Annotated in this window: 111 protein-coding genes, 1 tRNA gene, 2 pseudogenes, 2 riboswitches and 5 other annotated features (2 of these 121 cut by a window edge); of the genes and pseudogenes, 99 read left to right on the top strand and 15 right to left on the bottom strand. The window is 41.9% G+C overall.

Going from position 1 to position 115,343, the window contains the following annotated elements:
* Positions 1 to 131 (top strand) — a binding site (T-box leader); it begins 117 nt to the left of the window's first position.
* A gap of 45 nt (positions 132 to 176) precedes the next feature.
* Complete coding sequence (gene thrS, locus NST15_RS13135) at positions 177 to 2,117, top strand: threonine--tRNA ligase (protein WP_007501674.1); 1,941 nt, start codon at positions 177 to 179, stop codon at positions 2,115 to 2,117.
* A 171-nt stretch (positions 2,118 to 2,288) separates the two neighbouring features.
* Positions 2,289 to 3,209: a methyl-accepting chemotaxis protein gene (locus tag NST15_RS13130; RefSeq protein WP_019743725.1), complete on the top strand. Its 921-nt coding sequence runs from the start codon at positions 2,289 to 2,291 to the stop codon at positions 3,207 to 3,209.
* A gap of 55 nt (positions 3,210 to 3,264) precedes the next feature.
* Here NST15_RS13130 and NST15_RS13125 read toward each other — a convergent pair whose 3' ends face one another.
* Together NST15_RS13125 and NST15_RS13120 are read right to left on the bottom strand one after the other, a co-directional pair.
* Positions 3,265 to 4,044, bottom strand: coding sequence for an HAD family hydrolase (locus tag NST15_RS13125; RefSeq protein WP_035701960.1), 780 nt, complete (start codon positions 4,042 to 4,044; stop codon positions 3,265 to 3,267).
* 136 nt (positions 4,045 to 4,180) lie between these two features.
* Positions 4,181 to 4,756: a DUF4352 domain-containing protein gene (locus NST15_RS13120; RefSeq protein WP_035701957.1), complete on the bottom strand. Its 576-nt coding sequence runs from the start codon at positions 4,754 to 4,756 to the stop codon at positions 4,181 to 4,183.
* Between the two features lie 336 nt (positions 4,757 to 5,092).
* Positions 5,093 to 5,224, top strand: a sequence feature (ribosomal protein L20 leader region).
* Positions 5,225 to 5,295: 71 nt separating this feature from the next.
* On the opposite strand from NST15_RS13120, the gene infC reads away from it, so the two are divergent.
* From infC to NST15_RS13100, 4 genes are all read left to right on the top strand, one after another.
* The gene (gene infC / locus NST15_RS13115) at positions 5,296 to 5,811 is read left to right on the top strand and encodes a translation initiation factor IF-3 (RefSeq protein ID WP_024718649.1); all 516 of its coding nucleotides are present in this window, start codon (positions 5,296 to 5,298) and stop codon (positions 5,809 to 5,811) included.
* A 25-nt stretch (positions 5,812 to 5,836) separates the two neighbouring features.
* Positions 5,837 to 6,037, top strand: coding sequence for a 50S ribosomal protein L35 (gene rpmI / locus NST15_RS13110; RefSeq protein ID WP_003216324.1), 201 nt, complete (start codon positions 5,837 to 5,839; stop codon positions 6,035 to 6,037).
* A gap of 31 nt (positions 6,038 to 6,068) precedes the next feature.
* Complete coding sequence (gene rplT, locus NST15_RS13105) at positions 6,069 to 6,428, top strand: 50S ribosomal protein L20 (protein WP_007501659.1); 360 nt, start codon at positions 6,069 to 6,071, stop codon at positions 6,426 to 6,428.
* 63 nt (positions 6,429 to 6,491) lie between these two features.
* Positions 6,492 to 6,758, top strand: coding sequence for a DUF1294 domain-containing protein (locus NST15_RS13100; RefSeq protein WP_008346019.1), 267 nt, complete (start codon positions 6,492 to 6,494; stop codon positions 6,756 to 6,758).
* Between the two features lie 17 nt (positions 6,759 to 6,775).
* Here NST15_RS13100 and NST15_RS13095 read toward each other — a convergent pair whose 3' ends face one another.
* Entirely contained in the window at positions 6,776 to 7,180 is a 405-nt protein-coding gene (locus tag NST15_RS13095; RefSeq protein ID WP_008346017.1) for a hypothetical protein, read from the bottom strand.
* A gap of 180 nt (positions 7,181 to 7,360) precedes the next feature.
* Here NST15_RS13095 and NST15_RS13090 point away from each other — a divergent pair, with 180 nt between their 5' ends.
* Positions 7,361 to 8,449, top strand: coding sequence for a M42 family metallopeptidase (locus NST15_RS13090; RefSeq protein ID WP_017358255.1), 1,089 nt, complete (start codon positions 7,361 to 7,363; stop codon positions 8,447 to 8,449).
* A gap of 349 nt (positions 8,450 to 8,798) precedes the next feature.
* A complete protein-coding gene (gene cstA, locus NST15_RS13085) occupies positions 8,799 to 10,595 on the top strand; it encodes a carbon starvation protein CstA (protein ID WP_039168858.1) in 1,797 nt (598 codons plus the stop codon).
* 45 nt (positions 10,596 to 10,640) lie between these two features.
* Here cstA and sspI read toward each other — a convergent pair whose 3' ends face one another.
* Positions 10,641 to 10,862, bottom strand: a complete 222-nt coding sequence (gene sspI / locus NST15_RS13080) for a small acid-soluble spore protein SspI (protein WP_008346010.1) — start codon at positions 10,860 to 10,862, stop codon at positions 10,641 to 10,643.
* 113 nt (positions 10,863 to 10,975) lie between these two features.
* Here sspI and NST15_RS13075 point away from each other — a divergent pair, with 113 nt between their 5' ends.
* The 3 genes from NST15_RS13075 to pheT all read left to right on the top strand — a co-directional run bounded on the left by NST15_RS13075 (position 10,976) and on the right by pheT (position 15,560).
* Positions 10,976 to 11,719, top strand: coding sequence for an RNA methyltransferase (locus NST15_RS13075; protein ID WP_008346006.1), 744 nt, complete (start codon positions 10,976 to 10,978; stop codon positions 11,717 to 11,719).
* A 376-nt stretch (positions 11,720 to 12,095) separates the two neighbouring features.
* Positions 12,096 to 13,130: a phenylalanine--tRNA ligase subunit alpha gene (gene pheS, locus NST15_RS13070; RefSeq protein ID WP_008346004.1), complete on the top strand. Its 1,035-nt coding sequence runs from the start codon at positions 12,096 to 12,098 to the stop codon at positions 13,128 to 13,130.
* Positions 13,131 to 13,145: 15 nt separating this feature from the next.
* Complete coding sequence (pheT, locus tag NST15_RS13065; protein WP_008346002.1) at positions 13,146 to 15,560, top strand: phenylalanine--tRNA ligase subunit beta; 2,415 nt, start codon at positions 13,146 to 13,148, stop codon at positions 15,558 to 15,560.
* A 41-nt stretch (positions 15,561 to 15,601) separates the two neighbouring features.
* Here pheT and rnhC read toward each other — a convergent pair whose 3' ends face one another.
* Entirely contained in the window at positions 15,602 to 16,525 is a 924-nt protein-coding gene (rnhC, locus tag NST15_RS13060) for a ribonuclease HIII (protein ID WP_035391180.1), read from the bottom strand.
* A gap of 134 nt (positions 16,526 to 16,659) precedes the next feature.
* Here rnhC and zapA point away from each other — a divergent pair, with 134 nt between their 5' ends.
* The 15 genes from zapA to NST15_RS12985 all read left to right on the top strand — a co-directional run bounded on the left by zapA (position 16,660) and on the right by NST15_RS12985 (position 33,536).
* Positions 16,660 to 16,917, top strand: coding sequence for a cell division protein ZapA (zapA, locus tag NST15_RS13055; RefSeq protein ID WP_008345998.1), 258 nt, complete (start codon positions 16,660 to 16,662; stop codon positions 16,915 to 16,917).
* 7 nt (positions 16,918 to 16,924) lie between these two features.
* On the top strand, positions 16,925 to 17,458 hold the full coding sequence (locus NST15_RS13050) for a CvpA family protein (RefSeq protein WP_025207758.1): 534 nt from the start codon (positions 16,925 to 16,927) through the stop codon (positions 17,456 to 17,458).
* A gap of 114 nt (positions 17,459 to 17,572) precedes the next feature.
* On the top strand, positions 17,573 to 19,285 hold the full coding sequence (gene polX, locus NST15_RS13045) for a DNA polymerase/3'-5' exonuclease PolX (RefSeq protein ID WP_342498579.1): 1,713 nt from the start codon (positions 17,573 to 17,575) through the stop codon (positions 19,283 to 19,285).
* Between the two features lie 21 nt (positions 19,286 to 19,306).
* Positions 19,307 to 21,664, top strand: a complete 2,358-nt coding sequence (locus tag NST15_RS13040; RefSeq protein ID WP_076822508.1) for an endonuclease MutS2 — start codon at positions 19,307 to 19,309, stop codon at positions 21,662 to 21,664.
* A 14-nt stretch (positions 21,665 to 21,678) separates the two neighbouring features.
* On the top strand, positions 21,679 to 22,083 hold the full coding sequence (locus tag NST15_RS13035) for a DUF350 domain-containing protein (protein ID WP_008345990.1): 405 nt from the start codon (positions 21,679 to 21,681) through the stop codon (positions 22,081 to 22,083).
* 162 nt (positions 22,084 to 22,245) lie between these two features.
* The gene (locus NST15_RS13030; protein WP_008345989.1) at positions 22,246 to 22,701 is read left to right on the top strand and encodes an Imm63 family immunity protein; all 456 of its coding nucleotides are present in this window, start codon (positions 22,246 to 22,248) and stop codon (positions 22,699 to 22,701) included.
* 100 nt (positions 22,702 to 22,801) lie between these two features.
* Positions 22,802 to 24,511, top strand: a complete 1,710-nt coding sequence (locus NST15_RS13025) for an AMP-binding protein (RefSeq protein ID WP_008345988.1) — start codon at positions 22,802 to 22,804, stop codon at positions 24,509 to 24,511.
* Positions 24,512 to 24,685: 174 nt separating this feature from the next.
* On the top strand, positions 24,686 to 25,270 hold the full coding sequence (locus NST15_RS13020; protein WP_017358246.1) for a TetR/AcrR family transcriptional regulator: 585 nt from the start codon (positions 24,686 to 24,688) through the stop codon (positions 25,268 to 25,270).
* Positions 25,271 to 25,295: 25 nt separating this feature from the next.
* On the top strand, positions 25,296 to 26,075 hold the full coding sequence (locus NST15_RS13015) for an enoyl-CoA hydratase (RefSeq protein ID WP_008345984.1): 780 nt from the start codon (positions 25,296 to 25,298) through the stop codon (positions 26,073 to 26,075).
* A 31-nt stretch (positions 26,076 to 26,106) separates the two neighbouring features.
* Entirely contained in the window at positions 26,107 to 26,880 is a 774-nt protein-coding gene (locus NST15_RS13010; RefSeq protein WP_007501632.1) for an electron transfer flavoprotein subunit beta/FixA family protein, read from the top strand.
* Between the two features lie 44 nt (positions 26,881 to 26,924).
* A complete protein-coding gene (locus NST15_RS13005) occupies positions 26,925 to 27,902 on the top strand; it encodes an electron transfer flavoprotein subunit alpha/FixB family protein (protein ID WP_342498578.1) in 978 nt (325 codons plus the stop codon).
* A 75-nt stretch (positions 27,903 to 27,977) separates the two neighbouring features.
* On the top strand, positions 27,978 to 29,456 hold the full coding sequence (locus tag NST15_RS13000) for an alpha-N-arabinofuranosidase (protein WP_342498577.1): 1,479 nt from the start codon (positions 27,978 to 27,980) through the stop codon (positions 29,454 to 29,456).
* Positions 29,457 to 29,702: 246 nt separating this feature from the next.
* Complete coding sequence (trxA, locus tag NST15_RS12995) at positions 29,703 to 30,017, top strand: thioredoxin (protein WP_007501629.1); 315 nt, start codon at positions 29,703 to 29,705, stop codon at positions 30,015 to 30,017.
* Between the two features lie 140 nt (positions 30,018 to 30,157).
* On the top strand, positions 30,158 to 31,930 hold the full coding sequence (gene uvrC, locus NST15_RS12990) for an excinuclease ABC subunit UvrC (RefSeq protein ID WP_007501627.1): 1,773 nt from the start codon (positions 30,158 to 30,160) through the stop codon (positions 31,928 to 31,930).
* Positions 31,931 to 31,991: 61 nt separating this feature from the next.
* Positions 31,992 to 32,169: riboswitch (Lysine riboswitch) on the top strand.
* Positions 32,170 to 32,300: 131 nt separating this feature from the next.
* Positions 32,301 to 33,536 carry an aspartate kinase gene (locus NST15_RS12985; RefSeq protein ID WP_017367813.1) on the top strand — a complete coding sequence of 412 codons (1,236 nt, stop codon included), beginning with the start codon at positions 32,301 to 32,303 and terminating at the stop codon, positions 33,534 to 33,536.
* A gap of 374 nt (positions 33,537 to 33,910) precedes the next feature.
* Here the strand turns inward: NST15_RS12985 and NST15_RS12980 are convergent, their stop codons facing one another.
* On the bottom strand, positions 33,911 to 34,354 hold the full coding sequence (locus NST15_RS12980; RefSeq protein ID WP_008345974.1) for a YslB family protein: 444 nt from the start codon (positions 34,352 to 34,354) through the stop codon (positions 33,911 to 33,913).
* Between the two features lie 283 nt (positions 34,355 to 34,637).
* Between NST15_RS12980 and NST15_RS12975 the strand changes: the two genes are divergently transcribed.
* The 5 genes from NST15_RS12975 to NST15_RS12955 all read left to right on the top strand — a co-directional run bounded on the left by NST15_RS12975 (position 34,638) and on the right by NST15_RS12955 (position 39,180).
* A complete protein-coding gene (locus tag NST15_RS12975) occupies positions 34,638 to 35,246 on the top strand; it encodes a succinate dehydrogenase cytochrome b558 subunit (RefSeq protein ID WP_007501622.1) in 609 nt (202 codons plus the stop codon).
* Between the two features lie 37 nt (positions 35,247 to 35,283).
* On the top strand, positions 35,284 to 37,044 hold the full coding sequence (sdhA, locus tag NST15_RS12970; RefSeq protein WP_008345971.1) for a succinate dehydrogenase flavoprotein subunit: 1,761 nt from the start codon (positions 35,284 to 35,286) through the stop codon (positions 37,042 to 37,044).
* A 1-nt stretch (position 37,045) separates the two neighbouring features.
* Complete coding sequence (sdhB, locus tag NST15_RS12965) at positions 37,046 to 37,810, top strand: succinate dehydrogenase iron-sulfur subunit (protein ID WP_008345969.1); 765 nt, start codon at positions 37,046 to 37,048, stop codon at positions 37,808 to 37,810.
* 123 nt (positions 37,811 to 37,933) lie between these two features.
* Complete coding sequence (locus NST15_RS12960) at positions 37,934 to 38,392, top strand: thioesterase family protein (protein ID WP_007501614.1); 459 nt, start codon at positions 37,934 to 37,936, stop codon at positions 38,390 to 38,392.
* A gap of 71 nt (positions 38,393 to 38,463) precedes the next feature.
* Complete coding sequence (locus NST15_RS12955) at positions 38,464 to 39,180, top strand: biotin--[acetyl-CoA-carboxylase] ligase (RefSeq protein ID WP_026050129.1); 717 nt, start codon at positions 38,464 to 38,466, stop codon at positions 39,178 to 39,180.
* A gap of 141 nt (positions 39,181 to 39,321) precedes the next feature.
* Here the strand turns inward: NST15_RS12955 and NST15_RS12950 are convergent, their stop codons facing one another.
* Positions 39,322 to 40,452 (bottom strand): PrpF domain-containing protein, encoded by a 1,131-nt coding sequence (locus tag NST15_RS12950; protein ID WP_342498576.1) that lies wholly within the window; start codon positions 40,450 to 40,452, stop codon positions 39,322 to 39,324.
* Positions 40,453 to 40,587: 135 nt separating this feature from the next.
* On the opposite strand from NST15_RS12950, the gene NST15_RS12945 reads away from it, so the two are divergent.
* From NST15_RS12945 to NST15_RS12900, 10 genes are all read left to right on the top strand, one after another.
* Entirely contained in the window at positions 40,588 to 41,448 is an 861-nt protein-coding gene (locus tag NST15_RS12945; protein ID WP_007501609.1) for a LysR family transcriptional regulator, read from the top strand.
* Between the two features lie 155 nt (positions 41,449 to 41,603).
* Positions 41,604 to 42,920, top strand: a complete 1,317-nt coding sequence (locus NST15_RS12940; protein WP_017358236.1) for a citrate:proton symporter — start codon at positions 41,604 to 41,606, stop codon at positions 42,918 to 42,920.
* A 206-nt stretch (positions 42,921 to 43,126) separates the two neighbouring features.
* Positions 43,127 to 43,351, top strand: a complete 225-nt coding sequence (gene gerE / locus NST15_RS12935) for a spore germination transcription factor GerE (protein WP_003184172.1) — start codon at positions 43,127 to 43,129, stop codon at positions 43,349 to 43,351.
* Positions 43,352 to 43,500: 149 nt separating this feature from the next.
* The gene (locus NST15_RS12930; protein WP_007501606.1) at positions 43,501 to 43,941 is read left to right on the top strand and encodes a MarR family transcriptional regulator; all 441 of its coding nucleotides are present in this window, start codon (positions 43,501 to 43,503) and stop codon (positions 43,939 to 43,941) included.
* A 10-nt stretch (positions 43,942 to 43,951) separates the two neighbouring features.
* Entirely contained in the window at positions 43,952 to 44,767 is an 816-nt protein-coding gene (gene racE, locus NST15_RS12925; RefSeq protein ID WP_342498575.1) for a glutamate racemase, read from the top strand.
* Between the two features lie 101 nt (positions 44,768 to 44,868).
* Positions 44,869 to 45,930 (top strand): GerMN domain-containing protein, encoded by a 1,062-nt coding sequence (locus NST15_RS12920; protein WP_007501601.1) that lies wholly within the window; start codon positions 44,869 to 44,871, stop codon positions 45,928 to 45,930.
* Positions 45,931 to 46,081: 151 nt separating this feature from the next.
* Positions 46,082 to 46,810 (top strand): ribonuclease PH, encoded by a 729-nt coding sequence (gene rph / locus NST15_RS12915; RefSeq protein ID WP_007501599.1) that lies wholly within the window; start codon positions 46,082 to 46,084, stop codon positions 46,808 to 46,810.
* Positions 46,811 to 46,820: 10 nt separating this feature from the next.
* Complete coding sequence (locus tag NST15_RS12910; protein ID WP_171971372.1) at positions 46,821 to 47,423, top strand: XTP/dITP diphosphatase; 603 nt, start codon at positions 46,821 to 46,823, stop codon at positions 47,421 to 47,423.
* Positions 47,424 to 47,437: 14 nt separating this feature from the next.
* Positions 47,438 to 47,962: a metallophosphoesterase gene (locus NST15_RS12905; RefSeq protein WP_008345914.1), complete on the top strand. Its 525-nt coding sequence runs from the start codon at positions 47,438 to 47,440 to the stop codon at positions 47,960 to 47,962.
* Positions 47,963 to 48,082: 120 nt separating this feature from the next.
* A tRNA-Arg gene (locus NST15_RS12900) sits at positions 48,083 to 48,156 on the top strand.
* 688 nt (positions 48,157 to 48,844) lie between these two features.
* On the opposite strand, the gene NST15_RS12895 is transcribed toward NST15_RS12900, so the two are convergent.
* Both NST15_RS12895 and NST15_RS12890 read right to left on the bottom strand, forming a co-directional pair.
* Positions 48,845 to 49,234 (bottom strand): immunity 50 family protein, encoded by a 390-nt coding sequence (locus tag NST15_RS12895; protein ID WP_008345913.1) that lies wholly within the window; start codon positions 49,232 to 49,234, stop codon positions 48,845 to 48,847.
* Between the two features lie 20 nt (positions 49,235 to 49,254).
* A pseudogene (locus NST15_RS12890) lies at positions 49,255 to 50,834 on the bottom strand (T7SS effector LXG polymorphic toxin).
* Positions 50,835 to 51,019: 185 nt separating this feature from the next.
* On the opposite strand from NST15_RS12890, the pseudogene NST15_RS12885 reads away from it, so the two are divergent.
* The 7 genes and pseudogenes from NST15_RS12885 to NST15_RS12855 all read left to right on the top strand — a co-directional run.
* A pseudogene (locus NST15_RS12885) lies at positions 51,020 to 51,160 on the top strand (DUF1668 domain-containing protein); the annotation flags it as partial.
* A gap of 254 nt (positions 51,161 to 51,414) precedes the next feature.
* Positions 51,415 to 51,564, top strand: coding sequence for a teichoic acid D-Ala incorporation-associated protein DltX (locus NST15_RS12880; protein WP_024427820.1), 150 nt, complete (start codon positions 51,415 to 51,417; stop codon positions 51,562 to 51,564).
* Between the two features lie 14 nt (positions 51,565 to 51,578).
* Positions 51,579 to 53,084: a D-alanine--poly(phosphoribitol) ligase subunit DltA gene (dltA, locus tag NST15_RS12875; protein WP_058213893.1), complete on the top strand. Its 1,506-nt coding sequence runs from the start codon at positions 51,579 to 51,581 to the stop codon at positions 53,082 to 53,084.
* On the top strand, positions 53,081 to 54,265 hold the full coding sequence (dltB, locus tag NST15_RS12870) for a D-alanyl-lipoteichoic acid biosynthesis protein DltB (RefSeq protein WP_025207735.1): 1,185 nt from the start codon (positions 53,081 to 53,083) through the stop codon (positions 54,263 to 54,265). Before dltA ends, dltB begins: the two co-directional genes overlap by 4 nt.
* A gap of 21 nt (positions 54,266 to 54,286) precedes the next feature.
* Positions 54,287 to 54,523: a D-alanine--poly(phosphoribitol) ligase subunit 2 gene (gene dltC, locus NST15_RS12865; RefSeq protein ID WP_003216498.1), complete on the top strand. Its 237-nt coding sequence runs from the start codon at positions 54,287 to 54,289 to the stop codon at positions 54,521 to 54,523.
* Positions 54,523 to 55,689, top strand: a complete 1,167-nt coding sequence (gene dltD / locus NST15_RS12860) for a D-alanyl-lipoteichoic acid biosynthesis protein DltD (RefSeq protein ID WP_342498574.1) — start codon at positions 54,523 to 54,525, stop codon at positions 55,687 to 55,689. The genes dltC and dltD overlap by 1 nt, the downstream gene beginning before the upstream one ends.
* Before the next feature lie 95 nt (positions 55,690 to 55,784).
* Positions 55,785 to 56,204, top strand: coding sequence for a YkvA family protein (locus tag NST15_RS12855; RefSeq protein WP_058213892.1), 420 nt, complete (start codon positions 55,785 to 55,787; stop codon positions 56,202 to 56,204).
* A gap of 183 nt (positions 56,205 to 56,387) precedes the next feature.
* Here NST15_RS12855 and NST15_RS12850 read toward each other — a convergent pair whose 3' ends face one another.
* Entirely contained in the window at positions 56,388 to 57,431 is a 1,044-nt protein-coding gene (locus tag NST15_RS12850) for a lactonase family protein (protein WP_342498573.1), read from the bottom strand.
* A gap of 432 nt (positions 57,432 to 57,863) precedes the next feature.
* On the opposite strand from NST15_RS12850, the gene ilvE reads away from it, so the two are divergent.
* The 17 genes from ilvE (at position 57,864) to NST15_RS12765 (ending at position 78,209) form a co-directional block, all read left to right on the top strand.
* Entirely contained in the window at positions 57,864 to 58,778 is a 915-nt protein-coding gene (gene ilvE / locus NST15_RS12845) for a branched-chain-amino-acid transaminase (RefSeq protein ID WP_008342856.1), read from the top strand.
* Positions 58,779 to 58,786: 8 nt separating this feature from the next.
* Positions 58,787 to 59,034, top strand: a binding site (T-box leader).
* Positions 59,035 to 59,156: 122 nt separating this feature from the next.
* The gene (gene ilvB, locus NST15_RS12840; protein WP_008342854.1) at positions 59,157 to 60,881 is read left to right on the top strand and encodes an acetolactate synthase large subunit; all 1,725 of its coding nucleotides are present in this window, start codon (positions 59,157 to 59,159) and stop codon (positions 60,879 to 60,881) included.
* Positions 60,878 to 61,396, top strand: coding sequence for an acetolactate synthase small subunit (gene ilvN / locus NST15_RS12835; RefSeq protein WP_007501584.1), 519 nt, complete (start codon positions 60,878 to 60,880; stop codon positions 61,394 to 61,396). The genes ilvB and ilvN overlap by 4 nt, the downstream gene beginning before the upstream one ends.
* An 18-nt stretch (positions 61,397 to 61,414) precedes the next feature.
* The gene (gene ilvC, locus NST15_RS12830) at positions 61,415 to 62,443 is read left to right on the top strand and encodes a ketol-acid reductoisomerase (RefSeq protein WP_007501581.1); all 1,029 of its coding nucleotides are present in this window, start codon (positions 61,415 to 61,417) and stop codon (positions 62,441 to 62,443) included.
* Positions 62,430 to 63,983, top strand: a complete 1,554-nt coding sequence (locus NST15_RS12825; RefSeq protein ID WP_008342850.1) for a 2-isopropylmalate synthase — start codon at positions 62,430 to 62,432, stop codon at positions 63,981 to 63,983. The genes ilvC and NST15_RS12825 overlap by 14 nt, the downstream gene beginning before the upstream one ends.
* 18 nt (positions 63,984 to 64,001) lie before the next feature.
* Positions 64,002 to 65,099 carry a 3-isopropylmalate dehydrogenase gene (gene leuB, locus NST15_RS12820; RefSeq protein ID WP_056705888.1) on the top strand — a complete coding sequence of 366 codons (1,098 nt, stop codon included), beginning with the start codon at positions 64,002 to 64,004 and terminating at the stop codon, positions 65,097 to 65,099.
* A 42-nt stretch (positions 65,100 to 65,141) separates the two neighbouring features.
* Positions 65,142 to 66,557 carry a 3-isopropylmalate dehydratase large subunit gene (gene leuC / locus NST15_RS12815; RefSeq protein WP_008342845.1) on the top strand — a complete coding sequence of 472 codons (1,416 nt, stop codon included), beginning with the start codon at positions 65,142 to 65,144 and terminating at the stop codon, positions 66,555 to 66,557.
* Positions 66,558 to 66,572: 15 nt separating this feature from the next.
* Positions 66,573 to 67,172 (top strand): 3-isopropylmalate dehydratase small subunit, encoded by a 600-nt coding sequence (gene leuD / locus NST15_RS12810; protein ID WP_008342843.1) that lies wholly within the window; start codon positions 66,573 to 66,575, stop codon positions 67,170 to 67,172.
* Between the two features lie 123 nt (positions 67,173 to 67,295).
* A complete protein-coding gene (gene ddcA / locus NST15_RS12805; RefSeq protein ID WP_008342841.1) occupies positions 67,296 to 68,303 on the top strand; it encodes a DNA damage checkpoint antagonist DdcA in 1,008 nt (335 codons plus the stop codon).
* A 240-nt stretch (positions 68,304 to 68,543) separates the two neighbouring features.
* Positions 68,544 to 69,818: a trigger factor gene (gene tig, locus NST15_RS12800; protein ID WP_008342839.1), complete on the top strand. Its 1,275-nt coding sequence runs from the start codon at positions 68,544 to 68,546 to the stop codon at positions 69,816 to 69,818.
* A gap of 251 nt (positions 69,819 to 70,069) precedes the next feature.
* Complete coding sequence (gene clpX / locus NST15_RS12795) at positions 70,070 to 71,335, top strand: ATP-dependent protease ATP-binding subunit ClpX (RefSeq protein WP_007501568.1); 1,266 nt, start codon at positions 70,070 to 70,072, stop codon at positions 71,333 to 71,335.
* Between the two features lie 139 nt (positions 71,336 to 71,474).
* Positions 71,475 to 73,136, top strand: coding sequence for an ATP-dependent protease LonB (gene lonB / locus NST15_RS12790; RefSeq protein ID WP_007501566.1), 1,662 nt, complete (start codon positions 71,475 to 71,477; stop codon positions 73,134 to 73,136).
* Positions 73,137 to 73,307: 171 nt separating this feature from the next.
* Positions 73,308 to 75,632 (top strand): endopeptidase La, encoded by a 2,325-nt coding sequence (gene lon / locus NST15_RS12785; protein ID WP_008342837.1) that lies wholly within the window; start codon positions 73,308 to 73,310, stop codon positions 75,630 to 75,632.
* Positions 75,629 to 76,216, top strand: coding sequence for a ribosome biogenesis GTP-binding protein YihA/YsxC (yihA, locus tag NST15_RS12780; RefSeq protein ID WP_035701772.1), 588 nt, complete (start codon positions 75,629 to 75,631; stop codon positions 76,214 to 76,216). The genes lon and yihA overlap by 4 nt, the downstream gene beginning before the upstream one ends.
* A gap of 237 nt (positions 76,217 to 76,453) precedes the next feature.
* Entirely contained in the window at positions 76,454 to 76,594 is a 141-nt protein-coding gene (locus NST15_RS12775; RefSeq protein ID WP_017367733.1) for a hypothetical protein, read from the top strand.
* A 70-nt stretch (positions 76,595 to 76,664) separates the two neighbouring features.
* Positions 76,665 to 77,813 (top strand): MFS transporter, encoded by a 1,149-nt coding sequence (locus NST15_RS12770; RefSeq protein ID WP_035701769.1) that lies wholly within the window; start codon positions 76,665 to 76,667, stop codon positions 77,811 to 77,813.
* Positions 77,814 to 78,209 (top strand): hypothetical protein, encoded by a 396-nt coding sequence (locus NST15_RS12765; protein ID WP_035701766.1) that lies wholly within the window; start codon positions 77,814 to 77,816, stop codon positions 78,207 to 78,209.
* Positions 78,210 to 78,379: 170 nt separating this feature from the next.
* Here the strand turns inward: NST15_RS12765 and NST15_RS12760 are convergent, their stop codons facing one another.
* Entirely contained in the window at positions 78,380 to 78,865 is a 486-nt protein-coding gene (locus tag NST15_RS12760) for a hypothetical protein (RefSeq protein WP_058213891.1), read from the bottom strand.
* 240 nt (positions 78,866 to 79,105) lie between these two features.
* Between NST15_RS12760 and hemA the strand changes: the two genes are divergently transcribed.
* The 8 genes from hemA to ysxE all read left to right on the top strand — a co-directional run bounded on the left by hemA (position 79,106) and on the right by ysxE (position 87,806).
* Positions 79,106 to 80,473, top strand: a complete 1,368-nt coding sequence (gene hemA, locus NST15_RS12755) for a glutamyl-tRNA reductase (protein ID WP_058213890.1) — start codon at positions 79,106 to 79,108, stop codon at positions 80,471 to 80,473.
* Positions 80,474 to 80,480: 7 nt separating this feature from the next.
* Entirely contained in the window at positions 80,481 to 81,311 is an 831-nt protein-coding gene (locus tag NST15_RS12750; protein ID WP_008342830.1) for a cytochrome c biogenesis protein, read from the top strand.
* A 37-nt stretch (positions 81,312 to 81,348) separates the two neighbouring features.
* On the top strand, positions 81,349 to 82,284 hold the full coding sequence (hemC, locus tag NST15_RS12745) for a hydroxymethylbilane synthase (protein ID WP_058213889.1): 936 nt from the start codon (positions 81,349 to 81,351) through the stop codon (positions 82,282 to 82,284).
* Positions 82,281 to 83,072, top strand: coding sequence for a uroporphyrinogen-III synthase (locus NST15_RS12740; RefSeq protein WP_008342826.1), 792 nt, complete (start codon positions 82,281 to 82,283; stop codon positions 83,070 to 83,072). Before hemC ends, NST15_RS12740 begins: the two co-directional genes overlap by 4 nt.
* The gene (hemB, locus tag NST15_RS12735; protein ID WP_025207726.1) at positions 83,069 to 84,040 is read left to right on the top strand and encodes a porphobilinogen synthase; all 972 of its coding nucleotides are present in this window, start codon (positions 83,069 to 83,071) and stop codon (positions 84,038 to 84,040) included. The genes NST15_RS12740 and hemB overlap by 4 nt, the downstream gene beginning before the upstream one ends.
* 27 nt (positions 84,041 to 84,067) lie before the next feature.
* A complete protein-coding gene (hemL, locus tag NST15_RS12730) occupies positions 84,068 to 85,360 on the top strand; it encodes a glutamate-1-semialdehyde 2,1-aminomutase (RefSeq protein WP_008342821.1) in 1,293 nt (430 codons plus the stop codon).
* A gap of 132 nt (positions 85,361 to 85,492) precedes the next feature.
* Positions 85,493 to 86,737 (top strand): LysM peptidoglycan-binding domain-containing protein, encoded by a 1,245-nt coding sequence (locus tag NST15_RS12725; RefSeq protein ID WP_342498572.1) that lies wholly within the window; start codon positions 85,493 to 85,495, stop codon positions 86,735 to 86,737.
* Between the two features lie 37 nt (positions 86,738 to 86,774).
* Positions 86,775 to 87,806, top strand: coding sequence for a spore coat protein YsxE (ysxE, locus tag NST15_RS12720; RefSeq protein ID WP_255835821.1), 1,032 nt, complete (start codon positions 86,775 to 86,777; stop codon positions 87,804 to 87,806).
* A 74-nt stretch (positions 87,807 to 87,880) separates the two neighbouring features.
* Here the strand turns inward: ysxE and NST15_RS12715 are convergent, their stop codons facing one another.
* Positions 87,881 to 88,072, bottom strand: a complete 192-nt coding sequence (locus NST15_RS12715; protein WP_024718406.1) for a hypothetical protein — start codon at positions 88,070 to 88,072, stop codon at positions 87,881 to 87,883.
* A 166-nt stretch (positions 88,073 to 88,238) separates the two neighbouring features.
* Positions 88,239 to 88,468: a binding site (T-box leader), on the top strand.
* Between the two features lie 59 nt (positions 88,469 to 88,527).
* Here NST15_RS12715 and NST15_RS12710 point away from each other — a divergent pair.
* The 20 genes from NST15_RS12710 to pheA all read left to right on the top strand — a co-directional run bounded on the left by NST15_RS12710 (position 88,528) and on the right by pheA (position 106,610).
* Positions 88,528 to 91,170 carry a valine--tRNA ligase gene (locus NST15_RS12710; protein WP_342498571.1) on the top strand — a complete coding sequence of 881 codons (2,643 nt, stop codon included), beginning with the start codon at positions 88,528 to 88,530 and terminating at the stop codon, positions 91,168 to 91,170.
* Positions 91,171 to 91,235: 65 nt separating this feature from the next.
* On the top strand, positions 91,236 to 92,540 hold the full coding sequence (locus NST15_RS12705) for a folylpolyglutamate synthase/dihydrofolate synthase family protein (protein WP_342498570.1): 1,305 nt from the start codon (positions 91,236 to 91,238) through the stop codon (positions 92,538 to 92,540).
* Between the two features lie 163 nt (positions 92,541 to 92,703).
* The gene (locus tag NST15_RS12700) at positions 92,704 to 93,387 is read left to right on the top strand and encodes a prepilin peptidase (RefSeq protein WP_317329496.1); all 684 of its coding nucleotides are present in this window, start codon (positions 92,704 to 92,706) and stop codon (positions 93,385 to 93,387) included.
* Positions 93,388 to 93,401: 14 nt separating this feature from the next.
* Positions 93,402 to 94,595, top strand: a complete 1,194-nt coding sequence (locus tag NST15_RS12695) for an SPOR domain-containing protein (RefSeq protein WP_019743432.1) — start codon at positions 93,402 to 93,404, stop codon at positions 94,593 to 94,595.
* Positions 94,596 to 94,772: 177 nt separating this feature from the next.
* Entirely contained in the window at positions 94,773 to 95,342 is a 570-nt protein-coding gene (locus tag NST15_RS12690) for a Maf family protein (protein WP_056705862.1), read from the top strand.
* 48 nt (positions 95,343 to 95,390) lie between these two features.
* Positions 95,391 to 96,065, top strand: a complete 675-nt coding sequence (gene radC, locus NST15_RS12685) for a DNA repair protein RadC (RefSeq protein WP_026050121.1) — start codon at positions 95,391 to 95,393, stop codon at positions 96,063 to 96,065.
* A gap of 90 nt (positions 96,066 to 96,155) precedes the next feature.
* Positions 96,156 to 97,175, top strand: a complete 1,020-nt coding sequence (locus NST15_RS12680) for a rod shape-determining protein (protein WP_007501538.1) — start codon at positions 96,156 to 96,158, stop codon at positions 97,173 to 97,175.
* Between the two features lie 27 nt (positions 97,176 to 97,202).
* Complete coding sequence (gene mreC, locus NST15_RS12675; RefSeq protein ID WP_007501536.1) at positions 97,203 to 98,102, top strand: rod shape-determining protein MreC; 900 nt, start codon at positions 97,203 to 97,205, stop codon at positions 98,100 to 98,102.
* The gene (gene mreD, locus NST15_RS12670) at positions 98,099 to 98,617 is read left to right on the top strand and encodes a rod shape-determining protein MreD (protein ID WP_025207721.1); all 519 of its coding nucleotides are present in this window, start codon (positions 98,099 to 98,101) and stop codon (positions 98,615 to 98,617) included. The genes mreC and mreD overlap by 4 nt, the downstream gene beginning before the upstream one ends.
* Positions 98,618 to 98,671: 54 nt before the next feature.
* Positions 98,672 to 99,355, top strand: coding sequence for a septum site-determining protein MinC (gene minC, locus NST15_RS12665; RefSeq protein WP_113747129.1), 684 nt, complete (start codon positions 98,672 to 98,674; stop codon positions 99,353 to 99,355).
* Positions 99,356 to 99,357: 2 nt separating this feature from the next.
* The gene (gene minD / locus NST15_RS12660; protein ID WP_017358134.1) at positions 99,358 to 100,161 is read left to right on the top strand and encodes a septum site-determining protein MinD; all 804 of its coding nucleotides are present in this window, start codon (positions 99,358 to 99,360) and stop codon (positions 100,159 to 100,161) included.
* A gap of 109 nt (positions 100,162 to 100,270) precedes the next feature.
* On the top strand, positions 100,271 to 101,062 hold the full coding sequence (locus NST15_RS12655) for a M23 family metallopeptidase (RefSeq protein ID WP_050827517.1): 792 nt from the start codon (positions 100,271 to 100,273) through the stop codon (positions 101,060 to 101,062).
* Positions 101,055 to 101,924 (top strand): M50 family metallopeptidase, encoded by an 870-nt coding sequence (locus NST15_RS12650; protein ID WP_041506793.1) that lies wholly within the window; start codon positions 101,055 to 101,057, stop codon positions 101,922 to 101,924. Before NST15_RS12655 ends, NST15_RS12650 begins: the two co-directional genes overlap by 8 nt.
* 66 nt (positions 101,925 to 101,990) lie before the next feature.
* Positions 101,991 to 102,064, top strand: a sequence feature (ribosomal protein L21 leader region).
* Positions 102,065 to 102,076: 12 nt separating this feature from the next.
* Positions 102,077 to 102,385 (top strand): 50S ribosomal protein L21, encoded by a 309-nt coding sequence (rplU, locus tag NST15_RS12645; RefSeq protein ID WP_003216781.1) that lies wholly within the window; start codon positions 102,077 to 102,079, stop codon positions 102,383 to 102,385.
* 14 nt (positions 102,386 to 102,399) lie between these two features.
* The gene (locus tag NST15_RS12640; protein ID WP_007501524.1) at positions 102,400 to 102,738 is read left to right on the top strand and encodes a ribosomal-processing cysteine protease Prp; all 339 of its coding nucleotides are present in this window, start codon (positions 102,400 to 102,402) and stop codon (positions 102,736 to 102,738) included.
* Positions 102,739 to 102,750: 12 nt separating this feature from the next.
* Positions 102,751 to 103,035: a 50S ribosomal protein L27 gene (gene rpmA / locus NST15_RS12635; protein ID WP_003216586.1), complete on the top strand. Its 285-nt coding sequence runs from the start codon at positions 102,751 to 102,753 to the stop codon at positions 103,033 to 103,035.
* Positions 103,036 to 103,312: 277 nt separating this feature from the next.
* Positions 103,313 to 103,906 (top strand): sporulation initiation phosphotransferase B, encoded by a 594-nt coding sequence (locus tag NST15_RS12630; protein ID WP_007501522.1) that lies wholly within the window; start codon positions 103,313 to 103,315, stop codon positions 103,904 to 103,906.
* 21 nt (positions 103,907 to 103,927) lie between these two features.
* Complete coding sequence (obgE, locus tag NST15_RS12625; RefSeq protein ID WP_007501521.1) at positions 103,928 to 105,214, top strand: GTPase ObgE; 1,287 nt, start codon at positions 103,928 to 103,930, stop codon at positions 105,212 to 105,214.
* Between the two features lie 55 nt (positions 105,215 to 105,269).
* The gene (locus tag NST15_RS12620) at positions 105,270 to 105,713 is read left to right on the top strand and encodes an ACT domain-containing protein (protein ID WP_008342790.1); all 444 of its coding nucleotides are present in this window, start codon (positions 105,270 to 105,272) and stop codon (positions 105,711 to 105,713) included.
* 18 nt (positions 105,714 to 105,731) lie between these two features.
* Positions 105,732 to 106,610, top strand: a complete 879-nt coding sequence (pheA, locus tag NST15_RS12615; protein WP_007501516.1) for a prephenate dehydratase — start codon at positions 105,732 to 105,734, stop codon at positions 106,608 to 106,610.
* 24 nt (positions 106,611 to 106,634) lie between these two features.
* On the opposite strand, the gene NST15_RS12610 is transcribed toward pheA, so the two are convergent.
* Both NST15_RS12610 and NST15_RS12605 read right to left on the bottom strand, forming a co-directional pair.
* Positions 106,635 to 107,174, bottom strand: a complete 540-nt coding sequence (locus tag NST15_RS12610; protein WP_017358132.1) for a transcription repressor NadR — start codon at positions 107,172 to 107,174, stop codon at positions 106,635 to 106,637.
* 3 nt (positions 107,175 to 107,177) lie between these two features.
* Entirely contained in the window at positions 107,178 to 108,326 is a 1,149-nt protein-coding gene (locus NST15_RS12605) for an IscS subfamily cysteine desulfurase (protein ID WP_342498569.1), read from the bottom strand.
* A gap of 92 nt (positions 108,327 to 108,418) precedes the next feature.
* Here NST15_RS12605 and nadB point away from each other — a divergent pair, with 92 nt between their 5' ends.
* The 5 genes from nadB to NST15_RS12580 all read left to right on the top strand — a co-directional run bounded on the left by nadB (position 108,419) and on the right by NST15_RS12580 (position 114,025).
* Positions 108,419 to 109,990 (top strand): L-aspartate oxidase, encoded by a 1,572-nt coding sequence (gene nadB / locus NST15_RS12600; protein WP_342498568.1) that lies wholly within the window; start codon positions 108,419 to 108,421, stop codon positions 109,988 to 109,990.
* Complete coding sequence (nadC, locus tag NST15_RS12595) at positions 109,972 to 110,835, top strand: carboxylating nicotinate-nucleotide diphosphorylase (RefSeq protein ID WP_007501512.1); 864 nt, start codon at positions 109,972 to 109,974, stop codon at positions 110,833 to 110,835. The genes nadB and nadC overlap by 19 nt, the downstream gene beginning before the upstream one ends.
* Entirely contained in the window at positions 110,822 to 111,931 is a 1,110-nt protein-coding gene (nadA, locus tag NST15_RS12590) for a quinolinate synthase NadA (RefSeq protein WP_007501511.1), read from the top strand. Before nadC ends, nadA begins: the two co-directional genes overlap by 14 nt.
* 131 nt (positions 111,932 to 112,062) lie before the next feature.
* The gene (safA, locus tag NST15_RS12585; RefSeq protein WP_342498567.1) at positions 112,063 to 113,271 is read left to right on the top strand and encodes a SafA/ExsA family spore coat assembly protein; all 1,209 of its coding nucleotides are present in this window, start codon (positions 112,063 to 112,065) and stop codon (positions 113,269 to 113,271) included.
* Positions 113,272 to 113,404: 133 nt separating this feature from the next.
* On the top strand, positions 113,405 to 114,025 hold the full coding sequence (locus NST15_RS12580) for a YhcN/YlaJ family sporulation lipoprotein (protein WP_017367717.1): 621 nt from the start codon (positions 113,405 to 113,407) through the stop codon (positions 114,023 to 114,025).
* A gap of 46 nt (positions 114,026 to 114,071) precedes the next feature.
* On the opposite strand, the gene NST15_RS12575 is transcribed toward NST15_RS12580, so the two are convergent.
* Positions 114,072 to 114,704: a LysE family transporter gene (locus NST15_RS12575; RefSeq protein WP_008342767.1), complete on the bottom strand. Its 633-nt coding sequence runs from the start codon at positions 114,702 to 114,704 to the stop codon at positions 114,072 to 114,074.
* 238 nt (positions 114,705 to 114,942) lie between these two features.
* Positions 114,943 to 115,052: riboswitch (TPP riboswitch) on the top strand.
* Between the two features lie 126 nt (positions 115,053 to 115,178).
* Between NST15_RS12575 and thiC the strand changes: the two genes are divergently transcribed.
* On the top strand, positions 115,179 to 115,343 hold the 5' portion of the coding sequence (thiC, locus tag NST15_RS12570; protein ID WP_057079805.1) for a phosphomethylpyrimidine synthase ThiC. It continues 1,596 nt past the right edge of the window; the window shows 165 of its 1,761 coding nt (coding positions 1-165); the start codon lies at positions 115,179 to 115,181; its stop codon lies off the right edge, out of view.

The raw sequence follows: 115,343 nt of genomic DNA, 5'->3' as shown, positions 1-115,343 counted from the left end.
AACTGTTTAGTAATAGCTGACGGGAATTCCCGTTATTGAACCACAAGCCGTATTTGCTTTTGACAAAGCAAGCTGCAAATACGGGAAAAAGGGTGGAACCACGATTCCGTTTATTCAACCTCGTCCCTTTCCAGGGGGCGGGGTTTTTATATTGCCAAAAAAAGGAGTGACTAGAGATGTCAGAACAAATTCAACTTACATTTCCCGATGGAGCAGTCAAGGAGTTTGACAAAACAGCTACAACAGAAGACATCGCGGCATCAATCAGCCCAGGCCTAAAGAAAAAAGCGCTTGCCGGTAAATTGAACGGCAAAGAAATAGATCTGCGTACGCCGCTGTTAGAAAGTGGAACAATCGAGATCATCACAGATAAGAGTGAAGAAGCGCTCGATATTATGCGCCACAGCACAGCGCATTTACTAGCACAGGCAATCAAACGCATTTATGGAAAAGAGCATCACGTCCAGTTTGGCGTAGGCCCTGTCATCGAAAATGGCTTTTACTATGATGTCGACATCGATGTAGCGATTACACCTGAAGATTTACCAAAGATTGAAAAAGAAATGAAAAAAATCATTAACAGCAATTTGCCGATTGAGCGCATTGAAGTTTCAAGAGAAGAAGCGAAAGCACGCTTTGAAGCAATTGGCGATGAATTGAAGCTCGAGTTGTTAGAGGCAATCCCGGAAGGCGAAGCTGTCACAATTTATGAGCAGGGTGAATTCTTCGATCTATGCCGCGGCATTCACTTGCCGTCTACAGGGAAAATCAAAGAATTCAAGCTGTTAAGCCTTGCAGGTGCTTACTGGAGAGGCGACAGTAACAACCAAATGCTTCAGCGTATTTACGGAACAGCTTTCTTCAGTAAAGAAGAATTAAACGAGCATTTACGTCTGCTTGAAGAAGCAAAAGAGCGCGATCACCGTAAACTAGGAAAAGAATTGAAACTGTTTGCGAACTCTCAAAAGGTGGGCCAAGGTCTTCCGCTCTGGCTGCCAAAAGGGGCAACAATCCGCCGCGTCATTGAGCGTTATATTGTTGATAAAGAAGTACGCCTTGGTTATGAGCATGTGTATACACCCGTTCTTGCGAGTGTGGAATTGTATAAAACATCAGGCCACTGGGCGCATTATCAAGAAGATATGTTCCCGGTCATGGAAATGGACAACGAAGATCTTGTCCTTCGTCCAATGAACTGCCCGCACCATATGATGATTTATAAAAATGAACCTCATAGCTATCGTGAACTGCCAATTCGGATTGCAGAGCTTGGAACAATGCACCGCTATGAAATGTCAGGCGCTTTATCCGGCCTTCAACGTGTTCGCGGGATGACATTAAACGATGCCCATATCTTTGTTCGTCCAGATCAAATCAAAGATGAGTTCATCCGCACAGTTCGTTTAATTGAAGAAGTGTATCAAGACTTCGGCTTAAATGATTATACGTTCCGCTTATCTTACCGTGATCCAGAGGATACAGAGAAGTATTTTGACGATGATGCGATGTGGAATAAAGCGCAGTCCATGCTGAAAGATGCAATGGACGAGCTTGGACATGACTACTATGAAGCAGAAGGCGAAGCGGCATTTTATGGTCCGAAGCTTGACGTCCAAGTAAAGACGGCCCTTGGAAAAGAAGAGACTTTGTCTACTGTACAGCTAGACTTCTTACTTCCAGAGCGTTTCGATCTCACATATATCGGAGAAGATGGAAAACATCATCGTCCGGTTGTCATTCATAGAGGAGTTGTGTCCACAATGGAACGCTTCGTTGCCTTCTTAATTGAAGAATACAAAGGAGCTCTTCCAACATGGCTGGCACCTGTACAATTCCAAGTCATCCCGGTTTCACCATCTGTCCATCTAGATTACGCGAAAAAAGTGCAAGAACGTTTGCAGCTTGAAGGACTGCGTGTAGAACTAGACAGTCGTGATGAAAAAATAGGGTACAAAATTAGAGAAGCGCAAATGCAAAAGATTCCGTACATGCTGGTTGTCGGTGATCAAGAAGCAGAAAATGGCGCGGTCAATGTAAGAAAATATGGGGAACAAGATTCAGAAACAATGGACCTCGAAGCTTTTGTGAAACATGCAGTCGCAGAAGCAAAAAAATAATGAAGGCAAACGAAACAGTCAGTGATCTCATCTCTTGAGGTTGCTGGCTTTTTTCTTATGGAAAAAAATTCTCCACTGGTGATCCAAGTGCGCAAATGATACGTTTAGATAGTACGAAAGTATGGGTAAGTATGTACTATTAGATAGAGGCAAATTGGGGGAATGAAAGCGATGATTCAAACAACAAACACTTCATCAACACAAGTATTGGAGCAATCAGCTGTGCTTCGTGCGCTAGAGCACTCACTGGCGATGATTGAATTTGATGTCACAGGTAAGGTCCTATGGGTCAATGATATTTTTGCAAAAGCCATGAGATATACAAAGGAAGAAATGATTGGTTTAAAGCATAGACAGTTTTGTCCTCCGCATATTGCAGAAGACGCAAGTTATCAAATGTTTTGGAAGCGTTTGAAGAATGGTCAAGTGTTTCAGGAAAAGGTGCAGCGGATCACGAAGTACGGTGACACCTTATGGCTTGAAGCGACGTATACACCAGTGCTCAATGAAGAGGGGAACGTAGTGGCCGTCGTGAAAGTGGCAACAGATATTACGGAGAGAGAAAACACAATGAAGCAGGTAGTAGAAGACCTAAAGGATATGTCTGCAAAATTAATGGAGCGAGCGGAAATCGGCATCCAGCATAGTCAAAGTGTAAATGCTTCTTTTGAACATATTGCGAGTGAAACGGATCAAAACATGAGTTTGCTAGAAGGGCTAACAGAGCAGGTGGAGTCGATCAGCTCAATTGCTACAACGATTAACAGTATCGCTTCCCAAACGCAGCTGCTCGCATTGAACGCGGCCATAGAAGCTGCGCATGCGGGTTCCTATGGAAATGGCTTTAGTGTCGTAGCGGCAGAAATCCGTAAGCTTGCGACAGATTCAAAGGAAGCGATCGTAAAGGTGGATCGTTATGTGAAGGCGATCCATTTAGAAGTTGAAAAGGTCAGCAACGGAACAAGCCGTGCAAAGACAAGCGTGTTTACAAACCGGGATCTTGTCAAGCAGGCAAGCGAGGAATTCATGAATGTAGGAAAAGCAGCACGCGGCTTAGATCGACAAGCACAAAGTCTAGCAGCAATTGTTTAGCCGAAAACGAAAAAACACCCAATCTCAATCAGGAGAAGGGTGTTTTTCCTATGGTTTATTTTAAAATATCAAACAATTCGTGTAAGTCTTTAATTTCATAATCTGGTGTCACATCTGTTTCATTTTTCTTGCCATGACGATTGATCCAAACGGTTTGAATGCCTACGCGAGAAGCTCCGAGAATATCTGTTTTTGGATTATCTCCTACCATGATGACGTCATCTTTTGTGAGATTTAACAGCTGAAGGCAGTGCTCAAAGATGCCAGGATCAGGCTTTCCTTTCCCATAATCTCCTGAAATCACAATTTCATTAAAGTAAGGGGCAAGTTCCGGGACACCTGCAAGTTTTTCTTTTTGCAGACTAGGATCTCCATTTGTTAAAAGGAGTAATTCATAGCTGCCCTTCAGGCGCTCTAAAACAGGATACGTTTCTTCATAGACATACGGGCGTTTTCTGCGCTCTGCTGCAAAGAAATCTGCTAAGTATTGACCAAATACTTCATCGTCAATTCCTGCCTCTTTTAAGCCGTTCGTCCAAGCGTTTTTGCGATACTCTGGTGCAAGGGCGTTCAGCTTTTGAAAGCCTTCGCTAATCGGCTCACTAAAATTGGACCACAGTCCTTCAAAAGGATTAATTCCAATCATGACAGTATAATCATATGTTTCATAAGAAGAGTACAGCTTTCTTGCTTCTTCACGCACAATCTGTTCAAACGATTCTGGATCAAGTCCATATTTCTTTTCCGCTTCCCTGCATGTTTCCTGAAAAGTGGTATGAATGCTTTTTTCATCCCAAAGCAAAGTATCATCTAAATCGAAAAATACGGCTTTCATGATCTTCTCCCTTGTTATGTATGTAGTTACCCTCAATTGCATGTGACAGGCTCATGTTCATTTTACAATAGAAGTTTTAGAGTTTAAATAGATTATTTAGTAATAAAAAAAGTGCACAAAAATGTGCACTCTTACATTATTTTGATAAATCAATGGTCTTATACTTACCGCCAGTCCATCCTAGTCCTGATGAGACTTGAAGCGAGAATTTCTTTTCGTTTGGAACTTCAAAAGCAATTTTACCTTTTTTAGATAATTTAGGATTTATTTGTTTTAAGAAGAAACTTGAATCGATATCATTGACATACATGTTATTTGTTGCGAGTGATTTGTATTCTGTACCGTCTTTGCCAATTAACCTAAACATCTCAGTATCTACCGTTCTATCTTTTTTACCTGTATTTATGACCGTTACTTCAACAATCACGAATTTGCCGTCTGTCGTTACATCGCTCATATACTGTTTTTGTAAAGATTTCGCTTCTGTTACGCTGTTTACTTGATAAGTAAAGTCTTCGACTGCTACTTTATCTCCAATTTTATGCGTTTTTTCTTTATCATTTTTCTTTTCGCTACTCGTTACTGCATTTTTAGAACCAGTATTTGATGTATTATCTTTTTTGCTGCCGCCCCCAGCCATACAAGATACAAAGATAATAATCAAAATGAGAATAATGATACTAAGACACCCAATCTTAAAAAACTTTTTCAAATAAATCCCCTACTTTTCCTTATTTTATTAAATGAATTTGAATACCTCACCAATGATAAGACTAAAGAATTATAAAATCAATCATTTTTTTGAAAAAATAGATATAATACCCTTTTTTATATGGAATATGATTTATATTTTGGTTTATTTATGTATACAACTTGATTTATATCGGTGTGTTAATGAAAAATTGAAGGATTTGAAGAGACTTTATTTCTTTTTAAATAAGGCTTGCTCAAATCATTTCGTCATGCTAAAATGAAAAAGTTGTTTCAAGAGTTCCGTTACTTGACGGACAAATGAAAATTGTGTAGAATAGTTAACGAATTGAATAGATATCACAAGCAGAAGCACCCGCTTCTCACCTGATTGACACATGTTTGTAGTTGACAGGTTGACCGTACATTTATTTTTTCATGCAAATGTTCGCAGTGTGGGTGTTTTATATGCCCACACTTTTTGTTTGCCTGTAAAACATACAACGAAATGGTCAAAATGAATTGTGAACTCAATTCAAAATCTCATGGAGGTGGCTCACTATTAGCAAAGATCAATTAGTTAATGAAGGTATTCGTGCGCGTGAAGTTCGTTTGATCGGACAAAATGGCGATCAGCTTGGGATTAAAACCCGCCAGGAAGCTCTGGAAATTGCTACGAAAGCCAATCTTGACCTTGTGTTAGTTGCTGCAAATGCAAAACCACCTGTTTGCCGAATCATGGACTACGGTAAGTTCCGTTTCGAACAACAGAAGAAGGAAAAAGAGGCACGTAAGAATCAAAAAATCATTAGCTTAAAAGAAGTTCGGTTGAGCCCGACAATCGATGAACATGATTTTAACACGAAGCTCCGTAATGCAATCAAATTCCTTGAAAAGGGAGATAAAGTGAAAGCTTCTATCCGCTTTAAAGGCCGTGCGATTACGCATAAAGAAATCGGACAGCGCGTGTTAGACCGTTTCTCTGAAGCTTGCGCTGAAGTAGCAACAGTAGAAACAAAACCTAAGATGGACGGACGTAGCATGTTCCTCATGCTTGCACCAAAAGTCGAAAAGTAAAAGTAACAGAGGGAGGAAACATCCAATGCCAAAAATGAAAACTCACCGCGGATCTGCTAAACGTTTCAAAAAAACAGGTTCTGGTAAACTTAAACGTTCTCATGCGTACACAAGTCACTTGTTCGCTAACAAATCTACAAAGCAAAAACGTAAATTGCGTAAGAGCGCAATCGTAAGTGCTGGAGATTTCAAACGTATCAAACAACAACTTGCAAACATCAAGTAATCTGGAATAGGAAACATAGGAGGGAATTACAATGCCAAGAGTAAAAGGCGGAACTGTGTCGCGTCAGCGTCGTAAAAAGGTTCTTAAATTAGCAAAAGGTTATTTCGGTTCAAAACATAGATTATATAAAGTAGCAAACCAACAGGTGATGAAATCTGGAAACTACGCTTTCCGTGACCGTCGTCAGAAAAAACGTGACTTCCGTAAACTATGGATCACTCGTATCAATGCTGCAGCTCGTATGAACGGTCTTTCTTACAGCCGTTTAATGCATGGCTTAAAGCTTTCTGGTATCGAAGTAAACCGCAAAATGCTTGCTGACCTTGCTGTGAATGACTTAAACGCGTTCAACCAGCTTGCTGATGCTGCAAAAGCACAACTAGACAAGTAAGTCATATAAAAGATCATTCCGCCGAGGAGTGATCTTTTTTTCTCATCATGTGAGGTGAAATCAATGAATATCGCTCTGATCGTGCTGCTCATCTTGGTCAATGTCTATGGGTTTTGTCTCATGGGAGAGGATAAACGCCGGGCGAAAGCACACAAATGGAGAATATCAGAAGCGCACTTATGGAGTGCCGCAGTACTTTTTGGTGCTGCCGGGTCATTTCTTGGCATGCAGTATTTTCGTCATAAAACAAAGCATCCTGCCTTTCAAATGGGTATGCCTGCTTTAATTGTTGTCCAATTGGTGATATTGGTCTATCTCAATCTCATCTGAAAAGGGAGCAGACGCCGTTAAGTCGGCGTATCTGCTCCCTTTTTTTGTTTGATTTTTTTGATGGGCTGATCCCAATCAATTTTTGTTTGAGGATACCGTTCAATGATGTTTTCCTCAAGTTTTTCAAAGTCTTCTAATGTGAATTCATTTAGCTTCTCAGGTGACTCGGTCCAAACGTAAATGGAGTGGACAAACAGAGGATGATCCTTAGAAGGAACATGTTTCTCCCCTTCAAACAAGACACCTTTATAGACGAAATTGAAATTTTTGCGAGCATTTTGCTGTTCGTCCATAAAATAAAAGCCTTCTTTTAATTGTGCTTGTTTCAGCTTTCTTCTCGGGTTTGAGAAGAATTTTACCGCCATGTAGAAAATATAGACAAGCAATGCAACAAGAGCAAGTCTAATGAGGATGACAAACATGACAGGATGCACCTCCAATACCGTTATCTGATGTACTACGAATGAGAAAGTCAAAAGGTTTCAACTTTTTTTAAAAAAAATATTTCGATTAACGAAAAAATATTCATAAAAAGATCGTATTGAACGAAAGAGGTTTTGTATAATAAGAATGCACCATGAAGAAAAAGGAGGATAAACAGGATGACAAAACTAGATCAAACATTAACTATGCTGAAAGACCTAACGGATGCAAAAGGGATTCCAGGAAATGAACGTGATGTAAAAAAGGTCATGCAGTCATACATAGAAACATATGCGGATGAAGTCTCTACAGACCGCCTTGGCAGCTTAATTGCTAAGAAGGAAGGAAATGCAAATGGGCCTAAAGTGATGCTTGCTGGTCACTTAGATGAAGTAGGATTCATGGTGACAAAAATCGATGACAAAGGCTATATTCGTTTTCAAACGGTCGGTGGCTGGTGGTCACAAGTTATGCTGGCGCAGCGTGTCACCATTGTGACGAAAAAAGGAGACATTACAGGTGTGATTGGTTCTAAACCGCCACATGTCTTATCACCAGAAGCACGAAAGAAATCAATCGAAATCACAGATATGTTCATTGATATTGGGGCTTCGAGCAAAGAGCAGGCAATGGAATGGGGCGTCCTCCCTGGAGATCAAATCGTACCTTACTTTGAGTTTACGGTAATGAATGACGAAAAAATGCTTCTTGCAAAGGCCTGGGACAACCGTATCGGCTGTGCAGTAGCGATTGATGTCATGAAGAATTTAAAGGATACTCAGCATGAAAATATTGCATACAGTGTAGCAACTGTCCAAGAGGAAGTTGGCTTGCGCGGAGCTAAAACAGCGGCAGCTACCATCCAGCCTGATATTGGATTTGCTATTGATGTTGGAGTAGCAGGTGATACACCAGGTATTACTGAAAAAGAAGCAACAAGCAAACTTGGCAAAGGACCAACGATTGTCGTATTCGACGCTTCCATGGTTTCTCATAAAGGGCTTCGCGATTTTGTTGTCCAAACTGCAGATGAATTAAACATTCCTTATCAATACGATTCCATGCCAGGTGGAGGAACAGATGCTGGAGGTATTCACTTAACAGGTCATGGCGTTCCATCACTATCCATCGGGATTCCAAGCAGATATATTCATACCCATGCAGCCATGATTCATCGAGATGATTATGAAAATGCGGTGAAGCTTTTAACAGAAGTCATCAAAAGACTTGACCAAAAAACGGTTGAACAAATTACGTACGGTTCTTAATGATGAAACCTTTCCTCAGTATGGGGAAAGGTTTTTTAATTGCGTTGAATTTCCCAGGAAATGAACTTTGGAATGTAAGTTGTGTCAAAAGAACTGTTTTCAGTAAATGAAGTGATATTTTTCTAGTGAGGAAGGCACATGTGATCCTTCTTGTATTTATGTAAGATGAAATCAATAAAAAGGACAGAGCCAATTGAGGCTCTGTCAAAAGAGAGTTTATGGAAGTAGGTGAAGCTTATTTTAGATTAAACCAATTATTCTTATTTGTCAACTAGGTTTTAAAAGAAAGAAAAATCAATCAATTTATGTTATATTTGTAACAAATTGTTTATACAAAGGGGATGGTTAAATGAATGCGGTTTCAATTGTGATAGGATCGATGTGTATTTTAGCGATTGCCTATCGCCTCTATGGCACGTTTATGATGGTGAAGGTACTAAAGGTCACAGATGATCATCCTACACCGGCTCATGCACTCGAGGATGGGAAAGATTATGTGCCAACAAACAAATGGGTCACATTTGGGCATCACTTTGCTGCAATTGCCGCTGCCGGTCCATTAGTTGGTCCGATTTTAGCCGCACAATTTGGGTATTTACCTGGTCTCCTTTGGCTCTTAATTGGAGCGGTGATTGGCGGAGCTGTTCATGATCTTGTGGTCTTGTTTGCTTCGATGCGAAAAAAGGGGAAATCACTATCCGAGGTAGCGAAAGAGGAGCTTGGTCCTGTGGCAGGATTTTGCACAGGGCTCGCCATGTTATTTATTATTACAATTACAATGGCAGGACTGTCCATGGTTGTGCTTCATGCTTTAGAACGAAATCCTTGGGGAACCTTTGCAGTTGGTATTACCATTCCAATAGCGATGGGAGTCGGCCTTTATTATAAAAAGACAGGCAATTTAAAGCTGGCGACATCTGCGGGATTCATATTACTGATGTTGGGGGTATTCCTTGGACCGAATATTCAAGGAACAGCACTTGGAGATTTGTTAACACTTGATACAAAAACGCTTGCTCTTGCCCTGCCAATCTATGCGTTCTTTGCTGCGGCCCTGCCGGTTTGGTTGCTTTTGGCACCAAGAGACTATTTAAGCAGTTTTATGAAAATTGGTGTTTTCATCGCGCTGATTGCGGGAATCTTTGTGGTTAATCCAACCATCCAATTTCCGGCGTTTACGGAGTTTGTAAATGGAGGAGGGCCTGTCTTAGCTGGACCTGTATGGCCTTTTATTTCGATTACCATTGCTTGTGGCGCGATTTCTGGTTTTCATGCATTTGTTGGCTCAGGCACAACGCCAAAAATGCTAGATCGTTGGAGTGATATGAAGCCGGTGGCGTTTGGCGCGATGCTCGTAGAATGTTTAGTGGGAATCATGGCGTTAATTGCCGCTACTGCGCTTCATCCGGGAGATTATTTTGCAATTAATAGTACACCTGAAGTGTTTCGTACGCTTGGTATGAGTGTCGAGAATCTTCCTCAACTAAGCAAAGAAATCGGTCTTGACTTAGAAGGAAGAACAGGTGGAGCTGTTACATTAGCTGTAGGGATGGCGTACATCTTTACGGGTATTCCGTTCTTTAGTCATTTGGCCTCTTATTTCTTCCAATTCGTGATTATGTTTGAAGCCGTCTTTATTTTAACGGCGATTGACGCAGGAACCCGTGTCGCGCGATATTTGATCCAAGACTTCTTTGGAGAAGCATATAAACCGCTGAAACGAAATGACTGGGTACCAGGGTCAGTCTTTGCAAGTGCACTTGCTTGTTTTATGTGGGGATACTTGCTTTACTCTGGAGACATTGGGTCCATTTGGGCACTCTTTGGTGTGTCAAACCAACTAATGGCCTCGGTCGGATTAATCATTGGGGCGACGGTTGTGTTAAAAATTGCGGATAAAAGGCGGTATATGTTGACTTGTTTAATTCCACTTGCTTACTTATATGTGACGGTGAATTATGCGGGTTATTGGATGGTTGCGAATGTCTATCTCAATCCTGAAGCATCTGGCTACAGTGTACTGAATGCCGTGCTTTCGATGATTATGCTGATTTTAGGTTTTGTCATTATCGTGTTCGCTATTAAAAAATGGATCGAGATTTGGCGCGATCCAGCTCTTCGAATGGAGACGCCAATCACTGGCTAAATGAACAAAGCCGGCTTGCTTATAGATAAGCAAACCGGCTTCTTGTTATTGCTGATGCTCAGGCTTTAAGCCCTGCTCTAATGTTTCAAGAATTTCATTCTTTTCATCTTCTGATGCCTCTTGCCATAACACCTCAAACAAAACGCCAAGCCCTGGTAGCATTTTTTCCTCGCCACTTTGAATCGCATCTAAAATCGTATGCTCAAGCTGCTCTTGATTATGGCCAGTAATGTTTTGAATCACTGCGCCTCTTAAATTAAAATCCATTGCCCACACTCCTTTTTTGATGGTGATAGCCCTATTCTGTCTCAAAGACAGGTTTATTATGTAGTGTGCTTGAGATATAATAAATTCATGATATTTAAAGGAGTTAAAGTCGCTTGAAATATATAGAATCAGCTAAAAACGCAAGCATTAAACAATGGAAAAAGCTGCATACAAAAAAAGAACGAACGAAAACGGGACTGTTCGTTGTTGAAGGAAAACACTTAGTAGAAGAAGCATTAAAGAGCGGGGTTGTGAAAGAGTTAATGGTCACAACGCCTGACGTGCTCCCTGCGGACATCGAGCCTGACATTGAGCTGTATGAATTAAGTGCAGAGGCTTTTACTGCGATGACGGAAACGGAAACACCTCAGCAAATCGCAGCGGTTTGTACAATTCCTGTATTTGAGGAGAAAAAGTATGAACGAATGCTTCTGTTAGATGCAGTACAGGATCCGGGGAATTTAGGCACACTCATTCGGACAGCAGATGCAGCGGGTCTTGATGCTGTGGTTCTAGGCGATGGAACCGTTGATGCGTTTAACGGAAAAACGCTCCGTTCAGCACAAGGGTCTCATTTTCACCTGCCTATCTTAAAACAAACACTTCAACAGACAATTCCAGCATTAAAGGCGCAAGGTATACCTGTATATGGCACTGCTTTAAAAAATGCGAAAGAGTATAGACACATAGCATCAGAAGGTCCATTTGCGCTAATTGTAGGCAACGAGGGAGCAGGTATTGATCCAGAGATTCTTCAAATGACAGATCAAAATTTATATGTTCCAATGTACGGACAAGCGGAATCATTAAATGTGGCTGTGGCAGCAGCAGTTCTTGTCTATCATTTGCGCGGATAGTGTTGCATCACGTCCTATTTTTCACTATAATGAAACTAATATTTTAAAAACCATGATAGAGGAAGATTGTTTCACGAAGCGTCCTATTAGGGAGAATGCATCGTAGACTGAAAGTGCATTTAAGGAATGCTGAAACAGGAATTCACCTCTGGAGTTGTCACCGGGACCGCAGGTTTTGCGTAAAGGTGGACCGGATTCGTTTGATTCCGTTATGTCAATGAAGCTTATTCGCACATATATTTGTGCTTAACAAGGGTGGTACCGCGACCACAACTCGTCCCTTCTTTTTTGGAGGGGCGGGTTTTTTTATTGTCTTCAAACAATCAAACACCCGTTTATTCAGACGGTTTTGTATATTAAAAGGAGGATAACACTCATGCAAGAAACGTTAAAACAGCTTGAAACAGAAGCGATAGCGAAGGTAGAAGCAGCCAGCTCGCTCAAAGAAGTCAATGATATTCGTGTTCAATATTTAGGGAAAAAAGGTCCGATTACAGAAGTGCTGCGCGGAATGGGCAAGCTTTCCGCTGAAGAAAGACCAAAAATGGGCGCACTTGCAAATGAAGTGAGAGAGCAGATTGCTGGTGCCATTGCTGAAAAAAATGAGCAGCTAGAAGCAGAAGAAGTGAAAAAGAAACTGGCTTCTCAAACCATTGATGTCACATTACCAGCAAGTCCGATCAAAATCGGGGCAAGACATCCATTAACGATTGTCGTAGAAGATATTGAAGATTTATTTATCGGCATGGGCTATACCGTTGAAGAGGGCCCAGAGGTGGAAACAGATTACTATAACTTTGAAGCGCTCAATCTTCCAAAAGAACATCCGGCACGTGATATGCAGGACAGCTTCTATATTACTGAAGACACACTCATGAGAACGCAAACATCACCCGTTCAAGCACGTACACTTGAGAAATATAAAGGCCAAGGTCCTGTGAAGATCATCTGTCCTGGTAAGGTATATAGACGTGACAGCGATGATGCCACTCACTCCCATCAATTCATGCAAATTGAAGGACTTGTGGTCGATCACAATATTAGCATGAGTGACCTCAAAGGAACGCTTGAGACAGTCGCAAGAAAAATGTTTGGTGAGGATCGTGAAATTAGACTGCGCCCAAGCTTTTTCCCATTCACAGAACCTTCCGTTGAAGTTGATGTGTCATGCTTTAAATGCGGCGGGAAAGGCTGTTCTGTATGTAAAGGAACAGGCTGGATTGAAATTTTAGGTGCAGGAATGGTTCACCCGAATGTATTAAAAATGAGCGGATTTGATCCAGATACTTACCAAGGCTTTGCTTTTGGAATGGGTGTTGAACGTATTGCCATGCTGAAATACGGCATAGATGACATTCGTCATTTCTACACAAATGATATTAGATTCACGAAGCAATTTAAGCAGGACTAAGAGGAGGAAATCAACATGTTTGTTTCATATAAATGGTTAGAGGACTATGTCGATTTAGAAGGCATTCAGCCGGATGAATTAGCAGAGAAAATCACAAGAAGCGGAATTGAAGTGGAAGCCGTTGAGTATAAAGGCGAAGGCATCAAAGGCGTTGTCGTTGGACACGTCATTGAACGTGAACAGCATCCGAATGCGGATAAATTAAACAAATGTCTTGTTGATATCGGCGAAGACGCACCGGTGCAAATTATATGCGGGGCTCCAAATGTGGATAAAGGACAGCATGTGGCCGTCGCAACGGTTGGTGCAGTCCTTCCTGAAAATTTTAAAATTAAAAAAGCCAAACTGCGCGGTGAAGAGTCTCATGGCATGATTTGTTCTCTGCAAGAATTAGGCGTAGAGAGCAAGCTCGTACCAAAAGAATATGCAGAAGGCATCTTTGTTTTCCCGAATGACGTGAAACCAGGAGATGATGCCCTTCAAGCACTTCAATTAGATGACGCGGTACTTGAGCTTGGCTTAACACCAAACCGTGCTGATGCCCTTAATATGCTAGGTGTCGCTTATGAGGTTGCCGCCATTTTAGGGAGAGACATCAAGCTTCCTGATACAGCGCATGACACTTCTTCTGAAAAAGCAGCAGACTATATTTCTGTTAAAATTGAGGATCAAGAAGCGAATCCACTTTATGCAGCGAAGATCATTAAAAATGTAAAGATTGGGCCAGCACCACTTTGGATACAAACAAGATTGATGAATGCAGGTATCCGCCCAATTAACAACGTCGTGGATATTACGAATTTTGTCTTACTTGAATACGGTCAACCTCTTCATGCCTTTGATTATGACCGCTTTGGTTCAAAGCAGGTGGTCGTACGTAAAGCGGCTGAAAATGAAATGATTCAAACTCTGGATGAACAAGAACGTACATTGTCTTCGAAGCATCTTGTCATTACAAATGGCACAAAAGCGCATGCTGTTGCAGGCGTCATGGGCGGTTTTGAATCAGAGGTGCGTGATGAGACGACAACGATTCTTTTAGAAGCGGCATATTTCAACGGTCAAACCGTCCGTCAAGCATCTAGAGACTTAGGGCTTCGCAGTGAATCAAGCACACGATTTGAAAAAGGGCTCGATCCGCAGCGGACGAAATCAGCAGCCGAAAGAGCAGCGCAATTGATCAGCATCTATGCAGGTGGTGAAGTGTTAAGCGGAACTGTGGAGGAAAACCACCTTGAAACAAGTATGAATGTCATCCACGTATCAACTGAGCGTGTGAACAAGGTGCTTGGTATGAGCATTTCAAAAGAAGATATGATTCAGATTTTCAACAAACTAGGCTTTACTGTGGGCGAATCAAATGATGTGCTTGTCGTAACGGTTCCTTCCCGCAGAATGGATATTACGATTGAAGAAGACCTCATTGAAGAAGTCGCGAGGTTATACGGCTACGACAATATTCCATCTACACTCCCTGCGACAGCTGGTACCGTTGGCGGTCTCACGCCATACCAAGTGAAGCGCAGAAAGGTGAGACGTTTCTTAGAGGGCGCAGGGCTTTCTCAAGCGATTACGTATTCATTAACGAATCAGCATAAGTCCACAGCCTTTGCTTTAAATCCAGCTTATCAAACAAGACTTTCCCTGCCGATGAGTGAGGAACGAAGTGTGCTGAGACAAAGCCTTCTGCCAAACTTACTTGATTCTGTTGCATATAACTTAGCAAGACAAGCTGATTCTTTTGCCTTTTATGAAACGGGTTCTGTGTTCTTAGCAGAAGCTGAAGGGGCAAAACCGGTGGAGAAAGAACATGTCGCTGGTGCGCTGACAGGCTTATGGCATAAAAATCTTTGGCAGGGCGAGAAAAAAGCTGTCGATTTTTATGTAGCGAAGGGTATTGCAGAAGGGCTGTTTGAAAAGCTTGGTGTATCAGGAGAGATCACGTATGTTCAAGCAGAGCGTGAGGGCCTTCACCCAGGACGTACAGCCGATGTTCATTTAAATGGAAAAGTGATTGGCTTTGTAGCTGCACTTCATCCAGTAGTGGAAAAGGAATTAGATTTAAAAGAAACGTATGTATTTGAATTTGATTTAACAGATGTAATGACGTCTGAAACAGAGGATATGAAATATACGGCTATTCCGAGATTCCCAGCAGTGACTAGAGACATCGCACTTGTCGTCGATCAGCATATTTCAAGCGGACAGCTGGAGCAAGTCATTTATGAAGCTGGCGGACAATTGCTCACAGACCTTTCCGTCTTTGATGTGTATGAGGGTGAGCATATGGAAGAAGGTAAAAAGTCTGTTGCATTCTCTCTGCAATATTTAAACCCAGAACAAACGTTGACTGAGGAAGAAGTCACGGCTGTTCATACAAACGTATTGAAAGCATTAGAAGATACGTATCAAGCTGTCTTGCGCGGATAATAAAAAGAGCTATCGCCTTATGGGCGATAGCTCTTTTTTGATTATAACCATTTTTTCGCTTTTTGGGTGTTGGCAAAATGAAGTTTTGTAAATTGGCGTAAAGCCTCTTCGCCGTGCTGTTTCATCAGCTTTGCTGCCGCTTTGTCAACATGCGGACCGGCCCCTTTTGGAATGTCAAAGCCCGCTGCTTTTGATAATTTATCCATTTCAATTAAAAAAGCATATCTTGCAATAATAGAAGCTGCAGCAACCGATAAGTGGATGCCTTCTGCTTTCGTACTAAAATATGTACGCTCCCGAATGATCTTTTTCCCCGCAAGGTGCCTGAAATAAATGCCTGGTTCGGCAAATTGGTCAATGAGAATGGCTTCTGGTTTCTTGCCATCCAGTTTTTCTAGCACGGAGGTGATGACTTGGTTATGAAGCAGTGCCTTCATTTTCCCTTGGCTCATGCCCTTTTCCTGCATCGCATTGTATTTTTCATTCCGAAGCACGAGAAGGCTGAACGGGATGGTTTTGATCAAGTCTTTGGCAATGTTGATAATCTGCGGATCTTTTAGTCCTTTTGAGTCTTTCACCCCGAGCTCTTTCATGAGAGCAAGCTGACTGGAATCAACATAAGCCGCACAGACCGTAATGGGTCCAAAATAATCGCCAGTACCGACCTCATCTGAGCCAATAACCGACATGGAAGCAATGCCGGGTGGTGGGCTGTACTGTGTGATGGATGGTGTTTTTTTGCTTTTTGTTTCAGCTGCTTGTAAATGGTTGAACTGACTTGCTTCAGCTTCTGCCTTTTGTCCTTGGAACAGTACTTTTCCAGATTTGTAGGCTGTAATCGTACAGCCGGGAACCTTTGCTTGAAATAGAGCGCCTGGCGGCAAAGTGTCAGTTAAATGCTGAGCGTACACGCTCTTCATTTTTTTCATGTCTTCTGATGTTGCTTTTAAGACGGATTGGGGCACAGTGGATAACTCCTTTTTACCTTGATATCATTGATTTCTAAAGTGTACCATAACAGGGAAGGGCTCGTCTTTCCATTCAATGTCTAAACATGTTATGATAGAGACTAGGATTCTCGTGGAATGGAGGAGAAACGTTGTCTGACGGCGGTAAAACGAAAACAACAGTTGAGATTTACGGACAGTCCTATACGATCATCGGTCAAGAAACGAAGATGCATATGCGACATGTTGCTTCAATTGTTGATGATAAAATGAGAGAAATCAATGAAAAAAATCCATACCTTGATATAAACAAATTAGCTGTACTGACAGCAGTCAATGTCGTCCACGACTACTTGAAATTAAAAGAGCAATACGAAAAACTAGAGCTTCATCTAAAAGAAAAGGAATGAAATTACCGTGATCGATATCATCATTTTGTTTTTGCTTCTTATGGGAACGCTTGTCGGTCTAAAACGCGGGTTTATTCTTCAATTTATTAAATTGATTAGCTTTGTTGTTTCTATTTTAGTGGCTTCTCTGTTTTATCAGTCACTTGCACCACAGCTTACGTGGATTCCAGCACCTAATTTTAGCGGCGGTCAAGCGCAGCTCGCTTTCTTTAGTGGGAATCTAGAAACAGCTTATTATAATACCATTGCGTTTATCATTCTGTTTATCTTGACCAAAATCCTGCTCGCTATCATCGGCGGATTGCTCACAACCATTGCAAGTATCCCTGTGATTAAACAGGTCAACAAACTGCTTGGCGCTGTTTTAGGATTTCTTGAAACCTATCTATTTGTGTTTATTCTATTGTTTGTGGCTGCATTACTTCCAGTCGATGCGCTTCAAACCATGATGAGCAAATCAATGTTAGCAGATGTGATCGTAAATAGCACCCCTTACCTGTCCGGTCTTGTCAAAGACCTCTGGTCGACGTATGGAGTTTAAGAACTTCTCCTTTCTTGGAGAAGTTTTTTCTCATTCCATGACAGAAAGTTGTCGGATGAAGGGAAAGTTTGTATATTTATATAGGAAGATGCCAAAGCAGCTGGAGGATGAGAGATGAATAAAAAAGATATTATCAAACTTCTTGAAACAATTGCAGTCTATATGGAGCTAAAAGGAGACAATCCTTTTAAAATTTCTGCCTTTCGTAAAGCAGCTGCGGCACTGGAACAAGATGACCGCAGTCTTTCTCAAATAGATGACCTATTAGCATTACCCGGCATTGGAAAAGGAACCTTTGCTGTGATCACAGAGTATATCGAAAAAGGACAGTCTGAAACACTCGAACAATTAAAAAAAGAAGTGCCTGAAGGACTTGTCCCGCTCTTAAAATTGCAAGGACTCGGCGGGAAGAAGATTGCTAAGCTCTACCAAGAGCTTGGTGTTCACGATGCACAGTCTTTAAAAGAAGCATGTGAAGCGGAAAAAGTACAAACGCTTGCTGGGTTTGGCAAAAAAACAGAAGAAAAGATTCTTGCCGCTCTTGAGGAGGCAGGAAAGCAGCCAGAACGACTGCCAATTGGCTTTGCATTAGATGTGGCAGAGCGAATTGATGATGCGCTGGAACAGATGGAGGGAATCATCCGTTTTTCAAGAGCGGGCAGTTTAAGACGTGCGCGTGAAACGGTTAAAGATTTAGATTACATCATTGCGACTGATAACCCTGAACAAGTGAGAAAGCAGCTTGTTGCTCTTGATGATGTCAAAGATGTCATTGCGAGCGGTGATACGAAGGTATCGGTCATTCTTGCACTTGATTTTGAAATCAGTGTAGATTTCCGGCTTGTGACAACAGACCAATTTGCAACAACGCTGCACCATTTCACTGGCTCAAAAGATCATAACATTCGTATGAGACAGCTTGCGAAGGAACGCGGTGAGCGTATTAGTGAATATGGGGTTGAAACGATCGAAACTGGGGATGTGAAAACATTTGAAGACGAAAGTGCTTTTTATGCACATTTCCAACTTCCGCTCATTCCGCCAGAAATTCGTGAAACCGGAGCAGAGATTGATTCGTATAAAGAAAGTATGCAATTTGTAGAACGAAAAGATATCAAAGGCGATCTTCATATGCACTCGACATGGAGTGATGGCGCCTTTTCTATTCGCGAAATGGCAGAGGCATGTATCGCAAAAGGCTATGAATACATGGCCATTACAGACCACTCACAATATTTAAAAGTAGCAAACGGTTTAACAAAAGAACGTTTGCGTTTGCAAGCAAAAGAAATTGACAAGCTGAATCAAGAATTCGAACATTTTCACATTTTCAAAGGGGTCGAAATGGATATTCTGCCGGATGGATCGTTAGATTATGATGATGACTTTCTAGCAGACATGGATTTTGTCATTGCGTCTATTCATTCTAGCTTCTCTCAGCCGGAGGAAGTCATCATGGAGCGCCTAGAAAATGCCTTGAATAATCAGCATGTGGATTTAATTGCCCATCCAACTGGCCGTTTGATCGGTAGACGAGACGGCTATGCTTTAAATATTGATCAGCTCATAGAGCTTGCGAAAAAAACGGGCACTGCACTGGAACTCAACAGCAACCCGTCAAGACTTGATTTAAAAACAGAGCATTTAATGAAAGCAAACGAAGCGGGTGTGAACATCATGATCAACACAGATGCACACAACATCGCCATGCTCGATCATATGGACGTCGGTGTCACAGCTGCAAGAAAGGGCTGGACACCAAAAGCAAATGTCGTGAATACATTTTCTCTCGATGAGATGAAAAAGTTTTTAACGCGTGACAGGTAGTCGTTAGGAGGCTGGACCATGCTGCAACAAAAAGTGTTAGCATCATTAGAATTTCATAAAGTAAAAGAAAAAGTCATGTCCTATACTGCTTCGACTTTAGGGAAAGAAAAAGCGCAGGACTTAATACCACTCACAGATATCGAGAGCATTCAGCATCTGCTAGAAGAGGTAGCAGAAGCGCAAGATGTGATTCGTTTAAAAGGATCTGCGCCGTTTGGCGGGTTAACGGATATTAGACGAGGCGTCAAACGAGCAGAAATAGGCAGTATATTAAGCCCTGCTGAGCTGATGGAAATTGCGGCGCTGTTATATACTACAAAAAACATGAAGCACTTTCTCACCTCTATGTATGAGGACGGAGTAGAGATACCGCGTCTTCATACATATGCAGAATCGCTGATTTTACTGCCAGACGTGAGAAAAGAAATCGAAAGCTGTATTGGTGATAATGGAGAAGTGCTTGATCACGCAACGCCTGCACTCCGCACCATACGAACGCAGTTACGATCACTAGAATCAAAAGTACGAGATAAATTAGAATCAATGATTCGTTCACAATCTGCCTCGAAAATGCTGTCAGACACCATTGTGACCATTCGTAATGATCGGTTTGTCATTCCCGTAAAACAAGAATATCGCTCGAATTATGGAGGGATTGTTCACGATCAATCTTCTTCAGGCGCAACTCTTTTTATTGAGCCGCAAGTGGTCGTAGATTTAAATAACACCTTGCAGCAAACTCGCCTAAAAGAAAAGCAAGAAATTGAAAAGATTTTGCAAATGCTAACAGCGAGTGTGTCAGAGCACATTGATGAATTGCTTCATAATGTGAATGAACTTCAGACATTAGATTTTATTTTCGCTAAAGCCAAATATGCAAAAGCAGAAAAAGCCACAAAACCTACTGTGAATAACCAAGGGGAGATTTATTTAAAACGGGCAAGACATCCCCTATTGCCCCGAGATCAGGTTGTGGCAAATGATATTGAGCTAGGCAAAGATTTTTCTACGATCGTCATCACAGGTCCAAATACAGGCGGTAAGACCGTCACTTTAAAAACACTTGGACTTCTTACGCTGATGACGCAGGCAGGTCTTCATATTCCAGTCGAAGAAGGATCAGAAGTGGCTGTATTCGATCAAGTCTTTGCTGATATTGGAGACGAGCAGTCTATTGAACAGAGCTTGAGTACATTCTCATCTCATATGGTCAATATTGTGGATATCCTAAAGCATTTAACGTCTAATTCACTCGTGTTATTTGATGAATTAGGTGCGGGGACAGATCCTGCTGAAGGTGCAGCACTTGCGATGAGCATCTTAGATGAAGTTCATCAAACAAATGCGCGCGTCATCGCAACGACTCACTATCCTGAGCTGAAGGCATACGGATATAACCGAGAAGGCGTCACAAATGCGAGTGTAGAGTTTGATATTGAAACCTTATCTCCTACATATCGCTTGCTCATCGGGGTGCCGGGACGAAGTAATGCATTTGAAATTTCCAAACGTCTAGGACTGCCTCATCATTTAATTGACCGTGCAAAAGCAGATATGCATGCGGAACATAATGAAGTCGATCAGATGATTGCATCATTAGAAGACAGCAAAAAACAAGCAGAAGAAGAACTGCATGAGACGGAATTCTATAGAAAAGAAGCAGAGAAGCTCCATAAAGAACTGCAAAAACAAATCCTTGAATGGAATGAACAAAAGGACAAACTGCTTGAAGAAGCCGAACAAAAAGCGGCAGAAAAAATTGAACAAGCAACAAAAGAAGCAGAAGAGATTATTCAAGAGCTTCGGTCCATTAAAAGTGAGCATCGTTCGTTCAAAGAACATGAACTCATTGATGCGAGGAAGCGTCTTGAAGAAGCTGTCCCTGAGTTTGACCGTAAGAAAAAACCAGAGCCAGTGAAAAAAGCAGCAAGACAGCTAAAACCAGGCGATGAAGTCAAAGTGCTGACGTTTGGCCAAAAAGGAACGCTCATCGAACAAACGGGTAACAAAGAATGGAGTGTCCAAATGGGCATTCTGAAAATGAAAGTAAAAGAAAAAGATATGGAATTTATCAAATCAGCACCGGAATTTAAACAAGAGAAAGCCATCACGGCGGTCAAAGGAAAAGACTATCATGTATCACTTGAGCTTGATTTAAGAGGAGAGCGTTATGAGAATGCCTTAAGCAGAGTCGAGAAATACTTAGATGATGCCGTCTTAGCTGGCTATCCGCGTGTGTCGATCATTCACGGTAAAGGCACTGGCGCCTTGAGAAAAGGGGTCCAGGAATTATTAAAGCAGCACCGTAGTGTAAAAAATGCTCGTTTTGGAGAACAAGGCGAGGGAGGATCAGGCGTCACCATCGTCGAATTAAAGTAAAAAGGAGAAAACGCATGAAAGCCTTTTGGGAAAATGAACTTGTGGAAATTGCCGCCTATTACAGCGTGGCCGTCCTATGTCTTGTCTTATTTCTTACCATATTTGAACTCGTGACCTCCTATAAAAACTGGGAAGAGATTCAGCGGGGGAACTTAGCTGTTGCTATGGCAACCGGCGGGAAGATTTTTGGGATTGCCAATGTCTTTCAGCATTCCATCGCTCAGCACAACTCCCTTCTTCAAATGATCGGATGGGGCGTATACGGCTTTGTGATGCTGCTTGTCAGCTATTTCATTTTTGAATTTTTAACACCACGATTTAAAGTAGACAAAGAGATTGAGAATGATAATAGAGCGGTCGGGTTTATTTCACTCATTATTTCTGTTGGGCTGTCTTATGTAGTAGCAGCCGGCATTTAAGGAGACGACATGGAAAAACTAGCCAAATTATTAATTGTAGTTGCCTGCACTTTTGCGGTTATTGGTGCCGTTTACATGTTCCTGTAAAATGAAGAATACATTCTAGAAAGCTGTCAGGGAAAACCTTGACAGCTTTTCACTCATCAAAGGCGGCGAATCAGAATGAATCAAATCTTGCAAAAAGACGAACTCATAAAGCGCATTGACACTTGTCTCAAAAAGACATCTCTTCCCCAAGACATATATGAACCGTATATTGCACGTCCTTTTCAAACGACTGGTTTTTTTGATGATTTGAGCCCCTATATTGAAATTGATCCAGCCGGCTATATTCTTATTCAATATGAACGAGGGATTAAAGTGCTTCATAAAAGAACAAAAGAGGCGGATGAAGTCGTTTATTGGATTTTAGAAGACACCATCTTTCTAACTGTGTATCTAGACATGATGAGACAATATCAAGTGGACAACATCCAAACACATTTACCTAATGACCCTAGTATCCATAAACAGATTGTGGAGAGAGTCCATGAGTCATTTCGTGCGATCGGTGGATTATACGAAAAGTGGCATCATGAAGGGAAAAGAGCCTCTATAGAAACACCGGCGAAAAAATGAAGATGTGCCATAGAACGAGCTCGATTTGAAAAAAGCAAACAGCCATAAGGAAAAGTTTGCTATAATAAAATAGTACGAAAGTTCAGGAAGGAGGGTTTTTATGCAGTCAGATAAACGTTGGCTTCTGCATTACCCGAATCAAATTCCCCACGAACTCACCATCCCAAATGAAACGTTGCAATCTTACTTATTCAGCTCCGCAGAGGCAGCACCTGAGCATACAGCCATTCATTTTTTAGGAAAAAACATCACCTACCAGCAGTTACAAGAAGATGCACTGAAATTAGCCAGTCACTTGATTGACATCGGTGTCAAAAAAGGCGACAGAGTAGCGATTATGCTGCCAAACTGCCCGCAATCGGTGATCTCTTATTATGCGGTTTTAATAGCAGGCGGCATTGTCGTTCAAACCAATCCGCTTTATACGGAGAAAGAACTGGAATATCAAATGGAGGACAGCGGCTCTAAGGTGCTGATCACTCTCGATCTACTGTATCCAAAGGCCTATAAAATGAAAGCGCTGACAAGTATGGAACATTTGATCATCACAAAATTACAAGATTACTTGCCATTTCCGAAAAACATATTGTTTCCGATCGTCCAGCGAAGGAAAAACAACATGGTCATCCAAGTGGAGAAGAGTGATTCCATTCATCATTTCTCACAGATCATGAAAGAGTCGTCAGGAGAACAGATTCCGCAAATATCCTTTCAACCGAAAGAGGATGTCGCAGTTTTGCAATATACAGGCGGAACGACCGGTTTACCAAAAGGGGTCATGCTCACACACGAAAATATAGTAGCCAATACAGAAATGTGTGCATCCTGGATGTATAAAACGAACCGTGGAAAAGAGCGGATTCTTGGGATCATTCCGTTCTTTCATGTATACGGCATGACGACCGTGCTAAACCTTGCAGTCAAAGAAGGTCATCAAATGATTCTTCTTCCGCGTTTTGATGCAGCGGATGCCTTGAAGACCATTGAAAAACAGAAACCGACGCTGTTCCCAGGAGCACCAACGATGTATATTGCCCTGCTTCATCATCCGAATATTGAAAAGTATGACCTATCATCCATCACGGCATGCTTAAGCGGATCGGCTGCTCTTCCTGTTGAAGTCAAACAGAGCTTTGAAAAATTAACAGGAGGAAGGCTGGTAGAAGGGTATGGACTTTCTGAAACTTCTCCTGTCACTCATGCCAATTTCTTATGGGGAGCGAACAAAATAGGAAGTATCGGGTGCCCTTGGCCGAATACAGATGCCGGTATTTATTGTGAAGAAACGGGTGGACTCAAAGCGCCATATGAGCACGGAGAGATTATCGTCAAAGGTCCTCAAATCATGAAAGGGTACTGGAATCAGCCGGATGAGACAGCGGCAGTGTTAAGAGACGGCTGGTTTTTCACAGGAGACATTGGGTATATGGATGAGGATGGTTTTTTCTATATCGTCGACCGGAAAAAGGATGTCATCATCGCGAGCGGCTATAATATTTACCCAAGAGAGGTTGAAGAAGCCCTTTATGAGCATGAGCTTGTACAAGAAGTTGTTGTGGCGGGTATTCCTGATCCGTATAGAGGGGAAACAGTAAAAGCCTTTGTTGTCCCGAAGAAGGATGCCTATGTAACAGAGGATGAACTGGATCGTTTTGTTAGAACAAGAATTGCCTCATTTAAAGTGCCGCGTGTCTACGAATTTAAGGAATCACTGCCTAAAACGGCTGTAGGAAAAATCTTGCGCAGAGTGTTAATTGAAGAAGAAAAAAGAAAGCAATCATCTTCAACAGAAGAACCAGTCGATCAATGAGAGAATGAACCAGCATCATCCGGTCAAGCGGCCGGATGATTTGAATTGTACGTGTCTGCTCTGGTATGCTAAAGGTTGAAAAGAAAGAAGAACATCACTTGACAAATCACTCGTTTCTTTTTAACATAAAGTTATGAATGAATGCTCATTCAATTTAGAAAGGGACGAAGCACATTGAAGCAGAAAAGACCGAAGTACATGCAAATTATTGATGCAGCCGTTGTGGTGATTGCAGAGAACGGCTACCATCAATCACAAGTTTCAAAGATTGCCAAACAAGCAGGAGTAGCAGACGGAACCATTTATCTCTATTTTAAAAACAAAGAGGATATTTTGATCTCGTTGTTTAAAGAAAAAATGGGACAATTCATCGAACGGATGGAAACAGATATTCAAAAGAAACCGTCTGCCAAAGAAAAGCTTCTTCTCCTCATTCGAGAACACTTTCGCCTGCTATCGCAAGACCATCATTTGGCCCTTGTGACACAGCTTGAACTCAGGCAGTCAAACCTTGAACTGCGCCAAAAAATCAATGAGGTGCTGAAAGGGTATTTAAATATGCTCGACTCCATTTTAACCGAGGGAAAGAAGACAGGAGAATTTAGACAAAATCTAGATGTCCGCTTAGCGAGACAAATGGTATTTGGGACGATTGATGAAACCGCTACAACATGGGTCATGAATGATCAAAAGTATGACCTGCCTGCACTCGCAGAAAGTGTACATGATCTTCTCTTAAACGGAATACATCAATCTTAAAGACAATTGAAAAAGGATGATTGACATGGAAAAAATACTTAGCTTACACCAAGACGAACAGACAGCACTCATCACGATTCAACACCCACCTGCAAATGCCTTATCCTCTCAGCTTCTCACTGAACTCAACGACATGTTTGATCAGCTTGAACAAAACAGTGAAGTGAGAGCAATTGTCATTCATGGAGAAGGTAGATTTTTCTCAGCAGGCGCTGATATTAAAGAATTTACGACCTTGCAGGAAGAGTCTGATTATGCCAGCCTTGCAGACAGAGGACAGCAAGTATTTGAACGAATTGAACAATGTCCAAAACCGGTGATTGCTTCCATTCACGGGGCAGCATTAGGCGGCGGGCTTGAGCTGGCGATGTCGTGTGATATTCGAATCGCCACAAAAGATGCAAAGCTGGGACTGCCGGAATTAAATCTCGGTATTATCCCAGGATTCGGCGGAACGCAGCGCCTGCCTCGCTACGTTGGATCAGCTAAAGCACTTGAAATGATGGGAACAGCTGAGCCGATTACAGGAGAAGAAGCATTTGCCTGCGGACTTGTTTCAAAACTTGCGGAAACAGAGGAAGAAGCGCTGGAAACAGCGAAAACATTGGCGGCGAAATTTGCAGCGAAAAGCCCTAAAACGCTTGAGTATGTGCTTGAGTTATTGAATGCGACAAAAGTGTACTCATATGATGGCGGAATGAAGCTGGAAGCCAAAAAATTTGGTGAAGTGTTCCAGTCGAATGATGCCAAAGAAGGCATCCAAGCTTTTATTGAAAAGCGTAAACCGAATTTTAAAGGGGAATAAGGGATTAGTACGACACAAGGGGGAGAAATGAATGAATATTTTTGTTTTAATGAAGCGTACGTTTGACACGGAAGAGAAAATCTCTATTCAGTCTGGTGCTATTCAAGAAGATGGGGCAGAGTTCATTATTAATCCTTATGATGAGTACGCAATTGAAGAAGCGATTCAGCTTCGGGATGAGCACGGGGGAGAAGTAACGGTCGTGACAGTTGGCAATGAAGATGCGGAGAAACAGCTTAGAACAGCACTTGCAATGGGCTGCGATCAAGCCGTTTTATTAAATGTTGAAGATGATTTGGAGGAGTGGGATCAATTTTCCGCTTCTACGATTCTATATCACTATTTCAAGGATAAAGAAGCTTCCTTGATCTTAGCAGGGAATGTAGCGATTGACGGCGGGTCTGGACAGGTGGCCCCGCGTCTTGCTGAATTACTCGGCTTTCCATATGTCACAACCATTACAAGTATTCAAATCGACGGCGGCTCAGCTTCAATTGAACGAGATGCAGAGGGTGATGTGGAAGTGATTTCTGCCGAGCTCCCGCTAGTGGTCACCGCGCAGCAAGGTCTCAATGAGCCTCGTTATCCATCGTTACCAGGAATCATGAAGGCAAAGAAAAAGCCTTTAGAAGAATTAGAATTAGACGATTTAGATCTAGATGAAGACGATGTGCCATTTAAAATCAAAACAATCGAACGTTTCTTACCGGAGAAAAAAGAGGGTGGCAAGGTGTTGAGCGGCGAGCTTCAGGATCAGGTCAAGGAACTGACAGACCTGCTAAGAAATGAAGCAAAAGTCATCTAAACATCCACTTTACGATATCACGAGAACAAGGGGGAGCTTATAGGATGAGTAAAAAAGTTGTTGTACTTGGAGAAAGTCGTGACGGTAAATTAAGAAATGTGACATTTGAAGCGATTGCTGCCGCTCACGAGGTGGCTGATGGCGGTGAAGTAATTGGCGTTTTAATAGGGGATCACGTCAAAGACCAAGCGGATGAACTGCTTTATTATGGAGCGGATCATGTGATGCTCGTCGAGCACCCGCATCTTTCTTATTATACGTCTGATGGTTTTGCGCAGGCGCTTCAGGCAATATTAGATCAAGTCAATCCTGATGCAGTGCTCTTCGGTCATACATCGATCGGAAAAGACTTGTCACCAAAAATAGCTGCACGCCTGCAAACAGGCTTAATTTCAGATGCAATAGATGTAAGCGTTACCGGTGAACATCTTGTTTTCACTAGACCGATTTATTCAGGAAAAGCTTTTGAAAAAGTCATTTCAACAGATCGTCTGCTTTTGGCTACTATCCGTCCAAACAACGTGGCACCGCTGGAGCGTGATGCGTCACGCAGCGGAGAAGTGACGCCAGTTTCTGTCGATATTCAAAACCTAAGAACAATCGTGAAGGAAGTCATTAAAAAAACATCAGAAGGTGTAGATTTATCTGAAGCGAAGGTCATTGTCGCAGGAGGCAGGGGAGTCAAGAGCAAAGAAGGCTTTGAACCGCTGAAAGAACTTGCCCAAACGCTTGGTGCAGCAGTCGGTGCCTCGCGTGGTGCATGTGACGCTGACTACTGCGATTATGCCCTGCAAATTGGTCAAACCGGTAAAGTCGTCACACCTGACCTTTACATTGCTTGCGGGATTTCAGGAGCTATTCAGCATTTAGCCGGTATGTCCAACAGTAAAGTCATTGTTGCGATCAACAAAGACCCAGAAGCTGAAATCTTCAAAATCGCTGATTACGGAATAGTTGGTGACTTATTCGAAGTCGTTCCGCTTTTAAATGAAGAGTTAAAAAACATGAATATCCATTCTTAACGCTCATACACTCAGAATGCCTAGGTATTCTGGGTTTTTTTGTATGTTATCACGAAACAAAGGAGCGGTTTATAAGTGAATGGAACAGTAAAAGTCAATGAAGTGATTGGGCGCATTTCTAAACACATTTATGGGCACTTTCAAGAGCATTTAGGGAGAGGGATTTATGACGGGATTTGGGTAGGAAAAGACTCAGAGATTGATCATATTGAAGGGATTCGTACCGATGTGCTAAAGGCCCTTCAAGCATTACATATTCCGGTGCTGAGGTGGCCGGGGGGCTGCTTCGCAGACGAGTATCACTGGGCAAATGGTGTAGGTGATCTGAGTGAACGAAAGACGATGGTAAACACCCATTGGGGTGGTACGGTTGAATCCAATGCATTTGGTACGCATGAATTTATGGCATTATGTGAGCTGCTTGAATGTGAGCCATACATTTGCGGCAATGTGGGAAGCGGGTCTGTTCAAGAATTAGCCGATTGGGTCGAATACATGACATTTCCAAAAGGGACACCTATGTCAGACTGGCGCATTAAAAACGGAAAACAAGAACCTTGGAAGCTGACCTATGTTGGTGTAGGCAATGAAAGCTGGGGCTGCGGCGGGAATATGACGCCTGAATACTACGCAGATTTATATAAACGCTATCAAACGTACGTAAGAGAGTTTGCAGGGCAGCGTATTTACAAAATCGCCTGCGGCGCGAACTCTAATGACGTGAATTGGACGAAAGTATTGATGGAGCGGGCTGCACCGTGGATGGATGGGCTCAGTTTGCATTACTATACGGTCCCAGGAACATGGGAGAAAAAAGGGTCAGCGACCGATTTTGATGAGGATGAGTGGTTTACAACGCTGAAAAAGGCGTATGAAATGGAGCGGCTTGTCGTGGAACACGGAAAAATCATGGATCGTTATGATCCAGACAAGCGAATCGGGATGATTATTGATGAATGGGGGACATGGTATGATCCAGAACCGGGGACAAATCCAGGTTTTTTGTATCAGCAAAACACATTAAGAGATGCCCTAGTCTGTGCCTTGCATTTTCATATTTTTCATCGCCATTGCCAGCGGATTCATATGGCGAATATTGCCCAAACCGTCAATGTGCTGCAAGCGATGGTGTTAACGCAGGACGAAAAGATGCTCCTGACGCCAACCTATCACGTATTTCACATGTTTCAAGTGCATCAAGAAGAAGAAGCGCTTGAAGTAGAATTGAATGCCCCTTCGTATGAACGCCGGGGTGAAAAAATGCCTCAAGTCAGTGTGTCAGCCTCGCGGTCATCTGACAAGATGCATATTAGTTTATGTCATGTGAATCCCCATGAAAAAGCAGACGTATCTCTTGCGATAGAGGGAGTCGATGCAAAAACGAAGGTCACTGGCCGTGTACTGACTGCTGATCGGATGAATGCACACAATACGTTCGATGATCCTCATTCTGTTCAGCCTGCGGACTTTCGGCAATTTGCTGTTAAGCACGGCGAGCTGACTATTGATCTGCCGCCTATGTCGGTTGTCATGTTGACCGTCGATCTGGCTTGATCGCATATTTCAATGTTTGATGAGAAGAATGTTGGGGCATCATACATTGTAAATGAAGCGGAAAGGGAGTCATGTCATATGCTTAGAACCATTCTGATGATCATTGGTGCGATTGTTGTTATTGGTGCGATTATACGGTTTGTTTTTTAATTCATTTCATAAAAAATGATTCGTAAGCATTTCATTCGCAAGTCACATTGGTAGATGCTATACTAAAAAGCATAATTTACATTGGAGGAATGAATAATGGCAATCGTAAAAGCTACTGACGCAACATTTTCACAAGAAACTGCAGAAGGTGTTGTTCTTGCAGACTTTTGGGCACCTTGGTGCGGACCTTGTAAAATGATTGCTCCAGTTCTTGAAGAACTTGATCAAGAAATGGGCGATAAAATGAAAATTGTAAAAATTGATGTGGATGATAACCAAGAAACTGCTGGTAAATACGGCGTTATGAGTATCCCAACACTTCTTGTTTTAAAAGACGGTGAAGTCGTCGAAACGTCTGTTGGTTTCAAACCAAAAGAAGCACTAGCTGAGCTTGTAAACAAACATCTATAAACCGATCTATGCCCGCGTGGCATGATCTCAAAAAGCGGTTCTCGTATAGTCGAGAGCCGCTTTTCTTTCATCATGGTATAAAACAAATGTTCGTGATACACTAGAAGGAGTGAAAGCGGAAAACAAGGACGGATGAAAATATGAACAAATTGATCAAAGAAAAGCTGTCAGTCTTACCTGATCAACCAGGCTGTTACTTAATGAAAGATAGACAAAATACGATCATTTATGTGGGAAAGGCAAAGGTATTAAAAAATAGGGTCCGCTCTTATTTTACAGGATCTCATGATGCCAAAACGCAGCGGCTTGTCAGTGAAATCGAAGACTTTGAATACATTGTCACCTCTTCAAATATTGAGGCACTTATTTTAGAGCTGAATTTAATCAAAAAATATGACCCGAAATACAATGTCATGCTCAAGGATGATAAAACGTACCCTTTTATTAAAATTACGAATGAACGTCACCCTAAGCTGATTGTCACTCGCAATGTGAAAAAGGATAAAGGGAAATACTTCGGTCCATATCCGAACGTACAAGCAGCAAGAGAAACGAAAAAGCTGCTCGACCGTTTATATCCACTTAGAAAATGTGCGACACTCCCTGACCGAGTCTGTCTTTATTATCATCTTGGACAATGTCTTGCTCCGTGTGTGTATGACATTTCTGAAGAAACGAATAAACAGCTCGTCGACGAAATCACAAGATTTCTAAACGGAGGACATCAGCAAATCAAGAAAGAATTAACAGAGAAGATGCAAGAAGCGGCCGAACAATTAGAGTTTGAGCGGGCAAAAGAGCTGAGAGATCAAATCGCATACATTGACTCAACGATGGAAAAGCAAAAGATGACGATGAGTGACTTATCTGATCGTGATGTGTTTGCCTATGCTTATGATAAGGGCTGGATGTGTGTCCAAGTCTTCTTCATCAGACAGGGAAAATTAATCGAACGTGATGTCAGCCTATTTCCGATGTATCAAGACCCTGAGGAAGAATTTCTCACGTTTATGGGGCAGTTTTATGAAAAGAACAACCACTTTTTGCCGAAGGAAATTTTGGTGCCAGACAGCGTCGATCAAGAGATGATTGAGCAATTGCTTGAAACGAATGTTCATCAGCCGAAAAAAGGAAAGAAGAAGGATTTGCTTTTACTTGCCCACCAAAATGCCAAAATTGCTCTCAAAGAAAAGTTCTCGCTTATAGAGCGTGATGAAGAACGGACAATTGGTGCAGTGAAGCAGCTTGGAGATGCACTCAATATTTATATGCCATACCGGATTGAGGCTTTTGATAACTCCAATATCCAAGGAGCAGACCCCGTTTCCGCTATGGTTGTCTTCCAAGACGGGAAGCCGTATAAAAAGGAATACCGAAAATACAAAATTAAAACCGTTGAGGGGCCTGATGATTATGCTTCCATGCGTGAAGTCATTAGAAGGCGGTATACCCGTGTGTTAAAAGATGAACTGCCGCTTCCTGACTTGATTTTAATCGATGGAGGAAAAGGACAAATCAACGCAGCCATAGATGTGCTCGAAAATGAATTAAATCTGTCTGTTCCTGTGGCAGGTCTTGTGAAAGATGAAAAACACAGGACATCGAATCTGATGATGGGTGATACGCTTGAAATTGTTGCGCTGGAACGGAATAGTCAGGCCTTTTATTTATTGCAGCGTATTCAAGATGAAGTGCACCGATTTGCGATTAGTTTTCACCGGCAGCTTCGCGGGAAGAATGCATTCCAGTCTATTCTAGACGATGTCCCAGGTATCGGAGAAAAGCGCAAAAAGCAGTTACTTAAACATTTTGGCTCTGTGAAAAAGATGAAAGAAGCCTCTATCCAGGATTTTCAGGACGCTGGTATTCCGAAGCAAACGGCTGAACTTTTAATGGAGGCATTAAAAAAATAGATTGTACTTTTTCCAAAAGTCTGTTAAGATGTGACTAATTTAATAAATGAACGTGTTGTTTGTTGAAGATAGAGGTGCGAACTTCAAGAGTAAGCCTTCAGAGATCGAGGGGATCTAGGAAGAGGGCTGAAAGGGGAGCGTCGCCGAAGTGAATAAAATCCACTCATTTTATTCGCTGGCTGTACATTGAAGAAATGTAGGGCTGTCAAGAATGTATTTCTTGGAGGGCTATCTCATTGTTTGCATCGTTTGATGATGATTTTAAAGCAATGGGAGATTTGTTCTCTCATTGCTTTTTTATTTGCAGTGACGAGAGCAGTCTCCGCAGCCTCTTCTCTCACACGTGATCTTTTGAAAAAGGGTGGTAGACATGGGACTAATTGTACAAAAATTTGGTGGAACATCTGTTGGATCGACAGAAAAAATTCGCAATGCCGCAGAGAGAGTCATCGCTGAACGCGAGGCAGGAAATGATGTGGTCGTGGTTGTGTCTGCGATGGGCAAATCAACGGATGTTTTAGTAGATTTAGCGAAAGAACTCACAGACGAACCAAGCAAAAGAGAAATGGATATGTTGCTCACGACTGGAGAACAAGTGACCATTTCGTTACTGGCCATGGCACTGCAAGCAAAAGGCTATGATGCCATTTCCTTTACAGGCTGGCAAGCTGGGATGAAAACAGAGAAGGTGCACGGAAATGCAAGAATCGTGGACATCGATGAAGTAAGAATCAAAGAAGAACTGAGTGCGGGAAAAGTCGTCGTTGTAGCAGGTTTCCAAGGAATTGCGGATGATCTACATATTACAACACTTGGGCGTGGTGGATCAGATACGACAGCAGTGGCACTAGCTGCGGCACTCAAAGCGGACAAATGTGATATTTATACGGACGTACCAGGTGTGTTTACAACAGATCCTCGTTATGTACCGTCTGCGCGAAAACTTGCAGGAATTTCATACGATGAAATGCTTGAGTTAGCCAATTTAGGAGCAGGTGTGCTGCATCCGAGAGCGGTCGAATTTGCGAAAAATTATCAAATCCCACTAGAAGTCCGCTCTAGTATTGAAAATGAATCGGGTACGTTAATTGAGGAGGAATCATCCATGGAACAAAATTTAGTTGTAAGAGGCATTGCATTTGAAGATCAGATGACACGCGTGACGGTATGCGGCCTTTCAAGCGGTTTAACAACGCTATCGACTATTTTTACGACACTTGCAAAGCAAAATATCAATGTCGATATCATCATTCAGTCTGTCACAAGCACCAATCAGACCTCCATCTCTTTCTCTGTGAAAACGGATGATTTGTCTAAAACAGTTGAAGTATTAGAAGAATACAAAGGTGCGCTTGGTTATGAGCAGATTGAGACAGAAAGCAAATTAGCCAAAGTATCTATCGTTGGCTCTGGTATGGTCTCAAACCCAGGCGTTGCGGCTGAAATGTTCGCTGTGTTAGCTCAAAAAGACATTCAAGTGAAAATGGTCAGTACGTCTGAGATCAAAGTCTCAACAGTCGTTGATCGTGAAGATATGGTGAAAGCGGTAGAAGCCCTTCATGATGCGTTTGAATTATCAAAGGTGAGCGCCGCTGCTCATTCTTAAATCTTCAAAAGAGGTGTATCCCATGAAAAGATACACCTCTCAGCGTGTAGACAAACCCTCGCATTCTTTGTCAGTCCTGCGCTCTGGTGCTCACGAATGCCAAATTCGCTCCGCGCAAGTAGCTGTCCTTCCTAGACTGCAAAGGTTTTCTGTCACGCTGAAAAGAAGACAAAGAGCTAAAATAAAGTTCATTTTAGCCCTTTGACAACAATCTGAAAGGTGTATCCCATGAAAGGATACACCTCTTTTTTATATTGGAAATCATCAGCATATGAAGAAAGAAAAACATGCGTAAACCGGTACGCCAACTGTGCTATGATAGAAGGGGATATAAAAAAGGCGTGACACGAAGTCATCGCCTTTCATAAACAGTGTTAGCTAGGGTCTCTTAAATCCCATTTAACGGTTAAAATGACTTTATCAGCACGCTTTTTTACTTGTTCATAGGATTCAGCCACGTGCTCATTGAGAAGCTGAATCTGTTCAGCGATAAAACCTGCTTCCATTTGAAAGCATGGCTCCTTTTGATAGCTGAGTCGATTCGATACAAGTGGACCTTCGAGCTCAAACTCAATTTCCTGTTTTTTAGAATGGACCATCGTGAGAGTTCCCCATCCGGCATCATGGAAAAATTCGGGGATCTTTTCCCATGACTCTTGAGGAAATTTACGAGCAAGCAGTTTACCCGCAAAATACATCATAGATGAATGATCCTGACCAAGAATGTCAGGCAGCAGAACTTCGCGTATCAGCTCGTAGGCAAATCCATTGACTTCAATTTCTTTTAGCTGTTCTAAGTTAGATTCGAATTTATTCATTGTATGGCTCCCCTCTTTCAACAATTTATTATAGCTTATGTGGGCATATGATGACAGAGTTTTCCCTGAAGTCTAAGAAATTCTTATTGTAGTAAAACGAATTTTGATTTAAAACTTTTAAATTTCGGAAAATTTTAATTTATGTACGCGGTTTCTTGACGCTTTTTTGACATAGGAGTAAAATGAAATTGTCAATAAATTTGAATAAAGTGCTTACAATTGAAAGAAGCGGGGGTAAGACAATTTTCAAGCAATTGCACTTTTTTTACTAGGGGGTAAAGTAATGTCGGGGAACAAAGAATTTTTTTATCGGAGATTGCATTCTTTGCTTGGCGTCATTCCGGTCGGTCTATTTTTAGTACAGCACTTAGTGATTAACCACTTTGCGACGAATGGACCAGAGGCGTTTAACAAAGCTGCACACTTTATGGAACAGCTTCCATTCAGATATGCACTTGAGCTGTTCGTGATTTTCTTACCACTGATCTATCATGCTGTTTATGGGGTGTACATAGCCTTTACGGCACAAAACAACACGTCTCGCTTCAGTTACTTAAGAAACTGGTTGTTCAGACTGCAACGGATTACAGGTATCATCACATTGATTTTTGTCACTTGGCACGTATGGGAAACACGCATTCAAGCGCAGCTTGGAGCTGAAGTAAACTATGACATGATGGCGAATATTTTAAGCTCTCCATTTATGCTAGGTTTCTATATTGTCGGCGTTTTATCTACTATTTTCCACTTTGCTAATGGCTTGTGGTCATTTGCTGTCAGCTGGGGAATTACAGTTTCACCACGCTCACAAAGAATCTCCACATATGTGACATTAGGTATATTTATAGCGCTTTCATATGTAGGGCTAAGAGCAATTTTCGCTTTTGTTTAAGAGGAAATAGATTAGTAGAAGAGGGAGAGGGGCTACAATGAGTAATTCTAGCATCATCGTTGTCGGAGGCGGCTTAGCTGGTCTCATGGCAACTATCAAAGCAGCAGAAGCGGGAACAGCTGTTAAACTATTTTCAATCGTACCTGTGAAACGTTCGCATTCTGTTTGTGCACAGGGCGGAATTAACGGAGCGGTCAATACAAAAGGTGAAGGAGATTCACCTTATGAGCATTTTGATGACACGGTATATGGCGGAGACTTTTTAGCTAACCAGCCGCCAGTAAAGGCAATGTGTGAAGCAGCGCCGTCCATTATCCACTTACTTGATCGTATGGGTGTAATGTTTAACAGAACACCAGAAGGATTACTGGACTTCCGCCGTTTCGGGGGAACACAGCACCACCGTACAGCATTTGCTGGTGCGACAACAGGTCAGCAGTTATTATACGCACTAGATGAGCAGGTTCGCCGCTATGAAGTAGCGGGGCTTGTGACGAAATATGAAGGCTGGGAATTCCTTGGTGCTGTCTTAGATGACGAGGAAGTATGCCGAGGCATTGTCGCGCAGAACTTGACGACAATGGAAATCGAATCCTTCCGTTCAGATGCTGTCATCATGGCAACTGGCGGTCCTGGTATCGTATTCGGTAAATCAACGAACTCTATGATTAATACCGGATCAGCTGCATCGATCGTTTATCAGCAAGGTGCTCATTATGCTAATGGAGAATTCATTCAAATTCACCCAACAGCGATCCCAGGAGATGACAAGCTGCGTCTCATGAGTGAATCAGCTCGTGGTGAAGGTGGACGTGTTTGGACATATAAAGACGGAAAACCTTGGTACTTCCTTGAAGAAAAGTACCCAGCATACGGGAACCTTGTACCGCGTGACATTGCAACGCGTGAAATTTTCGACGTATGTGTTGAGCAAAAGCTTGGCATCAACGGAGAGAACATGGTGTATCTAGACCTTTCTCACAAAGATCCAAAAGAGCTTGATATTAAGCTTGGTGGAATCATTGAAATCTATGAAAAATTCATGGGTGATGACCCGCGTAAGCTTCCGATGAAAATTTTCCCGGCTGTTCATTATTCAATGGGCGGCTTATGGGTTGATTATGATCAAATGACGAATATCAAAGGCTTGTTTGCTGCAGGAGAATGTGATTACTCTATGCACGGCGGAAACAGACTTGGTGCAAACTCATTGCTTTCTGCGATTTACGGCGGAATGGTTGCTGGACCAAATGCTGTGAAATACATTAGCGGTCTTGAAAAGTCTGCAGAAGATTTATCATCTGCAACATTCGACAGTGCCGTGAAGAAAGAGCAGGAGAAATGGGACAACATCCTTAGCATGGATGGCACAGAAAATGCATATGTGCTTCATAAAGAGCTTGGAGAATGGATGACGGACAACGTGACAGTGGTTCGTTACAACGAGAAGCTCTTAAAAACAGATCAGAAGATTGAAGAACTGATGGAGCGCTATAAGCATATTAACATCAACGATACAGCTTCATGGAGCAACCAAGGCGCTGCCTTCACGCGTCAGCTTGACAACATGCTTCAGCTGGCACGCGTCATTACGATTGGGGCTTACAACCGGAATGAAAGCCGAGGCGCACACTATAAACCGGAATTCCCAGAAAGAAACGATGAAGAATTCCTAAAAACAACGATGGCTACGTTCAAAGGGAAGAACCAAAAACCTGCATTCCACTATGAGGACGTCGATGTATCGTTAATTGCACCTCGTAAACGAGATTACTCGAAGAAAAAGGTGGAGAAATAAGATGAGTGAAAAAAACACGATTCAATTTATTATCACACGTCAAGATACAGCAGATGGCAAGCCTTATGATGAGGAATTCGAAATCCCTTACCGTCCGAATATGAACGTCATTTCTGCACTCATGGAAATCAGACGTAATCCGGTCAATAAAAAAGGTGAAAAAACAACGGCGATCAACTGGGACATGAACTGTCTTGAAGAAGTATGTGGCGCTTGTTCCATGGTCATTAATGGAACGCCTCGCCAATCATGTACTGCACTGATTGACAAGTTAGAGCAGCCGATCCGTCTTCAGCCGATGAAAACGTTCCCGGTTGTGAGAGACTTGCAGGTTGATCGAAGCCGTATGTTCAATTCATTGAAAAAAGTCAAAGCATGGGTGCCGATCGATGGCACATATGATCTTGGACCTGGACCAAGAATGCCTGAGAAAAAGCGTCAATGGGCGTATGAGCTTTCAAAATGTATGACATGTGGTGTCTGCCTTGAAGCTTGTCCAAACGTGAATGATAAGTCTTCCTTTATGGGCCCTGCACCGCTTTCACAAGTTCGTCTATTTAACGCACATCCGACAGGTGCAATGAATAAGTCTGACCGTTTAGAAGAAATTATGGGTGATGGCGGTCTTGCAAACTGCGGGAACTCTCAAAACTGTGTGCAGGCTTGTCCGAAAGGAATCCCGCTCACAACATCAATTGCAGCACTTAACCGAGATACAACATTACAAGCTTTCCGTAACTTCTTCGGAAGCGATCACGCAGAATAACATCACATTCAGTCCTCCTTGCCAATCATGATGAGTGTTTACAAGAGGCTGGATGCAATAACATAACAAACGCCTCTTCCAATACGGGAGAGGCGTTTTGTTTGCGAATAAGGAGTGGGTCAAATGAGGCTGCCGTCATATATTGAAGAACCGTTTGAAGAGTGGAGGGCATCGTTTCGATTTTATGTGGAAACAACCGTCCGTTTTTCAGAAACGGATATGTTTGGTCACATGAACAATGTCACCCCGTTTGTGTATTTTGAAGAGGCGCGGATTGCCTTCTTTCAAAAAACGGGAATTGTAGATAAACGAATGAAGCGAGCGAGAGAGACGATTACGGTCGTGGCAAACCTTCAATGTGATTACATCAAGCAAGTGGAAATCGGTGAGAGGCTGCGTGTGTATGTAAAGCCAGAAAAGGTTGGATCAAGCTCTCTCATCCTTCATTATTTAGGAGAAAATGAACAGCAAGAACCGTGTTTTACAGGCTCAGTCACGATGGTGCAAATAAGTAAAGACACCGGTGCCCCTGTACCGTTTACAGAAGAGGAAAAAGAGACTTTTCAGGCCCAGCGACATTAAAGAATCACGGTCACATGTTTCATTTTGTTATAATAAAAAGATCATATGAAGATGAAACAAAAGGAGAGCACATGAAGATTTTTCAATACGACACCATTGATAGTACAAATAATGAAGCGAAAAGGCTCATTCAGCAAGGAGAAATCCCTTCATTTGCTGTATATGCCCGGCAGCAGACAGCAGGGAGAGGCAGGCTTGGCAGACCGTGGGAAACGCCTACAGGAAATGTGGCTGTCACGATGACAGTAAAACCGCCAGTAGATATCTCCACCCAATCAACGATTGCCCCGCTGACGGCACTCGCGATTTATGATGTACTCAAACCACTCATGAGAGCAGAGGATCAGCTGGCGATCAAATGGCCAAATGATCTATTGATTAATGAAGCGAAAGTATCTGGCACATTAATTGAAGCAGACCGTAGCGCCATTTACATCGGTGTGGGCATCAATGTAGAGACAAAGCCCGAGCACGTTCCGTATAAAACCGTTTGCCTATCAGAACTGACTGAGGTGAAAGCGGACCAGCTAGTGAAAGATTTGGTAGCGGCCTTTGAAAAATACCATGCACGCTGGCAAATGGAAGGATTTGAAGCCCTCACTGCCCTTTATAACAAACGATTATATCGGCTGAATCAACCGCTTCGTATTTCACTAGATCGTGAAAAGCAAACATGGCAGGAAGGGATTTGCTGTGGTGTGAATCGTTATGGTCATATTCAGTTAAAAGATGATCAAGGACATATAAAAGCCCATTCAGCAGGAGATATTGATGCACCGCCCAATTAGACAATTTCTCGTTCGATGAGTGTGTATAAAACCGTTGCATTCGATGTTAGAACGGATTGCTTTAAGATCTTCACACTGAAAAAAAGACAAAGAGCTAAAATCAGTTCATTTTAGCTCTTTGTCGACATGATGACGTCTCATTTATGCTTCTCTTTTTATTTGAGGTTGAACCATGTAGTCTTTTTTTGTAAAGACCACTCCATCTAGGATTTCTCTTGCGGTTCGAATGACTTTCACTCTATTTTGTGAGATATCAATTTCAGTTTGCATAATACCAGCAGGATGACCAATTCGAAGTGTATCATCTTGACCTTGAAACAGCTGTGCCGGAAGCGTTTGATCCATGAAACAGCTGGCTGACACACAGACAGATCCGGTGATGGCAAGTGCTTGGTGCGGTCTTTGCATCGATAGCATCCGAACGATGATGTCCATATCTGCTGCTCTTCTCAATATTCCATTTGTATCTACATAATCAGCAGGCTCGCTGATGATCGCAAGCTTTGGAACAGCAGGAGACTGTAATGTGGCCAGTTCTTTTGGTGCGAAGTGACACATTTCAGCAGCGATGGAACGAATCTCTTCTAAATCATCCAGCAATTCGTCTGTAAACTCCTCAGGCAATTCAGTTCCTTTTAATTGAATATCTTTGGCACGGACAAAGGCGATTGGATTTGCAATGTCTACGATTGAGATCGGAATCTCTCCAAACTTTGTCTGGATCGTATCCATTTTGTTTCCAGTCGGAAAGGTTTTACCTGTGACAGCGCCTTCAGGTTTCTCAAAGGATAAATAAATGGGAGAACCTGTTCCTTTCACTCCTGGAATTTCTGCCTGTCCTTCAAATTTCACTTCTCCATTCTCGACTTCTACCTCTGCCACAATGATTTTATTCGTGTTGGTATTCAAAATACGTACCGTTGTGACAGGCTCAACTGCTTGGACAAGTCCTTTAATGATGGCATACGGTCCAACTGCTGATGAGATATTCCCACAGTTTCCTTTAAAGTCGACAAACCTTTCATTGATGCTGACTTGTGCAAACGTATAGTTTACATCCACATCTGGACGAGTGGCTTTATCGATAATGGCCACCTTACTTGTTAAAGAATTACCGCCCCCGATTCCATCAACTTGCAGCCGGTCAGGGCTGCCCATAATGTCTAATAGAAATGCTTCGAGCTCATCGTGTTTGTAAGGTGCATCATTTGCTTGAATGAAGACCCCTTTGCTTGTACCGCCTCGCATGATTGTGATTGGAACTTTTCTCATTGCTCTCACCCTCAATTGTTTAGTTACTATTTATCTAATCAAAATGGTAAAGTATAATAAGAAATAAGTTAAATACATTATTTTAAGAGAAACTGATAAAATATTTTTATAACAAGGTCAAAAGGAGGGCACACAATGGATGAGAAAGATTGGCGGTTTTTAAAGGTGCTATATGAAGAGAAGAACATCACAAAAGCGGCAGAAAAATTATTTGTATCGCAGCCTGCCTTAAGTTATCGATTGAAACAGCTTGAAGAGGAATTTGACATGAAGCTTTTCTTTAAAAGAAAGCGAGGCATTGAATTTACATCAGAGGGCGAATACTTGGCTAAATACGCAAATGACATGCTCAAGCAGCTCCAGCAAACGAAAGATGGCATGCTCAATATGCAAAAAAAGGTCAAAGGAACGATCAGGTTAGGGGTGTCGAGTAACTTTGCTCAATATAAACTGCCGGAAATTTTAAGAGAGTTTTCTAAGCAGTATCCACATGTTCAATTTATGGTGAACACAGGATGGAGCACAAAAGTCATGGATTTATTAGGGACATCAAGTGTACATTTAGGGATTTTAAGAGGAGATTACGACTGGAATGGAGAGCGATTTTTGCTTGATAAAGAACGCCTTTGTATCATTTCAAAATCAGAAATACAGCTAAAGGACCTTCCGAAGCTGCCGCTCATTGACTATCACACGGATAGTTCATTAAAACGATTGATTAACAGATGGTGGCAGGAGACATTCACGATGCCTCCGCTTGTGACAATGGAGACAGACAGGCAAGATACATCAAAAGAGATGGTGAAGCATGGTTTAGGTTATGCCATTGTCCCGGAAATTTGCCTCAGACCAAGTGATGAGCTATTTGTAAAAGGTCTTTCGTATAAAGATGGACAGCCTGTTTTAAGAGATACATGGCTCATGTACCAGCCGGATTCCCTTCATTTGTCTGTTGTGAAAGCATTCATTGAGTTTTTAAGAAGTCAGCAAGGCTAATTATAAAAAAAATTTATTGAATAGACGAAAAAATCGATATTTTCATTATAAAAAAAGCTATTATATCCTTGAAATAGAAAGCGCTAACATTTCGGGCCGCAAGTGCAAAAGGGGCGCTTGTGGATCGTGTAAAGAAGAGGATGGAGGGATATGAAGTGCTAGCTATTTTAGGGATCTTGATGGTCGTGACTTTTACATTTCTTATTATGACAAAACGTATGCATCCGGTGGTGGCTCTAACCGTTGTGCCAATCATCTTTGCTTTAATTGGTGGATTTTACAGCGGATTAGGGGACATGATGCTTGATGGACTCAAGACCGTTGCACCATCTGCTGCTTTATTGTTATTTGCCATCTTATTCTTCGGTGTCATGCTGGATGCTGGATTGTTTGACCCGTTGATCAAACTGATTTTACGCCTTGTGAAAGGCGATCCGGTCAAAATTGCTTTTGGGGTAGCGATTTTGTCTATGCTTGTTGCATTAGATGGTGATGGAACGACAACGTACATGATTACCGTATCAGCTATGCTGCCACTTTTCTTAAGAATTGGGATGAACCCACTGATTTTAGGGACGATTTCATTATTATCACTAGGCATTATGAGTGGAATGACGCCTTGGGGCGGTCCAGCTACTCGTGCGATTGCTGCACTTGGTTTAGATGCAGCGGAATTCTTCATTCCATTACTCCCGACGATGATAGGGGGCGGTCTTTTTATCCTTTTTACAGCGTATGTTCTTGGAAAAAAAGAACGGAAGCGCATTGGGGTTGCCGAGATTCAGTATAAAGAAGAGGTCTCGATCTCTCCTGAATTGGCGGCATCAATTGAAGATGGCGTAGCTGATATGAAGAGACCAAACCTGATTTGGGTTAACTTCTTCCTGACGATTGCTGTCATGGTAACACTTGTATTGGATATCGTACCGATTCCTGTACTCTTTCTCATTGGCTTTGTCATTGCGCTTATGATCAACTATCCAAAAGTTGAAGATCAGCGTGAGCGGATTTTATCGCATGCAGGAAATGCCTTAACGGTCATTACCCTTGTGTTTGCAGCAGGAATTTTCACAGGCATTTTTTCGGGAACAAAAATGGTGGAGTCCATTGCTAACTTGGTCATTTACATGATTCCAGATTCATACAGCTCATTTTTTCCACTCATTGTCGCTTTGACGAGTATGCCATTTACATTTGTTCTTTCAAATGATGCGTATTATTTCGGGGTGCTGCCAATCTTAGCTGAAGCCGGCGCAGCTTACGGAATTGATCCAGTAGAAATTGCGCGCGCCTCTATTATCGGACAGCCTGTCCATTTACTGAGTCCGCTTGTGGCTTCCACATTACTACTTGTGAGTATGCTGAATAAAGATATAGGTGATTTGCAAAAGTACGCACTGTTATGGACCGTACTCACAGCCCTGTTTACAACACTTATTGCTCTTTTAACAGGAGCCATTTCGATATTTTAAAAGCTTGTTTGATCAAGGACGATGTCTCTATAGGGGACTCGTCCTTTTTTGTGCGGTTTGAAGGGGAGGAAATTGGACGCTCATCTGCGGGAATTCTCGATTTTAACGTCACCTACCTCAAGTACCCGGCATATGATATCTCGACTATACAGAATCCCATTCTATAGAGACTAGAGCTCTCACCTTAGCAAGGAGGGTTACAATACTTGAAGGAGAAAGAGTTTCAATCCAAGCCGCTATTAACCAAAAGAGAAAGAGAAGTATTCGAATTGCTCGTCCAAGATAAAACAACAAAAGAAATTGCAAGCGAGCTTTTTATTAGCGAAAAGACTGTTCGAAATCATATTTCGAATGCCATGCAAAAGCTAGGAGTCAAAGGTCGTTCACAGGCCGTAGTCGAGCTTCTGCGTATGGGTGAGCTAGAGCTCTAACGTCAGCCGGTTTTCCTTCCGCACCAGGGAGGAGCCGGTTATTTCTATATCGTTTCCATGAGTCTCTTCTTGCAATTTCTTTGAAAAACGAGGAAAATAGGAATGTACGTTTTAATCAAAGTGAGATGCTATAGTGAGGTATCAATGAAATGGAAACGAATGAGTCAGGCCATGTTGCAGAAATTGAAAAATCATTGCGCCATATTGCTGCAATCATTAAGCAAAAAGGTAGAGAAATTCTGAATCAATATACGATTACACCTCCTCAATTTGTAGGGCTTCAGTGGCTTTATGAATTCGGAGATATGACAATAGGTGAGCTATCACAAAAGATGTATTTGGCTTGCAGCACGACAACCGATTTAATTGACCGAATGGAAAAAAGTGAACTTGTTGAACGGGTGAAAGATCCGTCTGACCGCCGCGTGGTTCGCATTCATTTATTGCCTGAAGGTGAGCGGATCATTCAAGAAGTGATTGTCAAACGCCAAGAATACGTCAGTGAACTTCTAGGGGCTTTCTCAGAAGAAGAAGCCATCGTTTTCAACCAATCTTTAACGAAACTACAGCAGCAAATGAAAAGAAAATGAGGCGATTTTGTTGGATCAACCAATCGGCGTGATTGATTCCGGCGTAGGCGGTTTAACCGTTGCGAAGGAAATCATGAGACAACTGCCAAAAGAAAAAATTATTTATGTAGGCGACACAAAACGATGTCCATACGGCCCTCGAGCAGAAGAAGAGGTTCTTCAATATACATGGGAAATGGCGCACTACCTATTAAGACATCACCATATTAAAATGCTAGTCATTGCGTGTAACACTGCGACGGCGATAGCACTTGATGAAATTAAAGCAACACTTGATATCCCGGTCATTGGCGTAATCCAGCCCGGAGCCCGCACAGCGATCAAGGTCACAAACAATCAGCATATTGGCGTCATCGGCACTGCCAATACGATCAAAAGTGAAGCCTATAAAGAAGCACTGCTTTCTTTAAAAGCAGGACTAACTGTTCAAAGTCTGGCATGTCCAATGCTTGTGCCGTTTGTGGAAAGTGGTACGTTTTTAGATCATACAGCAGATGAAGTCGTAAAAGCTTCTCTTGAACCGATGATAGAAACAGGCATTGATACGCTTATTCTTGGTTGCACACACTACCCGATTTTAAAAGAACCGATTCAGCGCTTTATGGGCAGTGGCGTCAACATCATTTCTTCAGGAGACGAGACAGCGAGAGAAGCGAGCACAATTCTTTCATATAAAGGGCTGTTAAATGATTCGAAGGAAGAGCCTGTTCATACTTTTTATACAACAGGGCAGCAGCAAAACTTTCAAAACATCGCTCAAGACTGGTTCGGCTACCTGCCAGGGAAGGTCGAAACAGTTTCGCTTGAACACGTATATCAGCAATAACCTACTTCTCATGGAAGTGGGTTATTTTTTTATGAAAAGGGTCTAATCCTCTGAGGGAGCTCGTATACATACTAGTACAAACCACTAGAGGAGGGTGAAGTATGCTGAAAAAAGGAACTACAGCAGCTGTTACGTGTATTGCGTCAGCCATGCTTTTATCAGGATGCGGATTGTTTCAAACAGACCAAGCGAAAACAGAGATTGATCCACCACAAAATGTCACGTTTGTGAAAGAAAATAAAGAAGAGAAACAAACAGCGAAAGAAGGAAAAGAAGAGAAGCAAGCAGATACCGTCATGAGAGAATTATATTTAATTGATAAAAATGGATATGTTGTGTCTCAATCCATTCCGCTGCCGAAAAACGAAGGAAGTGCGAAACAAACACTTGAATACCTCGTAGACGGGGGACCGATTTCTAACCTGATGCCAAATGGATTCAGAGCCGTGCTGCCGGCGGACACGAGCGTATCTGTCGATATTAAAGATGGCACTGCGGTTGTGGATTTCTCAAATGAATTCAAAAACTATAAAAAAGAAGACGAACAGCGCATTTTGCAATCGGTCACTTGGACATTAACGCAGTTTGATTCAGTAGCGAAAGTCAAATTAAAGATGAATGGCCATGAATTAAAAGAGATGCCTGTGAATGGGACACCGATTTCAGATGATTTAAGCAGAGAGGACGGCATTAATATTCAGCACGAGGCTGCGGCTGATATGACATCAACAAAGCCTGTGACCGTCTACTATTTAGCTGAATCTGATGAACAGACCTACTATGTCCCGGTGACCAAAAGAGCACCAAAAGACGAGGATGATCCAATTACAGCAGCCATTGATGAGCTCGTCTCTGGGCCAAGCAAAACAAGCCAATTGCTGACAGACTTTGATCAAGATGTGAAGCTGAATGATGTTCCGAAAGTAAAAGACGGTCATGTGACCCTTGATTTCAATGAATCCATTTTTGGTAGTGCAGATGAAAAGAAAAAGGTCATTTCACAAAAAGTTCTTGATAGCATTGTGCTGACATTAACAGAGCTGCCAGATGTGAAAAGCGTGTCAGTGAAGGTAAACGGAAAGGCAGAGCTTGTGAACGAAAAAGGAGCAGAGCTCACAAAGCCAGTTTCAAGACCAGAACAAGTGAATACAGGTAGTTTTTAACGTCACACATTGATATAATGGAGAAAAAGAGGCATGCACATTCGCTGCCTCTTTTTTATTCCAAGCGATTAGAACGGATCGAGGTTGTCAAAGTTAATAGGAGAACCCCGCTGACACCCGCGCGGAATGTATATTGTAACGGAGGTAAAACATGAGATTAGATGAAAGACAATACGACGAATTAAGAAAAATTGAAATACAGGCAGGCTACATTACGCACCCAGAAGGCTCTGTCTTAATCTCAGCGGGAAATACGAAGGTGATTTGTAACGCATCTATCGAGGACCGCGTACCTCCTTTTTTAAGAGGAGAAGGAAAAGGCTGGATTACAGCAGAATATAGCATGCTTCCAAGAGCAACGGCTCAAAGAACGATAAGAGAATCATCTAAAGGAAAAGTCACAGGACGTACAATGGAGATCCAGCGTTTAATTGGACGAGCTCTGCGCGCAGTCGTTGATTTAGAAAAGCTTGGTGAACGCACCATTTGGATTGATTGTGATGTTATTCAAGCAGACGGCGGCACACGCACAGCTTCTATTACAGGTGCATTTGTGGCCATGACACTAGCGATTCAAAAGCTTCAATCAGAAGGCGTTTTGAAAGAAAATCCGATCACTGATTATTTAGCTGCGATATCCGTCGGAATTGATTCTAAACAGGGACTTCTGTTAGATTTAAATTATGAAGAAGATTCTTCAGCTGAAGTGGATATGAATGTCATTATGACAGGCGCTGGACGCTTTGTTGAACTTCAAGGCACTGGCGAAGAAGCGACATTCTCAAGAGAACAACTAAACGGACTGCTTGATTTAGCCGAAAAAGGCATCAAAGAATTAATTGAAAAGCAAAAAGCAGTGACAGGAGAAGTTATCGAATAAAGAGAAGGGTTTGATCAGGATGAAAACTGCCATCATCGCAACGCACAATGCGGGCAAAGCGAAAGAATTCAAAGCCATTCTTGAGCCAAAAGGATTCACGGTCAAAACACTAGCGGACATCGGATTTACGGAAGAGATTGAAGAAACAGGACATACCTTTGAAGAAAATGCGATCATCAAAGCTGAGGCCATTCAAGCCAAAGCAGGTGAAATGGTGATTGCAGACGACTCGGGTCTGTCGATTGATTACCTTGGCGGAAAACCTGGCGTCTATTCAGCGAGGTATGCGGGCGAGCATAAAAACGATGCCGAGAACGTGGAAAAGGTGCTGAATGAGCTGCAAGGCATTGAAAAAGAAGACCGCACTGCTAGATTTAGATGTGCCCTGGCTGTCAGTATACCGGGGAAAGAAACAAAAACGGTAGAAGGATCAGTAGAAGGCTTTATCGCCGAAGAACCGATCGGCGAAAATGGCTTCGGATACGACCCAATTTTCATCGTCAAAGACAAAGACCAGACGATGGCCGAGTTATCACCAGAGGAGAAAAACAAGATCAGCCATCGAGCGGTCGCGCTTCAAAAGCTTTCATCACTGCTAGACGCAAATGAATAAGGGGGAATGAAGCCATGAAGATACTCATCATTAGTGACAGTCATGGACTCACAGACGAACTTCAAACCATTGCCAAACGGCATGCGGCTGAAGTGGACATGATGATTCACTGCGGAGATTCAGAACTCGAAACGAACCACCCAGCACTCGAAGGATACAAAGTCGTCAAAGGAAATTGTGACTTTATGGGCGATTTTGAAGAAGAGCTCCTGCTCCCACTCGACGGAGGCGGAAAACTATTTCTCACTCACGGACATCTGCATGGCATCAAACAATCCTTGCTCCAAGTCTACTACCGTGCAGAAGAGCTAGGCGCAGACATTATCTGCTTTGGCCACTCGCACATCCCTGGCAGTGAGCTGCTAAGAGGAAAACTGCTCATTAACCCAGGCAGCGTACACCTGCCAAGAGTGCGCAAAGAGCGCAGCTATGCTATACTGACACTAGATGGAAGCGAAGCAAACGTACAGTTTTTCACGGACGAAGGTCACGTCATACAAGACCTCGAAAACACTGTCACATTGGAAGGTATTTCATAAGGGTGCAGCATTTGCCCCTTATGAAAAAACTTTCGAAAAACCGTTGACTTTAAAGAACAATAGTAATATAATAAATCTTGTCGCTGAGGTAATACGCCAAAGCACACTACATAACAACATGTCCCAGTAGCTCAGCAGGATAGAGCAACGGCCTTCTAAGCCGTCGGTCGGGAGTTCGAATCTCTCCTGGGACGTATTAAATTAAAAGTCTGAAATCCTTGATATGATAGGATTTCAGACTTTTTTGTTTCTTGGAACATAAGGTTGTTTATCGCTTCAAATTAAGGTTTTGGGAGCGGATTGGTAGCTGATTTATTTTCAAGTGTTTCCGTTCCCTGTCTTTGTATCAAAGAACCTATCAAATGGGTGGTTGATTTTTGTTCAGTTGCTTCAATGACTATGAACGTAAATGGATCAAAATCAAAAATGTATAAATTGAAAAATAGAGTTATTTTTGAAGGTAGCGACTAAATATATTTAAAACAGAAATTTCCACATTTTCACTGGCGACATGAAAGGGATAAACCTATAGTCGGTTCATCCACACACCATGAAAAAATTGACTTTTTCGAAACGAATCTAATTATAGTCTATTTGAACGTGAACGAATAGCGGATATATAAAGTAGCTCAGCAGGATAGAGCAACGGCCTTCTAGGCCGTCGATCGGGAGTTCGAATCTCTACTGGGACGTATGATGATTTGAAACTGTTAAAAAGCCAAAAACATTGATGAATCAAAGTTTCTGGCTTTTTTATTTTTTTCCTATTGTTTAACAAAGTATTTTAGCGATCTTTTATGACTCGAGTCCAACAGGATGGTCAGGCTAAAATCAACTTTAAAGTGGATTTAATATTTGGTGTTTATGAAAACGCAAGGTATCTTAAGAACCAATTAGCCCCGGAGAAATTTGTTCAACCCTTGCCCAATCAAATATGGTTTCGATTTGCATTTGATTCTTGCAATTTATTTTTAGAAATCCTTCATTCTCTGTTGTGTTAATTTCAAAATGATCAATTATATTATTATTTCCTAAATGATTAATTTTTAAATCCGTTACACCAATGAATGATAATTCAACGTAGACAACATCAAAATTCCCCCAACGTTTAGGTTTATTCTTCACGGAGTCTTTTGTCATTAGTCTTATAAATAGGGTAGGACCATCTCTGTTTAAATCAACATTCATGATTTCTGCATTTTTAAAATGGGGGATCCCCCCGAAAATTTGAGTCATCGCTTGTGGGTTCATAAATTTTTCTTCTCTAATCATTTGGATACTCCTCGTCTGAGTTATTTATTGTTTCTTCTTTCAAAATAATAATGGTCTTCTACACCTTCGACTTTACCATTGCGGGTGTTATGTTCAGGTCTTACATTGTGGTGTGAAGGTTGGTTTCCGATGCCTCCTTCTCCAAAATCGTGACCATTTGAATGATCCTGAATAACAATCTTTTTACCATTAACTTCATACGTAAGCTCTCTCGTAAGGATTGGTTGGTTTTTTTCATTTAATATTCTTTTTCCATTTTTATCTGTTAAGGGCACCATCTTTTGACTTTCAGGGTTTTGTGTTCTTGGTATATTTAATTGGCGTTTAATTTCTTTTAAACTAGCTTTTCTAGATTCATGATGGTTTTTATTTAAGTTTTTCTGTACGTCTAGTGTTGCTTTATTCTTTAATTTATTATTTACACCATTTAGTCCAAACGGCAAAAGCATTCCAAGCGCTGCGTTCATACTCGCTTCCTGCTGTTCTTTCGAAATCTTGTTTCCAAACATGTCTCGGCCTGTGATCGCTTCGCTGAAACCGTTGGTGGCGGTGAGGCCATATAAGCCTTTTTGTGATGTTTTCAACGCATCGAAAGACTTCTGTGATGTCTTGTAAATGTCGACTGCTCTGACTGCGGCGGACGTGGCTTGAGTCGTTTTATAGACGGCTTTTCCGCCTTTGAAAATACGTCCTGCCCAGCCGACAATCGGGATGTAGCCTGCTGCTGCCATGCCGCCTGCGGCGACTCGCTGGCCTGCGGTGAGTTCTTCACCTGTGATCGGATCGACACCTGTTGCGGCACGTTTTACATCGTTCACACCTGTCAATTCATTGACGATATTTCCTCCGTAATCAAGAGCTTTTTCATACCACGGACGGTTGGCGAGTGCTTCTTGTTCCTTTGCGATCTTGCGGGCTTCTTCTTGATCTTTTTTGATTTTTAGATATTCAGACGTTTGCTTCTCAATATCGCTTTTTGCCTTGTAGATTTCGCTATTTTGATACGCTTTCTTGTCAAAATTCATAGGCGAAATGGATTTTCCGTCATTTGTCGCATTCATCATTTCTGCGTACAATGCCATTGTAGCCTGCTGCTCCGTCTCTGACAAAGCATATTCATCTTTTAGATTTTGATCAAGCTCTATTAAATCTTTTACTGTCTTTTTTCGTCCATCTTCCGCATCTTCGATCTTTTCATCAAAGGTTTGGCTATCAAATACCTAAATACCTCCAGTGAAATGAGGTCATCAATATCTTGAAAAATCGTTTTGAGTGCCTTTTTTTGATCTTTTACAATGCTTTTAGCATTTTTTATACCCATATGGACAGCATTCTCTAAAAAGTGTTCTTCTACGAAGGTATCGCCGCCAAAGTTTGTATCATCAAGTGTCCCAGAAACACCTTCATGAAAGGCTTTTTGTTTATCAATGAAGCTGATGAACATGTCCACATTTCCGGCGAGTTCTTTGTAGAAGCTTTTAATGTTATCGGCACCTTTTCCAGTGAAGTCGTCACCGAGATTGGCAACACCTTGAAGTGCTTTTTTTAAATCTATCATTTGTTCGCGGAGTGCCTGATAGTGTTTTGCCCTTGTATCCATGGCACTGGTTAGTGCTTTTGCATCAAGTATTTTACCCAGAAAGGTTCACTCCCTTCTCAAATAAGTATGTTTATTTTAACAATATAAAAAAATGTAATGAATAGGAAAAAAGTAGTGAGTGCTAAAGCTCTAAATACTAGATTGGTCAACACACTGCTGAAGTAATTTGACCTTTCCATCCTGGCAAAAAGCGAGATGCCGGCGAAGGTCCTGGGTTTTATGAAATTGACGAGCATGACAACAACAAAGGTCCTTTTGAAAGTAAAAAGGACTATGTGGTATTCAACAACATTCTCATGTTCGAAGTGAATAAATATAAAAAGTAAATAACAACAAAGCCATCTAGTCTAACTAGGTGGCTTTTGCGTTTGTTCGACAGCTTTCACCAATTTTAAGGCAAATTTAAGCTTCTATTTCATTTCAATTACATTAAATCTTTGTTACAATAAGACAGCTTTGCCTGAAGACACGTTCATACTTTGGACATCTTTTTTTCATCAATTCTTAAAATTTTTATGTTTTGATATGAAACTCTTTTGATGATCCATGCGTCTTTATAAGTGTCAAAAGAAAAGAGGTTATCAATATGCTATTCAAAAAGCTATCAGAAAATAAGTCTGTAAAATGGATAGGATATACAAGCTTTTACTTACTTATTTTGCTATTATTGTTCTTTATTTACGGATTCCATACAGCAAATACGGGATCATTCATTTACAACGATTTTTAATTGGAGATTAAACTATGAAACTATTACACACGATTCATGAATACCAACAAACGAAACCGACACAGCCAGCATTTGTTTCTCAACATGCTTCGATCACATATGATGAGCTTTGGCGTCTATCAGACCAAATGGCTGGTGCGATCGATGCAGTCGCAGCTGGCAGTGAACCTGTCATTGTCTACGGTCATATGGAGCCAGAGATGCTGATTTCTTTCTTAGGTACTGTGAAATCAGGCAGACCCTATATTCCGGTCGATATCTCAATACCTGTCGAGCGCATCGTCTCAATCATTGAAAGCTCAAAAGCCAGTCTATTGATATGTGCAAATGAGCAGAATGTATTAGATGTAGAAGAACATATTGAAGTGAAGAGTGCGGCATCGCTTTTAGCACTTGAAAAAGAAGCACCCCCATCCACGCAGTGGGTTCAACAAGATGATGTTTTCTACATTATTTACACGTCTGGCAGTACCGGAAAACCGAAAGGCGTTCAGGTAACAGCCAATAATTTAGAAAGTTTTACAGAGTGGATGTGCCGCGATTTCCCAATTGGTGAGGGGCGCACGTTCTTAAATCAAGCGCCGTTTTCTTTTGACTTATCAGTGATGGATCTCTATCCAACGCTTCAATCAGGCGGCACGCTTTACTGTTTAGTGAAAGATCTTGTGAATAAGCCGAAGGATATGTTTGCAGCGCTTGGTCAATCTGACGTTGAAGTGTGGACATCCACACCTTCCTTTGTGCAAATGTGCTTAATGGATCCTTCCTTTACAGGGGAGCTTTTACCAAAGCTAAACGTTTTCCTTTTCTGCGGTGAGGCACTTCCTGTCTCTGTAGCAAGTGCGCTTCTTGAGCGTTTTCCTAAGGCGCAGGTCTTTAATACGTATGGTCCAACTGAAGCAACTGTTGCGATTACATCGATTGAAGTCACGCAGGAGATTCTTGATCAGCACGATTCTTTACCAGTGGGTTATGCCAAACCGGATACAGATATCGTCATTTTAGATGAAGAAGGCAAGACACTCCCTGATGGGGAAAAAGGGGAAATTGTCATCGTGGGGCCAAGCGTCACGAGAGGCTACTTAGGTGAACAAGCCTTAACGGATAAAGTGTTCTTTGAATACGAAGGACGCCCTGCTTACCGCACAGGTGACGCAGGTGTGGCGCAGGATGGTTTGATTACGTGCCACGGTCGTCTGGACTATCAAATTAAGCTACATGGATACCGAATGGAGCTTGAAGAAATTGAATATCATGTAAGCGAGACAACCTATGTCAATGCTTGTGTGATTGTGCCGTTTCAGCCAAACGGGCATGTGGAGTACTTAATTGCAGCAATTGTCCCAACCGAGCATTCCTTTGAAAAAGAATATCAGCTGACAAGTGCGATTAAGAAAGAAATGGCGGATTCACTGCCTGCGTACATGATTCCAAGAAAGTTTGTCTATCTTGAGCAGCTGTACATGACGCCAAACGGGAAGGTTGACCGTAAAAGAATCGCGAAAGAGGTTCTTCTATGATTCCGTTTAGTTCATTCTTTTTCTTCATTCTAATTGGTATTCTTCTTTTGCCGACGATGATTCTTGGTCTTCGCGGCAAAAGAATGCAGGGCTACAACATGTTTGCAACGGTTGTGGCACTCGCGCTTATTTTCTCAAAGGATGCACATGGCGCTTTGTTGCTGTTCTTGTTCACAGTATGGCAAGTCTTGATTATCCGCCTATATCTTGCGTACCGGTTGAAGGCGAACAAGGCGTCTGTCTTCTATATGGCAGTGGTGGCATCGATTTTGCCGCTTGTACTATCAAAGGTTTTACCGTTCTTTTTAACTCATCAGCCGCATCAACCGCCACCAATGAACTGGCTGAGCTTTTTGGGGATCTCGTACTTAACATTTAAAGGTGTTCAGTTAATTATCGAGACGAGAGACGGCTTGATTAAAAAGAAAATCCCGATTCACCGTTTGGTCTATTTCATCGTCTTTTTCCCGACGATTTCGTCAGGTCCAATTGACCGTTACCGCCGGTTTGAAAAGGATATGGATACACCGCCTGAAAAAGAAGTGTACAGTGATCTTTTATATGCAGGGATTCATAAAATTTTTATCGGGTTCTTATATAAGTTCATTATTGGTTATCTCATTCACACATATATTCTCATGAATATTCACCACATTAGCAGCAGTCACTTTGTTCAACAGTTAACGTATATGTATGCGTACAGTATGTATTTGTTCTTTGACTTTGCTGGATATACAGCATTTGCTGTAGGTGTGAGTTATATCATGGGTATTAAATCACCAGAAAACTTTAATAAACCGTTTATCAGCCGTAATATTAAAGACTTCTGGAATCGCTGGCACATGTCGCTATCCTTCTGGTTCAGAGATTATGTGTTTATGAGATTTGTGTTCTTTATGACAAAGAAGAAGTGGATCAAGAACCGGATGGCTGTATCAAATATTGGGTACTTTGTACTCTTTCTATTGATGGGTGCTTGGCATGGTCTCGCCCTTCAATATATTATTTACGGACTATACCATGCAGTTGTGATGTCCGGTTACAATTTATTTGAGAAGTGGAATAAAAAGCACAAGTGGTGGCCGGATAATAAGGTCACAATGGTTGTGTCGATCATTATTACATTCCATGTGATTTGTTTCGGATTTTATATTTTTTCAGGAAAACCATTTCATCATTAATGATTAAGGGAGTAGAAAATTATGGAATTTAAAAATCAAGTATACGGTATTATTGCAGAGGTTTGTCAGGACGACGTTGTGAAAGAAAATCCAGAGATTGCAATTTTTGACGAAGGTCTTTTAGATTCATTTGGTACAGTAGAACTACTTATGGCAATTGAAAGTCAACTTGGAATTACTGTTCCGATTACAGAGTTTGATCGTGATGTGTGGGATACACCGAATCACATTGCTGAGCAGCTGGCAGAGATGAAGTAATGAAAAAGCGTTTTTTTGGGCCGCTTATTTTAGCGGCTGTTCTATTCATTGGTGTTCTTCTTGTACCAAATGCATGGCTCTCACATCTGATCCCAAAAGACAAATTACAAAAGTCAGCCACAGAATTAGATCCAGGGATGTTCCAAGGGCTTTATTTACAAGATGAAATGCTAAAAGATCCAACTTATTTGCCGATCTATGGATCTTCTGAACTATCACGTTTTGATCCATATCACCCTACGAATTTCTTTCATGAAAATCCTCAAGGGTTTACACCTTATCTTGTTGGAAAAGGTGGATCGCAATCATTAATTCATGCCATGAACTTTGCAGCGCATATGGATGAATTAAAAGGGAAAAAGCTTGTGTTTATCGTGTCCCCGCAGTGGTTTGTCAAATGGGGATCAGACGAGAATCACTTTGCTCCTAACTATTCAGCGCTTCAGGCGCTTGATCTCGCTTATAATAAAGAAATTGATCCAGCTGTTAAAAAAGAGCTCATTAAAAGAATCATGAAGTTTAAGGCAGTAAAGAACGACATGGTCATTACAGAGCTTTTTAAAGCAGAGCTTTCTGGGAACAAATTCGCCTTTGGTGCGATTTCTCCTATTGCAAAAATGTATTATGGCATGCTTCAAAAGAAAGACATGTACTATACGATCGGGTCTGGGCATGAGCGCAAGCTTCGTCCGTCTCCTTCAGTGAAAGGGAAAACATGGACTGAGCTTGAAAAAGAAGCGAGCGTCTTAGGATCTGAAAAAGCAGGGGACAACCCGTTTTATATTGATCAGAGACTGTTTGACCGCAAGCTGAAGCCGATCATGAAAAAGATGAAGGATTCTCGTCGCGACAATTCTTATGCAGAATCACCTGAATATAAAGATTTCCAGATCATGCTGGATATTTTAAAACAGGCAGGGGCGAAGCCTTTATTTGTGACGATTCCCGTCAACGGAAAATGGTATGATTACACTGGTTTTCCGAAAGAGGGACGTACAGATTATTATCAAAAAATCAATCGTCAAATTCGAGATAATGGGTATGAAGTCGCAGATTTGACTTCTCATGAGTATGACCCATATTTCTTTAAGGATACGATTCATGTGTCGTATAAAGGATGGGTATACATCGATAAGGCGATCGAAAAATTTTACAAAGAGCAGTAGAACGCAGCAGCTTTCTGCTGCTTTTTGTTTGTCGAATGAGTGGATTTCTTGTATAAATAAGGTGGAAGGGCTATGCTGAATATGGAGGCGATACGATGAATCGTTCTGAGAAAAAAGAACTATTAAAGCGTTCAAAGAAGCATTTTAATGATCATGCCTTTTGGAAAAAGTTAAAAAAGACGGCACAAAAAGCTGGAGTTTCTCTTGTCTATGCTGTGTTATTACTTTATTATACATTGCAAAAACCCGAAGTACCGGTTAAAGCGAAAACCCTCATCATTGGGGCGCTAGGGTACTTTATCCTTCCGATTGATCTGATCCCTGATACATTGGTGGGGATCGGCTACACAGATGATCTAGGCGCCATCACATTTGCTCTGCTTCAAGTGGCAATGTACATTGATGACGATGTCAAAGGAAAAGCGAAAGACAGGCTGGGAAAATGGTTCGGTGAAAAAAGCGATACGTCTTTCATTGATCAAAAGCTTGAAGATGGCGGTATGCCGTCTGCTTAAAGAAAAGCCTCTTAAAAGTGTAGACAAACCCTCGCATTCTTTGTCAGTCCTGCGCTTCGGTGCTCGTTCTTCCTAGACTTCAAGGGTTTTCAACTACGCTGAAAAAAAGACAAAGGGCTAAAATAAAGTTCATTTTAGCCCTTTGTCAACAATCTAATGCCTCCTAAACGGAGGCTTTTTTCATTACCCTAAAAATTTCACGCAAACCGGATGCGGAACGGTGATGTCTGATTGTAAGACAGTGAGTCGACCGGTTTCTTTGTCACGTTTGTATAACACAAGGTTGCTAGATTCTTGGTTTGAACCAACGAGAAATTCTTCTGTTGGATCAAGGACAAAGTCTCTAGGCCAATTTCCTTCAGATGAAGCAATTTCAACGAGGCTTAGTTTGCCGTCATGATCTGCTTTGAAAATGGCAATGCTGTCATGTCCACGATTTCCTGCATACACAAATTGACCGTCAGAAGACACATGAATGGCGCTGCCTTGATTATTCTCTGTGAAGTCATTAGGAATGGTTGCGATCGTTTGGATCTCTTCGAAATGACCATCTTCAAAATAACGAAGTACAATGACCTCTGAGCTGAGCTCTGTCATGACATAGGCCACAGGTTTCGTTGGGTGGAATGTGATATGACGAGGGCCGCTGCCTGGTTTTGTTTCAAATGTATGGGCAAGCTCAAGTTTGCCGTTTTCTTTCTTATACGTATAAATACCGTCTGTGCCAAGGTCAACAGCCACTGCAAATTGTTCATCAGGTGTCAAACCCATAAAGTGAGTGTGCGGTTTTTCTTGACGGTCTTCGTTTGGTCCAGTGCCTTCATGCTGCGCCTGTGACAGTGTGCGGATCACTGAGCCGTTTTCAGCATCAATTTCATACATCTCTGCTGTTCCTTTATGATAGTTTGCTGTAAACGCCGTTTTCGTTTGGCTGTCCACGCTGACGTGACAAGGAGAAGCCCCATCGGCAAGCTCTTGGTTGATGAAACGAAGTGCGCCGGTGTCGGTATCAATTTGATACGCAGCAAGACCGCCCTGTGCTCCTTCTTTCACAACAGCATACACAAACTTTTGAGAATCTGAGACAGTTAAATATGTAGGATTTTCAAGTTCTGCAGCCACTTCTACTTGTTCAATCTGCTGCTTGTCCGTATTTAAAGTAAAAGAATAGATTCCTTTACTGTCTCCTTTTGTATACGTTCCGATATAACCTCTGATGTTAGCCATGTATTGCCCTCCTTCTATAAGATGCTCTCATTCTATCACAAATTCATAGGAAAACGCTTTAGAAAGGCATGCTGAAGGAAAAAACAAACGCAATGAAATCTCACAATATTCTTCAAAAACCGTGTGAAAAAATATTACAAAAGCTTGTTCAAAAGAAAACCGTTCATGTAGAGTAAATAAATTGAAGAAAAAATACAAAAAATTTTAAGTTTTTTCATTCCTTGTCTAGCAAAGGTGTAAGCGTATACATTTTATTTTGATTAGTCTAAATTGTCTAATAATTTTAAAAATGCTGTTGACACTGTATGGAAAGCGGCGTAAGATGGGTTCAACAAAAGCAAACAGACACGCAGAGTAAGCGTGAGACACTTCAATATAAAGTGTCTGAAAATTCAACTACTTTTTGTTTGAAAGAGAGGGTGCTCACTGAAGATGGAAGACCAAAAGGAACAGTGGATCTTTTTAAACGATGAACTCGTGAAAAAAGAGGATGCGAAAATTTCAGTTTATGATCATGGCTTCTTATATGGTGACGGTGTGTTCGAAGGAATACGTGTATATAACGGAAATATCTTTCGAATGAAAGAACACTTAGATCGCCTGTATGATTCCGCTAGATCCATTATGCTGAACATTCCATATTCACTTGAGGAGCTCACTGAAAAAATGATTCATACAGTTGAAAGGAACGGCCTAAAAGATGCCTATATCCGCCTTGTTGTCTCAAGAGGAGCCGGTGATCTTGGCTTAGATCCAAACAACTGCGGGAGAGCCAACACAGTGATCATTGTAGAGCCGCTGGCCATCTTTCCAAAGCACCTATATGAAACAGGTATTGATATTGTGACAGTACCGACAAGGCGAAATCGTCCTGACGTACTAAGTCCAAAAGTGAAATCATTAAACTATTTGAATAACATTCTTGTCCGAATCGAAGCCCATATGGCCGGTGTGAGTGAAGCGCTGATGCTGAACGATCAAGGGTACGTGGCAGAAGGTTCTGCAGACAATGTGTTTATTTATAAAAAAGGTAAGCTCTATACACCGCCAGGTTATATCGGCGCTCTTGAAGGCATCACAAGAAATGCCATCATGGAGATTGCAGAAGACTTAGGCTACGAAGTGAAAGAAGAACCTTTCACAAGACATGATGTGTATACAGCTGAAGAAGTCTTCCTGACAGGAACCGCTGCCGAAGTCATCGCTGTTGTAAAAGTTGACGGCCGTATCATTGGCGAAGGAAAGCCAGGGTTCCACACAAACAAACTTCTTGAACAATTCCGCAAGCGAGTCGTTGAAGAAGGAGAAAAAGTAGTCTTTACCGATGAGAACATTCACGCAAGCTAAATAGATATCGATAAACGTTGAAGAGGACTAGTAGCTTTAGAGTCAGTATCTACAGAGAGCCGGTGCTAGCTGGAAACCGGTGTTACTTTCTAAAGTGAACTCACCTCTGAGTGTCTGCTTGAAATGATAGTAGGGCAGACCGAGTGACATTGCATCACTCGTTACCAAAATGGATGAAAGATGTCCATGAGACGGCAGCATGATTTGCCGTGAACAAGGGTGGTACCGCGAAAAACAAAGCTTTTTCGCCCCTTTGACCTAGTGAAAAGTAGTGTCATTGTGGGGTGAGAAGGCTTTTTTATATGGTCTCATATCTCTATCTTGAATGGAAAAGGGTGAAAGGACTTGACTGAAGCAAGACAAAGAGGAGGAAATCAAATGGGGACAAATGTACAAATGGAGACGGAAAAATCAAATGCACCACAAACGATGAACGGTGCACTCATGTTAATTGAAGCACTCAAAAGAGAAAAAGTAGAAGTCATTTTTGGTTATCCTGGCGGAGCCGTTTTACCAATCTACGATAAAATTTACGATTCTGGTTTATTTCATGTTCTGCCAAGACATGAGCAAGGAGCGATTCACGCAGCGGAGGGATACGCAAGAGTATCTGGTAAACCAGGCGTTGTTATTGCCACATCAGGACCGGGGGCAACAAACCTAGTCACAGGAATTGCAGATGCGATGATTGATTCACTACCTATGGTTATCTTCACTGGACAGGTGGCAACCTCAGTCATTGGATCAGATGCATTCCAAGAAGCAGATGTACTTGGTATCACAATGCCAATCACAAAACACAGCTATCAAGTGAGACGTCCAGAAGAGTTACCGGGTGTCATTAAAGAGGCATTTCACATCGCAACAACCGGCAGACCTGGTCCAGTCTTGATTGATATTCCAAAAGATGTCGCTGGTATTGAAGGGACATTTGAATACGATCAGCCAATCGATTTGCCTGGTTATCAGCCGAAAATTGAGCCGAATTATTTGCAAATTCGCAAGTTAGTAGAAGCTGTAAGCAGAGCAAAGAAACCGGTTATTCTAGCAGGAGCTGGCGTTCTACATGGCAAAGCGTCGGAAGAATTAAGGCAATATGTAGAGCAGCAGCAAATCCCTGTCGCTCATACATTGCTTGGGCTTGGTGGATTCCCGGCAAAGCATCCTCTTTTCCTAGGAATGGCGGGTATGCACGGCACATACGCAGCGAACATGGCACTACATCAATGTGACTTACTCATTTCAATCGGAGCGAGATTTGATGACAGGGTAACCGGCAACCTCAATCATTTTGCAAAGCATGCGAAGGTGGCTCATATTGACATCGACCCAGCGGAAATTGGTAAAAACATTCACACTCATATCCCGGTTGTTGGTGATAGTAAGCTAGTGCTTCAAGAACTGATCAAGCAGGACGGGAAACAAGGTGAATCAGACGAGTGGAAGAGCCAGCTAAATCAGTGGAAGGAAGAATATCCGCTCTGGTATGTCGAAAACGAAGCTGAAGGCTTTAAGCCTCAAAAGCTGATCGAATACATTCATCAATTTACAAAAGGTGAAGCCATTGTGGCAACTGATGTCGGACAGCACCAAATGTGGGCTGCACAGTTCTATCCATTTGAAAATGCCGATAAATGGGTGACATCTGGTGGGCTTGGCACAATGGGATTTGGTTTACCGGCAGCGATTGGCGCGCAGCTAGCTGATCAAGAGGCAACGGTTGTGGCGATTTTAGGAGACGGAGGTTTCCAAATGACCCTGCAAGAACTTGCCGTTATCCGTGAGCTGAACCTTCCAGTGAAAGTGATTGTTCTCAATAATCACAGTCTTGGAATGGTAAGACAATGGCAAGAAATTTTTTACGAAGAACGCTACTCACATTCTAAATTTTCAGAGCAGCCAGACTTCGTGAAATTATCTGAAGCTTATGGCATTAAAGGGATCAGAATCTCATCAGACGAAGAGGCGCAAGAAAAGCTAGAAGAAGCATTAACGTCTAGAGAGCCTGTTTTCATCGATGTCAATGTAGCGAGAGATGAGAAAGTATTCCCGATGGTAGCACCGGGGAAAGGACTTCATGAGATGGTGGGGGTGAAACCTTGAAAAGAATTATTGTGTTGACTGTATTAAATCGATCAGGCGTACTGAACAGAATCACAGGCCTTTTTACGAAAAGACACTACAACATTGAAAGCATTACGGTCGGCCATTCTGAGATTCAAGATGTATCACGCATCACGTTCGTCGTCCATGTAGACCAGGAGAAAGACATCGAACAGCTGACAAAACAGCTGAACAAACAAATCGATGTCCTCAAAGTAACGGATATTACAAACCAATCAATCGTTCAGCGAGAGCTGGCTTTGATAAAAGTCGTATCTGCACCAGCATCTAGAATGGAGATCACTGGGGTCATTGAACCTTTTAGAGCTTCTATTGTAGATGTGAGCAGAGAGAGTGTCGTCATTCAGGTGACAGGTGAGTCTTCAAAAATTGAAGCACTCATTGAATTACTTAAGCCATACGGCATTAAAGAAGTCGCCAGAACTGGCACCACGGCCTTTGCGAGAGATAATCAGCAAAAGCCGCAAACAAATAAAACAATTTCAATTGTCTAAACAAAAGGAGAGAGTCAAATGGTAAAAGTATATTATAACGGTGATATTCAAGAAAACGTATTAAACGGTCAAAAGGTAGCTATCATTGGTTACGGATCACAAGGTCATGCACATGCATTGAACTTAAAAGAGAGCGGCGTAGATGTGATTGTCGGTGTGAGAAAAGGCGGATCTTATACAAAAGCACAAGAAGACGGTCATCAAGTATTCACAGTAAAAGAAGCAGCAGCACAAGCAGATGTCGTCATGGTATTACTTCCTGACGAACAGCAAAAGAAAGTATATGATGAAGAAATCAAAGATCAATTAGAAGCTGGCAACTCTCTTGTATTCGCACACGGATTCAACGTTCACTTCCATCAAATTGTTCCTCCAAGTGACGTAGATGTGTATCTTGTGGCTCCAAAAGGTCCAGGACATCTTGTCAGAAGAACATATGAGCAAGGCGCTGGTGTACCTGCACTATTTGCTATTTATCAAGATGTATCAGGTCAAGCGAAAGACAAAGCACTTGCTTATGCAAAAGCAATCGGCGGAGCAAGAGCAGGCGTTCTTGAAACAACATTTAAAGAAGAAACAGAAACGGATCTATTCGGTGAGCAGGCAGTTCTTTGTGGAGGTCTTACTTCATTAGTAAAAGCAGGTTTTGAAACATTAACAGAAGCTGGTTATCAGCCAGAGCTTGCATACTTCGAGTGTCTGCATGAACTGAAATTGATCGTTGACCTTATGTATGAAGAAGGATTAGAAGGTATGAGATATTCAATCTCTGATACAGCGCAGTGGGGTGACTTCGTATCAGGACCACGCGTTGTGGATGCAAAAGTAAAAGAATCAATGAAAGCAGTCTTGACTGACATCCAAAACGGAACATTCGCAAAAGAATGGATTGTTGAAAACCAAGTGAATCGTCCACGTTTCAATGCGATCAATGCAAATGAAAATGAGCACCAAATTGAAATCGTCGGAAGAAAGCTTCGTGAAATGATGCCTTTCGTTAAACAAGGAAAGAAAAAGGAAGCGGTGAGCGTCGGTGCGAAAAATTAATTTTTTTGACACAACACTTCGAGATGGAGAGCAATCACCAGGAGTGAACTTAAATGCACAAGAAAAGCTAATCATTGCTAAGCAGCTTGAGCGCCTTGGGGTTAATATTATTGAAGCGGGTTTTCCCGCTTCATCCCGAGGGGATTTCTTAGGCGTACAAGAAATTGCAAGAACGATTAAGAACTGTTCAGTTGCAGGACTTGCACGATGTGTGAAAGGTGACATTGATGCTGCATGGGACGCATTAAAAGATGGAGCTCAACCAAGAATACACGTCTTTATTGCGACTTCTGACATTCACCTCAAGCATAAGCTAAAGAAAACACGTGAAGAAGTGGTTGAACAAGCTGTTTCAATGGTGAAATACGCGAAAGAGCGCTTCCCAGTTGTTCAGTGGTCAGCAGAAGATGCATGCCGGACAGATCTTTCTTTCCTAGCAGAAATTGTAGAAAAAGTGATCGACGCAGGCGCAAGTGTCATTAACTTGCCTGATACTGTTGGATACCTAGCACCAAAAGAGTACGGAAATATCTTTAAATATATGAAGGAACACGTTCCAAATATCGATCAAGTCATCTTGTCAGCACACTGTCATGATGATTTAGGAATGGCTGTAGCGAACTCACTTGCTGCCATTGAAAATGGAGCAGATCAAATTGAAACAGCTGTCAACGGTATTGGAGAGCGCGCAGGAAATGCTGCTTTAGAAGAAATTGCAGTTGCCCTTCATATTCGCAAAGACTTTTACCAAGTCGAATCAACCATTCAGTTGAATGAAATTAAGCGCACAAGTGATGTAGTGAGCAAATACTCAGGTATGATTGTACCGCGTAATAAAGCAGTCGTTGGAAACAATGCATTTGCCCATGAATCAGGTATTCACCAAGATGGATTCCTCAAAGAAAAAACAACCTATGAAATTATCTCTCCAGAGCTTGTAGGCGTCACAACAGATGTGCTTGTCCTTGGTAAACACTCCGGAAGACACGCGTTTAAAGACCGCTTAAAAACACTCGGCTTTAAATTGACTGAAGAAGAAATCAATAAGTTCTTCGAGACATTTAAGAACTTAACAGAGAAGAAGAAAGAAATCACAGATGATGATTTGATCTCTATTATATTAGAAGAAAAAGTAGCAGACCGGAAAATCGGCTATGAATTTGAAAGTCTTCAAGTTCACTATGGGACAGAGCAAATGCCGACAGCAACAGTCTCTCTTAAAAATCAAGAAACGCAGGAAGTCATTCAAGAAGCAGCTACAGGTGCAGGCAGTGTAGAAGCTGTGTACAACACGCTTGAGCGCTGTATGGAGGAAAGAATTCATTTGCTAGATTATCGTATTCAATCCAATGGAAAAGGCAGAGACGCACTAGCGGAAGTATATGTCACTGTTTCAATAGAAGGAAAAGAAACAGCAGGACGCGGTGTAGCACAAGATGTGCTGGAAGCATCGGCTAAAGCTTACGTCAATGCAGTGAATAGACATTTAATCTTTAAATCAAACCTAATAGAAATTGAGAAACATCACGCCATCTCATAAGAAAGGAGGAAGGGACTCATGAAAAAGAAAATTGCACTTTTGCCCGGCGATGGAATCGGACCGGAAGTCGTCACATCAGCCGTCGCTGTCCTGAAAGAGACAGCGGCTCAATTTCAACACGAATTTGAATTCGAAACAGCTCTCATTGGCGGTATAGCGATAGATGAAAAAAACAATCCGCTCCCTAAAGAAACAGTAGAAGTGTGCAAAAGCGCAGATGCGATTTTATTAGGAGCCGTTGGCGGACCAAAGTGGGATCAAAACCCGCCAGAACTTCGCCCAGAAAAAGGCTTGCTCTCCATTCGCAAGCAGTTGGACTTATTTGCGAACATCCGCCCTGTCAAAGTATTTGATAGCTTGAGTGAGGCTTCACCGTTAAAACAAGATCACATTAGCGGAGTAGATTTCGTCATCGTTCGTGAATTAACTGGAGGCCTCTACTTTGGCGAACCAAGTGAGCGCTACATGGATGATGAAGGAAAAGAAGCTGCGGTTGATACACTTCTTTATACAAAGGAAGAGATTGTTCGTGTATTAAAAGAAGCGTTCGACATGGCGTTAACGAGACGGAAAAAAGTAACGTCTGTGGATAAAGCAAATGTTCTCGCTTCGAGTAAACTATGGCGGGATGCGGTAGAAGAAGTTGCATCACAATATCCAGATGTCGCATATGAGCACATGCTCGTCGATAATGCCGCGATGCAGCTGATTTATAAGCCCGCTCAATTTGATGTCATCGTGACAGAGAATATGTTTGGTGACATTTTAAGTGACGAAGCATCTATGATTACTGGCTCACTCGGCATGTTGCCATCTGCTAGTTTATCAAGCACCGGCCTTCATTTATATGAGCCGATTCATGGTTCAGCACCCGATATTGCGGGGCAAAATGTCGCAAACCCTCTGGCTACTATATTGTCAGCAGCCAGCTTGCTTAGAACATCCTTTGCTTTAGAAGAAGAAGCGGCTGCAATTGAAGCAGCTGTGGAAGCCGTTCTTGCCTCTGGCAAACGAACAAAGGACCTAGCATCAAAAGAGGGAACGTATGAAACGACTGATGATATCACGAAAGCCGTTGTAGATGCACTCAAACAACGTACGAAATCAATTGTATAAATAGAAATCTTGTTGAATTAGGTAGAGGGAGGAAAAAGGGTTATGCCTCGAACAATCATCGAAAAAATATGGGATCAGCATGTTGTCAAAAATGGCGAGGGAAAACCAGACCTTTTATATATTGATCTGCACTTGGTGCATGAGGTGACGTCACCTCAAGCATTTGAAGGATTAAGACAAAAAGGGCGCAAGGTGCGAAGACCACAAAACACATTTGCGACGATGGATCACAACATTCCGACTGTGAATCGATTTGTGATCAAAGATGAGATTGCGAAGAAGCAAGTCAGTGCTCTAGAGCGCAACTGTGCTGAATTCGGGGTCCGTCTAGCTGACCTTCACAGTGTAGACCAAGGAATCGTTCATGTCGTTGGACCAGAGCTTGGTTTAACACTTCCGGGGAAAACAATCGTGTGTGGAGATAGTCATACATCTACTCATGGCGCATTTGGTGCACTTGCCTTTGGGATTGGCACAAGTGAGGTTGAGCATGTACTTTCCACACAAACACTTTGGCAGCAGCGTCCGAAGACACTAGAAATTAGAGTAGACGGAACGCTTCAAAAAGGGGTAACAGCCAAAGATGTCATTTTGGCAGTCATTGGCGCACACGGCGTGAAGTTCGGTTCAGGTTATGTCATTGAATACACTGGGGAAGTATTCAGAAACATGTCAATGGATGAGCGGATGACCGTTTGTAATATGTCAATTGAAGCAGGCGCAAGAGCAGGATTGATCGCACCTGATGAAGTGACCTTTGAATATTGCCGCGGACGCAAATACGCACCGCAGGGTGAAGATTTTGAAGCAGCGATCAAAGAATGGAAAGAACTAAGAACAGATCCGGGTGCGACCTATGATAAAACCATTGTTTTAGATGGAAATCATATTTCACCAATGGTCACGTGGGGAATTAACCCAGGAATGGTGCTCCCTGTGGATGCAGAAATTCCAGGACCTGAAGATTTTGCACAAGAAGATGATCAAAAAGAAGCAAAGCGTGCTTATGAATACATGGGGGTTCACCCGCATCAGCGTATTGAAGATATTACGATTGAGCATGTGTTTATTGGCTCATGTACGAACTCAAGAATGACTGATTTACGCCAAGCCGCTTCTATGATTGAAGGCCAAAAAGTAGCCGATCATGTCAGAGCGATTGTGGTTCCTGGCTCACAAAGTGTCAAACTGCAAGCAGAAGAAGAAGGTCTTCATGAAATTTTCCTAGAAGCAGGATTTGAATGGAGAGAATCTGGCTGTAGTATGTGCCTCAGCATGAATAACGATGTGGTGCCAGAAGGTGAACGTTGTGCATCTACATCAAACCGTAACTTTGAGGGACGTCAAGGGAAGGGTGCAAGAACGCATCTAGTCAGCCCGGCAATGGCTGCAATGGCTGCCATACATGGCCGATTTGTCGATGTCAGGAAGTTTAATCAAGAGAAAACAGTCGTGTAAGGAGTTGTGTCATAGATGGAGCCTTTAGTCACTCATAAAGGAAAAGCCGCTGTGCTTAACCGTATAAATGTAGATACAGATCAAATCATTCCGAAACAGTTTTTGAAAAGAATCGAACGAACAGGATATGGCCGATTTGCCTTCTTCGACTGGCGATATTTAGCAGATGGCAGTCCGAATCCAGATTTTGAACTCAATCAGCCGATTTATGAAGGAGCCTCTATTTTGATCGCAGGCGAAAACTTTGGCTGCGGGTCATCAAGGGAACATGCGCCTTGGGCACTTGATGATTATGGCTTCAAAATTGTCATTGCCCCATCTTTCGCCGATATTTTTCATCAAAACTGTTTTAAAAATGGGATGCTTCCGATCCGCCTTGATTATGATGTGTGGAAAACGTTTGCTGCATCATATGAAAACAAAGGATATGAAATGACAGTTGATCTGGAAAAACAACAGATTCAAGACCATGAAGGGAATGTTACTCCTTTCGATGTAGATCCACACTGGAGAGAAATGCTCCTGAATGGCTATGATGAGATTTCATTAACATTGTTACTAGAAGATGAGATTCAGGCATTTGAAGAGAAACGTAGCAGCTGGCTGCGTGCATAAACAACGAGAAGCCGTCCCCGTGGTGTGACGGCTTCTTTTTTGCATGAAAACCTCTCGTTACTTGTGTTTACTAACCTTCGTTGGTAAACTGATAAAAAATATGCGCCCGAAAGGAACGTAAGCATGAAACATGACAAGAAGAAAGATAATGTCATTTTGTTTCCTGGTCTGAAAGAAAGACTGATTGAAAAAGGAATGGCAGCATTAAAAGATAAACAGTATCAAGAGGCGCTTCACTTATTTTCAGAAGCGAAATCGTATGATGACGATGAAGAATCCGATATTCATCTCGGTATGGCGATTTGTTTTCTAGAGCTTGGTGAGCTGCAGGATGCAAAGCGAGTATGTGAAAAGATGCTACATGAAGGATATGGACACTATTTCACTGTGCTTCAAGTGTATATGACCATCTTAATTCAGCTGAAAGAGTACGAGGAAGTCAAACAAACAATTGAGGCTGTCCTTGAAGAAAATCACCTTCCAGCAGAAAGCGCGGAGCATTTTTATAAACTGCTTGAATTTAGCAGAAAGATGATTGAATCACCAGAAGAGATTTTAGACGAAGACGAGGAAGGCAGCGGAGAAATCAATATAGATGAAATGCTCGAGCGGCCAGAAGAGCAGGTGCAGTTCATCCATTCGCTGAAAGACCGAAACATCACGCCGCATATGGGTCTATTAAATACGATCCTACAAAAGCCTGATGGAAACCCTTTGGTCAAATCATTGATCCTGCAACTTCTGTCAGATCATGATGTGGCAAAGCCGGTTCATGTGACGAAGTTCGGTGATTCTTTAACGCTTGTTCCTTCTGAGGCTGTCAAGCCAGAGCAAATGCCACTGCTTCAGCAAGTCCTTCGAAAGCTCGATGACACACTCGGTAATGAGAACCCAACCCTTTACCAAGGGGTTGAAGAGTTATGGCGCCGGCACTTATTTGTGCTATATCCATTTCTTCCTAAATATACGGATCCGAATCTTTGGGCTGCGGCACTTCATAAAGTCGGCTATGAAATGCATGGGATCGAGATTGATCTCGAAGAATTGCATTTATTGTATGATTTTAACGAACGAGAGCTGAGAGAAGCTTGTACAATGCTGAAAGATATTGAAGAAATTTCTTATTTGTAATTTGTCGATTTAGTTGAAAGACGGACTTGTTATGTTATAATATAATGGTTGTATTTGTGCATATATCGTGCGGTTGTAAGATTCCAACGGTTGAAAGACGTTATGTATAATCAAGTCAAATGTTGTATACATAAGACCGCTTCTTTAGCGGAGTGCGTGGTTTTTGATTGGACGAAGTCTTTATGATGCTTTAGAATGTAACAACGCACAATCTGAATAGATTTTTGGAGGGAAACACACATGTCAGTAAAATGGGAAAAACAAGAAGGTAACGAAGGTGTCTTAACAGTAGAAGTTGACGCTGAAACATTTAACAAAGCACTTGATGATGCATTTAAGAAAGTAGTTAAGCAAGTATCAATCCCTGGATTCCGTAAAGGGAAAGTACCACGTGGTCTTTTCGAGCAGCGTTTTGGAGTAGAATCTCTTTATCAAGATGCACTAGATATTCTTCTTCCAGTTGAATATCCAAAAGCAATCGACGAAGCTGGTATCGAGCCGGTTGACCGCCCTGAAATCGATGTTGAGAAAATCGAAAAAGGCGAAAGCTTAATCTTCACTGCAAAAGTAACAGTGAAGCCAGAAGTAAAACTTGGTGACTACAAAGGTCTTAACGTAGAAAAAGACGACACATCTGTATCTGATGAAGATGTCCAAGAAGAATTAAAAGCTATGCAAAACCGTCAAGCTGAGCTTGTTGTCAAAGAAGAAGGCGCAATTGAAAACGGCGATACAGTTGTTCTTGATTTCGAAGGATTCGTTGATGGAGAAGCATTCGAAGGTGGAAAAGCTGAGAACTACTCTCTTGAAGTAGGTTCTGGTTCATTCATCCCTGGTTTCGAAGAGCAATTGGTTGGTCTTGAAGCAGGTGCAGAAAAAGACGTTGAAGTGACATTCCCAGAAGAATATCATGCTGAAGACCTTGCAGGTAAACCAGCTGTATTCAAAGTGAAAATTCATGAAATCAAAGCAAAAGAACTTCCAGCACTTGACGATGAGTTCGCTAAAGATGTTGATGAAGAAGTAGAAACGATTGCTGAATTAACTGAAAAAACGAAGAAACGTCTTGAAGAAGCAAAAGAAAACGAAGCAGAAGGCAAACTTCGTGAAGAGCTAGTAGCAAAAGCTTCTGAAAATGCGGAAGTTGACGTTCCTCAAGCGATGGTTGACACTGAGCTAGACCGCATGATGAAAGAATTCGAACAACGTCTTCAAATGCAAGGGATGAACCTTGAGCTTTACTTCCAGTTCTCTGGACAAGATGAAGATGCGCTAAAAGAGCAAATGAAAGAAGATGCTGCTAAACGCGTAAAATCTAATCTTACTCTTGAAGCAATTGCTGCTGCAGAAGACTTACAAGTGTCTGATGAAGAAGTGGAAGAAGAACTTTCAAAAATGGCTGAAGCATACAACATGCCTATTGAAAATATCAAACAAGCGATCGGTTCTACTGAAGCAATGAAAGAAGATTTAAAAGTTCGTAAAGCAATTGATTTTCTTGTAGAAAACCGTTAATATGGTGCATAATAATAAAACAGGGCGCGAGTGACTCGTGCCTTGTTTTGTACAATTTTTGACTTATCATCGCTTCTTTTGGAAACGATAGTGTAAGTCGCATCTTTCTGTCATACATATCTCAATGTGCAGTGTTACAAACACATCATTACCGTCTTTTAGGAAAGTATGGTAAAATGCATACATACTGGACCCAGAAGGGTAGCTGACTGTTAGCTACAGGCAAGTGAAGAAGAATAAGGGGTGAAAGAATGTTTAAATTCAACGAGGAAAAAGGTCAATTAAAATGCTCGTTTTGCGGAAAAACGCAAGATCAAGTGCGTAAACTGGTCGCAGGACCTGGCGTATATATATGTGATGAATGTATCGAGCTTTGCACGGAAATAGTTGAAGAAGAGCTCGGTACTGAGGAAGAAGTTGAATTCAAGGATGTTCCGAAACCTCATGAAATCCGGGAAATTCTTGATGAATATGTCATCGGACAAGAGAATGCGAAGAAATCCTTAGCTGTAGCGGTTTATAACCATTACAAGCGGATTAATTCCAACAGTAAGATTGATGATGTTGAGCTTTCGAAAAGTAACATTTCTATGATTGGACCTACAGGAAGCGGTAAAACATTACTTGCTCAAACGCTTGCACGTATTTTAAATGTTCCATTTGCGATTGCAGATGCGACGTCTTTAACAGAAGCAGGTTACGTTGGGGAAGACGTAGAGAATATTTTACTAAAGCTGATCCAAGCAGCAGATTATGATGTAGAAAAAGCTGAAAAAGGCATTATCTACATTGATGAGATCGATAAAGTAGCAAGAAAATCAGAAAACCCTTCTATCACTCGTGATGTATCTGGGGAAGGTGTACAGCAAGCCCTTTTGAAAATTCTTGAAGGAACAGTCGCTAGTGTACCGCCTCAAGGTGGACGTAAGCATCCTCATCAAGAATTCATTCAAATTGATACAACAAATATCCTCTTCATTTGTGGTGGAGCCTTTGACGGCATTGAGCAAATCATCAAACGCCGCCTAGGTCAAAAAGTCATTGGATTCGGTGCGGAAAATAAAATTGAAGATCTTGAGAAAGAAGTCCTTCTATCAAAAGTTCTGCCAGAAGACTTACTTCGCTTCGGTTTAATCCCAGAATTCATCGGTCGTCTTCCGGTTATTGCAAGCCTAGAGCCGTTAGATGAAAAAGCACTTGTAGAAATCTTGACGAAGCCTAAAAATGCGCTCGTTAAGCAATATACAAAAATGCTTGAGCTTGATGATGTTGAGCTTGAGTTTGAAGAAGATGCTCTTAGCGAAATTGCGAAAAAAGCAATTGAGCGTAAAACAGGAGCTCGTGGTCTTCGCTCCATCATTGAAGGCATCATGCTTGATGTGATGTTTGATCTTCCATCTCGTGATGATATTGAGAAATGTGTCATTACTGGTGCAACGGTTGCTGATGGTGAGCCGCCACGTCTTGTCTTAAAAGACGGTACAGTCGTGAATAAAGATACAAAAACATCAGCATAAGCCCATTTGAATGACTCCTGAATCTTTTGATTCAGGAGTTTTTTATTTATCGTGGAAGTTGTGTTTATTCCGTCCAGCTCTAGGAAATACTAGCAGACAGAAACCAATACATAACGATAGATGAAGGAGGGAGCACCGATTGAGCTGGACAGGAATCGTATTATTCATACAACTGTTCTTTGGTATCGTCATCGGGTTGTACTTTTGGAACTTACTGAAAAATCAGCGCACACAAAAGGTGACGATCGATAAAGAATCAAAGAAAGAAATGGAAGCACTCAGAAAGATGCGATCCATTAAACTGAGTGAACCTTTATCAGAGAGAGTCCGGCCAAAGGGGTTTCAAGATATTGTAGGGCAGGAAGACGGTATACGTGCACTAAAAGCAGCCCTGTGTGGACCGAACCCGCAACATGTCATCGTCTACGGGCCGCCTGGTGTTGGAAAAACAGCTGCTGCCCGTCTAGTGATGGAAGAGGCGAAGCGTCACGCTGATTCACCATTTAAAAAAGATGCAGTATTTGTTGAGCTTGATGCCACAACGGCAAGATTTGATGAACGAGGCATCGCAGACCCCTTGATTGGTTCCGTACATGATCCCATTTATCAAGGAGCAGGGGCCATGGGGCAGGCCGGCATTCCGCAGCCAAAACAAGGAGCCGTCACACATGCTCATGGGGGCGTTCTCTTTATCGATGAAATTGGAGAACTGCATCCGATTCAAATGAACAAAATGCTCAAAGTGCTAGAAGATCGAAAAGTGTTTTTAGATAGTGCTTATTACAGTGAAGAAAATACGCAGATCCCGAATCACATCCATGATATTTTTCAAAATGGGTTACCCGCTGATTTTCGACTGATTGGCGCCACGACAAGAACACCAGACGAAATTCCGCCGGCTATTCGATCAAGATGTTTGGAGATTTTCTTCAAGGATTTGGATCAGCATGAGCTGAAAATTGTTGCAGCTAAAGCAGTCGAGAAAATACAGAAGGAATTAAGTGACGAAGGACTGAACCTGTTAACATCTTATGTGAAAAATGGACGTGAAGCGGTCAACATGGTACAGATCGCCGCAGGTATGGCTGTCACTGAAAACCGAAAGGATATTACGATCGCCGATGTAGAATGGGTCATTCATTCAAGCCAGCTGACACCAAGATATGAACAAAAAGTACCGGAAAAGCCAAAGGTAGGAGTAGTAAATGGTCTTGCCGTGTATGGACCGAACAGCGGGGCTCTGCTTGAAATTGAAGTGAACATTTGTAAAGCGCTTGAAAAAGGCAGTATCAATATTACAGGTATTGCGGAAGAAGAAAGCATCGGCAATCAGTCTAAATCGATCAGACGGAAAAGTATGGCGAAGGGCTCAGTTGAAAATGTATTAACCGTGCTTCGAAACTTAGGCATACGAACAAATGAATATGATATCCACATTAATTTTCCGGCTGGTGCCCCGATTGATGGGCCGTCTGCTGGAATTGCGATGGCCACAGCCATTTTCTCAGCCATTCATCAAATCCCGATTGATCATTTAACGGCGATGACCGGTGAGATTGGATTACAAGGTCAGGTGAAGCCGATCGGCGGTGTCATACCAAAAATCAAGGCAGCCAAACAAGCAGGTGTCAAAACAGTGATCATCCCTTATGACAATCAGCAGTCGATCTTAAAAGAGATTGAAGGGGTGACGATTGTGCCTGTGAAGCACTTCCAAGAAGTGCTGGATCAGTGTTTGGTGAATCCGCCAGATGAGAAGAAAGATGGACTAGAAGAAGAAATGAAAAGGAAATCTGTTTAATCCCCATCTCATATGGGGATTTTTTAGTGAAATAGATCTTTTTTTCTTTTTCAAGATAAAAAGAAAGGGTATACTACGGTAAGATCATCATTTCTCAAGTCTTTTACATTGTACAAGACTGAAACAGGTATATTATAATGATTCATACTAGTGACGGAGGTGTCTATCAACATGGCAGATGAAATCAAAAAGAATGTTCCGCTTCTTCCGCTGCGAGGCTTGCTTGTTTATCCAACAATGGTCTTGCATTTGGACGTTGGGCGCGAAAAGTCTGTTCAAGCATTAGAACAGGCCATGATGAACGATCATATGATTTTTCTAGCAACACAGCGGGAAATTTCAATAGATGAACCAGGTGAAGAGGAAATTTTCAAAGTCGGCACCTACACAAAAATTAAACAAATGCTGAAGCTGCCAAATGGAACGATCCGTGTGCTCGTCGAAGGCTTAAATCGAGCGCAGATCGAATCCTACATGGAGCTAGAAGACTATACGTCAGTCGATATTAAAGAGTTGACAGAAGAAGAATTAAAGGACGCAGAAGCAGAAGCACTCATGCGCACTTTGTTAGATCACTTTGATCAGTACATAAAAATTTCAAAAAAAATCTCAGCTGAAACATATGCAACGGTGACGGATATTGAAGAACCTGGAAGAATGGCGGATATCGTCGCTTCCCACCTGCCTTTGAAATTAAAAGACAAGCAAGAAGTGCTGGAAACTGTCGATGTCAAAAAACGGTTGAACCGGGTCATCAGTCTCATTCACAATGAAAAAGAAGTGCTAGAGATTGAAAAGAAAATTGGCCAGCGTGTCAAACGTTCAATGGAGCGAACGCAAAAAGAATATTATTTGCGCGAACAAATGAAAGCTATTCAAAAAGAGCTTGGAGACAAAGAGGGGAAAACAGGCGAAGTCAGTACGCTTATGGCTAAAATTGAAGAGTCCGGCATGCCAGATTCCGTTCGTGAAACGGCTTTAAAAGAACTGAACCGTTATGAAAAAATCCCTTCAAGCTCTGCTGAGAGTTCTGTCATTCGCAATTATATTGATTGGCTGATCAATCTGCCGTGGGGCACATATACAGAAGATCGTCTAGATTTAAAGCTTGCAAGCGAAATTTTAGATGACGAGCACCACGGGCTTGAAAAAGTAAAAGAGCGGGTACTCGAATATCTTGCTGTTCAAAAACTAACAAATTCATTAAAGGGACCGATTCTTTGCTTGGCAGGACCTCCTGGGGTAGGGAAGACGTCACTTGCTAAATCCATTGCCAAATCACTCGATCGAAAGTTTATCCGTATCTCTCTTGGCGGTGTACGTGATGAATCTGAGATCCGTGGTCATCGAAGAACCTATGTAGGTGCGATGCCTGGCCGTATCATTCGCGGGATGAGCAAGGCGGGCACGATGAATCCGGTCTTTCTTTTAGATGAAATTGATAAAATGTCTTCTGACTTTAGAGGAGATCCGTCTTCTGCGATGCTTGAAGTGTTAGATCCAGAGCAAAATCATAACTTTAGCGATCACTATATTGAAGAGACATTTGATTTGTCTCAAGTGTTATTTATCGCAACTGCCAACAATTTAGCAACCATTCCAGGTCCACTTCGTGATAGAATGGAGATTATCACGATTGCAGGGTATACGGAAGTTGAAAAAGCAGAAATTGTGAAAGATCACCTTCTGCCGAAGCAGCTAAAGGAGCACGGATTAAAGAAAGGGAACTTGCAGCTTCGTGAAGCAGCGATTTACGATATGATTCGCTATTACACGAGAGAAGCAGGAGTCCGCGGATTAGAGCGTCAGCTTGCGGCGATTTGCCGAAAAGCGGCAAGAGCAATTGTGGCTGAAGACCGCAAACGCATCACAGTGACGGAAAAGAACTTATCTGAATTCCTCGGAAAAAGACTTTACCGTTATGGTCAGGCGGAAACGACCGATCAGGTCGGCGTTGTCACAGGCCTTGCATATACCTCAGTTGGCGGAGACACCTTGTCCATTGAGGTCTCACTCTCGCCGGGTAAAGGCAAGCTTTTGCTAACAGGTAAGCTCGGTGATGTCATGAGAGAATCTGCGCAGGCGGCATTCAGTTATATCCGTTCAAAAGCAGATGAACTGAACATTGATCCTCAATTTAATGAAAAGCACGATATTCATATCCATGTTCCAGAGGGTGCGGTTCCAAAGGACGGGCCATCAGCTGGTATTACCATTGCGACGGCTCTTGTATCAGCACTCACAGGACGTCCTGTTTCAAAAGAGGTTGGCATGACAGGAGAAATTACGTTAAGAGGAAGAGTGCTTCCGATTGGCGGATTAAAAGAAAAAGCATTAGGCGCACATCGTGCAGGACTGAAAACGATTATTCTTCCAAAGGACAATGAGAAGGATATTGATGATATTCCTGAAAGTGTGAGAGAAGGATTAACTTTTATTCCGGTTTCACATTTAGATGAGGTGCTTGAGAAAGCGTTAGTAGGAGAGGGAAGATGAAAGTAACAAAATCAGATATCGTCATTAGTGCGGTGAAACCAGAGCAGTACCCGAGCGGGGGACTGCCTGAGATCGCACTTGCTGGACGATCAAATGTTGGAAAGTCCTCGTTCATTAACTCATTGATTAATCGGAAAAATTTAGCGCGTACGTCTTCTAAACCAGGAAAGACCCAGACGCTTAATTTTTACATTATTAATGATATGCTCCATTTTGTGGACGTCCCAGGTTATGGCTTTGCAAAAGTATCAAAAACAGAGCGCGAAGCATGGGGGAGAATGATCGAAACGTATATTACAATGCGTGAAGAGTTAAAAGCAGTCGTCCAAATTGTGGATCTGCGTCATAAGCCATCCGCAGATGATGTGAACATGTATGAATTCCTTAAATATTATGGAGTTCCTGTGATCATTATTGCGACAAAGGCCGATAAAATTCCAAAAGGCAAATGGGAAAAGCATGTGAAAGTCGTCAAACAGACACTCGACATTGACCCTTCAGATGAATTAATCCTTTTCTCTTCTGAAACAAAAAAGGGAAAAGATGAAGCTTGGAATGCGATCCTTGCGAAGATTAACAGCTAAGAAGATAATAAAAAGTTGTAAGAAAACATTTGTTTTCTTACAACTTTTTTTCATATGCTGAGAAAAACGTAGAACTTGAAGGAAAACGATTAAGTTTAAATTCGTTCTGTTTCTAGAAATTATTGAATGCCGAAAGTTTATTAAATAGATGCTAAATTATAATTAATTTCCATATTTACAAATAAAATCAATTACGGTAATATGATATTGAAAATATTTCAGATAGGAGTGGTAATAATGAAATTAAAAGCAAGAACTTGTTACAATTACTCACTAAATGAAATGAAGGAAAAACAATCAAAACTGAAAGCGAGAACATGCTATAATTACTCGCTAAATGAAATGAAAGAAATGCAAAAGGAATTAAAGAAAAAGTAAGAGAGTATGATGAGAAACAGAGGTTTTTTAGAATCTCTGTTTCTTAACACTTAAATAAGGAATAGTGTACATGAATATTAGTAGAGTGAGTACATTAGTTTATTTGGATACTATGATTGTTTTCATAGGGGCATTAGTTTGGACTGGATTGCCTCTTTATTTCTTTGAGATGACTGGTTCCTATTTTTATGCAGGCAGTATGTATCTGATTGGTGGCTTTTCGTTTATTTTAAGTAATATTGTGAGCAACTATTTATTTAAAGTTTTTTCTAGATACACAGCAAAATTTTTCGTCACCACATTGTCTATCCTAACCCTTGCTTCGTTTTTTGCTTTAAACAATCAATTATTTAATCTAATGTTTTTTTTAATGCTTGCTTTTCAATTTTTTATAAATGGCTTATCGTTTATTTTAGAATCGGGATTTAACATGTTTTTATCCAATCAACCCCATAAAGATATTGCATATCGTAATATGTTTTTACTCTCAGCTAAAACAATTGGTTTCTTTAGTGGACCAATTTTGTTTATATTCTTTGGATCAGAAATGTATCTTGTTTTTCTGCTCTTTTTTATTGGTTTGTTGGTTTATGAGTATTTGTATCCAATTGTTGCCCAGTTGAAAATCGAAAGTATATCTTTCGCGAATGTTGAAATATTTAAAAAAGTACCAAAGAGTTATTTGTGCATCATGTTTATTGATGGGATGTTTTTACCTGTAGTAATGAATTATTCGTTTATTATTCTGAAAGAAACGTTTTCGGCAAGTGATCTTACTGTATCATTATTTTGGCTAATTGGCGGAGTATCGGTTTTACTAGGAAATCTATTGATCCGAAGAATGGATATACAAAAAATACATTCGAAAATCTATCTTATAACGATATATCTTATGTTTGGGTTAATTCTAATGATTTTAGCGCCCGATAGTTCACTGTTTTTAATTGGTTTTTTTATTTTGACACTCATTAACCCGTTGTTTATGAGCTTAATCAAAGCATCTTTTTTAGTTGTTTTTGATCCTCACTATAGAAGTATGGCACTTGCAGGTATGAATACATTGAATCAGCTAGGAACGATATTAATCATTACAGTGATTACATTCATGTTGGAAAGTTCTAAAATTTTCAATATTTCTTACATCATTCCATTATGTCTTTGTATAGGAATCATTCGATTTTTGATTCTAAAAAATATTTTAAAAAGGGGAATTCAATGAATGGATAAAGTGAGTTATCCTGACTTTTCGGTGGACTTAGTAGAAGCATGTTTGAAGTTTGGTTACTATTTTGAAGGAATGGATAAAGAGAATGTTACTCGATTAGTAGATCAATACAAAAAATTTTGGTTCATGATCAAAAAATATCCCGATTGTTCTTTTGCCCCAAATACTGAAATTGATGAGGTTTGGCATTTACATATGCTGTTACCACAAAACTATTATTACGATTGTATGTCGTATTTCGGCATTATTTTAGCTCATGATGCTGGATTTGGGAATCAAGCTGATGAAGTGGATATACTAAATGAAATGTTTGATAGCGGAAATGATTTATGGGAAAAAGAATTTGGATTTAGATTACCTGATGAAAATGAACTTAAGACGAAACCATAAAAATGGGAGAAAAACAAAACCGCCTTACCTGCAAAATGTTGCTACACAAGCAACTGCAGATAAGGCGGTTATTGTCGTCTATATCAGTTAAACTGGATCTTATTCTTCTCGTAAGATGTGTATTATAAAACATCCAATTGATGGCTTATCAAACAATTATATTGTATAAGTTATTTCCTTTTTAAAAATAATAAGAGGAGACTGACGGCAATCAATACATATGGCCAGTACAATTCAAAACCGGAAGTAGGGATCGAAAGTGTGCTAAGTTGCTTCGTAATTTGTTGAAAGAAATAAAGGAATAGACCGAGTGCAATGAGAACAACACTTTCTATTCGATATTCCTTTTTCTGTGATGATTTCATCAAAAGTGCGAGGCCGACGATGAACACAATCATCGTAAATGTATCTGGCCAGTGTTCTAATTTCGGCTGAAGGATAAAGTGTAGCGCAAGGCCTGTCATGAGCATACCGATAAACACATGAGAGGTTTCCTGTTCCTTCTTTCCTTGATATAAGAAAGCAAGGCCAAAAAGCAGTACAAGTGTATACCATTTCTCCTGATATTTCCAAATGTCAAATTGATCTCCTGAGAGAATGGCATATAGCGCTACAGCCAGCAAAGTGAGCGGCAGCAAAATAGATTTCTTCTTCAAAGATGTCACCTTCTTATAAGCAGATCATTTGTCCGCACGCGCCAAATCTGATAAATTGCTTGAAGTGATGATATGGCATTCGATGTCGAACATTTTTCTACTATATCACAACATTTTTGAAATCTGTTCACAATTTTTATCCAGTTAAAAATGAATATATGTTATAATCATTATAAATAATAAATTCTATATTGTAATTATTATAAATTAGACAGGGCGTTGGGGGTGCAAGCTGAAGTTATGCATATTCTTGTTGTGGGTTTAGATTATAAAACAGCCCCTGTTGAGATACGGGAACAGCTGAGCTTTGAACCGAGCGAGCTCGGAACAGCGATGTCCAAGCTTAAAGAAGAAAAAAGCATTCTAGAGAATATCGTCATCTCAACATGTAATCGAACAGAGATCTACGCAGTTGTAGATCAGCTTCATACTGGTCGGTTTTATATAAAAAGATTTTTAGCAGATTGGTTCGGTTTAGAAAAAGAAGATGTCTCTCCATATTTGAAGTTTTATGAAAATGATGGAGCGGTTGAGCATTTATTCCGGGTTGCCTGTGGACTTGATTCTATGGTCATTGGTGAAACACAAATACTCGGTCAAGTGCGCTCAAGCTTTAAAGTTGCTCAAGAGGATAAGACCATTGGTACCGTTTTCAATTATTTATTTAAGCAGGCGGTAACAGTTGCGAAGCGCTCTCATGCGGAAACAGATATTGCGTCTAATGCTGTATCTGTCAGCTATGCGGCAGTGGAACTTGCCAAAAAAATCTTTGGACGTCTTTCTGATAAGCATGTCCTTATTCTTGGTGCGGGTAAAATGGGCGAGCTGGCGGCTCAAAACCTTCAAGGTCAAGGGATTGGCCAGGTAACAGTTATCAATCGAACGTTCGAAAAGGCCAAAGAACTGGCCGGCCGTTTTTCAGGAGAGCCTAAGAGCTTGAATCAATTAGAAAAGACATTATCTGAAGCGGATATTTTAATTAGCTCTACTGGGGCTAAACAATTTGTGATTACAAAAGAAATGGTCGAAAAAGCGAACAAACAGAGAAAAGGCAGACCTCTATTCATGGTGGATATTGCAGTACCGCGTGATTTAGATCCAGCTATTTCTGAAGTAGAAGGTGCTTTTTTGTATGACATTGATGACCTTGAGGGGATTGTGGCAGCCAACCTGAAAGAGCGACGTGCAGTAGCTGAAGAGGTGGAGCTTCTCATCGAAGCTGAAATTGTGGAATTTAAGCAATGGCTTAATACGCTCGGAGTGGTTCCTGTGATTTCTGCTTTAAGAGAAAAAGCACTTTCGATTCAAGCGGATACGATGCAAAGCATCGAACGAAAGCTTCCAAACCTCACAAATCGTGAAATGAAGCTGTTAAATAAACATACGAAAAGCATCATCAATCAAATGCTGAAAGATCCTATCTTAAAGGCCAAAGAAATTGCCGGGGAGCCGAATGCAGAGGAAAAACTTTTACTCTTTAAAGAAATCTTTGATTTACAGGTTGAAGATGAAGAGCAAAAGGCAGAGCCGATGCAGGTGGAGCAAGGGGCATTTCAACTGTTCAAATCAAATATGGCACAAGGCCTTGCTACAGTTGCCAGTGAGTGATTAGGCGATGATGGAATCCATTGTAGCGAGACTAGGCGAAGCGACGATCTTGATCTATGCACTCAGTGTCTTGTTCTATTTCATAGATTTTCTTCAACACAACCGGAAGGCTGGAAAAATGGCTTTCTGGTTGCTTTCTATTGTCTGGCTGCTGCAAACAGTCTACATGTTTTATATTATGATGGAAACAGACCGATTCCCTGTGTTGAATGTAGCAGAGGGGTTATATTTTTATACGTGGGTGCTTGTGACATTGTCACTCGTTTTGACAAAAGTATTACGCGTTGAATTTATTGTCTTTTTTACAAATGTAATTGGTTTTTCCATGATGGCGATTCACACCTTTACACCATCCGATCTTCATTCTGCCGAACTGACGGGAAAGCTGACGAGTGAGCTGCTCGTCATTCATATTACGATGGCCATTTTATCATACGGCGCTTTTTCACTTTCATTTGCTTTTTCACTACTCTATCTATTTCAATATCGTTTGCTGAAAAAGAAAAAATGGGGAAAATGGCTTTTGAGAATTGAAGATTTATCAAAGCTTGATCATATGGCGTATGTCTTAAATATTATTGGCGTACCGATGCTCTTGCTTAGTTTGATTCTTGGCATTATATGGGCATATATTTCGTATGATACGTTGTACTGGACAGATGCAAAGGTGCTCGGTTCGTTTATTATGCTGTTTTTATACGGCTTTTACTTATACATTAGACTGGTGAGAAATATGCAAGGCAAAATCGTGGCGCGTTGGAATGTCGCTTCATTTCTTGTGCTGATGATCAATTATTTTCTGCTTGGTAGCTTATCAACCTTTCATTGGTTTCAATAATGATGAGTCTTAAGGGCATTGTCGGGAGGAAGACGTAATGCGTACAATTAAAGTAGGTTCTAGACGAAGCAAACTTGCGATTACACAAACAAAATGGGTCATTCAAAAGTTGTCTGAACTAAACCCTTCTTATTCTTTTGAAATTAAAGAGATTGTGACAAAGGGTGATCAAATTTTAGATGTGACCTTATCAAAGGTTGGCGGAAAAGGTCTGTTTGTTAAAGAAATTGAACAGGCAATGCTGAACCATGACATCGATATGGCAGTACACAGCATGAAAGATATGCCGGCTTCTCTTCCAGAAGGTTTAGTCATCGGCTGTATTCCTGAGCGTGAAGATGTGCGGGATGCATTGATTTCAAAGGATCATCTCCGACTTCATGAACTGCCAAAGGGAGCGGTTGTGGGAACGAGCAGCTTACGGCGCAGTGCTCAGCTTCTTCAGGAGAGACCAGATCTTGAGATTAAATGGATCCGTGGAAACATTGATACGAGACTCGAAAAACTGAAAAATGAAGAATATGATGCGATTATTCTAGCGGCTGCCGGATTGTCTAGAATGGGTTGGAGTCAAGAAGTCGTGTCGGAATTTTTATCTCCTGATACTTGCCTTCCTGCTGTGGGGCAGGGCGCATTGTCGATAGAATGCCGCGGAGATGACGAAGAGCTCTTGCAGCTGTTAGCTCAATTCACAAATGAGTATACAAAGAAAACGGTCCTTGCTGAAAGAGCCTTCCTTAAGCAAATGGATGGAAGCTGTCAAGTGCCGATCGCTGGTTACGCAACGATGAATGAGCGTGATGAAATTGAATTGACAGGTCTTGTGGCATCTGCGGATGGGCATACGATTATTCGAGAAACCGTAACAGGTACTGACCCTGAGGCAATCGGAACAGCATGTGCGAAGCACATGGCTGATAAGGGAGCAAAGGATTTGATCGACAAGGTGAAAAAGGATCTGTCTTCCCAATGACGATAGCCAAATCGCTTTACGGACAGACGGTGCTTGTCACTCGAAATGAACGTCAAGCGGGTGCGTTTCAGCAGAAAATTGAAGCGCTGAACGGCCATGCTGTTTTAACCTCTCTTATCAGGTTTGAACCAACGCTTACAAAAGAAAAAGCGAAGGCATTTTTAGAAGACTTAGAAGCAAGCCATTGGCTTGTGTTTACAAGTGTAAATGGTGCGTCTTTTTTTCTCAGTTATATAGAGAAGCATCAATTACATCAAAGCTTATCCCACTTGAAAGTGGCGGCTGTAGGTGAAAAAACATCTGCCTATCTGATGCAGCACGGCTTAAAAGTGGATGTGGTTCCAGAGCGATTTATAGCAGAGGAACTGGCAGATGCTTTAATTGAACATGTACACCCAGAAGAATGTGTCTTTGTAGCAAAAGGCCACCTGTCACGAGATGTGGTGAAGAATACCCTCGTTCCGCTTGGCATTGACGTAAAAGAGTGGATTATATATGAAACAGTGAAGGATGAGGACGGAATTATCGCACTCAAGTCGGCAATGATGGAGCAATCATTTGATTTTATTACATTTACAAGCTCCTCCACTGTTCATTCTTTTATGCACGCCATGGAGGCTGATATCGATAGATTAGCTGCATCAGACACATGTTTTGTGAGCATCGGTCCTCTTACACAAGAGGCACTGCTTCAATACGGGATTTCTTCTGAAACCCCAGATACTTATACGATAGACGGGATGCTTGATTTAATGTGCCGTTTATCTGAAAGGAAGTTGAACCAATGATGAAATTTAACAGACACCGCAGATTGCGTACAAGCGCAGGAATGAGAGAATTGGTGAGAGAAACATTTTTAAGACCCTCTGATTTCATTTATCCCATCTTTTTTGTAGAGGGAGAGAATGTCCGGAAAGAAGTCCCTTCAATGCCGGGTGTCTATCACATTTCAGTTGATCTTGTGAAAGAAGAAGTCCAAGAGCTTGTTGACCTTGGGATTAAATCTATCATTGTTTTTGGGGTACCAGACCATAAAGACCATGTAGGCAGTGAAGCTTATCACGATCATGGGATCGTTCAAAAAGCAACGCTTGAAATCAAAAAGCATTTCCCAGAGCTTGTGGTCATTGCTGATACTTGCTTATGCCAATATACAGATCACGGACATTGCGGAATCGTTGAAGATGGAGAAATTTTAAATGATGAATCTCTTCAGCTCTTAGCGAAAACCGCTGTCAGTCAGGCTCGTGCAGGTGCAGATATCATTGCTCCATCAAATATGATGGATGGCTTTGTGCTTGCAATTCGTGAGGCGCTTGATGAGGCCGGCTTTGTTCATGTGCCTGTCATGTCATATGCTGTGAAATATGCAAGTGCTTTTTACGGTCCGTTTCGTGATGCGGCGCATAGCACACCGCAATTTGGAGATCGTAAAACGTATCAAATGGACCCTGCAAACCGCTTAGAAGCACTGAGAGAAGCGCAGTCTGATGTAGAAGAAGGCGCTGACTTCCTGATCGTGAAGCCGTCACTTTCATACTTAGATATCATGCGTGATGTGAAAAATGAATTTACACTTCCTGTTGTTGCGTACAATGTGAGCGGAGAGTATGCAATGGTCAAAGCAGCAGCTCAAAATGGGTGGATTTCTGAAAAAGAGCTTGTTCTTGAAATGCTGACTAGCATGAAACGTGCAGGCGCAGAATTAATCATTACGTATCATGCAAAAGATGCAGCGAAATGGCTCTCAGAATAAAGAACGGATAGACAGGAGGACATTGAAATGGGACGTAGCTATGAAAAGTCAAAGCAAGCATTTAAAGAAGCGCAGCAGTTAATGCCGGGTGGTGTGAACAGCCCTGTGCGCGCATTTAAATCAGTCAATACAGACCCGATTTTTATGGAACGAGGCAAAGGCGCAAAAATATACGATATTGACGGAAATGAATATATTGATTATGTCTTATCGTGGGGACCGCTTATTTTAGGGCATACAAATGACCGTGTGGTTGAAAGTATTCAACGAGTAGCTGAACATGGTACAAGCTTCGGTGCTTCTACTTTAGTTGAAAATGAATTAGCTAAGCTTGTATCAGAACGAGTTCCTTCTATTGAGGTCATTCGTATGGTCAGCTCTGGAACAGAGGCGACGATGAGTGCGCTTCGTCTAGCACGTGGTTTTACAGGCAGAAACAAAATTGTGAAATTTGAAGGCTGTTATCATGGCCACGGTGATTCTTTGCTTATTAAAGCTGGTTCGGGTGTGGCAACGCTTGGACTTCCGGATAGCCCTGGTGTCCCTGAAGGTACAGCAAGCAATACGATCACCGTTCCATACAATGATTTAGAAAGCATCAAAGTCGCTTTTGAAGAATTTGGAGACGACATTGCAGGTGTCATTGTAGAACCAGTTGCAGGAAATATGGGTGTTGTCCCTCCGCAGGAAGGTTTCTTGCAAGGATTGAGAGACATCACTGAGCAATATGGCTCTTTACTCATTTTTGATGAGGTCATGACAGGCTTCCGTGTGGATTATCATTGTGCACAAGGCTATTTTGGCATTACGCCTGATCTGACATGTCTTGGTAAAGTCATCGGAGGCGGTCTGCCAGTTGGTGCCTATGGCGGTAGAGCGGACATTATGAGACAAATTGCGCCAAGCGGCCCGATTTATCAAGCAGGAACGTTATCCGGTAACCCGCTTGCGATGACAGCAGGTCTTGAAACATTAAAACAGCTGACACCTGAGTCTTATGAAGAGTTTAGACGCAAAGGAGATCGTTTGGAAGAAGGCATTTCAAAAGCGGCGAAAGCACATGGGATTCCACTAACATTTAACCGTGCAGGTTCCATGATTGGATTCTTCTTTACAAACGAACAAGTCGTCAATTACGATACAGCGAAAACAGCTGACCTCGCTTTATTCGCTGAATTCTACAAGGAAATGGCTGATCACGGCATCTTCCTTCCACCTTCACAATTCGAAGGGCTGTTCCTATCAACTGCTCATACGGATGAAGACATCGAGTATACGATTGAGACAGTTGAAAAGGTATTTCAAAAATTAGCTCAGTAACCAAAAGCCGATATGGAGACATATCGGCTTTTTGCTTTGCATAAAACCAATCATATTTTCACCGCCTCTTTCATACACCTGTATTGACATCTAATTTTATTTTGAAGGATTAGATGAAAGGAGGACACCGACTTGTCTCAAAACAATCGATTACAGTTTTCGGTAGAAGAGTCCATTTATTTCAAAAACGGACAGGAAGTCAGTGAGTTGCTGTCAATTTCTCTCGATCCTGACATTCTCGTTCAAGAAGTGAATGATTATGTTTCCATTAGAGGTTCACTCGAGCTAACAGGAGAATACAACATAAATCAAGAGGAGCTAATGGGTGAATCCAGTTCCTATGCATCATACAGGCAGGCTGATGAGGTGAAGGTAAGAGAGGACGGAACGGCTGAGCTGCTGCATCAATTTCCGGTGGATATCACGATCCCCAAGAACAAAATTAGTCATTTAAATGATGTATTTGTGTTTATTGATGCATTTGATTACCAGCTGACAGAAAGCCGTTTGCTCACGATTCAGGCTGATTTGGCCATTGAAGGTCTGTTAGATGAAGGAACGCCTGAACCGCTTGTAGAAGAGCCATATGAATTTGTCCATCGTGCTGAAGAGGAATATGGCGATGTCACTTATGAATATCAGGCGCAGTCTGAATATGAAGAGCAAGAAATGCTGCCACGTGAAGAGCATGAAGAAAATGCAGAACAGCAGGCCGTTTTGCAACATGAAGCGCGAACTGAACAAGAAGAGGATGAAATAGACATCGAGACGGTGATGGTGGAAGAAGCAGAAGAAGAGGAGGAATATGAGGAAGAAGAAGCCGTGGCGCTTGGGTATCGTTCCTTCCCAGAAGCTCAAGTACAAGAGCCGCCATTCTTTGACCCGCCTAAACTGTTAGAAGAAGAGGAGCGGGATGATACGTTCTTTGAGGTGGAAGTGAGGAAAGACCCTGAAGCAGAGAGCAAGGAAGAAGAAGAGCCGCCAGCTTATCCAGCCTTTGAATCACCTGCTCATCAGATGGAACAGACGCAGGAAGAGCGGGATGACAGCTATCAGTTCGAACGATTATATGAACGTGAAGCACCAAAGGTGTATGAATCAGCTCAAGAAGCTGAGGAGTTTGAACATGACCAGAGAGAAGCGTCTGGCAGTGAGAATTCTCTTTATTTAACGAAGCTGTTCGCTAAGCAGGAGGAGGAAGATTTTTCTCGCATGAAAATATGTATAGTTCAGCAAGAAGATACGGTCGATCGTATTTGTGAGCGATATCAGTTGAATGTGCAGCAGCTCCTTCGAACGAATTCATTGTCGGTGGATGCAGAGCTTGAAGAAGGGCAGATTCTTTATATTCCTGAATATCAAAAAAGCAATGCATAGTATGAGATGATGGACCGAGAAAATGTGGTGAGAGAACGTGGATGAAATCCAATCTGTCCTATACGAATATGGGCTTGAGGCTGAATATATCGAACCTGTCAGTCCAGCTGTCGTTAGAGTGTATACAAAGCAGGGCGTATTTGCACTAAAGCGAGTAAAACCCCATCGACAAATGCAATTTACAGAGCAAATGCTTGAACTAGAATCAAAAGGCTATCGCTCCTTTGTGCCGATTTATCGCACGAAGAGCGGTTCCTTTTTCTCAAATCAACGAGAAAGCCAGTACACGTATTACCTTATGCCATGGCTGACGAATGAAAAGAGAGAAGAGCAGGACGATAAACATGAATATTTATTTCAAGAGATTGCAAGACTTCATAAACGAACAGAAGTCATGATGGACATTACTGAGCAGGAAATAGAGGCTCACTACACCCAAATGAAAAGCAAATGGGAAACAGAGAAAGACATGTATGAACGATTTATCGAGCGGGCAGAACAAACATGGTATATGTCGCCATTTGAGCTGGCTGCTGCTATGTATTTTTCAGAAGCGATGTCTGCAAGTGAATTTGCACTTGAACGTTTAGAGGATTGGCATGAGGAAATGAAAGACCAAGAGACGACACGTATTGTGTTAAACCATGGGCAATTGTCGATCCATCACTTTTTGTACAATGATGTAGGTACAGGACATTTCACCAATTTTGAGCGGTCCAAAAAGGCAGCCCCCATTTATGACCTTTTGACCTTTTACTATCGCACATTCAAAACCTACCCTACTCCTTGTCCTGAATGCACATCTTTGTTTTATACGTATCAAAAGGGAAATAAACTTCGTGAGGAAGAGATTCATTTGTTCTTGAGCTACCTCGCTTATCCGCAGGGTTTGTTTGATACGGTGAAAGCCTATGAAGCAGGCGGACAGGATGAGATGGAAAGTTGTCAGGAGCTGTTAAGGGCGTATTGGCAAATGAAAAATTCTGAGCCGATCGTCATGAAAATACACGAAATTGAGCAAGCTAGACGCCTTGAAGAAGAACAAAATGCCTCGTCATCAGAAGAGTGACGAGGTAGTTTGCTGTCAAATGTCTAATATGGGGTAATCGTTACATAAGAGTGAGCCTGCAGCTTTCAGCTCTCTTAAAACCAATCAAGATGAAAGGCACAGGCGAGAAATATGAGAATTCCTAAGATGAGGACGTCAAATGTTGTGGGAAAAATGATCGTGCGAAAGCCTTGAAATATGGCAATCGGGAGAACGACTTGGGAGGCAACTGCCCGAATTTGTCTAAGCCATGGGGGGAGTGTGTAAGGATTGATCTTTTTCAAAATAAAACGCCCTCCTTCTTTATTTTGTTATTATCATATGGGCAATAAAGCAAAGGGTGCCTGCCCAATTTGTATAAAGAAGAAGAAAAGCGGAAAAGATGATTGACGAAAACAAAAGGCATTTAGTAATATTAATAAAAGATGAGTATAAGCTGATGAACGTGATATATCGTAAGCGTGGATCAGGAAGAGTACGAGCAAGACCCTAAAGAGAGGGAAACCAATAGCTGAAAGGTTTTCTAGGATGCACTTGTTTGGAAGGTCGCCTGTGAGCTTAATTTCTTGAAACATGTAGTAGAGAAATTCGGGAGATCCCCGTTATCCTTTAGAGAGTACGGGACACGTCTAAGTGTTTCGTGAAAAAAGGTGGTACCGCGAAAAAGCTTTTTCGTCCTTTTATAAGGATGAGAAGGCTTTTTTTATGTTTCATCAGCCGAAAAAATGTGGAGGTAACACAAATGGAAACAAATAATCAAGAAATGCCAACAAAGTACGATCCAAATGCGATTGAAAAAGACCGCTATACGTACTGGCTTGAAGGGAAATTCTTCGAAGCACAAAATGACAAAACGAAAGATCCATATACAGTCGTCATTCCTCCACCAAACGTGACAGGAAAATTACACTTAGGGCATGCTTGGGATTCAACCCTTCAAGACATCGTGACTCGTATGAAACGGATGCAGGGCTATGATGTTTTATGGCTGCCAGGAATGGACCATGCGGGTATTGCAACACAAGCAAAGGTAGAGGCAAAGCTTCGCGAAGAAGGCGTGAGCCGCTATGATCTCGGACGTGAAAAATTTGTAGAAGAAACGTGGAAGTGGAAAGAAGAGTATGCCGATTTTATTCGCAGCCAGTGGGCGAAAATGGGTCTAGGTCTAGACTATTCGCGTGAGCGTTTTACATTAGATGAAGGCTTGAATAAAGCAGTCCGCCAAGTGTTTGTTCAATTGTATGAAAAAGGATTGATCTATCGCGGAGAATACATCATTAACTGGGACCCAGCAACAAAAACGGCCCTTTCTGATATTGAAGTCATCTACAAGGATGTGCAAGGAGCGTTTTATCACTTGAGATATCCGCTTGCAGATGGATCCGGTTCGATTGAAATTGCGACAACAAGACCTGAAACGATGCTGGGAGATACGGCAGTCGCTGTACATCCTGAAGATGAACGCTATCAGCATTTGATTGGGAAAACAGTTGTTTTACCAATTACAGGCCGAGAGATTCCAATCGTCGGGGATGACTATGTCGATATGGAATTTGGATCAGGAGCTGTAAAAATAACGCCGGCTCATGACCCGAATGACTTCGAGCTTGGAAACCGTCATAACCTAGAGCGCATTCTTGTGATGAATGAAGATGGCACAATGAATGGAAACGCACTTCAATACAAAGGAATGGACCGCTTCGAATGTCGTAAACAGCTTGTGAAAGATCTTCAAGAAGAAGGCATTTTGTTCAAAATTGAGGACCACATGCATTCAGTTGGTCACAGTGAGCGCAGTGGCGCTGTAGTGGAGCCATATTTATCAACACAATGGTTTGTGAAAATGCAGCCGCTCGCAGATGAAGCCATCAATCTGCAAAAAGGTGATGAGCAAGTTCAATTTGTTCCAGACCGATTTGAAAAGACGTATTTACACTGGATGGAAAATATCCGTGACTGGTGTATTTCTCGTCAGCTATGGTGGGGACACCGCATCCCGGCTTGGTATCATAAAGAAACGAAGGAAGTATACGTGGGACTTGATGCGCCAGAAGATATTGAAAACTGGGAGCAAGATAACGATGTACTTGATACATGGTTTAGTTCAGCGCTTTGGCCTTTCTCTACAATGGGCTGGCCAGATGCAGAAAGTGAAGACTTCAAGCGCTACTACCCAACCAATCTGCTTGTAACAGGCTATGACATCATCTTCTTCTGGGTATCTCGTATGATCTTCCAAGGTCTTGAATTCACAGGAGAAAAACCATTTAAAGATGTCCTCATTCACGGTCTTATTCGCGATGAACAAGGGCGTAAAATGAGTAAGTCACTTGGCAACGGAATTGATCCAATGGAGGTCATCGACAAGTACGGAGCGGATTCATTGAGATATTTCTTAGCGACTGGAAGCTCTCCAGGTCAAGATTTACGTTTTAGCTTTGAAAAGGTTGAATCCACTTGGAACTTTGCGAACAAAATTTGGAACGCATCCCGTTTTGCTCTCATGAATATGGATGGTTTAACGTACGATGAGCTTGATTTAACAGGAGAAAAATCAGTTGCTGATCAATGGATTTTAACACGCTTAAATGAAACGATTGAAAGTGTCACACAGCTTGCTGACAAGTATGAATTCGGTGAAGTGGGCAGACATTTATACAACTTCATTTGGGATGATTTCTGTGATTGGTACATTGAAATGGCGAAACTTCCGCTTTATGGAGAAGATGAAGCAGCGAAGAAAACGACTCGTTCGATCCTTGCGTATGTATTAGATCAAACGATGAGACTTCTTCATCCGTTTATGCCGTTCTTAACAGAAGAAATCTGGAAACATCTACCTCATGAAGGTGAGTCCATTACTGTAGCGGCATGGCCTGAAGTGAAGCCGGAGCTTTCAAATGAACAGGCTTCTGCTGACATGAAGCTGCTTGTTGAACTGATTCGCTCTGTTCGTAACATTCGCAGTGAAGTCAACACACCAATGAGCAAACAAGTTGAGCTTTACATTAAAGCATCTACGTCTGATGTTCAGGAACGTTTAGAGAAAAATCGTTCATATATTGAGCGCTTCACGAATCCAAGTGTTCTTGAAATTGGCACAGATGTCCCAGCTAGTGATAAAGCGATGACGGCTGTTATTTCTGGAGCAGAACTCATTCTGCCGCTTGAAGGCTTAATCAACTTAGATGAAGAAATTGCCCGTCTGCAAAAAGAGCTTGATAAACTGACAAAAGAAGTGGAACGAGTTCAGAAAAAGCTTGGCAATGAAGGTTTTATGAAAAAAGCACCTGAAAGTGTCGTAGAAGAAGAGCGTGCGAAAGAACGTGATTATGTCGCAAAACGCGAAGCTGTTCAAAAGCGTATTGAAGAGCTGAAAGCATAAGAGTGAAAAGACGGCTCCTAATGAATTGGAGTCGTCTTTTTTGAAAATTTCGTATGAAATGAGAGATGACATTGTTTACAACCTATCATGAAGCCATTGAATGGATTCATAGCAGACTCGCTTTCGGTGTCAAACCGGGACTTGAACGAATGAAATGGCTGATGGACAGACTAGACCATCCTGAACAAAAAATAAAAGCAGTGCATGTGGCTGGAACAAATGGAAAAGGATCAACGATTGCATTTACTCGATCCATTTTACAGTCAACGGGCTATTCAGTTGGAACCTTCACCTCACCATTTATTTTAACATTCAATGAACGAATTAGTGTAAATGGGGAGCCGATTTTGGACGAAGAGTGGCTGAGTTTGGTGAACGACATCAAGCCTTTAGTTGATGAATTAGATGATACAGAGCTTGGTGCAGCAACAGAGTTTGAGATCATTACAGCATGTGCGTTTGCTTATTTTGCCCATGTGCACCAAGTAGACTTTGTCCTCTTGGAAACAGGACTTGGCGGAAGACTTGATTCTACAAATGTGGCAGCGCCCATCTTAACAGCAATTACGTCGATTGGTCATGATCATATGGCCATTTTAGGCGACACACTTGATCAGATTGCAGCAGAAAAAGCTGGCATTATTAAAGCTGGGATTCCGATGATCACGGCCGTTCATCAAGCGGAAGCTCTTACTGTGATTCAACACAAAGCCGAAGAAAAGAATGCGCCGTTTATCTCGTTACATGATACTTGTACCTTTAAGGACCAGCAGCCGACGGAAACAGGAGAACGTTTCACATTCACTACCCCAAAAAGGGAGTACTCGCAGCTAGAGACAGGGTTAATCGGAACGCATCAAAGGCAGAACGCCTCCCTTGCCGTTCTACTGATCGAATGGCTGGAGCAAGAAGGATATATCCATGTGCTAGATGAGCAAGTGTATGAAGGAATTCGGCAAGCGGTGTGGGCTGGAAGATTTGAAAAGATCCAAGATGAGCCTCTTGTTTATTTAGATGGTGCTCATAACGAAGAAGGAATGGACCGTTTAATCGAAACTGTACAAGCTCATTTTTCTAGTAAACAGGTTCATATATGTTTTAGTGCGTTAAAAGATAAACCTTACAAACAAATGATCGAAAAGCTTGAAAGGATTAGTTCATCGATTCATTTTGTTTCCTTTGACTTTCCAAGAGCTGAATCAGCGGAAAAGCTTTATGATTGCAGTCATTTAGAAGCAAAATCGTTTGATGAAGACCCTCGTGCAGTGCTTGACTTCATTCAGAAGAAAAGAGATGACCCTTCAGCAATGATTCTGGTGACAGGTTCCCTTTATTTTATCTCAGATGTACGAAGTCGTATTTTACAGTAAGGAAAAGACGCAAATTGCTTCTATGCAGTGTGCGTCTTTTTTTTTTGATATGTAGGAGAGGGGGAAATTCACTTTTTCGCAAGGTGATCAAAGGTGAATCGCTATGGTACAATCCGGTCTATTCTATTTCCGGAAGGAGTGACTTGATTTGATTGATTTTTTTATGTTTTGTTCAGGCATGGTCATGGGGTCATTTTTTCATCTAGTTGGTGAGAGGCTTCCAATGAAGCGGTCTATTCTTTTTCCTCGTTCACACTGCGGAGCTTGTAAAGAGCCGCTTTCTTTTCACGACATGCTCCCGCTTGTTTCTTATGTTGTATTGAAAGGGTCATGTAAGCATTGTGGAACCCGGCTCTCTTTGCTTTATCCACTGGTTGAGCTGTTGACAGGCGGCCTTTTTTTACTCGTTTATAGACATGCTGGTTTCTCTTTTGAGGGCCTTTTTCTTGTGAGTCTATGTAGTTTATTCGTGATTGCTGTCGTGAGCGATCTTTTTTATATGAGAGTACCCAACGAGCTCTTTCTCTTCTTTTTTCCTCTTTTCGTCATATACCGCACGCAAGAACCGCTTTTTATTTGGTGGGAAGGAGTGGCATCTCTTCTTATTTGTCTTCTTTTGTTTTATAGTTTAGAACAATTCAAGCCAAATAGTATGGGGGGAGCGGATGTCAAACTATTTGGTGTGCTTGCATTTTGCTTCGGATTTAAGCCATTTCTGATCATTCTTTTTCTTTCGTCTGTCACGGGAATGGTTTACGCAAAGGTGTTTTCTTACAAGGCAAATGAACCCTTTCCTTTTGTTCCTGCCATCGCTTGTTCTTTCTGGCTTTATCTTTTTTTGTGGTGATTTGTTAAGCCCAATTGGTCATTTTTTTGGATGAGAAAATTGGCGAACACTTTTTGAACCTGCCGACAAAAGTCTTGTTCTTTTTTTTATTGGCTATGTTAAAGTGTGAAACAGAAAGAAGGACGGGTTACATTCGCGCTATTTCATTGGACAGAAAGGTCTTTCTTACAAACAATGTCAGAAAGCGGGGAATGACAGTGAAAAAAAGGCAGGCAAAAAAACAAGGGTTAAAGGTCAATATTAATGGCAAGGAAGAAATGCTGCATGAAGAAGATCATCAACCTCAAAAACAGCAAGGGGATCAAGTGACGTTTTCGAACTGGGAGGAAAAGAGGCAGTCGGAACAGGAGACAGCCGCTTCCGAGGAAGAACCGTCCAAACCGAAAGAAGAAGATTTTCAATGGGACGATGCAGCTGATCACATTTACCATTCGGATCCAAAGGTCGTCACACCTTATCAAAAGAAAAAAGGTTCTTTTGACCAGAAGTTCAGTAAAAACCGCGGTCCCTTCAAACGAGTGATGACAACGATTGTGTTTGCAGTCGTTCTAGGGACAGGCCTCGGTGTATTTGCACTAAGTTTAAGTAAAGATGGATCTGCCAATCCATCAGGAGGCGATCATATCAGCGTCTCAGCATCTGGAAGCGGGCCTTCGGCGAAAGCTGGGGGAGATGCACCACCGGCTGATCTTGCAGATACGTCAAAGGACAATGAAGGTGAAAAAAGTGCATCAGGCCATTTTTCAACCTTTGTGGTGCAGGCTGGAAAGTTTTCTTCTGAAAAAGGAGCAGATGATTTAGTTGACAGTTTAAAAGAGGCAGGATATGCAGGTAAAAAGGTATCAATGGATGATGGATATTATGTGATTGCCGGGCTTGCCACAGAACAAGGCATGACAAGTGCCGTTGGGAAAAAATTAATCGATCAGCACTTTGAAGCATGGGGAGGAAAAGAGCTCTCGTTTCAAGTGCCGGATGAGCTGACAGGTTTAATAGAGAAGGCATCTGTCTTATCCTCTAAGATGATTGCAGGAGATGATGTGGATCAAAAAGAAGTCACTCAGCTGATTTCTGAACTCGAAAATGCCAAAACAACCGATGCACCAGCTAAAAGCAGTTTGCTGAAAGCTGTACAGCTTTTAAATGATCCATCTGCTGAAAATGGCTGGAAATCTCAGCAAGCGCTATTAGATCAACTAAATACGTAAAATCATGTTTTTAACAGCCAAACTAGTCAAAAAATGACTAGTTTTTTTCTTTTGCTTCCAACATAATGATGTAGGAACATGAAAATTGCATTTTCGTCAATTGTCGGTAAGATATTCATTTGATAGGATGAATGGGTATCTTACCTCTTAGGCTAAACCCTGAAAGGATGAACAAACATGAACCAGTTAATACTCGCATCTCAATCACCTAGAAGAAAAGAATTGCTTGATTTAGCAGGGTTTTCTTATGACATTCAAGCAAGTGATTTAAAAGAAGAAATAAATCGAAACCTTTCTCCTGCTGAGAACGTCCAATGGTTGGCAGAACAAAAAGCAAATGATATTCAAAAAATACATCCCAAAGCTGTGATCATTGGTGCAGATACAATTGTTGCAATTGATGGCAAATGTCTTGGAAAGCCAAAAGACAAGGAAGATGCAGCCTCAATGCTTCAATTATTGTCAGGTAAGACACATCAAGTCTTGACTGGTGTCACGATTCAATCAGAGAATAGAAAAGAAACATTTTATGAACAGACAGACGTGACATTTTGGCCGCTTACACAAGATGAAATAGACCGCTATATTGAAACCGATGAGCCTCTTGATAAAGCTGGAAGCTACGGCATTCAAGGAAAAGGTGCCCTGTTTGTACAAAAAATAGACGGTGATTATTTTTCCGTTGTAGGACTCCCTATTGCTAAAACAGTCAGAGTGCTTGAAACATTTGGTATCACCCCTTTTTGATGACGGGAAGGAATCAAAAAAGGAGTGTAGATCTTGAATCATTTCCCTATGCTGCTGAAGCATTTTCCTCATGATGAAAAGCCGCGCGAACGATTTGTCAAATATGGCCCAAGCAGCTTATCAAACCATGAACTTGTCGCGATTCTTTTGAGAACAGGCACAAAAAAGGAATCAGTTCTTCAAGTGTCCGCAAGACTTTTACAAACATTTGGTGGTCTTCGTTCTGTGAAGGAAGCTTCGATTGAAGAATTGTCAAAGATTCGAGGAGTTGGAAAAGCGAAGGCGATCTCTCTTTTAGCTGCTTTAGAACTCGGCACTAGATTACACCATCAAACGACGGACAATCGTTATGTGATCCGCACGCCGGAGGATGGTGCGAATTTTGTGATGGAAGATATGAGATTTTTGACGCAGGAGAATTTCGTTTGTCTTTATCTCAATACCAAAAATCAAGTTCTTCATAAACATACTGTGTTTATCGGAAGTCTAAATTCGTCGATTGTTCACCCGCGCGAAATTTTTAAAGAGGCCTTTAAACGTTCGGCCGCTTCATTTATATGTGTGCACAACCATCCATCTGGAGATCCGACGCCCAGCAGGGAAGATATTGAAGTCACACAGCGACTTTTTGAATGTGGGAAGCTGATTGGAATACAGCTGCTTGATCATCTAGTGATCGGTGATCAAAAATTTGTGAGTTTGAAGGAAAAAGGGTATTTGTAACACTTTTTTTTTCAATGTTTTACGATATAATAGAGTTTATGAGTTTTTCCCTAAAGGGAATTTTGGTTTAAGAAAGGAAGATACATACATATGTTTGGAATTGGTACAAAAGACCTTGGAATAGATCTTGGAACAGCGAATACGCTTGTTTTTATTAAAGGAAAAGGCATTGTTGTGAGAGAACCTTCGGTCGTAGCTTTGGAAACTGATACGAAGTCTATAGTGGCGGTTGGAAATGACGCTAGAAACATGATCGGTCGTACACCTGGTAATGTTGTGGCACTGCGCCCAATGAAAGACGGAGTCATTGCAGACTACGAGACGACAGCAACAATGATGAAATATTACATTAATCAAGCATTAAAAGGTAAAGGGCTTTTTGCTCGTAAACCGTACGTGATGGTGTGTGTACCATCTGGTATTACAGCAGTAGAAGAGCGTGCAGTCATTGATGCAACAAGACAAGCTGGTGCTCGTGACGCATACCCTATTGAAGAGCCATTTGCTGCGGCAATCGGTGCTAACCTTCCTGTATGGGAGCCAACTGGAAGCATGGTTGTAGATATTGGTGGCGGTACAACAGAAGTAGCCATTATTTCACTTGGCGGTATTGTGACATCTCAATCGATCCGTGTTGCAGGAGACGAGATGGATGATGCGATCAGCAGCTACATTCGTAAAACGTATAATCTTATGATTGGTGATCGCACGTCAGAAGCGATTAAAATGGAAATCGGTTCTGCGCAGCCTGACGTACATGATGAGATGGACATTCGCGGCCGTGACCTTTTAACAGGTCTGCCAAAAACGATCTCTATTACGGCAGAAGAAATTGCAAAAGCGCTTCGCGATACGGTGGAAACAATTGTCGATGCGGTCAAAATGACACTTGAAAAAACGCCACCTGAGCTGGCAGCAGATATTATGGACCGTGGAATCGTTTTAACAGGCGGTGGTGCATTGCTGCGTAATCTTGACAAAGTCATTAGTGATGAAACAAAAATGCCGGTCATTATTGCTGAAGATCCGCTTGACTGTGTGGCGATCGGAACAGGGAAAGCACTAGAACATATTCACTTGTTCAAAGGAAAATCTAAAGATAATCGATAATTGGGCGTAAATAAAGAGGTGTAAGACATGCCGCAGTTTTTTATGAATAAAAGATTAATGTTGCTCCTTGTCTGTGTCATCGTACTGGTGGCCATGATTGGTTTTTCAGTGAAAAGCGGCAGAGGTGCTTCATGGCCGGAAAAATTAGTGGGGGATACGACAGGCTTTTTTCAAGGTGTCTTTCATAAACCATCACAATTTATTGCCGGTATTTATGGGAACGTACAAGATTTAAAGAACACATATGATGAAAACGAGCGTCTTCGAAAAAAACTTGATGGACAAACCCAATATGAGGCGAAACTTCAAGAACTAGAAGATGAGAACAAAAAGCTTCGCAAGCAGCTCGGGTATGTGAACTCTATTCGTGACTACACGCCCATTCTTTCAACAGTCATTGCGAGAAACCCGTCCCTTTGGGATAGTTTTGTCATGATTGATAAAGGGAAAAAACAAGGCGTTGAAAAAGATATGGCGGTCACCAATGAGAGTGGTGCGTTAATTGGGAAAATTGAAAGTGATAAGCTCAACAATTTTACGTCGACTGTAAGGTTGCTAAGCTCTACAGATCAAAATAATAGAATTTCAACGAAAATTTTTGCGAAAAAGGGCAAAGAAGAACTCAATGGAATTATTAACGGTTATGACAGCAAGAAAAAAATGCTGACAATGAACATTTTAAAATCCGATGCTGATGGGGATGTCAAAAAAGGAGATCTTGTTGAAACATCTGGAGCAGGGGGCGTATTCCCGCAGGGCTTGACGATTGGGAAGGTAAGCGAAATTGAGCCGGACCATTACGGACTGACAAAAATTATTTATGTAGAACCAGCTGCTGAACTCAATAATTTAGACCGCGTGATTGTTGTGAATCGCAGCACAAGTACGGCAGATGCATCTCAATTAACGAAGGAGGAAGGCTCGTGAAACGTGTCCTTCTTGCTTTCGTCATGTTGTTTATTTTCGTATTTGACAGTATTTTTGTCGATTTAGTGAAGCTCCCATTTGTTTCAGATAATCAAATTTTAGCACCTCATTTCATCTTACTCGCACTTGTATTTATGACAGCTTTTGTGAATCAAAAATATGGTGTGATTTATGGATTTGTCTTTGGACTTTTATATGATATTTCGTATACAGGTATTCTTGGTGTTCATATGTTTGGCTTTGGTGCGCTCTGCTATTTGTTAGCAAAAGCCTTCAAAGTCCTCCAAACGAATATGTTAGTCGTTGTCTTTCTATCGATGATTGCTGTTGCAGTGATGGAGTTTTATGTGTACGGCGTTCAAGCGACGATTCAACCAGGTATTATGCCTTTTAATACGTATGTCATCGAACGCTTTATTCCAACGATTCTTTTAAATACTGCTGCGTCTCTCATACTTGTTGTGCCGCTTAGGCTCTTTTTCATCAATGTGAAACAAGGACTGATCGACGAATAAAAGCAGGAGTTTGTCCAATTACGGCGAAATGAGTATGTTGTTGAGGTGAGCATCTTGAAAACTCAAAAACAGCAGTATGTGACAATAAAAGGTACAAAAAACGGATTAACATTACAGTTAAATGATGACTGTTCGTTTGAAGACCTTCTTTCTGGCTTGCGAGAGGTTCTTTTACTTGAGCAATATACAGACGGAAGAGAAGGATATAAAGTCAATGTGCATATTAAACTTGGTTTTCGATATTTAACAGAGGATCAAGAGGCGCGTTTAACTGAAGCGGTGTCTGAAAATGAACATCTCGTCATTCACTCTATTGAAAGTGACGTCATGTCAACTGAAGAGGCGAGACGTTTAAAAGCAGAGGCTGAGATTACTTCTGTAGCAAAAATTGTACGCTCTGGACAGGTGCTTTATGTCGAAGGGGATCTTTTATTAATAGGAGATGTCAACCCTGGCGGAACCATTCGTGCAGGGGGGAATATTTTTGTGCTCGGTGCATTAAAAGGTGTAGCGCATGCTGGATGTAATGGAAACAAACAAGCTGTGATTGCGGCATCTCATATGATTCCAACCCAGCTTCGCATCGCACAAGTGTTTAACCGTGCACCGGATCAAAAAGAAGATGGAAATGAAATGGAATGTGCTTATTTAGATATAGATGGCAATATGATCATTGAACGCCTGCAGCAATTGGCTCATATAAGACCTAATCTGACAAGGCTTGAGGGAGGAATGTGAAATTGGGCGAGGCTATTGTGATTACCTCAGGAAAAGGCGGCGTTGGCAAAACAACAACATCTGCAAACTTAGGCACAGCACTAGCAATTCAAGGGAAAAAAGTGTGTCTAGTTGATACCGACATCGGCCTTCGGAATTTAGATGTCGTGATGGGGCTTGAAAACCGCATTATTTATGATCTAGTCGATGTAGTAGAAGGAAGATGCAAGATTCACCAAGCGCTTGTGAAGGATAAGCGGTTCGAGGATCTTTTGTATCTTTTACCTGCTGCTCAAACAAGCGATAAAACGGCGGTAGAGCCGGAGCAGATCAAAGAATTAATTCAATCATTGAAACAAGACTTTGATTATGTTGTCATTGATTGCCCTGCTGGAATTGAGCAAGGCTTTAAAAATGCTGTATCAGGTGCTGACAAAGCGATTGTGGTCACGACACCTGAAATCTCAGCTGTGAGAGATGCAGACCGAATTATCGGCTTGCTGGAACAAGAGGATATTGAACCGCCTCGTTTGATTGTGAACCGCATTCGTACACACATGGCGAAAAATGGCGATTCGATGGATGTGGATGAAGTTGTCCATCATTTATCAATTGATCTTCTCGGCATTGTAGCCGATGATGATGATGTCATTAAGGCTTCAAACAATGGTGAACCGATTGTCATGGATGCTAAAAATAAAGTTTCCATTGCGTATCGCAATATTGCTCGCCGCGTACTAGGTGAATCTGTTCCTCTTCAATCCTTTGAAGAAGAAAACAAAGGGATGTTTGCAAAGCTGAAAGCATTTTTCGGTGTAAGAGCATAATGATTCACGTGAGATGAGACCGATTCGATGAGAATCGGTCTTTTTGTTGCATATCATATGAGGTCGCCACATAAAATGTACAAACTGTTTGTATGTAAAGGGTGATCTTATGAAAAGAGTGGACGAGTATCGAAAGAAAATAGCGCAGCGCCGCAAAATGAAGCAGCCAGCTGCTGCCCCTAAGAAGGCAGCTTTCAAGAAGAAAGATGATATTCCGCCATGGGTCATGTTAACAGAAGAAGAAAAGCATTCTGGCTCGGCTTCCTACGAGTCAACGTCTCACCAAACGAAAAAATTTCGCCATCCGTTATTTCATTCAAATACGTTTGTGCTTAAATGTTTACTTTCTGCCTCTCTTGTACTGATTGCCGCTATTTCATTTAAAGGGCAGGCGGGGCCTTTTCAGCAGCTGAAGCCGATGATCAGTCAAACCTTTGAACAAGATTTTCAATTTGCCGCCGCCAACCGGTGGTTTGAGAAAACTGTCGGAAACCCACTTGCCTTTTTAACCGATAGAAAAGAAGGGCAAAAGGACGTACAAGCCAATCAAGAACTGGCTGTCCCTGCCTCTGGAAAAGTACAGGAATCCTTCACGCAAAATGGTGCCGGAGTCAAAGTTGAAACATCTGCTGAAGCCATCGATAGTATGAAAGAAGGCTATGTCGTAGAAGTGAAAAAGAAAAGTGATACAGGGCTCACAGTCGTGGTGCAGCATGCAGATAACAGCTATAGCTGGTACGGCCAACTAAAAGAAGCTGACGTGGCTTTATACGATTTTGTCGATAAGGGGGAAAAAATTGGTCAAATTGCGCTTGATGAACAAGGGAAGGGGACATATTACTTCGCCATTAAGCAAAATGAACAGTTTATTGATCCCATTCAGGTGATGACCTTTGAATAGATGGCTGCTCATGCTGACAAAGGTCCATGTTCACCCGCTCCTTTGGATAGTCATGGCATTTGCCATGCTATCAGGTCAAATTAAGCCGCTGCTTTGTTTACTCATCATCGTCTGTGTCCATGAGCTTGGACATGCAGCGGCTGCTTGTTATTATCACTGGCGGATTCGGCGGATTTTTTTACTGCCATTTGGCGGGGCGGTAGAAGTAGAAGAGCACGGGAACCGTCCGCTAAAAGAAGAGCTGGCGGTCATTTTATGCGGACCGCTTCAGCATGTCCCGCTCCAGCTTGTCGCCTGGCTTCTCATGGAAGCCTCACTTATCTCATATGACGTCTTTACGATGTTTACTTTTTATAATGTAGCGATTTTTCTAGTGAACCTTTTGCCCATTTGGCCACTTGATGGCGGGAAATTATTCTTTTTGCTCTTATCTGTTTTTTACCCTTTCCAACAGGCACATGCCCTTGCAATTAAAGGCTCTCTCATTTTTTTCGGTCTTTTGACAGCAGGGTTACTCTGTTTTGCTCCGCTGCAATTCAACGGCTGGATCCTGCTCACTTTTTTAGCCTACTCGCTTGTGATGGAGCACCGGCAGCGGCATTATATCAGGGTACGTTTTTTACTAGAACGTTATTACGGTAAAAAAGAGCAAAAGGTAGAGAAACTCATTCCGCTGAGAGCCGGTGCTGAGGAGAAAATATATGAAGTGATGGCGCGATTCCAAAGGGGCTGTAAGCATCCCATTATTATCGAACGGAATGGTGTGAAAATGAGCCAGCTCGATGAAAATGAATTGCTCCATGCTTATTTTTCAGACCGAAGAACCACCTCTTCCATGGAAGATCTTCTTTTGCCGTACTAATGGTGAAAATACATTGACATTCAGCGTCTAATTTGATATATTTTTTAATGTTATGGATATGTAGCACCCGTGCTACAACCGCGCGGAGCAGGTGTAAAGTGCCTATTGGCCCCCTGTATTCGGCGAGTCTGAGTTTATTAGGAGGTGCAGAGATGTACGCAATTATCGAAACTGGTGGTAAACAAGTAAAAGTTGAAGAAGGTCAAACTGTTTATGTTGAAAAACTAGCTGCTGAAGCAGGTGAAACAGTTACTTTCGAAAACGTATTGTTTGTCGGCGGAGACACTGTCAAAGTGGGTAACCCTTCAGTTGCTGGAGCAACAGTAACGGCTAAAGTTGAAAAACAAGGTCGCGGTAAGAAAATTACTGTGTTCAAGTACAAACCGAAGAAAAACAACCACAAAAAACAAGGTCATCGTCAACCTTACACTAAAGTTGTTATCGAAAAAATCAACGCTTAAGGCGTGTGAGTGATATGATCAAAGCAACCATTACTCGGTCGCCAGCAGATGAAAGCATTACGTCTTTTCAGATGACTGGACATGCCGAGTTTGCTGAAAAAGGTCAGGATCTCGTTTGTGCAGGTGTATCTGCTGTTGTTTTTGGGTCAGTCAATTCAATTATTGCACTGACAGGAATGGATCCACTGCTTGATATTGGGGATGAAGGCGGGTATTTCTCTTTTGAACTGCCAGCTGATACAGATCCAGTCACCTTTGAAAAAGCCCAGTTGCTTTTAGAAGGCATGGTCGTTTCCTTAGAAACAATTGAACGAGATTATCACGATTATGTGAGAATATCTACAAAAAAATAGGAGGTGAACTTCATGCTTAGATTAGATCTTCAATTTTTCGCATCTAAAAAAGGGGTAGGTTCTACAAAGAACGGACGTGACTCTGAGTCTAAACGTTTAGGCGCTAAACGTGCTGATGGTCAATTCGTAACTGGTGGTTCTATCCTTTATCGTCAACGTGGAACGAAAATCTATCCAGGTGAAAACGTTGGACGCGGAGGCGACGACACTCTTTTCGCTAAAATCGACGGAACAGTTAAATTCGAACGTTTCGGTCGTGACCGTAAAAAAGTGAGCGTATATCCTGCGGCACAATAATTGCTAAAAACTCCGGTCATTGACTGGAGTTTTTTTCACTATTCAGGGAGCTTTTGCGCTTTTTACAAGTAGTACCGAAGATGATAAAAGAAGATGCACTCCATAGATATCAAAGAATGTTTGCTGACTTTGCCTCATTTTCTCCTATACGATCAGAAAAAACAACCTTTCCTCACATAACTAGTGTTTTTCTAAGCTGTCTTCTCTGTTATAATTCAGGGAGACATATTGATGATAAGACTCCTAAAAGAGAGACCAAACGATTGGGAGTGCGATAATGGAAGAGATACCAAGTAAACAAAACGAAAAATTAACTCACGTTGCATTAACGAATGAATTGATCCATCTGCTTAGTCGTTCAAGACACGACTGGATGAATAAATTGCAGTTAATCAAAGGCAACTTGACATTAGAAAAATATGACCGAGTGTTCGAAATAATAGAAGAAATGGTCATTGAAGCACAGCATGAATCCAAACTCTCAAATTTAAAAATTCCCCAATTGGCCTATTACTTTCTAACCTTTAATTGGGAGTCGCATTTTATCACCCTAGAATATGAAGTGCTTGGTGAAACCCGAGACTTATCAGCATATGAATCGCAGCTGCTAACGGTATCACGGGAGTTGTTTTCGATATTCGATCAATCAGTTTGCCAAAAAACTGAAAATCATTTAACGGTCACTTTCCAAACGGATCATGAAGAGAATGATGTGATCTTATATTTTGATTTCAAAGGAAAATTAACAAGTTTGGATGCGTTAAATGCGTTTCATGACGCAAACTATCCATGTATGAGTATAACGCAATTTCATGTGACGAATCATGAGTCCATGATTGAGCTTTGTTTGAGGCAAGAACGAGATATGTGATGCAGAGAAACGGAGGAAGTTATGTTTGTAGATCAGGTTAAAGTGTATGTTAAAGGCGGTGACGGCGGAAACGGTATGGTGGCGTTCCGTCGTGAAAAATATGTGCCAAAAGGCGGGCCAGCTGGCGGCGACGGCGGAAATGGTGCAGATGTAGTATTTGAAGTAGACGAAGGACTTAGAACGTTAATGGACTTTCGTTATAAGCGTCATTTCAAGGCGGACCGCGGCGAGCATGGAATGAGTAAAAACCAGCATGGCCGAAATGCGGAAGAAATGATTGTTAAAGTTCCGCCTGGTACAGTTGTGACAGATGCTGAGACGGAACAAGTACTAGCTGACTTGACAGAGCATGGACAGCGGGCTGTGATTGCCAAAGGTGGACGTGGCGGACGTGGAAATTCACGCTTCGCAACACCAGCAAACCCTGCACCACAGTTGTCTGAAAACGGTGAGCCAGGTAAAGAACGTGACGTCATCTTAGAATTAAAAGTACTTGCAGATGTTGGACTTGTTGGTTTCCCAAGTGTCGGGAAGTCAACGCTGCTTTCGATTGTCTCTTCTGCGAAACCAAAAATTGCGGATTATCATTTTACAACGCTTGTGCCAAACCTCGGAGTTGTTGAAACAGACGATAACCGAAGCTTTGTCATGGCGGATCTGCCAGGACTGATCGAAGGAGCGCACGAAGGTGTTGGCTTAGGTCATCAATTTTTACGCCACATTGAACGTACACGTGTCATTGTCCATGTCATTGATATGTCTGGACTTGAAGGGCGTGATCCATACGAAGATTACGTGACGATTAACGAAGAGCTTGAGCAATACAATATGAGATTGACAGAGCGTCCGCAAATCATTGTAGCGAACAAAATGGACATGCCGGATGCAGCTGACAATCTAGCGGCATTTAAAGAAAAATTAACAGATGACTATAAAGTGTTCCCAATTAGTGCGATCACAAGAGAAGGGCTTCGTGAGCTCTTATTTGAAATCGCCAATCAGCTTGAAACAACACCGGAATTCCCGCTCTACAATGAAGAAGAGCTCTCTGATAACCGTGTGATGTACAAGTTTGATGAAGGAGAAGCAGCATTTGAGATCTCAAGAGATCCTGACGGTACGTTTGTCTTAACTGGTAAAGCACTTGAGCGACTGTTTAAGATGACAGATTTCTCAAGAGACGAGTCAGTGAAACGATTCTCTAGACAGCTGCGCGGAATGGGCGTTGATGATGCCCTGCGTGAACGTGGTGCAAAAGATGGAGACATCATTCGTCTGCTTGAATTTGAATTTGAATTTATCGATTGATCAAAAGGAGGGTCCAGTTCATGGGCTCTCCCGTTTTTAAAAGGGGAGAAAACAGGTGAAAGAAGAAACGTTCTATTTAGTAAGAGAGGATGTACTTCCGGATGCGATGCGAAAAACGCTTGAAGTCAAAAAGCTTCTCGATCGCAAAAAAGCGGATTCAGTTGCCGATGCTGTTCAAAAAGCGGATTTAAGCCGCAGTGCTTTTTATAAATATCGAGATGCTGTTTTTCCATTTTATACAATGGTCAAGGAGCAGATCATCACATTGTTTTTCCACCTGGAGGATCGGTCTGGGGCTTTGTCTAGGCTGCTGCAAATTGTGGCTGACTCTGGCTGTAATGTGTTATCCATTCACCAAACGATTCCGCTGCAAGGAAGAGCGAATGTCACCCTGTCGATCAGTACGGCCGGCATGGCAGATGATATCAATACAGTCATGAATCAATTAAGAAAACTTGAATTTGTCGAAAAAGTTGAAATTCTAGGTTCTGGGGCGTAAAAGGAGAGATCATAGCAGATGAAGCAATTAACGGTAGGTTACTTTGGACCAGAGGCCACATTTACTCATTTGGCTGTCTGTTCTTGTTTTCCAAAAGATGCAGAGCAGCGGGCTTATGCAACCATTCCGCAATGTATGGATGCCGTGTCAAAGGGAGAAGTAGATTTGGCGGTCGTTCCACTTGAAAATGCACTCGAAGGATCTGTGAACTTAACGATTGATTATTTAATTCATGAGGACGCTTTGTCCATTGTGGGCGAAATGACAGCACCGATTCGCCAGCACCTGCTTGTCCATCCATCGAGAGCGGAGAGCTGGGAGACATTAGATGTGATTCAGTCACATCCGCACGCCATTGCGCAGTGTCATCAATTTTTGAAGAGGCAGTTCCCTGATATTCCGCATCGGCCAGTGGAATCAACAGGCTATGCAGCAAAATACATCAGTGAGCATCCAGATGAAGCTGTTGGTGCGATTGCAAATGAAATCGCCGCAAAAACGTATGGATTGACGATTGCGAAAAAAGACATTCATGATTATCCGCACAATCATACACGCTTTGTTATTTTACATAAAGAGGCGAAGGCATCGTTCCCAATGAATTCTGGTTTTTCTTCAAAGCCAAAAACGACCATTGTTGTCAGCCTCCCAAAGGATGATCAGTCAGGTGCATTGCACCGTGTGTTATCAGCTTTTTCATGGCGGAATCTCAATTTGTCCAAAATTGAATCGCGTCCGACAAAAACAGGCCTTGGACACTATTTATTTATCATTGATATCGAAAAAGAGATGGATGATGTACTTGTCCCTGGCGCCATTCAAGAATTAGAAGCGATTGGCTGTGAAGTGAAACTACTCGGCAGCTATCAAACATATGAATTAACGAATGAAAAATAGTGTCCTCTTGGGGACACTATTTTTTTAGTCTTTAATGAGAAATCCAGCGTCATCAAGCGCTTGAATGGCTTGGTCAAGCTGCTTTTGGCTGTATGAAGTAAGGGTATGTAAGTGTACGCCGTCTGTCAGCTCTGATAAGTAGGAGGCGCCCGTATTAGAAATATGATGAACGAAGTCCGCCACTTGTTTGCGCGTACTCACTCGAATAGAGGCCGTCAGCTCCCCGTAGACAGGGTGCTCAATGATCACGTCTTTCACCGTTACACCGTAGTCTACAATCAGTGTCAGCTCCTCTTCTGTACGATGAGGATCGTGCTTGCAAGCGATAATCTGTTCAATTTCAGTTTCCGGTGTATGCTGCGCCATATACACATAGCCTTGGCTTGTGGCAATAATGGGTTCGTTTTTTGCTTTTAGTAATGAAATATCTTGTACAATGACTTGTCGTGAGACAGCGGCTTTTTTAGCTAAAAAACTTCCGGTGAGTGGTGTATCAGTCTCTTGTAGCCACTTTAAAATGGCGTTTCTTCTTTCTTCGCCAATGAGTTTTCTCTCTTGTTCCACGTTTTATGCTCCTTTCTTCTCCTTTTGCAAGCTCTCAAATGTATGCAAAAGCTGATCGATGTCATCCTTTGATGATCCTCGTCCAAATGATAGTCGAATGAATTGAAGGGCATCACGATCTGATACATGTAATGCCTTCACAGCAGGGGAAGGGTGGTGATAACCAGAAGCGCACGCACTTCCTGTGGATATACAAATCCCATGCCGGTTACAAGCTAACATTACATATTGTCCTTCAAACCCTTCAAAAAAACAACCAATAATATGAGGCAGCGTGCGGCGCTGGTCACTTTCTTGCAGCATGCGGACAGACAGCTTCCGTTTTTTTAGCTGCTGAAGAAAATAATCACGAAGCTGAATATCCAGCTGCTGCTGATGCTCTATTTTCAGCATGATTTGCTCGCTCGCGGCAACAAAAGCACCGATACATGGAACGTTCACTGTCCCTGGGCGTAGACCATTTTCCTGTACAGTATCTTGATATATAGGCTTCCAAGGGACATGTGCCCCCATATAGACAGCACCGGCGCCCTTAGGTGCATACACTTTATGACTCGAAATGGAGAGGGCATCGACCCCAAGTTCTTTAATCGACACATGCATTTTTCCGAATGTCTGCACTGCATCTGTATGAAAAAGAATATCTCTTTCTTTTAAGAGCGTTGCTAATTCAGCTAATGGCTGAATAATCCCAGTTTCTGAGTTGGCATGCTGGATGGATACTAGTCCGGTTTCAGGCAATAGAGCCTGTTTGAGAATCTCCTTTGTGATGATTCCTTCTTGATTCGGTTCTATGACCGTCACCTTCACACCGAGACGCTGCAAGGCATTGACCGCATGATGAACGGAAGGGTGCTCTACTGATGTGGTAATGACATGCTGTTTATGTGGAGGTAGCCCATTTATGATCGATTGAATCGCAAGGATATTGGATTCAGTTCCGCCACTTGTAAAGTAAATACCATCAGGTTCGCCCCCTAGAATCGCTGCAAGTGATTGTCTGCTGTAAGCCAAGATTTTATTTGCTCTTCCTCCTGCATCATGCAGGCTGCTCGCATTTCCGTAACATTCTTTGCTCAACTGCTGAAATACATGCAGTGAATCCTCAGAAACAGGTGTAGAAGCTGCATAATCTAAATAAATCAAATCCATCCATCTCCTGTGTGAAAATTTTTTCTTGTATTTATTGTAGTGTTGTGTAATGATATGTGTCAAGACAGGTGTAAATGACAGGAGGGGCAATTGTGTCATCTATCAAAAAAGTCATTGTGGTGGGGTCGGGCATTGCGGCTCTTTCCTTTGTGAATACGATCTCAGAGAACTGCCAAGTCATCATGATGACAAAAAAACAATTTTCCTCTAGTAATTCCATGCTCGCACAAGGGGGAATCGCTGCAGCCTTTTCCGCACATGATTCTGTCGATCAGCATGTGCAAGACACTTTAGCTGCGGGGTGTGGTCACAATGATGACAAAACTGTACAGGAGATCGTCCGTCATGGAAAAGATCTTGTAAAGAAGCTCGTAGAAGAGGGCTGCCCATTTGATCGAGATGAAACGGGAATTCCGCAGTTAGGTAAAGAGGGAGCCCATACGACCCATCGTATTCTGCATGCAGGAGGAGATCAAACGGGAAAAACCCTCGTGCAGTTTTTGAAAGGGAAGCTCGGCTCACACATTCATGTATACGAAAATCATCATGTCATGGATCTATTAGTTCATGAAGGGGTATGTACCGGTGTTGTGTGGAAAGACGAAAAAGGTCATGTACATACAATGACCGCGGATGCAGTTGTATTATCCACTGGCGGCTGTGGTTCCTTATATGAAACAAACACAAATGATCCGTCTGTGACAGGAGACGGTCTGATGATGGCCTATCGCGCAGGGGCACAGCTAGTAGATCTCGAATTTGTGCAATTCCATCCGACCCTTTTGACCACTTCAGGTAAAGCGATTGGTCTCGTATCAGAGGCAGTTAGGGGAGAGGGCGCCTATTTAGAAGATGAATCAGGCAGACGGATCATGAAAGAAATCCACCCGCAGAGCGATTTAGCGCCTAGAGATGTGGTGGCAAGGACCATTTTCCATGAGCAGCAACTCGGTCATTCCATTTATCTGAACATCCGAGATATTCCGCATTTTTCTGCACGTTTTCCTGCGATTGCTTCGATGTGTCAGCGTGCGGGAGTTGATATGGCAAACGGAAGGCTACCAGTTTCACCCGGTATGCACTTTTTAATGGGTGGAATTAAGGTGAATGAACATGGAGAAACAACAGTTCCATCACTTTTCGCCATTGGTGAAGCAGCTTGTACAGGTTTACACGGCGCCAATCGACTGGCAAGTAATTCGCTCTTAGAAGGTCTCGTTTTAGGAAACAAGGCGTCACGGTATGTTGAGCGGTTGCAAGCCCAGCAAGATAAAAACCCTGCTCTTTCCATTCATGAAGTATGGTCTGTCCCAACGGTTTCACAGGCTCAGCTCAGAAAATGGATGACAGCATATGCCGCAATTGTGAGAGATGAGAAAGGCTTACAGACTTTGCTCGATCATTTAGAACAAGTCTCTTTTCAGCAAATTAATGTGAAGAATATCACAAATGAACAGATCGAAATAACTAATCAATGGGCTTTAGCCATATGCCTTGTCAAATCCGCATTACTCAGAACAGAAAGTAGGGGCGGTCATTATCGCACCGATTATCCAAATCGGCACGATGCTTCGTGGCGAGCAAAACAGATTGTACATGAAAAGGGCCATATTTACATCATAAAAAATGAAAGGATTGGTGCCAAATGGAACGTTTACAGTTAAAGCAAATGCTCACTCATTTTTTAAAAGAAGATATTGGGTTTGGAGATGTATCCGCTGATGCCATCTTTGGAGACAAGAAAGGAACAGCTTACATCATGGCGAAACAATCAGGCGTATTGGCCGGGACACAAGTCATTGATATGGGATACAAACTGCTGAATGAACAAGTTCAAACTGAGCTGTTTTTCCAGGAAGGTGATTGGATTCATGAAGGGGCTGTACTGGCACAAATAACAGGCTCCGTCAACGATTTGCTGAAAGGGGAGCGGGTGGTGTTGAATATCCTACAAAGAATGACAGGGATTGCTACACTAACGCATGAAGCAGTAGAGCGATTAGCTGATCCATCAATTACGATTTGTGATACGAGAAAGACGACACCCGGTTTGCGCATGCTGGAGAAGTACGCAGTAAAAGTCGGAGGCGGAAAGAATCATCGTTTCGGCTTATCCGATGGTGTGATGATTAAAGATAATCATATTGCGGCTTGTGGTTCTATCAGGGAAGCTGTGGAGAAAGCAAGAGCATACGCCGGTCATATGGTGAAAATTGAAGTGGAAATTGAATCAGAAGCACAGCTGATGGAAGCCATTGATGCTAAAGCAGATGTCATCATGTTTGACAACTGCTCTCCAGACGAAGTGAAGCGCTTTAAACAAATGACCCCTGAAACTATATTGACAGAGGCATCAGGCGGCATCACGTTAGAGAATGTGGCTAACTACCGGGGGACAGGTGTAGACCTTATTTCACTTGGATTCCTCACACATTCTGCTCCATCATTCGATTTTAGTATGAATATGGAATTCAGCCATAAAGGGGGAACGACTCATGTCCATGCTTGATGTGTTAGCAGCGCAGCATACAGCCATGATGCCAGATGAATATAAACAGCGCTCTTATGATGAAATGAAAGAGAGAGTATTAGAGATTAAACGCGCTTTTGGATCAAAGCTTTTTATACCGGGTCATCATTATCAAAAAGATGAAGTCATCCAATTTGCTGATGTGACAGGTGATTCATTGCAGCTTGCACAAATTGCTGCTGACAATCACGAAGCAGAATACATTGTATTTTGCGGGGTTCATTTTATGGCAGAAACGGCCGATATGCTATCAAAAAAGAATCAGCACGTCTTTTTGCCAGATATGAGAGCAGGTTGTTCAATGGCAGATATGGCGAATATGAAACAAACAGACAGGGCGTGGGATCAGCTCACTGAGCTGTTTGGAGATACGATCCTTCCACTGACTTATGTAAACTCAACGGCTGATATTAAAGCATTTGTCGGAAAACATGGCGGATCGACTGTCACATCTTCAAACGCTAAAAAAGTATTGGAGTGGGCGCTGACCCAAAAAGAGCGGATTCTTTTTCTTCCTGATCAGCATTTAGGGCGTAACACGGCCTATGATTTAGGGATTCCGCTAGAGGAAATGGCTGTCTGGGATCAAATAGAAGAAAAGCTCATCACCGACCAACCGCTTCATCGAATCAAAATGATTTTATGGAAAGGTCATTGCTCTGTTCATGAGAAATTTACCATTGAGAATATTGAGCAAACGAGAAAACGTGACCGTGACATACAGATTCTTGTTCATCCAGAGTGTACGCATGAAGTCGTAAAGGCATCTGATCTAGCTGGTTCAACGAAATTTATTATTGATACGATCAAGCAGGCACCAGCAGGAAGCAAGTGGGCCATTGGAACAGAAATGAATTTAGTGAAACGCATCATTGACCAGCACCCTGATAAACAAATTGAATCCCTCAATCCAGATATGTGTCCATGTTTGACAATGAACCGTATTGATCTGCCTCATCTACTATGGTCACTTGAAAGCATTGAAAAAGGGGAGCCGGTCGGTTTGATTCAAGTGAATGAAGAGACGACAAAAGAGGCATTGCTCGCTTTAAATAAGATGCTCACCATTAAATAATGAAGTGTCCCCTCCTATCAGAAAACAAGTTTTTATCATATCGGCTTGTAAATAGGCATAAATTTATGTTGAAACATATTGTACTTCTGACATAACCGCTACGTTCACGTTTTGCATAGGAGGGGAAAACGTTGAAAATTCATATTGTGCAAAAAGGAGACTCCCTTTGGAAAATTTCAAAGAAGTACGGAGTCGACTTTCAAGAATTGAAAAAATTAAATTCGCAGCTCAGTAATCCAGATTTGATTATGCCAGGAATGAAAATCAAAATTCCATCTAGTGGTGTTCCTGTCAAAACCGATCATCACAAAGCAAAAGAAATGCCAAAAGCAAAAGAACACCCGTATGTAAAAGAAAAGCCAAAGGATGTCGTGCAAGTTCAAGATACGAAGCCGAAGGAAAAGCCGAATGAACCGGTACCTTATGTGCCACCAGTACCAAAGATTGAACAGCCAGTTTTTCCACAAGTTGATGTAAACTATTATCAGACGAATCTCTACCAGCCATTCACGCCTCCTCCCAAAAAAGAACATCATGAGAAAAAAGATCACGTTTATGAAAAGAAAGATCATGTTCATGAGAAAAAGGATCATAAAGATCACAAGGACCATTTTCATCATGAAAATAAGGATCATTTCAAAGATGAAGTGGCAAAGGGATATGATCCATTCATTCATATCCCACATCAAAAAGAGGAGGGAAAAGATATGGAGCATAGTAATTACCCAAACCTTCCTAATTTCCCGCAAATGCCGAATGTTGGAGGGGCAGCAGTAGGGGGCATGGCTGAAAATAAAGAGCATCACCACCATCATCAAGAATCATATGATCCTTATTATGGTTATGGTCATTACATGCCAGCAATGTATCCATATCCGCAGCAAATGGTACCCGCTTCTCCTATTTTACCGGGATCAGGCCTTTGTTATCCGGTACAGCCGTATTATCACCATCACATGATGCCGTACCCTTACCCGGCGGCTCAGCCGTATTACCCTGCGTATCAAGCACCAGCTTATTACGGTGAAAATCACGAGCATCATGCAAACGATGGGCATCACTGGCACCACCATATGCATCCAAATGCAGGAGCGAATGCGAATGCGAATGCCAATGCCAATGCCAATCAAGGCTTTTATCCAAACGCTCCAAATGAAGCATATGGCAAGGAAGACTGCGGATGCGATGATGGTATGAAGCATCATCAGCCATGGCCTGGACATTATCCAAACCCTGTTCCATATGGTCAAATGGGTGCTTATCCAGCTCAGCCTTATATGCAGCAGCCTTATCAAAACCCATCTGTCTTTGCAAGACCAGAAGAAGACGAAGAAGATTAATGACACAAGGGACGATCTCAATCGTTCCTTTTTTTGTTTATAACTGACAGCTTGTTTTTGTCCTCAACTGTACATGCTAAAACAGAGCCTGTTTTGCGCTCATGAGATTCAATTTGTACAGGGGGTTTTTCGTTTGAGACAAAAATGGCAAAAAACAATCGCCTTAGTGCTTCTACCTATTGGATTAACGGCATGTGGTACAAATAACAATGCGGGTGTAGATACACGTCATAATCAATCAGGCCAGCCAGTTGGATACCACTCCAATCAACAGGCAACAGACAACAACCAAGATCATCAAGGACCGGTTTCTGAGCTTATGGAGGGAATGAACGGAAGAAATACAACGAATGTTGATTATCGTTCACGCCCTACACAGGATCAAGTGAGAATGCCGCTTACTGGTGGAGATGGACGCTACAGTCATGGAGATATGAACTATCATAACCAAATGTCGTTCTCTGGCTACGATAAACAAGAGAACATCCAGCGTTCAAGAAAAATCGCCAACCGAGTGAACAAAATGAACCATGTGACAGACTCACAAGTCATGGTGACGGATGAAAATGTGTATATTGCTCTTAAAACAGATGGGCGCTTGACATCAGAGGGTGTATCACAAGTAGAAGAAGCAGCGACTCGTTATGCAGATGGAAGAGCTGTCCAAGTCATTAAAGACGAAGGCGCATTTACACGCTTCAGAGATATGAGAAAAACGCAATTTGAAACAGGTCAGACAGGCATGACCCGCTAGGCGGGAATAAAAAAGGCTAAAGTTCATGACGAACTTTAGCCTTTCTTTAAAAATAAACTTTGATCCCGATATAAAATTCATAAAAGAAATAACAGCCAAATCCAAGTAATAAAATACCGGCAATAATGGATGTCCACTTGATCATTGTTCGATTCATCACTTTTCTTGTTAGGGAAACAATCGTGAGAAGACCGATGTCATGAAGAAGAATCCCTGCCAAAATACCCGCAGCAGCCAATATAAATTCAGATGAATTTGTATTCGTATAAGCATCTGCCAGTACAGCACCAAACACAGATACCCAGAACACAAGGTTTCCAGGTGATACCGCGACGAGCAGCCCATTTCGGTATGTTTTAGCGAATGATTTATTCACTTTTTCTCCTGCTAAATGGATGTCTTGATCCGCATTTTTAATCGAATCGTAGGCAAGAATCATTAAAAAGATGGCACCGATCAGCCAGAGAGGAATTTGGATAAAGGGCAAAGATAAAAATTGAGCAAATCCAGCATATAAAGCCAAGATGAGCAATATATCGATGGTCATACCACCAGCGCCTACAGTTAATCCATGAAAGAATCCGTTTTTTAATCCCTGCTTTGTCATTTCAACCGTGATCGCTCCAACAGGTAGAGCAATTGAGAATCCAACGACGATAAATGTAAGAAATGTTTGCAATCGACTAGAACTTCCTTTGAATCATGTTTGTATAAAAATTCTCCGTTTAGATTAATTATACATATTAGGAGAAAAGGATCAATGATTATTTCTGATTTAATCGAAATGAGAGAGATAGATCGTGTATAGAAAGATGTATATCGTGAAGAGCGTGTATTCATTGTAGGGGAAAGGAACTATTTTCCTGAAACTTCTTTTTTTCATTTCTCAGCTATGCTACACTGTTGTGGAAATCAATATAAGTGACTAGGGGTGCCCGGAAATGCGGGCTGAGAGAGAAGACAAGCTTCTTAACCCTTTGGACCTGATCTGGCTCGTACCAGCGTGGGGAAGTTGAAGATGATACATGTGCCATATGAATGGCATACATGTTTTTTTCTGACGACGAAACCAGGTTCTTTACATAGAATCTGGTTTTTTGCTGGTGCTGATTCCATCCTGTCCGGTGACACGAAAAGAAGGAGAGAACAGCAAATGAATGAAAAGACAAATGTTCCATCAACGCAATCTTTATTATCAAACTTTGAAGGCAGTCGAAAGGTATATGAACAAGGCTCAAGACCTGACATTTTGGTGCCAAAAAGAGAAATTGTGCTCACAAATACAGTGACACAAGCAGGTGATATCCCAAATGAACCG

This window comes from Bacillus sp. FSL R5-0820, assembly GCF_038593385.1.
Classification (GTDB): domain Bacteria; phylum Bacillota; class Bacilli; order Bacillales; family Bacillaceae; genus Bacillus; species Bacillus altitudinis.
This window is presented reverse-complemented; position numbering and strand designations above follow the sequence as displayed.

Excerpts from the sequence above, each read along its gene's own strand:
- thrS (WP_007501674.1), top strand. The coding sequence starts at position 177 with ATGTCAGAACAAATTCAACTTACATTTCCCGATGGAGCAGTCAAGGAG.
- NST15_RS13130 (WP_019743725.1), top strand. The coding sequence starts at position 2,289 with ATGATTCAAACAACAAACACTTCATCAACACAAGTATTGGAGCAATCA.
- NST15_RS13125 (WP_035701960.1), bottom strand. The coding sequence starts at position 4,044 with ATGAAAGCCGTATTTTTCGATTTAGATGATACTTTGCTTTGGGATGAA.
- rpmI (WP_003216324.1), top strand. The coding sequence starts at position 5,837 with ATGCCAAAAATGAAAACTCACCGCGGATCTGCTAAACGTTTCAAAAAA.
- rplT (WP_007501659.1), top strand. The coding sequence starts at position 6,069 with ATGCCAAGAGTAAAAGGCGGAACTGTGTCGCGTCAGCGTCGTAAAAAG.
- NST15_RS13100 (WP_008346019.1), top strand. The coding sequence starts at position 6,492 with ATGAATATCGCTCTGATCGTGCTGCTCATCTTGGTCAATGTCTATGGG.
- NST15_RS13095 (WP_008346017.1), bottom strand. The coding sequence starts at position 7,180 with ATGTTTGTCATCCTCATTAGACTTGCTCTTGTTGCATTGCTTGTCTAT.
- NST15_RS13090 (WP_017358255.1), top strand. The coding sequence starts at position 7,361 with ATGACAAAACTAGATCAAACATTAACTATGCTGAAAGACCTAACGGAT.
- cstA (WP_039168858.1), top strand. The coding sequence starts at position 8,799 with ATGAATGCGGTTTCAATTGTGATAGGATCGATGTGTATTTTAGCGATT.
- sspI (WP_008346010.1), bottom strand. The coding sequence starts at position 10,862 with ATGGATTTTAATTTAAGAGGCGCAGTGATTCAAAACATTACTGGCCAT.
- pheS (WP_008346004.1), top strand. The coding sequence starts at position 12,096 with ATGCAAGAAACGTTAAAACAGCTTGAAACAGAAGCGATAGCGAAGGTA.
- pheT (WP_008346002.1), top strand. The coding sequence starts at position 13,146 with ATGTTTGTTTCATATAAATGGTTAGAGGACTATGTCGATTTAGAAGGC.
- polX (WP_342498579.1), top strand. The coding sequence starts at position 17,573 with ATGAATAAAAAAGATATTATCAAACTTCTTGAAACAATTGCAGTCTAT.
- NST15_RS13035 (WP_008345990.1), top strand. The coding sequence starts at position 21,679 with ATGAAAGCCTTTTGGGAAAATGAACTTGTGGAAATTGCCGCCTATTAC.
- NST15_RS13030 (WP_008345989.1), top strand. The coding sequence starts at position 22,246 with ATGAATCAAATCTTGCAAAAAGACGAACTCATAAAGCGCATTGACACT.
- NST15_RS13025 (WP_008345988.1), top strand. The coding sequence starts at position 22,802 with ATGCAGTCAGATAAACGTTGGCTTCTGCATTACCCGAATCAAATTCCC.
- NST15_RS13015 (WP_008345984.1), top strand. The coding sequence starts at position 25,296 with ATGGAAAAAATACTTAGCTTACACCAAGACGAACAGACAGCACTCATC.
- NST15_RS13010 (WP_007501632.1), top strand. The coding sequence starts at position 26,107 with ATGAATATTTTTGTTTTAATGAAGCGTACGTTTGACACGGAAGAGAAA.
- NST15_RS13005 (WP_342498578.1), top strand. The coding sequence starts at position 26,925 with ATGAGTAAAAAAGTTGTTGTACTTGGAGAAAGTCGTGACGGTAAATTA.
- trxA (WP_007501629.1), top strand. The coding sequence starts at position 29,703 with ATGGCAATCGTAAAAGCTACTGACGCAACATTTTCACAAGAAACTGCA.
- uvrC (WP_007501627.1), top strand. The coding sequence starts at position 30,158 with ATGAACAAATTGATCAAAGAAAAGCTGTCAGTCTTACCTGATCAACCA.
- NST15_RS12985 (WP_017367813.1), top strand. The coding sequence starts at position 32,301 with ATGGGACTAATTGTACAAAAATTTGGTGGAACATCTGTTGGATCGACA.
- NST15_RS12980 (WP_008345974.1), bottom strand. The coding sequence starts at position 34,354 with ATGAATAAATTCGAATCTAACTTAGAACAGCTAAAAGAAATTGAAGTC.
- NST15_RS12975 (WP_007501622.1), top strand. The coding sequence starts at position 34,638 with ATGTCGGGGAACAAAGAATTTTTTTATCGGAGATTGCATTCTTTGCTT.
- sdhA (WP_008345971.1), top strand. The coding sequence starts at position 35,284 with ATGAGTAATTCTAGCATCATCGTTGTCGGAGGCGGCTTAGCTGGTCTC.
- sdhB (WP_008345969.1), top strand. The coding sequence starts at position 37,046 with ATGAGTGAAAAAAACACGATTCAATTTATTATCACACGTCAAGATACA.
- NST15_RS12960 (WP_007501614.1), top strand. The coding sequence starts at position 37,934 with ATGAGGCTGCCGTCATATATTGAAGAACCGTTTGAAGAGTGGAGGGCA.
- NST15_RS12955 (WP_026050129.1), top strand. The coding sequence starts at position 38,464 with ATGAAGATTTTTCAATACGACACCATTGATAGTACAAATAATGAAGCG.
- NST15_RS12950 (WP_342498576.1), bottom strand. The coding sequence starts at position 40,452 with ATGAGAAAAGTTCCAATCACAATCATGCGAGGCGGTACAAGCAAAGGG.
- NST15_RS12945 (WP_007501609.1), top strand. The coding sequence starts at position 40,588 with ATGGATGAGAAAGATTGGCGGTTTTTAAAGGTGCTATATGAAGAGAAG.
- NST15_RS12930 (WP_007501606.1), top strand. The coding sequence starts at position 43,501 with ATGGAAACGAATGAGTCAGGCCATGTTGCAGAAATTGAAAAATCATTG.
- NST15_RS12920 (WP_007501601.1), top strand. The coding sequence starts at position 44,869 with ATGCTGAAAAAAGGAACTACAGCAGCTGTTACGTGTATTGCGTCAGCC.
- rph (WP_007501599.1), top strand. The coding sequence starts at position 46,082 with ATGAGATTAGATGAAAGACAATACGACGAATTAAGAAAAATTGAAATA.
- NST15_RS12905 (WP_008345914.1), top strand. The coding sequence starts at position 47,438 with ATGAAGATACTCATCATTAGTGACAGTCATGGACTCACAGACGAACTT.
- NST15_RS12895 (WP_008345913.1), bottom strand. The coding sequence starts at position 49,234 with ATGATTAGAGAAGAAAAATTTATGAACCCACAAGCGATGACTCAAATT.
- dltA (WP_058213893.1), top strand. The coding sequence starts at position 51,579 with ATGAAACTATTACACACGATTCATGAATACCAACAAACGAAACCGACA.
- dltB (WP_025207735.1), top strand. The coding sequence starts at position 53,081 with ATGATTCCGTTTAGTTCATTCTTTTTCTTCATTCTAATTGGTATTCTT.
- dltC (WP_003216498.1), top strand. The coding sequence starts at position 54,287 with ATGGAATTTAAAAATCAAGTATACGGTATTATTGCAGAGGTTTGTCAG.
- dltD (WP_342498574.1), top strand. The coding sequence starts at position 54,523 with ATGAAAAAGCGTTTTTTTGGGCCGCTTATTTTAGCGGCTGTTCTATTC.
- NST15_RS12855 (WP_058213892.1), top strand. The coding sequence starts at position 55,785 with ATGAATCGTTCTGAGAAAAAAGAACTATTAAAGCGTTCAAAGAAGCAT.
- NST15_RS12850 (WP_342498573.1), bottom strand. The coding sequence starts at position 57,431 with ATGGCTAACATCAGAGGTTATATCGGAACGTATACAAAAGGAGACAGT.
- ilvE (WP_008342856.1), top strand. The coding sequence starts at position 57,864 with ATGGAAGACCAAAAGGAACAGTGGATCTTTTTAAACGATGAACTCGTG.
- ilvB (WP_008342854.1), top strand. The coding sequence starts at position 59,157 with ATGGGGACAAATGTACAAATGGAGACGGAAAAATCAAATGCACCACAA.
- ilvC (WP_007501581.1), top strand. The coding sequence starts at position 61,415 with ATGGTAAAAGTATATTATAACGGTGATATTCAAGAAAACGTATTAAAC.
- leuB (WP_056705888.1), top strand. The coding sequence starts at position 64,002 with ATGAAAAAGAAAATTGCACTTTTGCCCGGCGATGGAATCGGACCGGAA.
- leuC (WP_008342845.1), top strand. The coding sequence starts at position 65,142 with ATGCCTCGAACAATCATCGAAAAAATATGGGATCAGCATGTTGTCAAA.
- leuD (WP_008342843.1), top strand. The coding sequence starts at position 66,573 with ATGGAGCCTTTAGTCACTCATAAAGGAAAAGCCGCTGTGCTTAACCGT.
- ddcA (WP_008342841.1), top strand. The coding sequence starts at position 67,296 with ATGAAACATGACAAGAAGAAAGATAATGTCATTTTGTTTCCTGGTCTG.
- tig (WP_008342839.1), top strand. The coding sequence starts at position 68,544 with ATGTCAGTAAAATGGGAAAAACAAGAAGGTAACGAAGGTGTCTTAACA.
- clpX (WP_007501568.1), top strand. The coding sequence starts at position 70,070 with ATGTTTAAATTCAACGAGGAAAAAGGTCAATTAAAATGCTCGTTTTGC.
- lon (WP_008342837.1), top strand. The coding sequence starts at position 73,308 with ATGGCAGATGAAATCAAAAAGAATGTTCCGCTTCTTCCGCTGCGAGGC.
- yihA (WP_035701772.1), top strand. The coding sequence starts at position 75,629 with ATGAAAGTAACAAAATCAGATATCGTCATTAGTGCGGTGAAACCAGAG.
- NST15_RS12775 (WP_017367733.1), top strand. The coding sequence starts at position 76,454 with ATGAAATTAAAAGCAAGAACTTGTTACAATTACTCACTAAATGAAATG.
- NST15_RS12770 (WP_035701769.1), top strand. The coding sequence starts at position 76,665 with ATGAATATTAGTAGAGTGAGTACATTAGTTTATTTGGATACTATGATT.
- NST15_RS12765 (WP_035701766.1), top strand. The coding sequence starts at position 77,814 with ATGGATAAAGTGAGTTATCCTGACTTTTCGGTGGACTTAGTAGAAGCA.
- hemA (WP_058213890.1), top strand. The coding sequence starts at position 79,106 with ATGCATATTCTTGTTGTGGGTTTAGATTATAAAACAGCCCCTGTTGAG.
- NST15_RS12750 (WP_008342830.1), top strand. The coding sequence starts at position 80,481 with ATGATGGAATCCATTGTAGCGAGACTAGGCGAAGCGACGATCTTGATC.
- hemC (WP_058213889.1), top strand. The coding sequence starts at position 81,349 with ATGCGTACAATTAAAGTAGGTTCTAGACGAAGCAAACTTGCGATTACA.
- NST15_RS12740 (WP_008342826.1), top strand. The coding sequence starts at position 82,281 with ATGACGATAGCCAAATCGCTTTACGGACAGACGGTGCTTGTCACTCGA.
- hemB (WP_025207726.1), top strand. The coding sequence starts at position 83,069 with ATGATGAAATTTAACAGACACCGCAGATTGCGTACAAGCGCAGGAATG.
- hemL (WP_008342821.1), top strand. The coding sequence starts at position 84,068 with ATGGGACGTAGCTATGAAAAGTCAAAGCAAGCATTTAAAGAAGCGCAG.
- NST15_RS12710 (WP_342498571.1), top strand. The coding sequence starts at position 88,528 with ATGGAAACAAATAATCAAGAAATGCCAACAAAGTACGATCCAAATGCG.
- NST15_RS12705 (WP_342498570.1), top strand. The coding sequence starts at position 91,236 with ATGACATTGTTTACAACCTATCATGAAGCCATTGAATGGATTCATAGC.
- NST15_RS12700 (WP_317329496.1), top strand. The coding sequence starts at position 92,704 with ATGTTTTGTTCAGGCATGGTCATGGGGTCATTTTTTCATCTAGTTGGT.
- NST15_RS12690 (WP_056705862.1), top strand. The coding sequence starts at position 94,773 with ATGAACCAGTTAATACTCGCATCTCAATCACCTAGAAGAAAAGAATTG.
- radC (WP_026050121.1), top strand. The coding sequence starts at position 95,391 with ATGCTGCTGAAGCATTTTCCTCATGATGAAAAGCCGCGCGAACGATTT.
- NST15_RS12680 (WP_007501538.1), top strand. The coding sequence starts at position 96,156 with ATGTTTGGAATTGGTACAAAAGACCTTGGAATAGATCTTGGAACAGCG.
- mreC (WP_007501536.1), top strand. The coding sequence starts at position 97,203 with ATGCCGCAGTTTTTTATGAATAAAAGATTAATGTTGCTCCTTGTCTGT.
- NST15_RS12655 (WP_050827517.1), top strand. The coding sequence starts at position 100,271 with ATGAAAAGAGTGGACGAGTATCGAAAGAAAATAGCGCAGCGCCGCAAA.
- rplU (WP_003216781.1), top strand. The coding sequence starts at position 102,077 with ATGTACGCAATTATCGAAACTGGTGGTAAACAAGTAAAAGTTGAAGAA.
- NST15_RS12640 (WP_007501524.1), top strand. The coding sequence starts at position 102,400 with ATGATCAAAGCAACCATTACTCGGTCGCCAGCAGATGAAAGCATTACG.
- rpmA (WP_003216586.1), top strand. The coding sequence starts at position 102,751 with ATGCTTAGATTAGATCTTCAATTTTTCGCATCTAAAAAAGGGGTAGGT.
- NST15_RS12630 (WP_007501522.1), top strand. The coding sequence starts at position 103,313 with ATGGAAGAGATACCAAGTAAACAAAACGAAAAATTAACTCACGTTGCA.
- obgE (WP_007501521.1), top strand. The coding sequence starts at position 103,928 with ATGTTTGTAGATCAGGTTAAAGTGTATGTTAAAGGCGGTGACGGCGGA.
- pheA (WP_007501516.1), top strand. The coding sequence starts at position 105,732 with ATGAAGCAATTAACGGTAGGTTACTTTGGACCAGAGGCCACATTTACT.
- NST15_RS12605 (WP_342498569.1), bottom strand. The coding sequence starts at position 108,326 with ATGGATTTGATTTATTTAGATTATGCAGCTTCTACACCTGTTTCTGAG.
- nadC (WP_007501512.1), top strand. The coding sequence starts at position 109,972 with ATGGAACGTTTACAGTTAAAGCAAATGCTCACTCATTTTTTAAAAGAA.
- nadA (WP_007501511.1), top strand. The coding sequence starts at position 110,822 with ATGTCCATGCTTGATGTGTTAGCAGCGCAGCATACAGCCATGATGCCA.